The organism is Streptomyces sp. NPDC007025 (assembly GCF_042869455.1).
Taxonomy (GTDB): Bacteria; Actinomycetota; Actinomycetes; order Streptomycetales; family Streptomycetaceae; genus Streptomyces.
This window is the reverse complement of the sequence record NZ_JBIAFT010000003.1, coordinates 351,049-464,763: the sequence shown is the minus strand read 5'-3', so window position 1 is coordinate 464,763 and position 113,715 is coordinate 351,049. Positions and strand designations below refer to the sequence as shown.

The following is a 113,715-nucleotide window of genomic DNA, read 5'->3' as shown; positions in this document are numbered from 1 at the left end:
GCGACCTGGCCGGACTGCGGATCGCCGTCCAACTCCACGGCGAGCCGCTGCGCGACTTCCTCGACGCGCTGCGCGGAGCAGGAGCCGAAGTCGTCCCCGTGCCCGTCTACCGGTGGACGGGCCCCCTCGACCCCGGCCCCCTCGACCGCCTCCTCGACGCCGTGCTGGCCGGCGGCGTGGACGCTCTCACCTTCACCAGCGCGCTGGCAGCCGCCGGGCTCTACGCCCGCGCCGCAGGACGCGGAGCCGTCGACGACCTGACCCGGGTGCTGCGCGGCCGTACCCAGGTCGCCTGCGTCGGCCCCGTCACCGCCGCGCCCCTGCTCGCCCGGGACATCCCCGCCTACTGGCCCGAGCGGTTCCGGGTCGGCGCCCTCGTCCGGCTGCTGGGCGAGCGGCTGCCCGCCACCGCGCCGCTGCTGCCCGCGGCAGGACACACGCTGGAAGTGCGGGGCACCGCCGCCCTGCTCGACGGCGAACTGCGGCCGGTCAGCCCGGGGCCCATGGCCGTGCTGCGGGCGCTTGCGCGGCGGCCCGGAGCGGTGGTCTCCTGCGCCGACCTGCTGGGGTGCCTGCCCGGCGGGGGGACCGACGAGCATGCCGTCGAGGCTGCCGTCGCTCGGCTCCGGGCGGCGCTTGGGGTGCCCTCTGTGGTGCAGACCGTCACCAAACGCGGGTACCGTATCGCCCTCGATCCGGCGACGGTCTGCGGTTCCTGACGGCGCCGCCCTCTTACGGGGGTGCGGTTCCCCGTCCGTTGCCTTCTTGGTGCGGCGCCGTTGTCGGGGGCTTCGCCCCCGAACCCCCTTGTCCTCGCCGGACGGGCGTCGGGGCGGCTCCTCCCCCAGACTCCGTCCGGGGGGACCCCCACCCAACGGCCCCCGCTAGTGGGCTTCGTCCCCTAGGACCTCCAGCCGCAGTGGTGTGAGCCCCTGCGGACGTTGTTCCGGGTCTTTTTTTGGGCCCGTCGGGTGCGGGAGGAGTCCTGATGCCGTCCGTCACAGCGCAACAGTGCTCCCGCAGTCGTGCCCCCACGGAGCCAGGCCATCCGCGGAGAGGGCAGCGAACCCGGCGATACGCACCCCGCGGAGGGTGTGGCATACTCGCTCGCAGGTCACGAGTGACAGCGAGAAAGGCCCCGGCCTGCTGTCCGGCAACCCTCCGTCCGTGGCGGGGTGCCCCGGGTGATGACCAGGCCGTAGGACAGCAAGGTCTGCGGCAAGCGCGGATCCCTCGCGCCAGGGGTCCTGGTCTTTCGAGGGAGTCCTCCGTGAGCAAGCGAATGCGCTAGGGCCGAGGGGTAGTGCTGCGCACCCCTTTCCGGCCCTCCTCCTGACGTTCTGTCATGTTTTGGCGCGCCGCCAGGCGGCCCCTTGTCGCTCACCCCGTCCGGAGTACTGTCATGCCGTTCACCGCACCTTTTGTCCCGGTTTCTGATTCCTGTCGTGAGGAGTCCGCTCCGCTTCCCGTCCTGGGCCGCGACGTCCGCGTGCCGCTGGTCACCGGCGGGGAGGTGACGTACGGAGCGCTGGACTACGCGGCGAGCGCGCCCGCGCTGCAGCGGGTGTGGGACGACGTGGCGGCATACGCGCCGTACTACGGCAGCGTGCACCGGGGCGCGGGCCACCTCTCGCAACTGTCGACGGACCTGTTCGAACAGAGTCGGCGGACCGTCGCCGAGTTCCTGGGTTGCCGCGAGGGCGACCAGGTCGTCTTCACCCGGGCGACGACCGATTCGCTCAACCTGCTGGCGGGGGCGCTGCCGTCCGGCACCCGGGTGTTCGTCTTCGAGACCGAGCACCATGCCTCGCTGCTCCCGTGGGGTGCCCACGAGGTGACGTATCTGGACGCGCCCCGCTCGCCCGGACAGGCGGTCGCCACGCTGGAGTCGGCGCTGCATGGCGCGCCGGCCGGACCCAAGCTGGTCTGCGTGACCGGAGCGTCGAATGTGACGGGCGAGGTGTGGCCGGTGCGTGAGCTCGCCCGCGCCGCCCACCGGCACGGTGCGCGGTTGGTCCTGGACGCGGCGCAGCTCGCCCCGCACCGGCCCGTGCGCCTGACCGAGCTGGAGGCGGACTGGGTGGCCTTCTCCGGGCACAAGCTGTACGCGCCGTTCGGCGCCGGGGTGCTGGCGGGCCGCGCCGACTGGCTGAGCGCGGCGGAGCCGTATCTGGCGGGCGGTGGTGCGAGCCGCCGGGTGGCCCGTGCCGCGGACGGCGGGGTGGACGTGGAGTGGCACACCACCGCGGCCCGCCACGAGGCCGGTTCGCCCAACGTCATCGGCGCCTACGCCCTCGCCTCCGCCTGCCGGGCGCTGGCCGAGGCCGGGTTCGACCGCCTCGTCGCGCGGGAGGAGGAGCTGCTGGCCCGGCTGGTCCGCGGGCTGGCGGAGCTGCCCGAGGTGCGGGTCCTCGCGCTGTTCGGCGAGGACGCCGACCGGGTGGGGGTGGTCTCCTTCGTCGTCGAGGGATGGAGCAGCTCGCACTTCGCGGCGGCGCTCTCCGCCGAGTACGGGATCGGGGTCCGGGACGGCCTCTTCTGCGCCCATCCGCTGCTGCGCACTCTGCTCGGAGAGCGGGAGGACGCGCCCGCCGAGTGCGGCGGCGCCGGGGAGACGCCCGCGCTCGACGCGGTCCGGGTCAGCTTCGGCGCCGGGACGCCGGACGAGCATGTGGAGCGGTTCGTCACCGCCGTGCGCGAACTCGTGCGGGACGGCGCACGCTGGACCTACCGCACGGAGGGCGGCCGCTGCGTCCCGGAGCCCGCGGCCGCGGCGCGTGCGTCGGTCGGGCGGGAGTGCTGACCGTCCGGCTCGCCGGGGGCGGCCGGCTCAGGCGTCCAGGCCGATGGCGAAGGCCGACTCCAGATCGTGCTGGGAGTAGGTGCGGAAGGCGATATGGGTCTCGGTGGACTCCACGCCCGGGACCTTGCTGATGCGGCCGGGGATGATGTCGGCGAGGTCGTCGTGCTGGGCGACGCGGACCATGGCGATCAGATCGTGCGCACCGGTGACGGAGTAGACCTCGCTGACGCCCTCGATGGCCGCGATCTGCTCGGCGATCTCGGGGATGCGGTCGGTGCTCGTCCGGATGAGGACGATGGAAGTGATCACGGTGGGGTCTCTCCCTCGGACGCCGGGGTTGGCCCGGCCACTGTAGCCCGGCGGTGGTGCAGCCAGGCGGACAGGAAGCCCAGCGTGAACCCTGCCACGTGGGCCAGGTAGGCGACGCCGGGCCCTTCCGCCTGCTGCCGGGCGGCCAGCCACTGGAGGCTTAGCCAGAAGAGCAGCACCGCCCAGGCCGGGAAGCGCAGCGGCAGGAAGAAGAGGAAGGGGAAGACGCTCGTCACCCGGGTACGCGGGTGCAGGCAGAGGAAGGCGCCCAGCACGGCGGAGATCGCTCCGGAGGCCCCGACCAGCGCCTCGTCGGAGACCGGATGGGCCGCGGCGTAGCAGAGCATCGCCGCGTAGCCGGTGGACAGGTAGAAGAGGAGGAAGCGCAGCGGGCCCATCCGCTGCTCCACCGCGCCGCCGAAGACGAAGAGGAACAGCAGGTTGCCCAGCAGATGCAGCCAGTTGGCGTGCAGGAACAGCGCGGTCAGCGGGGTCGGCAGCGGACGCAGGGCACCGCTGAACAGGGTGCTGGGCACCACGCCCCACCGGCGGAAGTAGGCCGCCCTGACCTCTTCCAGTGCCTGCCCCGTACCGTGGGAGGGGAGGAGGCCGGAGGCCGGTCCGACGAGGAAGACCAGGCAGCAGCAGCCGAGCAGAGCGTAGGTGACCAGGGGCCGCGGCTCCGCGCTGCGGTCCGGGTGCCGGGTGCCGGCGTGGCCGATGCCGTCCATGAGCGGATCATGACGCCTCGCCGCGCGGGCATGCTCCTCGACACACGCGGGGGGCACGCGGACGGTCCTAGGCCGTAGGGTTTACGGGACGTGACCCCGCGCCGCGTATCCGTGATGGTACGCGGCCCGGCGGCACTCAGCAGTGCCGACCAGCACCGACCAGTACCGACTCTTCAGGAAACGAGGACGAGACGATGGCGGTCCCCACGCCCACGGACGAGACCCGCTGGCGCTGCACGCTGTGCGGCAATCTGACCCGGTTCGACGTGACGCGTTCCAGCAAGGTGGTCGAGTACGTCCATCTGGACCTGGCCGGCGCCCCGGCGGTGGAGGAGCAGGAGGTGCTCAGTGAGAGCATCGAGTCCGTGCGCTGCAGATGGTGCAATGCCGTGGACCAGGTCGAACTGGTGGACCGGCCCAGCGCTCAGGTATAGGGCTCAGGTCCCGGAGACGGCAGGTGTGACCGGTGGAGGAACGGACGGGCGGCGACCAACGGCGGCCGGACCCGGCTGCCGGGGAGGGCGCCGGGCCCGCTGCCCGGGCGGCCGCTGAGGGACCCGCGGGCCCGGACCCCGCCGAGCCCCGCTCCGCCGCTCCGGCTCCGGGCGCCGGCCCGGAGCCGGACCCGGGCGCGGACCCGGGCGCGGAGCCGGACGCCGAGCCGGAGAGCCTGGAGCGCCCGCTGCCGGAGAAGGTGCGGCGGCGGGTGGTCGGTTTCACCGGGGACGCGCTCGGCGGCCTGACCGTCGCCGAACTGCCGCCCCCGCTGCGCCAGTACGCACGCTTCACCGCGCAGCGCCGCGCCAAGTTCGGCGGCAACGCCATGGCGGCGGCGCTGGAGAGCGACGCCGTCTTCCGGCAGCGCGTCGCCTCCCGGATGCGGGAGCAGTTCCCGGAACTGGCGGCCGCGCTCGACGAGGGCACGCCGCCGCCGGCCGCCGACCCGGTGGATGTGGCGGCGGCGGCCTATGTGCTGCGGCCCTCCGGCTGGGCCAAGCTGGTGGCGGCGGCGGGCGAGGAGGCCCAGCGGGCGCAGGCCGAACGCGCGGGCGAGGAGGCCCAGCGCGAACTGTCCCGGCTGCGCGAGGAGCTCTCCCAGGCCAGGGGAGCGGCCCGGGACGAGGCCGAGCGCGGCCGCCGCGAGCAGGAGGCGCTGCGCAAGGAACTGGACGGCACACAGCGCAAGCTGCGCAGCGCGCAGGCGGATGTGCGCCGCCGGGAGGCGTCGCTGCGCAAGCTGCAGGAGGAGCTGGACGGGGTGCGCGCGTCGGCCGGCACCGAGAAGGCTGCGCTGGACGGCGAGCTGCGCCGGCTCAAGTCCCGGCTGGCCGAGGCCGAGTCCGCGCTGGAGGCCGGGCGGCGCGCGGCGCGCGAGGGCCGCAGCGTCGAGGACATGCGGGTGCGGCTGCTCCTGGACACGGTGCTGGACGCGGCCCAGGGTCTGCGCCGCGAACTGGCGCTCCCGCCGTCCGAGACCCGTCCGGCCGACACCGTGGACGCGGTCGAGCCGGGCCGGATGTCGCCCAAGGACGTGGCGGCCCGGGCGCTTTCGGACACCGATCCGGCGCTGCTGGACCAGTTGCTGGCCCTGCCGCAGGCCCACCTGGTGGTGGACGGCTACAACGTCACCAAGACCGGCTATCCCGCGCTGCCGCTGGAGAAGCAGCGGCTGCGGCTGCTGGGCGGCCTCGCGGTGCTGGCCGCCCAGTCCGGTGCCGAGGTCACCTGCGTGTTCGACGGCGCCGAACTGGCGGCGCCGGTACTGCTGGCGCCGCCGCGCGGAGTCCGGGTGCTCTTCTCCAAGCCGGGCCAGACCGCGGACGAGCTGATCCGCCGGCTGGTGCGTGCCGAACCGCCGGGCCGCGCGGTGGTGGTGGTCTCCAGCGACCGCGAGGTCGCCGACGGCTGTGCGGCGGCCGGGGCCCGGCCGGTCGCCTCCGCGCTGCTGCTCAGACGGCTCGCCCGTACCTGAGGCCGCAGCCCGCAGGGTCGCTGCCCGCTGTCCGTATGTGCTTCCGCGGCCCGGCGGCCCGGGCAGGGCGCTCCGGCACCGAGGCCGCGCCGGTGTCTTCTCAACTCCGCTGCCGCGCGGGTCCGCTCCGGTGCCGGACGGGGCGTCGGGGAGCGGCTGCGGCGGACGGGGCTGTGCGCGGTGTGTGAGGCCGTGCTCGCCGTGCGTGGGTGGCGGGTAAAGAATGCGGCTGCGGGGCGTCTTTTTTCCTGAGGGATTTGATCGGATCACTACGCGTGGCTAATGTCTGGCCCGAACCTTCGCTCGGTTGATCACCTATCCGGGGTGGCAGCGGAGGACCGCCTCGTTCCGCACGCCGGGATCGCCCAGTCCCGGGCTGTGGAGCCGGAGATGACCAGACCGGCAGGCGGCTGAGGAAGAAGGAGCTCGCCCCAGTGGCGTCCCACCGTCGTCCCAAGCAGCCGAGTCGCGCACGTGTCAGTGTCTTCACCATGACCGCGGCCGCGGCTGTCGCACTCACCTCCCAGGCGGCCCACGCCGACCCCCAGTCGTCCAAGAAGGACGTCAAGGAGAAGGTCGACAAGCTGTACGAGGACGCCGAGGCGGCCACCGAGAAGTACAACGGTGCCAAGGAGAAGCAGTCCAAGCTCTCCGAGGAGGTCGAGAACCTCCAGGACAGCGTGGCCCGCGGCCAGGGCGAGCTCAACAGCATGCGCGACAAGCTGGGTTCGCTGGCGACCGCGCAGTACCGCTCGGGCGGGATCGATCCCTCGGTGCAGCTCTTCCTCTCCTCCGACCCGGACAGCTACCTGGACAAGGCCTCGGCCATGGACCAGTTGAGCACCAAGCAGGCCGGCGCCCTCAAGAAGGTCCAGGCCAAGCAGCGCAGCCTCGCGCAGCAGCGCAAGGAGGCCTCGGGCAAGCTCAAGGACCTCGCCAGCACCCGCAAGGAGCTCGGCGAGAAGAAGAAGAAGATCCAGGGCAAGCTCTCCGAGGCCCAGCGGCTGCTCAACACGCTGACCGCCAAGGAGAAGGCGCGGCTCGCCGAGAAGCAGCAGCGCGCCGACCGCGCCTCCAGCAACCGGGCCGACCTCGGCGACCTGCCCCCGGGCTCCGGCCACGCGGCTGCCGCGCTGTCCGCCGCCAAGGGCAAGATAGGCAGCCCGTACGTGTGGGGTGCCACCGGCCCCAGCTCCTTCGACTGCTCCGGGCTCACCTCGTGGGCCTACAAGCAGGCCGGCGTCTCGCTGCCGCGCACCTCCCAGGCGCAGGCCAATGCCGGGACCCGGATCTCCAGCCAGAGCCAGCTCAAGCCGGGCGACCTGGTGCTCTTCTACGGCGACCTGCACCACATCGGCCTCTACGCGGGCAACGGGCAGGTGCTGCACGCACCCAAGCCCGGCGCCTCGGTGCGGTTCGAGGCCATGGGCAACATGCCGTTCCAGTTCGGCGTCCGGGTCGGCTGACCCGGCACCGGGCGGCCGGATCCCTCTCCGGCGCAGGGCTGTTCGGGGCAGGGCCGCGGATGGCGGGCGAGCCCCGTCCGGAAGATCACCCGCCAGTGTGATGACCTTTAAACTTCGCTCTTCCGAGTGAAGCCGCCCTGGCGGGGGCGGACTTCCGATCCGCCCGGTGACCTGCGCGATCAGTGAACGCCGGGGCGCGGGAGCGGACTTACCGGCGGTCCACGGTCCTTTGTCCCCCCTGGAGGCACGGCTACATTCTGCGGGCGCACGTCGCCTAGCGGAAGGAACGCCTCCTCCAGTGGCATCGCACCGGTCCCCTCGACATACCCCGCTGCCCGGCCAGGGCCGGCCGACGCGGGTCACCGTGCTGTCGGCAGCAGCCGCCGGCGCGGCGGTCGCCCTCGTCCCCGCGGCCCCCGCGGGCGCCGAGCCCGACAACCAGCTCTCCGCCGCCACCCTCAACTCCCGGATCGACCGGCTCTACGAGCAGGCGGAAGTTGCGACGGAGAAGTACAACGGGGTGGCCGAGCGCACCGGCAAACTGCGCGAGCAGGTGGCCCACGCGCAGGACGGTGTCGCCAGGGGCCAGACGGAGGTGAACCGGCTGCGCGACGCGCTGGGCGCGCTCGCGGGCGCGCAGTACCGCTCGGGGGGCATCGATCCCGCGGTGACGCTGATGCTCACCGAGGATCCCGACAGCTACCTCGCCAAGGCCGCGACCCTCGACCGCATCGGCAGCCATCAGCTGGCCAAGCTGCGCCGGCTGCAGTCCGCGCAGCGTGTCCTCGGACAGCGGCGCACCGAGGCGGCCGACAAGCTGGAGCAGCTCGCCGGACTCCAGCAGACCCTCGAACAGCGCAAGAAGGACGTCCGGCGGAAGCTGGCCGAGGCGCGGCGGCTGCTGGCCAGGCTCTCCCCCGAGGAGCGCGCCTCCCGGGACGGCAGCCGCTCCCGCGCCGGCGGCCCCGGCATCGGTCCCGGCAACTCCGCCCCGTCCTCGCAGCGGGCCGCCGCCGCGGTCGCCGCCGCCCGGTCCGCCGTCGGACGGCCCTACGCATGGGGCGCCGCCGGGCCGGGCTCCTTCGACTGCTCGGGGCTCACGCAGTGGGCGTACCGGCAGGCGGGCACCTCGATCCCGCGCACCTCACAGGCCCAGCGCTCGGCCGGGCAGCAGGTCCCGCTGGGCCGGGCCCGCCCCGGCGACCTGGTGATCTACCGGGACGACGCCAGCCATGTGGCCATGTACGTGGGCGGCGGCCAAGTGGTGCACGCGCCGCACCCCGGCGCGTCCGTGCGCTACGACCCGGTCGGCATGCTGCCGGTCTCCGCGGTCACCAGACCCTGACGGCCCGGCCCGTCGTTCCCCCCGGGCGCGGCGGGCGGGCCGGAGGGGAGGCCCCGGCCGGCCCGGATCCCGCCCCCGTACCCTCGGTGACGTGGGCGAGCGGCGGCACGGCATCCTGCGGTACGCGCGAGCGCTGAGCGGAACGGCGGCGCTCGCGCTGCTGTGCGCGCTCGGCGCCTTCGTGCTCGCCGACCGGGACGGCCGGGACCCGGCGCCCTTCCAGCGGGTGCTCGACCGGCAGGCCGCCGCGCTGCGCGCCGGTGACGAGCGCGGCTACCTCGACGCCGTCGACCCGCGGGCCCCCCGCCACCGCGGCGCACAGCGGCAGGTCTTCCGCAACCTGCGCCGACTGCCGCTGTCCGGCTGGGCGTACGAGGTCCGCGCGGTCGCAGCGCCGCAGCGCGGCGGCGGGTCCGGGGGAAGCGCCGGATCCGGAACGGCGGAGGGGAGCACGGTGACCGTCGAGGCGGCGCTGCGCTACCGGCTCGCGGACTACGACAGGGTCACCACCACGGCGACCGAGCGGTTCCGGTTCGTCCGGCGCGAGGGCGGATGGCGCATCGCCGACGAGGCGTCCGACAGCGACTCCCAACTGTGGGAGCAGGGCGCCATGACGGTCGTCCGAGGTGCGCACAGCCTGGTCATGGGGGTGGGCCGGGACCGCGCCGAACTGCGGGCCCTCGCCGAAGCCGCCGACCGTGCGGTGCCCGCCGTCGCCGGTACCTGGCCGGACGGCTGGTCCCGCAGGACCGTGTTGGAGGCGCCCGCCTCGGTGCGGCAGATGGCGCGCCTGCTGGGGACGCCCGCAGCGGACTCCGGCACCTACGCGGGCATCGCCGCCGTCACCACCGGCGAGGCGGGCGGCACCTCCCGGTCCGGCGGCGGGAACGCGCCGGCGGACCGGATCGTGGTCAACCCGCAGGCCTACGGGCTGCTCAGCGAGGAGGGGCGGCAGGTGGTGCTGACCCACGAGACGACGCACGTCGCCACCCGGCGGCAGACCACCTCGGCGACGCCGCTGTGGCTCTCCGAGGGCATCGCCGACTGGGCGGGCTACCGCCGCTCGCAGTTGGCGCCCCGCGAGGCGGCGCCGGAACTGGCGCGTGCGCTCGCCGGCCGGACGGCGGACGGCGGCACCGCCCCGGCCCTGCGCGCCCTGCCCACGGACGCCGACTTCCGCTTCGGCAACGACCCGGCCGGGCTGGCCCGTGCCTACGAGGGCGGCTGGCTGGCCTGCCGGATGGTCGCCGAGGAGTGGGGAGCCGAGAAGCTGCTCGCCCTGTACGCGCGGGCGGGCCGCGCGCACGGCGGCGGGCGCCCGGACCCGGACGCGGCGTTGCGGTCCGTACTGGGTGTGGGGAAGGCGCAGTTCACCGAGCGCTGGCGGGCGTACGCGACCCGGGTGCTGGAACCCTAGAGCTGCGCCCGGACCGCACGGTGCGGGGAACCGGCCCCGGGACCACGGGGCCGGTCCGGGGCCCACCGGAGCGAGCCCCGGATCAGGGACGGGGTGCGTCGGGTGCCGGGATCCGGTCGCCGCCCGGGCGGCGCATCCCGGGTACCCCGTCCCGCTCCGGTTCCGTGCCGGAGCCGGTGCTCCGCGGGGTGGGTACCGCCTCCCGGCCGCCGTCCCGGTCCGCGGAGCCCTCCCGCTCGCCGGGTACCGTCGAGCGCCACAGCCGCACGCAGGACAGCACGGCGGCCGCGACCAGCAGCAGATTGCGGAGGGCCAGCACCATCGTGCCCCGGGCCTCGCCGGTGACCACGTCGCCGAACCAGACGGGGAACTCCAGTTGGGTCAGCCCGGTCGCCACCAGGACCAGCCACGCGGGCAGCGCCTGGCGCCCGGCCCGCAGCGTCAGACACACCGCGGCCAGCCCCAGCAGCCAGATCAGGTACTGCGGGCTCAGCACCCGGCTCGTGACGACGAACAGCAGCACGGCGGCGAGGGCGGCGTCCGCCAGGGTGGTCGGCGACCAGTTCCGCGCCCGCAGCCGCCACAGCAGCAGCCAGCCGAACACCGCACCCGTCAGGGCCACGGCGGTGTTGCTCACGGCCTGCACGCCCGGGCCCACGAACTCCATCGAGCCGTACCGCAGCCGCACCTGGCCCTCCCAGCCGAACTGCCGGGCGGCGTGCAGGGCCAGCGAGCCGACGGACTCCACCTCGGTGCCCCGGCCGCCCTGCGCCGAGAGGAAGTCCAGCGCACCCGGCATGGCGGTGGCGAAGCCCGCCGTCACCAGCAGCACGGTCAGCAGCGCGCTCAGCCAGGCGGCGCGGGTCGCCCGGCCGCGCGGGGTGCCGAGCAGGAGCAGCAGCGGCCACACCTTCACCAGCGCCCCCAGCCCGGCCAGCGCTCCCGCGGTACGCGGGTGCCTGGCGGCGGCCAGCAGCGCCGCGACGGCGGGCACGGTCACCATCAGGTCGTAGCGCGCGTACGCCGTCGGCCCCAGCAGCGGCACTCCGACGACCCAGGCCCACACCCCGGCCCGGCCGCGCAGGCCTGCCTCCGGGGCGCGCGGCCCGCGCCGCCGCGCGGCGTACAGCAGCAGTCCGAGCACCAGCGCGTCGGCGGCGCAGGCCAGCAGGAAGAACGCGGAGGCGTAGCCGAGCGGGAGCACCCCGGTGAGCAGCCCGGGGGAGAGGACCACCAGCGCCGCGCCGGGCGGATACTGCCAGGTCACATCGTCGGACGGAAACGTTCCGTCGCTCAGCTGGCCGAACCAGCCGTGGTAGATCACCGAGACGTCGGACGTGATGTCCATGCCGCCGGGCACGGTGAGCACCTTGAAGACGTAGAGCAGCAGTACCGCCCGGGTGACCGACCACACCAGCACGGGCGCCAGCGCACCGCGGGCCCTCCTCGGCTCGCCTCCCACACCTGTCCTTCCTCGCGCCCTGCGCCGCGCCGCCGCCCGATCCGGCCGGACCGCCGCGCGGTACTGTCTGCGGCGATGCACAAGACCCTGATCGTCACCAACGACTTCCCGCCGCGCCCCGGCGGCATCCAGGCGTTCCTGCACAGCATGGCGCTGCGCCTGGAACCGTCCCAGGTCGTTGTCTACGCCTCGACCTGGAAGCGGGGCCGCGAGGGCGCGGAGGCCACCGCGGCCTTCGACGCCGAGCAGCCTTTCACAGTGGTCCGCGACCGTGCGACGATGCTGCTGCCCACTCCGCGGGTGACCAAGCGTGCCTGCTCGCTGCTCGCGGAGCACGGCTGCCGCGCGGTGTGGTTCGGGGCCGCCGCACCCCTCGGGCTGATGGCGCCCGCGCTGCGCAGGGCCGGCGCCGAGCGGATCGTCGCCACCACGCACGGCCACGAGGCGGGCTGGGCGCAACTCCCCGTGGCGCGCGGTCTGCTGCGCAGGATCGGCGAGGGCACCGACACTCTCACCCACCTCGGCGACTACACCCGCCGCAGGATCGCCGCGGCGCTCTCCCCCGGGGCCGCGGCGCGGATGGTGCAACTGCCGCCCGGCGTCGACGAGAAGACCTTCCACCCCGGCTCGGGCGGCGACACGGTCCGGGCCCGGCTGGGGCTGACCGACCGGCCCGTGGTCGTGTGCGTCTCACGGCTGGTGCGCCGCAAGGGGCAGGACACCCTCATCGAGGCCATGCCCCGGGTGCTGGAGGCCGTACCCGACGCGGTGCTGCTGATCGTCGGCGGCGGCCCCTACCGCACCGACCTGGAGCGGCTGGCCGCCGCCCGCGGCCTCACCGACGCCGTGCGCTTCACCGGCCCGGTCGCCTGGGAGGAGCTGCCCGCGCACTACGGCGCGGGCGACGTGTTCGCGATGCCGTGCCGCACCCGGCGCGGCGGGCTGGACGTGGAGGGGCTCGGCATCGTCTACCTGGAGGCGTCCGCCACCGGACTGCCCGTCGTCGCCGGGGACTCCGGCGGCGCACCGGACGCCGTGCTGGACGGCGAGACCGGCCATGTCGTCCCCGGCGGCAGCCCCGCGCGGACCGCGGACCGCCTGGTCGAACTCCTCCGCGACCCCGAGCTGCGCACCCGGATGGGCACCCGGGGCCGCCGGTGGGTGGAGGAGCGCTGGCGCTGGGACCTGCTGGCCGAACGGCTACGCGAACTGCTGTGACCCGGGCACCGGGGCGGCCCGCGCCCCGGTGGCAGGTGCGGTACCGGACCCGCGAGGTGCGGGCCTAGGCCGTGTAGAGGGCCTCGATCTCGTCGGCGAAGTCCTTGGCGACCACGCCCCGCTTCAGCTTCAGGGAGGGGGTGACATGGCCGGAGTCCTCGGTGAACTGCTCCCGCAGCACTCGGAACTTGCGGACCGACTCGGCCTTGGAGACGGCCTTGTTGCCCTCGTCCACGGCGGTCTGGAGCTCGGCGAGCAGCTCGGGGTCGGCCAGCAGCTTCTCGTGGGCGAGCTGCTCCTTGCCGTGCTCGGCGGCCCAGCGCGGCAGGAACTCCTCGTCCACGGTCAGCAGTGCGCCGACGAAGGGGCGGCCGTCGCCGACCACCATGCACTCGGCGACCAGCGCGTGCGCCCGGATGCGGTCCTCGATCACGGCCGGCGCGACGTTCTTGCCGCCCGCGGTGACCAGGATCTCCTTCTTGCGCCCGGTGATGGTCAGATAGCCGTCGGCGTCCAGGGTGCCCAGGTCGCCGGTGTGGAACCAGCCGTCGGTCAGTGCCTCGTCGCTCGCCTGCTGGTTGTTCCAGTAGCCGGTGAACAGGTGCTCGCCGTGCAGCAGCACCTCCCCGTCGTCGGCGATCCGCACCACGGATCCCGGCAGCGGCTGCCCCACGGTGCCGATCTTGGGCCGGTCGTAGGGGTTGAAGGCGGTCGCGGCGCAGGACTCGGTCAGCCCGTAGCCCTCCAGCACGGTGAAGCCGACGCCGCGGAAGAAGTGGCCCAGCCGCGCGCCCAGCGGCGCGCCGCCGGAGATGGCGTGCGTGGCCCGCCCGCCGAGCACGGCGCGCAGCTTGCTGTAGACCAGCTTGTCGAAGACCTTGTGCTGGATCCGCAGCTTGAGCGAGGGGCCGGCCGGGTCGTCCAGGGCGCGGCTGTAGGCACCGGCGACCTCGGCGGCCCGGTCGAAGATCTTGCCCTTGCCGCCGGCGACGGCCTGCGCTCGCGCGGAGTTGAAGACCTTCTCGAAGACCCGGGGGACGCCCAGCACCATCGTCGGGCGGAAGGAACCGAGCTCGTCGGTGAGGTTCCGCAGGTCCGAGACGTGCCCCAGCTTGATCGGCGCCATCACGGCCGCCACCTGCACCAGTCGTCCGAAGACGTGGGCGACCGGCAGGAACAGCAGCACCGATCCCTCGCCGGGACGGAACATCGGGCGCAGCCGCTCGACGACGTTCCCGCACTCCGCGAAGAAGCTGCGGTGGGTGAGCACGCAGCCCTTGGGGCGACCGGTGGTGCCGGAGGTGTAGACGATGGTGGCGGGGGAGTCCGCGTCGGCGGCGGAGCTGCGCTCCTCGACCAGCTCGTCGCCGATCCCGGCGCCGAGCGCGGCGAGCCGGGCGACGGCGGTGCTCTCCCCGGCGCTCTTCTCGGTGCTCTGCTCCGCGTCTGCGGCGGGCTCGATCTGCCACACGTCCCGCAGCGCGGGCAGCCGGTCGCGGACGGACTCCACGGCGGCGGTGTGCGCGTCGGTCTCCACCAGGCAGGCGACAGCGCCGGAATCGCCCAGGATCCAGGAGATCTGCTCGGGCGAGCTGGTCTCGTAGACGGGCACGGTGACGCCGCCCGCGCTCCAGATGGCGAAGTCCAGCAGCGTCCACTCGTAGCGGGTGCGGGACATCAGGCCCACCCGGTCGCCGGGTTCCACGCCCGCGGCTATCAGGCCCTTGGCGGCCTGCCGCACCTCGGCGAGGAACGCGGCGGCGGTCAGGTCCTCCCAGCGGCCGTTCCGCTTGCGCCCGATGACGGGGAGATCCGGGTGCCGAGCCGCGTTCCGGCGGATGAGGTCCGTCAGGTTTCCCTCTGCGGGGACTTCATAGAGGGCCGGAAGGCTGTACTCGCGCAAGACTGCTGCTCCTCGTCGGCGCGCCAAAAGGGGCCGCGGGGGGCCGGCCTCCGTTGGCTCGGTCCAGGGTCGGCGGACGATCCCGGAAGAATGACGGCCCGGACGTTACCCATCGGTATGGGGGTGGGGGTAGAGGGTGGCGCGCAGATGTTTTGTGCGTCACAGGTGGAGATGGCTGATAGCAGCCTAGTCGAGGTGTTCACGGACACGGAAGTCGCGAGGGGGAGAGAGCGGGAACAGTGGTGCGTACCGCACTTTTCGGCCGTCCCAGCGGACGGGTGCACCCGCCCCGCGCCCGCCGCCCGCAGGCGGCTCCCTCTCCCGGGTGCGCGCGGGGCGACCTAGGGTGGGCGCATGCGAGTCCACGTGGTCAGCGACGTACACGGCAACAGTGCCGACCTCGGGAAGGCGGGCGCCGGCGCGGACGCGCTGATCTGTCTGGGAGACCTCGTCCTCTTCCTGGACTACGCCGACCACTCGCGCGGCATCTTCCCCGACCTGTTCGGCGTCGAGAACGCGGACCGCATCGTCGCCCTGCGCACGGCCCGGCGCTTCACCGAGGCCCGCGCCTTCGCCCGGGAGCTGTGGGCCGGGATCGACCGCGACGCCGCGACGGAGCGGGCGGTGCGCAAGCAGTACGCCGAACTGTTCGCCGCCTTCCCGGCGCCCACGTACGCCACCTACGGCAACGTCGACGTGCCGCCCCTGTGGCCGGAATACGCACCCGAGGGTGTCCGGGTCCTCGACGGCGAGACGGCCGACATCGGGGGGTGGCGGTTCGGCTTCGTCGGCGGCGGTCTGCGCACCCCGATGCGCACGCCCTACGAGATCGACGACGAGACCTACGCGGCCAAGGTCGCCGCGCTGGGCGAGGTCGACGTGCTGTGCAGCCACATCCCGCCCGAGGTGCCCGAGCTGTGCTACGACACCGTCGCGCGCCGCTTCGAGCGGGGCAGCACGCACCTGCTGGAGGCGCTGCACGAGGTGCGGCCGCGCTACCACCTTTTCGGCCATGTCCATCAGCCGCTGGTCCGGCGGATGCGGATCGGCGCCACCGAGTGCGTCAACGTCGGCCACTTCAATGCCACCGGGACCCCCTGGGTGCTGGAGTGGTGACCCGTGCGGCGCCGCGCCGAAGGGGCGCGGGGTAGCCTTCGACGGCAGACGCATCCCCGCACCCCGGCGGGCATCCCGCACGGTCTTGTCCACGTGCGGCGGGCATCGGCGGGCATCGCGCGCTCGTCCACGTGCGGCGGGTGCCGCACGGCGGACAATTCGGACACGGTATATCGGAGGGCCATGGCGATGGCGGAACACACCAGCTCGAGCATCACGGTCGACGCGGCGCCCGGGGCCGTGATGAGCGTGATCTCCGACTTCCCCCGCTACCCGGAGTGGGCCGGCGAGGTGAAGGAGGCCGAGGTCCTCGGCCGGGACGAGCACGGCCACGCCGAACAGGTGCGCCTGCTGCTGGACGCCGGAGCCATCAAGGACGAGCACACCCTGGCCTACGAGTGGCTCGGCGGCGCCGAGCCGCACGAGGTGCGCTGGTCCCTGGTCAAGTCCCAGATGCTGCGCTCCCTGGACGGCCTCTACCGGCTCACCCCGGTCGACGGCGGCGCGCGCACCGAGGTCACCTACCAGCTCACCGTCGACGTCAAGATCCCCATGCTCGGCATGATCAAGCGCAAGGCGGAGAAGGTCATCATCGACCGCGCGCTCGACGGGCTGAAGAAGCGTGTCGAGGCGGGCGGCGCCGAGGCGTCGGAGGCCGGCAACTGACCGGCGCGGCCCCCGGCTCCGCGCCCACCGGCCCGCAGACCGTCCTGGTCACCGGCGCGGGCGGAGCGGGGCGCAGCACGGTCGCCGCGGCCACCGCGTGCGCGGCCGCCGCCCAGGGGCACCGCACCCTGCTGCTGAGCGCCGAGCCGGCCCGCCATCTGGCCGCGCTGCTCGGTGCGGCACCCGATGCACCGGTTCCCCCGACGGACACGTCCGCTGCGGGCGCGCCGGAACCCGTCGCCGCGGTGCCGGGGTTGTGGTTGCAGCGCATCGACTCCGGCGCGGAGTTCCGCAGCCGGGCCGTCGCCCTCCAGGAGCGCGGCAAGACCGTGCTCGATCTGCTGGGCGCCGTACCGCTGGACGAGGACGAGCTGACCGAACTGCCCGGCGCGCAGACGTTCGCACTGCTGCGCGCCCTGCTGCTGGCACACGGCGAGGACGCGGGGAGCGCCGACGGGACGCCGGACCGCGAGGGGCGCGAGGGCGGGGACGGCGCCGGCCGGGACTCCGATGGGGGCGCCGGCTGGGACATCGTCGTCGCGGACATGCCCCCCTCCCCGCAGGGGATCAACCTGCTCGCGCTGCCCGCACAACTGCGCCGCTATCTGCGCCGCCTCGTCCCCGCCGAGCGGCAGGCGGCCCGTGCCCTGCGCCCCGTGCTGGCCCAGCTCGCCGGCGCTCCGATGCCCGCGCAGTGGCTGTACGAGTCCGCCACACGCTGGTCGCAGGAGTTGGCCGCGGTCCAGCGGGTCGTGGAGTCCCCGGCGACGGTCGTCCGGCTGGTCACCGAGCCCGGACCGTTCGCCGCCGAGGCCCTGCGCACGGCCGGCGCCGGACTGCGGCTGCACGGGCTCGCGCTGGAGTCCGTCGTCGCCAACCGGCTGCTGCCCGCGGGCTCCGCGGACTCCTGGCTGGCGGCGCTGGCCGGGCAGCAGCAGACCGCGCTCGCGGATCTGCGCGAGAAGTGCGAGGCCGAGGGCGTCCCGCTGTGCGAGCTGCCGCACCTGGGCCGGGATCCGCGCGGCCCCGAGGACCTGGGGGCGCTGGCCGCCGCAGCCCGCACCGCCGTGCCGCCCGGCCGGGAGGGCGGCCCCGGGCTGCACCCGCCCGCCGGGGCCGAGAGCGGGCCCGGCACCGACGTCGCCTACGGCTGGCTGGAGGACCGGCTGGCCGGGGACGGCCGGCTGGTGTGGCAGCTCCCGCTGCCGGGCGCCGACCGGGACGAGCTGGAACTGGTGCGCCGCGGGGACGAGTTGACCGTGGGTGTCGGCCCCTATCGGCGGGTGCTGCCGCTCCCCTCGGCGCTGCGCCGCTGCCGCGTCTCCGGCGCCGGCCTCAAGGGCGGGGTGCTGGGGGTCCGCTTCACGCCCGACCCGGAGCTGTGGCCCGAGCAGGCCGGTTCCCGGCCCGCCGGACGTGCGGACTGAGCGGACACGTCGGCACGGGCTGGTCGGTACGGGCCGGTCGGTACGGATCGGGCGGGCGTCCCGCAGTCCGTCCCCGCGACCGGACGCCCACACCCGGCGCCGCCGTTCGGGTAACGTCGAAAGGTGCGCGGAACCCGTGTCAGCACCCGCCGCGCACCCCCGCGCACCGTCCGCCACCCGCCGCCCGTAGGAGCCCGCCATGAGCGATGAAGCCGAGCGCCCCGACGCCCCGGACCCCGACGCCTGGGCCACCGCGTGCGAGGAGGACCTGACCGCCGAGAAGGCGCGCCGCCGCGCCCGGTACGGCCCGCCGCCCACCAGCGCGGCCGAGGAACTGCGCAGGCTGGCGGACGCGGTCACCGAGAAGGTCGCCGAGTTCGGCAAGCCCTTGGCGGGCACGGTCGGATCGGCCGCCGCACAGGGTGTGGCGCAGCAGCTGTTCAAGCAGGCCAAGGCGACCTTCGAGCCGGTCGTCGAGCGCAATCCGCAGCTCTTCGACCACCTCGCGGCGGCCGGCGGGGAACTGCTGGCCGCCTACCGTTCCGTGGTCCAGGAGTCCGAGCGCCGCTGGAGCGAGCCGCGGGACGCGAACGCGTCCGGCCCTGCCGCCGGCGGCGACCGGATCGACGTCGAGGAGGCCGCCGACCTCACCCGCGCCGCCGACCGCGACGCCCGGGTCGTCGAGGAGATCGTGGTCGAGCCGGACGCCGACGCCGACGCCGACGCCGATCCCGGCTCCGGCACCGCATCGGACGCGGCCCCCGGCTCGGACCCGGCGCGCCCCTCGACGGAGCGGTCCGGGGACGAGGCGCCGGGTGGCACCGGGCGCGGCGAAGGGACCGGTGGCGATAGCGGGGGCCCGGAGGCGCGCGGCGGCGCCTGAGCGGCCCCGGGCGGCGCCGGTGAGCGCACCCCCGGCGGGCGGCGCGGACCCCGGCCACGGTCGGAGCCCTGCGAGGCAGGCCCCCGGCCTCCTGCTCCCCCCCCGCAGCCCCTGCCCCGGCAGCCGTCGGCGCCGTCCCTCCGGCAGGTGCCCGGCCCCGTCGGGCGCCTGCCGGTCCCCGGCACGTGCCCGACCGTGCCCGGTGGGCCGGTGCGCTCCGGTACGGTTGGCTGCGGCGGGGATCACATCGGATGACCGAGGGACACATGGGACTCACAATCGGGGTCGACATCGGCGGCACCAAGATCGCGGCTGGCGTTGTGGACGAGAAAGGCACGATCCTCGAGACCAGCAAGGTGCCCACACCCGACACCCCCGACGCCGTGATCGACGCCATCGCGGACGCCGTCCGGCAGGCCAGTGCCGAACACCAGGTGGAGGCCGTCGGGATCGGCGCTCCCGGGTACGTGGACGACAAGCGCGCCACTGTGCTGTTCACCCCCAACCTGAGCTGGCGTCACGAGCCGCTCAAGGACAAGGTCGAGCAGCGCATCGACCTGCCCGTCGTGATCGAGAACGACGCCAATGCCGCGGCCTGGGGCGAGTACAAGTTCGGCGTCGGCACCGGCCACGAGGACGTCGTCTGCATCACCATCGGCACCGGCCTGGGCGGCGGCACCATCATCGGCGGCAAGCTGCACCGCGGACGGTACGGAGTGGCCGCCGAGTTCGGCCACATCCGGATGGTCCCCGACGGCCTGCTGTGCGGCTGCGGCAACCAGGGCTGCTGGGAGCAGTACGCCTCCGGGCGCGCGCTGCTGCGCTACGCCCAGCAGCGCGCCACCGCCACCCCGGACAACGCCGAGATCCTGCTGGGGCTGGGCGACGGCACCACCGAGGGCATCCACGGCAAGCACGTCAGCCAGGCGGCCCGGCAGGGCGATCCGGTCGCCATCGACTCCTTCCGCGAACTCGCCCGCTGGGTGGGCGCCGGCCTCGCCGACCTGGCCTCCCTCTTCGACCCGGGCGCCTTCATCGTCGGCGGCGGCGTCTCCGACGAGGGCGAACTGGTCCTCGACCCGATCCGCAAGTCCTACCGGCGCTGGCTCGTCGGCAGCCGCTGGCGCCCGCACGCCGATGTGCTCGCCGCCCAACTGGGCAACAAGGCGGGCCTGGTGGGCGTCGCGGACCTCGCCCGCCAGGGCTGACCGGACCGGGGGCCGCGCCGATGACGGGGCACTCCACCGGGGCGCGGCCCGTGCGGGCCGCGGAACTGCCGCACTCCCGAACGGAGCCCGACGGCGCGGCCGTCGTCCGGCTGCTCAGCTACAACATCCGCTCCCTGCGCGACGATCCGGAGGCGCTCGTCCGGGTCGTCCGGGCCTGCGCCCCGGACGTCGTGTGCGTGCAGGAGGCGCCGCGCTTCTTCCGCTGGCGCAAGCGCGCCGCCTGGCTGGCGCGCCGCACCGGCCTCACCTATGTGACCGGCGGTGCGACGGCTGCCGGACCGCTGGTCCTCGCCTCGCTGCGGGCCCATGTGGAGCACACCGAGGACGTGCTGCTGCCGCGGACGCCCGGGCTGCACCGGCGCGGGTTCGCGCTCGCCCGGCTGCGGTTCGGCCCCGCGGCCCGGCTGGGCGTGGTCAGTTTCCATCTGAGTCTGCAGGCCCGCGAACGGCGGGAGCAGGCCCGCGCACTGCTGGCGCGGGCCGCCGCGCTGGGCCCCGCAGTGGTGGCCGCCGGAGACGTCAACGAGCGGGCGGGCGGGCGGACGTTCGCGCTGCTCGGTGCGGAACTGCGGGACGCCTGGGACGCCGCGCCCTGGAGCGGGGAGCACACCTCACCCGCCGCGGCACCGCGGCAGCGCATCGACGCCGTCTTCGCGGGGGAGCGGGTCGCGGTACTGGGTGCGGGCGTGCCCCGGGGGCTGCCGGGGGTGGCGGAGGCCGACCTGGCCGCCGCCACCGACCACCTCCCGGTGCTGGCGGCCCTGCGCGTCCCCGCGGGGTGAACCGGCCCGGCCGGACCACCGCGCCGCGGCCCGGGTCGTCCGGATCGTCGTCAGACCACCGCGCCGCGGCCCGGGTCGTCCGGATCGTCGTCCCGGCCGTCCCGCAGCCGGGTCACCAGGGTGGCGAACCCGCCCAGGAATCCGCCCACCCCCAGCGTGACGATCCACCACGTCAGATCGGCCTGCAACAGCACGGCGCCGATCAGCAGCAGCGGCCCGCCCAGCGCGGCGACCCAGGCGAACTTGGTGGTGGTGTCCGTCTCGGGCAGCGGCGGCGGCTCCGGCGGCTCGAAGTGCCCTTCGCCGTCCTCGTCGTCCGCACCGTCGTCCGCGGGTGCGGGCTGCCAGTCGCGCGGCCCGGTTCCGGCCGCGTAGACGGTGAAGCTGCGCGCCGGGGGCTCCGTGTCGGGAGCGGGCCGGGGCTTGGCGAGCATGTCGCCGTCCGGCTCCCGGTCCTCCTCCCGGTCCCCGTCCGTGCCGCGGCTCCCGCTCCCGGACGCGCCGTCCGCCGTGTCCGCCGCGGGCTCCTCGCCGTACGCGGCGACGATCGCGGCCCAGGCCGCCTCCTCCTCGGGGGGCAGGGACGAGCCGCCGCGCGATCCGGACGCGCCCCCGGACTCGTGCGGCTCCTCCTCGTCCGGGTCACGCGCTGTCACGGACGCTCCGTGCCGTGTTGAGCGGCGTGTTCCCGGCGGCGGTGAGCCGGTCGATGAAGCCGCGGCTGTCGGCGAAGATCTGCTCCGCGTCGTGGTCGAGGGTGGCGACGTGGTAGCTGTGCTCCAGCACGGTCTCGGTGACGTCAGTGGAGGAGACCCGGCTCAGGACGAGTGCGGAGTCGGTGGGCGGCACCACATGGTCCGTCCTGCTGTGCAGCAGCAGGAGCGGCTGCGTCACCTCCGGCAGGTCGCCGCGGACGACGCGGACGAGGTCGCGCATCGCGTACGCGGCCCGGGTGGGCACCCGGTCGTAGCCCACCTCGTGCCGGCCACCCTTGGCGATGTCGTCCGCGATGCCCGGCGCCGAGCGGATCAGGAAGCGGCCGAGGGTCAGCGCGTACCCCTGCATCCGCGGGAACGTCGTCGCCGGGTTGACCAGGACGATCCCCCGCACCGCCGCACCGTGCCGGGCGGCCAGCCGCAGCGCCAGCGCACCGCCCATCGACAGGCCGCAGACGAAGACCTGCTCGCACCGGTCGCGCAGCAGCCGCAGCTCCCGGTCCACGGTCGCGTACCAGTCCTCCCAGCCCGTCACCGCCAGTTCCTCCCAGCGGGTGCCGTGGCCGGGAAGCAGCGGCAGGGAGACGGTCAGGCCGTGCCCGGCCAGGTCCTCGGCCCAGGGGCGCAGCGACTGCGGGGACCCGGTGAAGCCGTGGCAGAGCAGTACGCCGGTCGACGAACCGTCGTGGCGGAAAGGCTCGGCTCCGGGGAGGATGGGCGGCACGGTGGGCCTCCAGAGGCTCAGCGGTCGGAACTCGGCAAGGAGTGCTGCCACCCTAATTCGTCGCCGGGCACTCCGGCAGTGTCCGGGGGCCCGCAGGAGTGCACCGGCCGGGCGCCGCGGCCCCGGCGGCAGGCGGGTGCCTGCCCGGCGGCCGCTGCCGTGGCGGAGCCCGGCTGCCCGCGGCCGGGTGCGGACGGCCGGGTCCGGGAGCACCGGGGCGGGATAGGGTCGGTGCGGTCCCACCAAGGAGGTCGAGGTTGTTCTACAGCGCGATGAAGCTGTCGGTCGGCAGCTCGCTGAAGCTCGCGTTCCGGCCCTGGGTGGAGGGCCTGGAGAACGTGCCCGCCGAGGGGCCCGCCATCCTGGCGAGCAACCACCTCTCCTTCTCCGACTCCTTCTTCCTGCCCGCCGTCCTGGACCGGAAGGTCACCTTCATCGCGAAGGCCGAGTACTTCACCTCACCCGGGATCAAGGGCAAGCTGACGGCGGCGTTCTTCAAGGGCGTCGGCCAGCTCCCGGTGGACCGCTCCGGCGTGCGCGGAGCGGGTGAGGCGGCGATCCGCAGCGGGCTGGAGGTCCTGGAGCGCGGCGAGTTGTTCGGGATCTACCCCGAGGGCACCCGCTCGCCCGACGGGCGCCTCTACCGCGGCAAGCCCGGCGGTCTGGCGCGGGTCGCGCTGCGCTCGGGTGCGCCGGTGCTCCCGGTGGCGATGATCGACACGGAGAAGATCCAGCCGCCCGGGAAGGTCGTGCCCAAGCTGATGCGCCCGGGCATCCGGATCGGTGCGCCGCTGGACTTCAGCCGGTACCAGGGCATGGACAACGACCGGTTCATCCAGCGCGCGGTCACCGACGAGGTGATGTACGCGATCCTGAAGCTGTCCGGGCAGGAGTACGTCGACATCTACGCGACGGCGGCCAAGCGCCAACTGGCCGAGGCCGCCAAGGCGGAGAAGGCCGCCGAGGCCGCGCGCAAGGAGCGGCCGGCGCAGGGGCAGGACGGGCAGGACGGGCAGGACGGGCAGGACCGGGCCGGGGACGGCCGCGCGGCCTAGAGTCCTCCCGCCCGGGCGGGCCGGGGCTACCCGTCCGGGTCTTCCGGCGTACGGGCCCCGTCGGCCCGTCCCGGTCCGGTCGAGGCCGGTCCGGGAGATACGGGCGTGGCGCGGGGCGGGGAGTGCGGAACGACCGCGGCGGAGGTGTCCCGCCGCGGAGAGAGGGGGCGGGTGTGGCGGTGCGCATGATGTCCGTCGAGCAGCCGCTGTGGCGGGCGTTGACCGGCTACCGGATCCTTGCCGTGCTCTACGCCGCCGGTGTCTTCGCCTGGAGTTACCCGCAGTACAGCGCGCCGCTCCCGGGCGTGCTCTTCCTGCTGCTGCTCGGCTGCTGGACGTTCGCCACCCTGCGCAACCTCGGCTCGGCCGACCGCTGCACGCTGCCGTTCCTGGTCACGGACATCGCGCTGGGTCTCGCCGGGATCCTCCTGACGCTCGTGGTCGACGGGCACCACCAGGTCGGCCCGACCCTGCCCTCCATCTGGGTGGCGGGACCCGTCCTCGCGTTCGCGCTCAAGGGCGGCTGGCGCTGGGCGGCCGGCGCCTCGGTGCTGGTCGGGATCGCCAACGTCGTCGAACGCGGCATGATCACCCGCTCCACGTTCCACAACGTGCTGCTCGTCTGCGTGGCGAGCGTCGCCATCGGCTACGTCATCGAGGTGGCCCGCGCCAGCGAGCGCACCCTGGCGCGGGCGCTCCGGATAGAGGCGGCGACCCGCGAGCGGGAGCGGCTGGCCCGCGACATCCACGACAGCGTCCTCCAGGTGCTGGCCATGGTGCAGCGCAGGGGAACGGCCCTGGGCGGGGAGGCGGCGGAGCTCGGCCGGATGGCGGGGGAGCAGGAGGTCGCTCTGCGTGCCCTCGTTTCCAGCGGGGTGGTGCCCGAACCGGGACGCGCCCCTGGCCCCGCCCCGGAGCCCGGTGCCGTGCCCGGCCCGCGGGACGGTCCCCGCGGCGGCGCGGATCCCGGGGGCGGTGCGGAGGCCGGGGCCGGGGCCGGGCCGTGCGACGTACGGGCGCTGCTCTCCTCGTACGCGGGGGCCCGGGTCACGTTCGCCGAGCCCGGCGCCCCCGTGCTGCTGCCCGGCCGTACGGCCGCGGAGCTGGCGGCCGCCGTCGGCGCCGCGCTGGACAATGTGGACCGGCACGCCGGGCGTGGGACGGAGGCCGGGGCGCGGGCCTGGATCCTGCTGGAGGACGAGCCGGACGCGGTGATCGTGTCGGTGCGGGACGACGGTCCCGGCATTCCCGCGGGACGGCTGGCGGCCGCCGAGGCGGAGGGGCGGATGGGCGTCGCGCTGTCCATCCGGGGAAGGCTGCGGGAACTGGGCGGCACCGCCGAGCTGGTGTCGGTGCCCGGGCAGGGGACGGAAGTGGAGATGAGGGTTCCCAAGGATGGCGACTGAGGAGCGGCGGACCGGGCCGGACGGCCTCGCGGCACCCGTCAGGGTGATGGTCGTGGACGACCATCCGATGTGGCGCGAGGCTGTGGCCCGGGATCTGGCCGAGGCCGGGTTCGAGGTCGTCGCCACGGCCGGCGACGGCGAGCAGGCCGTCCGCAGGGCCCGCGCCGCCGCGCCCGACGTGCTGGTACTGGATCTGAACCTGCCGGGCAGGCCAGGAGTGGAGGTCTGCCGCGAACTGGTCGGCCGCGGGTCCGCGCCGCGGGTGCTGGTGCTGTCGGCCAGCGGCGAGCACACCGATGTGCTGGAGGCCGTCAAGTCCGGGGCCACGGGGTATCTGGTCAAGTCCGCGGGCCCGCAGGAGCTGCTGGACGCGGTGCGCCGCACGGCGCTGGGTGATCCGGTCTTCACCCCGGGGCTCGCCGGCCTGGTGCTGGGCGAGTACCGCAGGCTGGCCGCCGACCCGGCCCCGGCCGCCGCGGAGGGCCCGGATGTGCCGAAGCTGACCGACCGGGAGACGGAGGTGCTGCGCCTGGTCGCCAAGGGGCTGGGCTACAAGCAGATCGCCGAGCGGCTGGTCATCTCGCACCGCACCGTGCAGAACCATGTCCAGAACACCCTGGGCAAGCTGCAGTTGCACAACCGGGTGGAGCTCGTGCGGTACGCGATCGAGCGCGGTCTGGACGACTGAGCCGCCGCTCGGGTCCGGAGGAGGGGCGCGGGGCCGGGGTGCCGTGGCGGCGCTGCGCCGGGGTGCCGGAGTGCCGCGAAAGGTGTGCGCATGGTGGCGCGCAGCACCGGGCGGCTGACCCGGGCGCGTCCGGACGTCTGTCCTTCGTACGAGTGATGGCCTGGGGATCAAATCCCGCATCTCCCAACGAAAACCCCCGCACAGTGCATCCCGTGTGACGTGGATCACCGCTAGCGTGACGGGCGTTGCGCCGTTTCCACGGCGTATGTCCAGGCGCGTCCACGCGGCGAAGGGAGATCCCATGCGGGTCGGAGTGCTGACCGGCGGCGGCGACTGCCCCGGTCTCAATGCGGTCATGCGGGCCGTGGTCCGTAAGGGAGTCCAGGAGTACGGCTACGACTTCACCGGGTTCCGCGACGGCTGGCGGGGACCGTTGGAGGGGGAGACGGTCCGGCTGGACATCCCGGCGGTGCGCGGCATGCTGCCGCGCGGCGGCACCATCCTCGGCTCCTCGCGCACCAACCCCTTCAAGGAGGAGGACGGTGTCCGGCGCATCAAGGAGAATCTCGCCAAGCACGAGGTCGACGCGCTGATCGCGATCGGCGGCGAGGACACACTGGGGGTGGCGGCCCGGCTGACCGGCGAGCACGGCATCCGCTGCGTCGGTGTACCCAAGACGATCGACAACGACCTGTCCGCCACCGACTACACCTTCGGCTTCAACACCGCCGTCACGGTCGCCACCGAGGCCATCGACCGGCTGCACACCACCGCCGAGTCCCATATGCGGGTGCTGGTGGTGGAGGTCATGGGGCGGCACGCGGGCTGGATCGCGCTGCACTCGGGACTGGCGGGCGGCGCCAACTGCATCCTCATCCCCGAGCAGCGCTTCGACACCGAGCAGGTCTGCGGGTGGGTCACCTCCCGCTTCAAGGCCAGCTACGCGCCGATCGTGGTCGTCGCGGAGGGCGCGATGCCCCAGGGCGGCGAGATGGTCCTCAAGGACGGTTCCACGGACTCCTTCGGGCATGTCCGGCTGTCGGGCGTGGGCGAGTGGCTGGCCAAGGAGATCGAGTCCCGCACCGGCAAGGAGGCCCGCACCACGGTGCTCGGGCACATCCAGCGGGGCGGCACCCCCACGCCGTACGACCGCTGGCTGGCCACCCGCTTCGGCCTGCACGCCATCGACGCGGTGCGCGGCGAGGAGTGGGGCAGCATGGTCGCCCTGCGCGGCACCGACATCGTCCGCGTCCCGCTCGCGCAGGCGACCGAGAAGCTGAAGACGGTCGATCCGGCGCTCTACGAGGAAGCGGGCGTATTCTTCGGCTGACGGCGCCCCGGCCCGGGCCGGAGAGGCCCGGGCCGGGAGCCGGCAGCCCCTCTCCCGGTCCGGGCAGGCCCGGCGGTCAGTCCGCGGTCCGTGCCGCGCCCCGCGCCGCGGGGCGCTCCGCGTCGGCCGCGGTCAGCAGCCGTGCCGTCACCGCCGCGCCGTCCAGCGTCAGCACCGACTCCGGGTGGAACTGCACCCCGGCGAAGCCGGGCCCGCGCAGCGCGTGGACCTCGCCGCCGGCGGGATCGCGGCTCAGCTCGACGCCGTGCAGCGCCAGCTCGGCGGCGGCCGCCTCGTCGCAGCGGGCGGCGTAGGAGTTGTAGAAGCCGACCGTCTCCGGCCGCCCGAACAGGTCGATCACCTCCTGGGCGCCCTGGTGCGGGCGCTGCTTGCGGACCAGCTCCAGGCCCAGCTCGGCGGCGAGCAGTTCGTGCCCCAGGCAGACGCCCAGCAGCGGCTGCCGCCGGGCGCGCACCAGGTCGGCGGCCAGCGCGCGCAGCAGCCGCATCTTCGGGTCGGCCGCGTCGCGCGGATCGCCGGGGCCCGGTCCCAGTACGACGGGTCCCTCGTGCCGCAGCGCCGCCCGGTGCAGCCCCGGCTCGTCGTAGCGGCGCACCCGCACCCGGTGTCCGGTCGCGCCCAGCAGATGCGCCAGCATCGAGGTGAAGGTGTCCTCGCCGTCGACGACCAGCACCGGTGCCGCACCGGTCCGCGCGGGCCGGCCCACCCGCATCCGCAGCCAGAACGGTGCGAGCCCCGAGCGCCGCTCCGCCAGCGCGGCCTGCACCCGGGGGTCGTCCGCGAGCTGCGGGCGCGGGCCGCCGGCCGCCCCGGCCGGTGCCTCCCGCACGCCCAGCGCCGTGAGCACTCCCGCCGCCTTGGCGTGCGTCTCCGCCACCTCACCGGCCGGGTCGGAGGCGCGCACGAGCGTGGCGCCCACCGGCACCCGCAGCGGTCCGGTGCGGGGGTCGATGTCAGCGGTGCGGATGAGGATGGGGGAGTCCAGCGTCTGGGCGCCGCCCTCGTCGTGGCCGAGCAGGGCGAGCGCTCCCGCGTAGTAGCCGCGTCCGCCCCTCTCGTACCGTCCGAGCACCCGGCAGGCGTTCTCCACCGGGGAGCCGGTCACCGTGGCGGCGAACATCGTCTCGCGCAGCACCTCGCGCACGTCCAGCGTGCTGCGGCCGCGCAACTCGTACTCGGTGTGCGCCAGGTGGGCCATCTCCCGCAGCCGCGGTCCGACGACGACGCCTCCCCCGTCGCCGACGGTGCACATCATCTTCATCTCCTCGTCGACGACCATGGAGAGTTCCTCGCTCTCCTTGCGGTCGGCCAGGAAGTCCAGCAGCCCCGCCGCGTCCGGGCCTCCCTCCGGGTAGCGGTAGGTGCCGCTGATCGGGTTCATCACGACGGTGCCGCCGCTCATCCGCACGTGCACCTCCGGGCTGGCGCCCACCAGCACCCGGTCGCCGGTGTGCACGACGAACGTCCAGTAGGCGCCCTGCTCGCCGCGGAGCAGCCGGCCGAAGAGCGCGAGCGCGTCGGCGCGGGAGAAGCCGGGGACATGTGCCTCGTAGTCCCGGCGGATCACGAAGTTGGCGCCCTCGCCCGCTCCGATCTCGTCGGTGACGACCCGGCGGACGATCTCCTCGTAGGCGTCGTCCGGCACGTCGAAGGCGCCCTGCTCGACCCGTACGCGGTGGTCGGGCAGCGCGGCGAGGACGTCGGCCGGGGGCAGTTCGTGGCACTCCTCGGGCAGCAGCACGGACAGCGGGGTGCCGTCGTCGCGGACGTCGAACCCCCGCTCGCTGATCTGCCGGAACGGCACGAGCGCCAGCGCGCCGGCGCGGTCCGCCGGGGGCACCGGCAGGTCGGACAGCCGCGCCGGGTGCCGCACACTGCCGATGAGCACCTCGACGACATCGGTGTCCCGGCCGGGGGTGCGCCTGCGCAGCAGCGCGAACGGCGGCGCGTCGTCCCGGGTCAGCCGTGCGACGAGGGCGGTGGGAGAAGCGGCGGCGGACGGGGAGGCGGGTGCGGGTGCGGCGGAGTGGTGCATGCGGGGTCCCTTCGCGAGTACGGAGGAACGGCCGCGGAGATGCGAAAGGCCGCCCCTCGGGCGGCCTGGCGCGTGGCTGAGCTCTCAGTGCATACGCGCGTCGTGGCGGGCCGCCGTGTGGGCGGGCCACCACCAGTTCATGGTCGACAGCGCGTGCATGCCGGACACCCTAGCGGACGCGGCTCCCGCGCCGCGGCTCCGCGCGGTGCCCCGGGACGGCCAGGCACCGGCGCCGGCGCCGCCACCGGAGTCGGCAGCGGAACCGACAGCGGAACGGCGCCGGCACTGCCTGTGACCGCGGCCTCGCCGGGGCTGTGATCGCGGTCTCGGATGCCGGGCAGCCGGACGGAGCGCGCGCGAAACCCCGTAACCTTGGGTCCGTGACTGTGAACGCCCACTCCGACGCCGGTGCCCAGACCTGGCGAGACCTCCCTGCAGCACAGCAGCCCGACTGGCCGGACCACGAGGCGCTGCGTACGGTTCTGACCGAGCTCGAGTCCTATCCGCCGCTCGTCTTCGCGGGCGAGTGCGACCAGTTGCGGGAGCGGCTGGGCTCGGTCGCGCGCGGAGAGGCGTTCCTGCTCCAGGGCGGTGACTGCGCCGAGGCGTTCGACCAGGTCAGCGCCGAGCACATCCGCAACAAGCTCAAGACGCTGCTGCAGATGGGTGCGGTGCTCACGTACGCGGGCTCGGTTCCGGTCGTCAAGGTCGGCCGGATCGCCGGCCAGTACAGCAAGCCCCGCTCCAAGCCGACCGAGACCCGGGACGGGGTCACGCTGCCCACCTACCGGGGCGACTCGGTCAACGGTTTCGAGTTCACGGCGGAGGCGCGCAGGCCGGACCCGGAGCGGCTGAAGCGGATGTACCACGCCTCGTCCGCCACGCTGAACCTGGTCCGCGCCTTCACCACCGGCGGCTACGCCGACCTGCGCCAGGTGCACGCCTGGAACCAGGACTTCGTCAAGTCCAGCCCGTCCGGGCAGCGGTACGAGGCCCTGGCCCGCGAGATCGACCAGGCGATGAAGTTCATGCACGCCTGCGGCACGGACCCCGAAGAGCTGAAGACGGTCGAGTTCTACTCCTCGCACGAGGCGCTGCTGCTCGACTACGAGTCGGCGCTCACCCGGGTCGACTCGCGCAGCGGCGATCTCTACGACGTGTCCGGGCACATGGTCTGGATCGGGGAGCGCACCCGGCAGCTCGACGGCGCCCACATCGAGTTCGCCTCCCGGGTGCGCAACCCGGTCGGGGTGAAGCTGGGGCCGACGACGACCTCCGAGGAGGCGCTGGCGCTCATCGAGCGGCTGGACCCGGACCGCGAGCCGGGCCGGCTCACCTTCATCACCCGGATGGGGGCGGACAAGATCCGCGACCGGCTGCCCGAGCTGGTGGAGAAGGTGACCGCCTCCGGCGCCACGGTCGCCTGGGTCTGCGACCCGATGCACGGCAACACCTTCGAGGCGGCCAGCGGCCACAAGACACGCCGGTTCGACGACGTGCTGGACGAGGTCAAGGGCTTCTTCGAGGTCCACAAGGGCCTGGGCACCCACCCCGGCGGCATCCACATGGAGCTGACCGGCGACGACGTCACCGAGTGCGTGGGCGGCGGCGACGAGATCTTCGTCGACGACCTGCACCAGCGCTACGAGACGGCCTGCGACCCGCGGCTCAACCGCAGCCAGTCCCTGGACCTGGCCTTCCTCGTCGCGGAGATGTACCGCGACCAGTGAGCTGCCGCGGCTGCGGGAAGGCCGCTCCGCGACCCCGCCGCTGGGGCCCGCGTCCGGTGTGACGCGGGCCCCAGCGGTGTATGTGGACACGCCCGGACGGGTAAGGTTAGGTTAACCTCAGCAAGGCTGACCGATCCGAGGCGGAGGTGACCCGCGTGTACGTCTGCTCGTGCTTCGGCATCACCGAAGAGCAGGTGCGACAGCACGCGGCGGCGGGGGCGTGCACCCCGCGCCAGATCGCTTCCGCCAGCAAGGCGGGTACGGACTGCGGCTCCTGCGTGCGCCGCATCCAGGGCATCCTGGGCCGCGGCGAGTGCCCGCGCAGGGTGGCGCTGGACCGCGGCGAGGCGCCCCTCGTCACCCGCGCGGCGCAGGCCGTCGCCGCGGAACCGGCCGGGATCGCCGTCGCCGCGGAGCCGGCTGCGGCAGCGCACGCGGCCTGATCCGGGCCAGGCACCGCGCCGCCTGACCTCCGCGCACGGCCGCTCCAGGAGAGCGCGCACACCACCGCCCGCCACCGGCCCGCTGTCACCCGCCGCCTGCTGCGGCGCCCCCACTCCGGCTCTCAGGTCTCGTCCGCGGCCTTCTGCTCGATCTGCTGGGAGAGGTACAGCGGCTCGCCCAGCTTCTCGATCAGATCGAGCTGGGTGTCCAGGTAGTCGATGTGGTGCTCCTCGTCCGCGAGGATGTCCTCGAAGATGTTGGCCGAGGTGATGTCGCCCTTGTTGCGCATCAGCTCGATGCCGCGCTTGAGCCGGTCGATGGCCTCGACCTCGACCTGCCGGTCCGCCCGGAACATCTCCGTCACGTCCTGGCCGACCCGCACATGGAAGAGCCGCTGGTAGTTCGGCAGGCCCTCGAGGAAGAGGATCCGGTCGGTGAGCCGCTCCGCGTGCCGCATCTCGTCGAAGGACTCGGAGCGGGTGTACTCGGCGAGTTTCGTCCAGCCGAGGTGCTCCTGCATCTTCGCGTGCAGGAAGTACTGGTTGATGGCGGTGAGCTCGGCGGTGAGCTGCTCGTTGAGGAACTCGATGACCTCGGGGTCGCCCTGCATGGTGGCGGGCTCCTTCCAGCGGCATGGCGCGGGTACCGGGCAGAACGCGCGTGGCGCGCAATCGCGCATCCTGTCACCGCCCACCCGCCGGGTCCAGTAAGTGAAGGCTTACCGGATGTGCCCGTATTTGCGGAGGTGAGCTGCTACGACAGCGCGCCGACCACCCGCCGGGGGGTTGGTCGGGACCATCGCCCGGGGTCTGTCACCATGGGGACATGGGTCAGCCGCAAAGCCGCGAAGGGGAGCAACCGGAGCTTCCGCCCGGGCAGCGGCTCCAGCGCGGGTGGCCGGTGACGCACTACGGCCCGGTACCGAAGTTCCGCCGGGAGCGCTGGGAATTCCGGGTCTTCGGGGCCACGGCGGACGGCGAGAAGCACTGCTGGGACCACGAGCAGTTCTCCGCGCTGCCGTATCGCACCGTCGTCGCCGATCTGCACTGTGTCGCGAAGTTCAGCATGCTGGGCGCCGAGTGGGGCGGCGTGCTCGCGCGCAGCATCCTCGAGCTGGCACCGCCCGCGCCCGACGCGACGCATGTGATGGTGTGGGCGGAGTACGGCTTCAGCTCCAACGTCCGGCTGTCGGACTTCACCTCCGCGAAGACAATCTTCGCCACGCACCGCGCCGGTGAGCTGCTGACCGCCGAGCACGGCTTCCCTGTCCGGCTCGTGGTGCCCCACCTCTACGCCTGGAAGGGCCCCAAGTGGGTCCGCGGCATCGAGTACATGACGGCGGACCGCCGCGGCTTCTGGGAGGAGCGCGGCTACCACAACATCGGGGACCCCTGGCGGGAGCAGCGCTACTCCTACCAGGAGGAGCGGGGGGACGGTCCCGAGCTCTGAGCCGGGTGGGGCACCCCCGAGCCGTCGGGCGCCGCGGTCCCGGCTCCGGGCCGGGCGCGCCGCCGAAGGGCCCGGGTCCAGGCTCTCCTCGGGTGCGCGCCCCGCTGCCGGGAGGCGCCGGGAGGTCTTCCCGGCACCTGGGTCATGCCTCCCTGAGCTTCTTCAGCAGCGCCACGTCGCCCGCGTGCCCCGCCTTGCCGCCCGGTGTCTCGATCACCAGGGGCACGCCCTCGGTCAGCGGGTGGGCCAGCAGCTCGGCGAACGGCCCGGTCCCGATGTGGCCCGCGCCAATGTTCGCGTGCCGGTCCTTGCACGCGCCCGCCACGTCCTGGGAGTCGTTGGCGTGGATCAGCCGCAGCCTTCCGGGGCCGGTGACCGACTCCAGTTCGCGCAGCGCGCGTTCCACCCCGCCCGGTGCGGCCAGATCGTCCCCGGCGGCGAAGGCGTGGCAGGTGTCCAGGCAGACGCCGAGCCTGGGGTGATGCTCCAGCGCCTCGAAGTACGGGCCGAGTTCCTGCATCCGGGAGCAGAGCGACGCGCCCTGCCCGGCCGTCGGCTCCAGCAGCAGCCACGGGTCGTCCTCTTGGGTCAGCTCCTCCAGCAGCGGCATCATCAGTGCCCGCGCCTGGTCCAGTGCCGTCGCCCGGGCGCGCCCTCCGGTGGCGGAGCCGGTGTGGACGACGACACCCAGCGCGCCGATGGCGCGCCCGCGCCGCAGCGAATGCCGCAGCGAGTGGACCGACTTCGTCGCGGTGTCCTCGTTGTGCGAGCCGAAATTGATGAGATAAGGAGCGTGGACATAAACCGGAAGTCCACGTGCTGCGCAGGCGGTGCGGAATACCTCGTCCTGTTCCGTGTTTCCCGTCGGCGTCGCCCAGCCGCGCGGATTCGCGACGAAAACCTGAAGCGTCTCGGCTTCGATGTCGGCGGCATAGGAAAGGCCAGTGGCGGCCAGGCCCCCGGCTACGGGGACATGGCCGCCAATGGGATTGCGCAGGTGCTGCGTCTCGTTCGTGGTCACACCACTCAGTATGCCGAGTTGACGTTGTCCATCGAACCGTACCGGTCGGCCGCGTAGTTGCAGGCGGCGACGATGTTCGCGACCGGGTCGTACTGGTCCCAGGCGGTGCCCTCGACGTGGTAGGTGTCGAAGGTGGGCTTGATCACCTGGAGCAGGCCCTTGGAGGGCACGCCGTTCTGGGCGTTGATGTCCCAGTTGTTGATGGCGCGGGGGTCACCGGCGGACTCGCGGATGATGTTGCGCTTGATGCCCTCGTAGGAGCCGGGGATGCCGTGCTTGGCCATGATGGCGCGGGCCTCGCGGATCCAGCCGTCCAGGTTGTCCGGGTAGCTGGGCGCGGCGGCGCGCTTGGAGCGGTCGGCCGCGGCCTTGGCGGCGCGCTCCTTGGCGGCCGCTGCCTCGGCCTTCTTCTCGGCCGCGGCCTTGGCGGCGCGCTTCTCGGCGTCGGCCTTGATCGCGGCGGCCGCCTCGTCGGTGCTGGTGAAGCTCTTGGCAGTGGTGGCGGCGTTCTTCACACTTGCCACCTGCTCGGTGTCGGCGGGCGCCGGGGCCATGGACTGCTGCTGGGCGGTGAGGTCCTTGCCCTGGGGCGGCAGCAGCGAGGAGTCGGAGCTGAAGGCGACGCTGTCGGCCTGGACCTTCTTCGCCGTGGCCTGGCCGGCGTCGCCGTGGTGCGCGGTGCCGGGGAGGACCGTGAGGGCCAGGGCCGCCGCGCCCGCGGTGCCGATGCCTATGGTCGAGATCTTCTTGGCCTTGGGGCTGAGACTGAGGCTGGAGATGCTGGGCATGAGGAAGTACGGAACCTTTCATCGCTGGCGTCGTGTCGCAGTGGCGGGGAGCCGGGGAGACGCGCCGAGTGCTGATTCGGCGCCGTGCGACGACCGCAATTGTTAAAGGGCCCGTTCTGCGGAATCAAAGGTGTGACGTACTACCCGGATTCGTGGTGGGGGGTGGTTGGTGGGCGGGTATTTCGGAGACGCATTCCAGGTCGCGTCGCGGATTTCTTTCCACTAGGCGTGTTCGTAGGTGATGTGCGTCCTATGGGTGGGGTCACACGCCACCAAGTCCCCTGGTACACCCCGTGACGGGATATGCGCGCCAAGTCGGACATATCGCGCCGAGGTGTAGCGGGTCGGCCACCGGCGGGTCGGTCATCGGGAGCGCCGCCACGGGCCGCCGCGCCCGGCGCGGGCTCAGCGCAGCCAGATGGTGATCGACGAGCCGCGGGGCGCCTTCCCTCCCCCGTCGGGGGACTGGTTGAAGACGGTGTCCCCGAAGAAGATGCGGCGCACCGTCACCTCGAAGCCCGCGCCCTCCAGCTTCTCGGTGGCCTCGTCCTCGCTGCTGCCCTCCACGTCCGGCACCTCGACCATGTCGGGGCCCTTGGAGACCGTCAGCGTCACCGTGTCGCCCTCGGCGGCCCGGGCGCCGTCGGTCGGGGACTGGCGGGCGATGCTGCCCTTCTCGTGCTCGGAGTGGACGCGCTCGGTGGCGATCCGGACCTTCAGACCCGCGTCCTGAAGCTCCTGGGTCGCGTCGCTCCGCTTGTCGCCGACCACATCGGGCACCTCCACCGGCGCCCCCTTGGAGACGGTGAGGGCCACCGCGGCGCCGGGCCTGCGCTTGCTGCCCGGCTCGGGGTCGGTGGCGAGCACGGAGCCCCGCGCCGTCTCCTCGTCGAACCGCCGCTCGACCGTCCCCGGCTTCAGGCCGGCGTCCTCCAGCTTGCGGCGGGCGTCCGACAGCGGGGTGTCCTTGAGCTCGGGCACCTTCACCACGTGCGGGCCGCGCGAGACGGTCAGCGTGACCGTGCCGGTCTTGCGGACCCGCTCACCCGGCTCCGGGTCGGTGCCGATGACGTGGCCGCGCTCCACCCGCTCGCTGAAGTCCTCCTCCACCTTCACGTCCAGTCCCGCCTCCGAGAGCGTCTTGGTCGCCTCGGCGCGGGTGTCGTCCAGCACCGCGGGGGTCCGCACGAACTGACCGGAGTTGACGTACCAGATGCCCGTGCCGACCAGCGCCACCAGCAGCACGGCCAGGGTCACCAGCACCCAGCGCGGTTGCATCCTCCGCCGCCGGCCCCCGGCACCCGCGTCGGAGGAGCCGCCGGGCGGGTCGGACGGCGGCGGCGACAGCAGCGCCGTCCGGTTGAGATCCGCTTCCGGGGCCGGACCGGCGGCGGGACCCCCCGCGGGGCGCGGGATCACAGAGGTGTCGGCCTCGGACCCGGCGGTGGCGTGCGCGGCCGCCGCGGCGATGTCTCCGGAGATCCCCGAGACCCCCGAGAGCCGCGCCGCGTCCTCGGCCGGGCCGGTGCCGCCCTGTGTGGCCTGCGGTGGGACCGCGTCCAGCTCCTCGTCGGTGAGCTCCGCGCGGACCGTGCGGGCCCGCGCCAGCAGGGCGACAGCGTCCTCGGGACGCTGTTCGGGGGTGCGCGCCGTCGCCAGCGCCACCAGGCCGTCCAGCGCCGCCGCCATCCCCGGCACCGCGGCCGAAGGAGCCGGCATGTCCTTGTTCAGGTGCTGGTAGAGCACCTGCGCGGGCGAGCCGCCGGAGTGCGGCTTGCCGCCGGTGAGCATCTCGTAGAGCATGACGCCGCACGCGTACAGGTCCGTACGCGGCGTGGCCGTGCCGTCCTCGATCTGCTCGGGCGCCAGATAGGAGACCGTGCCCAGGATCGAGTCCGTCGTCGCGGAGGTCTGGCTGTCCACCGCCCGCACGAGGCCGAAGTCGGCGACCTTCACCCGGCCGTCGTCCCCTATCAGCACGTTCTCCGGCTTCACGTCCCGGTGCACGAGACCGGCCCGGTGCGCCGCGCCCAGCGCCGCCAGCACGGGTTCCAGGACGTCGAGCGCCGCGCGGGGGCGCAGGGCGCCGCGGTCCCGCAGCACGTCGCGGAGCGTGCAGCCCTCCACGTACTCCATCGCCAGATAGACATAGGTGCCGTCGGTGCCCTGGTCGAAGACCCCGACCACGTTGGCGTGCGCCAGCCGGGCCGCGGACTTGGCCTCCCTGATGAAGCGGGTCACGAACGTCTCGTCCGCGGAGAGGGAGGTGTGCATCACCTTCAGGGCCAGCACCCGGTCCAGCCGGGTGTCCACCGCGCGGTAGACGGTCGCCATGCCGCCGATGGCCACCCGGGCCTCGACGCGGTACCGGCCGTCGAGCACCTGTCCGACCAACGGGTCTCCTCGTCCGTAGGCAGGCGACGGGTCCTGGAGGGTGGTGTCCATTGCGCCGAGTTTACGAGGGAGGTGCGGCGGCGGGGTCGCGCGGTTGCGGGTTGCCGCTGTTCTGGGGCCGAACGGTGACACTCCGTGGCGCCCACCCGGGGGTGAGCGGCGCCGCCGAACGGCGCCGCCGGGGCGGTGCCCGGGGGCCCGGCTGCGGCCCCGGCGACGGGGGCCCTCAGCCGAAGTCCGGGCGCTCCGGGTCCAGCGCCGCGAGGCCCTCGGTGGGCGAGGACGCCTCGGCGAAGTGGCGGCGCGGGATGCGGCCCGCGCGGAAGGCGAGCCGCCCCGCCTCGACCGCGTGCCGCATGCCCTCCGCCATCAGCACCGGCTCCTGGGCCCGGGTCACCGCCGAGGCCAGCATCACCGCGGCGCACCCCAACTCCATGGCCAGTGCCGCGTCCGAGGCCGTACCGGCGCCCGCGTCCAGGATCACCGGCACGCCCGCGCGCTCGGTGATGAGCCGGAAGTTGTGCGGGTTGCGAATGCCCAGTCCGGAGCCGATGGGGGAGCCGAGCGGCATGATCGCCGCGCAGCCCGCCTCCTCCAGCTTCCGCGCCAGCACCGGGTCGTCGTTGGTGTACGGCAGCACCGTGAAGCCGTCGTCCACCAGCGTCTCGGCGGCCTCCAGCAGCTCGACCGGGTCCGGCAGCAGGGTGCGCTCGTCGGCGATGACCTCCAGTTTCACCCAGTCGGTGCCCAGCGCCTCCCGCGCGAGCCGTGCGGTGAGCACCGCCTCACCCGCCGTGTAGCACCCGGCGGTGTTCGGCAGCACCCGGATACCGTGCCTGTTCAGCACCGACAGCACGGAGCCGCCCACCGAGGGGTCCAGGCGCCGCATCGCGACCGTGGTCAGCTCGGTGCCGGAGGCCAGCAGCGCCCGTTCCAGGACGTCCAGGCTGGGCGCGCCCCCGGTCCCCATGATCAGCCGGGAGGTGAAGGCGGTGTCGCCTATGGTCAGCGGATCGTCGGCCATGGCCGGCTCAGCCTCCTTGGACTGCGGTGAGGATCTCGACGCGGTCGCCCTCGCCGAGCGGGGTCTGAGCCCAGCGGCCCCGGGGGATCACGTCCTCGTTCAGCGCCGCGGCCACCCCGCCCGGCGCGGCGGTGAGATCGGCCACGAGCCGGTCGAGGGTGAGACCCGGGGTCACTCGGCGGGGCTCGCCGTTGACCGAGACGGTCGTCGTCGGGGCGGAGGTCATACGGGCTGCTCCTGGGTCTCGCGGGAGTCTGCGGAGGCGAAGCGCTGCGGTGCGAAGGGCCGGGCCGGTGCGGGCAGCTCGCCCGTGGCCAGCAGTTCGGCGAGCACGTCGCCGGTGACGGGGGTGAGCAGGACACCGTGCCGGTAGTGGCCGGTGGCCAGGTGGAGCCCGGGCAGCGCGGTGGGCCCCAGCAGCGGCGCGTTGTCGGGGGAGCCGGGGCGCAGCCCGGCGCGGGTCTCGGCCAGTGGCAGCTCGGTGACGCCGGGCACCAGTTCGTGTGCGTCCCGCAGCAGCTCGTAGACGCCGCCCGCGGTGACGGTGGTGTCCCAGCCCAGTTCCTCACTGGTGGCGCCGACCACCAGTTCGCCGTCCGCGCGCGGCACCAGGTAGAGAGCGCCGCCGCGTACCACCGCGCGGACCGTGCGGGAGAGGAAGGGGCCGGCCGAGCCGCCGGGCATCCGCAGCCGCAGCACCTGCCCCTTCACCGGGCGCACCGGGGGCGCCACCCACGGGGGCAGGCCCTCCAGGGTGCCGCTGCGGGCGCCCAGCGCGAGCACCGTCTGCTCCGCGCGCAGCTCGGTGCCGTCCGCCAGCGCCGCCCCCGCGGCGCGGTCCCGCCGGTGCAGCAACCGCACCGCGCCGGAGCGCCGGAAGGCGACTCCCGCGCGCTCGCAGGCCCGCAGCAGCGCGGCGGCAAGTCGCCGGGGGTCGATCTGGTGGTCGCCGTCCACCCGGGCTCCGCCGCGCACCGAGGGCGCCAGCATCGGCTCCAGGCGGCGGCACTCGCGGCCGGTCAGCCACTGCGACTCCAGCCCGCACCGCTGCTGGAGCGCATGCAGCTCGCGCAGGTGGGCGCGGTCGTCGGCGTCGAGCGCGACCGCGAGGGTGCCGCAGGCCCGGTAGCCGGTGTCCAGGCCGGCGGCGTCCTCCAGTTCGGCGACGAACTCGGGGTAGCGTGCCGCCGAGGCGAGGTTGAGGTCCAGCAGGGTCTCCTCGCCGTAGTGCAGTTCGGTGACGGCTGCCAGCATGCCCGCCGCCACCCGCGCGGCGCCGCCGCCCGGTCCGGGGTCGGCCACGGTGACCGCAAGGCCGCGCTGTGCGGCCCGCCAGGCCGTCACCAGGCCGATCAGGCCGCCGCCGAGGACGAGCACGTCGGGGCTCGCCGCGTGGGTACCGGTTTCGGTGCCGTTTCCTGTGCCGTTTCCTGTGCCGCGCATGGGGCTGCCGCTGCTCCCTTCGCCGGAATGACCCGGATCAGGTTCGGACGGTCGGAGGCCGCCGCAGCCTCCCTCTCAGCCCGGTGCGTCCGGGCTCCCGCGTATTCATGACTACCGCGGCCCACCCTACTGCGGTGCGTGCGGCGCCGGTAAGGCGCGCCGGGGCCCCGCGGCGGGCGGCCCTGGGGAGGGCTCGAAGGAGCGTCGTCCGCCCACCGGGCAGACGGGGCTTTGCAGACATGACCTACGACCGCCACCGGAGGCCGTCTCCGTCCGGTGGCCGATGGCTCCGGGAGTCGACCGGCATACAGTGAGCGATGTGAGCGACAGTCAGAACCAGCAGCGGGTCGTGGTCGTGGGCACCGGTATGGCGGGTGTGCAGACCGCCGTGCAGCTCCGCGAACAGGGCTGGCCCGGCTCCGTGCGGCTCCTCGGGGCCGAACCGCACCCGCCCTACGACCGGCCCCCGCTGTCCAAGGCCGTGCTGCTCGGCAGGGGCGAGGAGGCGGAGGTGCCGCTCTTCGACATCGACTTCGCGGCGCTGGGGATCGAGCTGGAACTGGGCCGGACCGCCACCGGGCTGCGCCCCGGCGAGCGGCTGCTGGTCACCGACGCGGGCCCGGTCCACTACGACCGGCTGGTGCTGGCCACCGGCGCCGAGCCTCGCACCCTGCCCGGGAGCGAGGGCGTGCCCGGTGTCCATGTGCTGCGCACCCTGGACGACGCGCGGCGGCTGCGGCCGGTGCTGGCCTCCCGCGGCAGGGTCGTGGTGGTCGGCGCCGGGTGGATCGGCGCGGAGTTCGCCACGGTGGCCCGCGAATGGGGCTGCGAGGTCACCGTGGTGGAGACCGCCGCCGCACCGCTGCCGGGCGCGCTCCCGGCCGAGGTCTCCGCGCCGATGCGGGACTGGTACGCGGAGGCCGGGGCGGTACTGCGCACCGGCGCCGCCGTCGCCGCGGTCGAGCGCGGCGGGGTGCTGCTCGCCGACGGGACGCGGCTGCCGGCGGACGCGGTCCTGGTCGGGATCGGGGCCCGGCCCGCTACCGGATGGCTGGCCGGCTCCGGGGTGGCGCTCGGGCCGGACGGCTCCGTGCTGGCCGACGCGCGGCTGCGCAGCTCGGCCTCCGGCTGCTACGCGGTGGGGGACTGCGCCTCGTTCCCCTCGGCCCGCTACGGGGAGCGGCTGCTGATCCACCACTGGGACAACGCGCTCCAGGGCCCCCGTACGGTCGCGGCGAACCTGCTCGCCGAGGGGCACGCCGACGGCGAGCCGGAGAGCGTCGCCTACGATCCGGTGCCCTACTTCTGGTCCGAGCAGTTCGGCCGCTTCGTGCAGTACGTCGGCCACCACGCCCCCGGCGACGAGCTGGTGTGGCGCGGCTCGCCGCGGGACCCCGCCTGGAGCGTGTGCTGGCTGCGCGGCGAGCGGCCGACCGCGCTGCTGGCCGTCGGCCGTCCGCGCGATCTCGCGCAGGGCCGGAAGCTGATTCAGCAGGGCACAGCCGTGGACCGGGCCGTGCTGGGCGACGCGGCCGTGGCCCTGAAGAAGGCCGCGCGGTAGTGACCACCGGTTTCGGATGGCAGTCTGGAACCCGTGACCGAGATTGACGCAAAGACCGACGCGCTCGTCCCCGCCTGGCTCGCCCTCCCCGATGTCGCCGAGATGCTCGGCGTCGAGGTGACCCGGGTGCGGCAGCTCGTGAAGGAAGGCCAACTGCTCGCGGTGCGGCGGGAGGCGGAGTCCGGGAACCGGGTGCTGCAGGTTCCGGCCGCCTTCGTGGGCGAGGGCCGGATCGTGAAGGGCCTGGCGGGCACCATCACTCTGCTGCGGGACGACGGCTTCAGCGACGAAGAGATGCTCGAATGGCTGTTCACCGAGGACGAGTCGCTGCCCGGCTCGCCGGTGACGGCGCTGCGGGAGAACCGGGGCACCGAGGTCAAGCGACGGGCGCAGGCACTCGCCGTCTGATCCCGCCGCCCGCGGCGGCGCACCAGCACACCGACAGCACCGGGTGCGTGGATCCCCCCGGGGTCCACGCACCCCCTCCCGGGGGGAACCGAACACCGCCATGTCCCGTACGTCCAGCTCGTCCCGCAGCACCGCCACCCCGCCCGCGGCGTCCCGGGGGTCCGCTCCCGCCCGTGAGCGGCTCGCGGAGGCGCGGCTCTACCTGTGCACCGACGCACGCGAGGCGCAGGGCGACCTGCCCGCGTTCCTGGACGCCGTCCTGGCGGGCGGTGTGGACATCGTCCAGCTCCGGGACAAGCGGCTGGAGGCGGCCGAGGAACTGGCGCAGCTCGACGTGTTCGCCGAGGCCTGCCGCCGGCACGGGGCCCTGCTGGCCGTGAACGACCGTGCGGACGTGGCCCACGCCGCCGCCTCCCAGGTGCTCCATCTCGGCCAGGGTGATCTGCCGGTGCCCGCGGCCCGCGCCCTGCTCGGCGACGAGGTGCTGATCGGCCGCTCCACGCACAGCCCCGCCGAGGCGGACGCGGCGCTGGTCGAGCCGGGCGTCGACTACTTCTGCACCGGGCCGTGCTGGCCGACCCCCACCAAGCCGGGCCGCCCCGCACCGGGGCTGGATCTCGTCCGTCACACCGCCGCCCGTACCGCCGCAGATCCGACGTCTCGGCCGTGGTTCGCCATCGGCGGCATCGATGCGGGCAATCTCGACCAGGTGCTGGACGCCGGGGCCCGCAGGGTGGTGGTGGTCCGGGCACTCACCGAGGCCGATGATCCCGGGGCAGCGGCCGCCTCGCTGGCCGCGCGGCTGCGGGAGGCGGCAGCCGCGGATGCCCGTCCCCCGGCGTCGTGACCGCACCGGCCGCTTAGCACGGGGGGCGGGACTGTCCAACAGGTGGACCTCGGCCATCCGGGAAACGGACAGATCCCCTCTTATCGCCCCGGTGTCGAGCCGCTCTGCAGGCCAGGCCGCTAGCCTGCAGATATGGCCATCGGTATCTCAGCTCCCAGGACAGACCGTCCGCCGACTGTGCGTGATCTGCTCGCGAGCGGAGAGCAGTCCTTCTCCTTCGAGTTCTTCGCGCCGAAGACCGCGAAAGGCGAGCGGACGCTGTGGGACGCGCTGCGACGCATCGAGGCGGCGTCCCCGACCTTCGTGTCCGTCACCTACGGCGCGGGCGGTTCCTCACGCGAGGGCACGGTCCGCAACACCGAGCGCATCGCCAACGAGACCACGCTGACTCCCGTCGCACACCTCACGGCGGTCAGCCACTCGCGGGCGGAACTGCGCAACGTCATCGGGCAGTACGCCGCCGCGGGCATCCGCAACGTGCTCGCACTGCGCGGCGATCCGCCCGGCGATCCGCTGGGGGAGTGGGTCAAGCACCCCGAGGGGATCGACTACGCCTCCGAACTCGTCGAACTGATCAAGGAGTCCGGCGACTTCTGCGTCGGTGTCGCGGCCTTCCCCGAGATGCACCCGCGCTCCACCGACTGGGACAGCGACATCCGGCATTTCGTGAACAAGTGCAATGCCGGTGCCGACTACGCGATCACCCAGATGTTCTTCCAGGCGGAGGACTATCTCCGGCTGCGGGACAGGGTCGCCGCCGCGGGCTGCAGCACGCCCATCATCCCGGAGATCATGCCGGTCACGAGCGTGCAGCAGATCGAGCGGTTCGCGCAGCTGAGCAACGCCACGCTGCCGGCCGGGATGATCGAGCGGCTGCACGCCGTCCAGGACGATCCGGCGGCGGTACGCTCGATCGGGATCGAGTACGCCACGGACTTGTGTGCGAGGCTGCTCGCCGAAGGTGTTCCGGGGCTGCACTTCATCACGCTCAACCACTCCACGGCGACGCTGGAGATCCACCAGAATCTCGGTCTCCGGGAGAGGGCTACCCTGGGCCTTCGCAAGGCTTGAGCCACGGGTCCGCCAAGGGGCGGCGGGAGCGGAAGAGGGGCGTAGATGGGCTGGACGGTCCTCTATATCGCGTTCGGCATCGTTGCGCTGTGGCTGCTGGGCGAGGTACTGCTCCAGTACAAGGCCCGGCTGCGCTGGCGGTTGCTGGCCCTCACCGGCTTCCTCGGCGTGGTGGTGGGGACGGCGCTGCCGTCGGTCGTCGTGATCGGCCTCGGCATCGCGGCCTTCGCCGTCGGCCAGACCTTCGTCACGCTCTCGGTACGGAGCGGGTTCACCGCCGGGTGGGCACTCGGCGGTGGCCCCGGCTCCAGCCGGCGCCGCCGCGGGGCGTCCCCCGCTCCGGACACGGCCTCGCTGGAGGTCTCCGACCTGCGCACCCACGACCCCGCCGACACCCCGGCCGCGGGCACCGTGCCGGTGCCCGATCCGGTCGACGACTACGGCCAGCAGGGCTATGGCCAGCAGGGCTACGGTCACCAGGAGCCCGCCGACTGGGGCGGCGAGGACGGCGATCCGGGCGGCCAGGAGACCGGCTACGGCTACCCGGGCCAGGACACCTACGGCCCCTACGGTCCCTACGGGGGCTACGGCTACGGCGGCTACGACGAGGAGACCTCGGTCTTCGCCCCGGCCCCCGACCAGCCTCCGGCCCACGGGGACGGCGGGCACGGGCACCACGGCGGATACGAGCAGTACGCCGGCTACCAGGACCACACCCCGGTCGGCGGGCCCGCCGGCTACCCGGACCACTCCGGATACCAGGACCCGGCCGGCTACCAGCAGTACCAGGACCCGTACGCGGGCTACGGCGGCCAGTACGGCGACGGATACGGCTATCCGCAACAGCCATACCAGCCCGGGGTGCCCGAGACGCCGCCGGGCGGGGTCTGGGTACCCCAGCAGCGCGAGGGCGGCGCGCCGCTGCCCCCGGAGGAGCCGCAGCCCTACGGCTACGACCCGTACGCCGACGCCCACGACGCCGACGCCCAGCAGCCCCAGCCGTACCCGCAGCAGGCACCCCGGTACCCGCAGGACTACTACGGCGGCGGCCCGTACTGAGGCCCGGCCGCACCGGGCCGGCAATCCGCACCGGGCCCGGGCCGCCTGCTCAGACCGAGCCGCGCCACTCCGGGTCCTGTACCAGCCCGGCCACCATGGCGCCCGTCATCCCCGCGGCGGGCAGACCGCCGCCCGGATGGGACCAGCCGCCGGCCGCGTAGAGCCCCGGCAGCCCCGTCGTGTTGGCGGGGTGCAGAAAGGCGCCACCGCCGCCGGACAGCCCCGGCGGCGGCACCCGCCCGCCGGGAGCCCCGGTCTCCGCCTCGATCTCGGCGGGGGTGCGCACCTCGCGCCACAGCACCCGCTCCCGCAGCCCCAGCCCCGCCGCGTCCGTCGCTGCCAGCAGGTTCTCGGCGAGCGGCTCCGCCGCCTCCGCCAGGAGACCGCCGGGCACCGGCAGCGTGAGCACGGCCGTCTCGTGCGCGTCGTCCGGCCGCAGCGCCGGATCGTCCGGCCGCAGCACGGTGAGCGGCTGCCCGGGAGCCTCCGCGCGGTGCACCAGCGTGCGGTGCGGGGCGCCGGCGGGGCGGGCACCGCGCAGCGCGAGCAGCACGGTGAGCCGGGACATCCCCCGGTCCGCGCTTCCCTGCCCGCCGGGTGCGGCCGGTCCGCCGCTCGCGACCACCACCTCCGCGTCCACCGCCGAGCCGTCGGCAAGTTCGACACCCGCCGCCCGCCCGTCCTTCTCCCGCACTCCCGCCACCGGGCTGTCGAAGTGGAAGGCCACCCCGCGGGCCCGGCAGCGCGCGTGCAGCGCGTCGGCCAGCGCCCGCAGGCCGCCGCGCACGTACCAGGTGCCGAAGGTGTCCTCGACGTAGGCGAGGGCGGCGGCACTCGCCGGCGACGTCGCCGGGTCCAGACCCTGTGTCCAGACGGAGCCGCACAGCATCGCCGCCAGCCGGGGGTCGCGCAGCTCGTCCCGGGCGATCTCGGCCAGCGTCGGCCCGGCGCTCCCCCGTCCGCGCAGCGCCCGGGAGAGGCGCAGCAGGCCCTTCGGACGCCGCGCGGGATAGGCGCCGTCCGCGACGAGCAGGTCCCACGAGGAGGGCTCCGCGCGCAGCGGCTCCTCCAGCAGCGGCCGCCGGGTGGCCTCCCACGCCGTGCGGGCCCGGGTCAGCATCGCGGACCAGCGCTCGCCCGCGCCCCCGCCCAGCGCCTCGTCCAGCGCGGCGATCACCTTGCCCCGGGAGGCGTTGGGCAGCGCGACGGCGCTGCCGTCGGCGAACACGTGGCGGGCGGTGACGGGAACCTGGACCAGCTCCACCACGTCCTCCAGCCGCTCCCGGCCGGTCTTGACGAACAGATCGCGGTAGACGGCCGGAAGCTGCAGCAGCCCCGGGCCGGTGTCGAACGCGAAGCCGTCGCGCGCGTACTGCCGCACGGCGCCTCCATAGGTCCCGGTGCGCTCGTGCACCACGACCCCGTGTCCCGCGACGGCCAGCCTCGCCGCCGCCGCCATGCCGCCCATCCCCGCCCCGACCACCACAACCCGTGCCATGTCCACCGACCCTAGCGGCCCCCGTCCGGCGCCCCGGCGCCGCCCGTGCCGGCCCGAGAAGTAGGTACCCGTACTCAGGAGAGATCTTGAGTATCCGCACGGATGGGCCGCCATCCGTGCGGACGGCAGAGTGAGGGCAACGGAAGGGCACGGGGCCGCACCGCCGACACGGGGCCGCGGAACGGTGCCGGCGCCCCTCCGGAAGCCACCCCTCTCCACAGGTGGGGCGGCCCCGCGAGGGGGGCGGGGCCGCCCCACCTGTGGAGAGGGCCGGTCCGCGGTCAGCCGGGACGGCCGGCGCCGACCCGGCCCTGGAGCAGCAGGGACAGCGCCCCGTGCACGTCCTCGATCGAGCGCTCCGGCTGGAACGCCTTCCAGTCGAGTGCGGCCACCAGCACCATCCCGACCAGCGCGGCGGCGGTGAGCTGGACGTCGATCTCCTCGCTCAGCTCCCCTTCCGCGACGCCGGCCCGCAGCACGCCCTCCACCACCGCGACCGCTTCCTTGCGCACCATCAGCAGGGTGTCGTTCCAGGCCCGGCCGGTGCGCCACAGCTCGGCGACGTAGAGCTGGGTGAAGGCGGGGTAGTGGTCGATGAACTCCAGTCCGGCGCGGACCATCGTGTCGAGCGCGTCCACCCGGCTGCCGCCCCGGCCGTCGGTCTCCTCCGCGGCCTTGCGCAGATCGGCGGTGAGCAGCTCCACGCCGTGCCGCAGCAGCTCCTCGAACAGCTCGGTCTTGCTGGTGAAGTTGTAGTAGACCGTGCCCTTGGCCACCCCGGCCCGTTCGGCGATCTCCTCCACGGTCGTGGACGAGAACCCCTGCTCGGCGATGAGGGTGACCGCCGCATGGAAGAGCTTGTCCCTGGTGGCACTGCGGCTGCGGGAAGTGGAAGGGCTGGTCCGGGCGCTTGTCATGCGGCCATTCTCCTCTCGCGGGCGTCCGGGCCTCACAGCGAGATCTCCGGACGCAGCCGGTCCAGCGTCCACACCTGCTTGCGGCGCGCGGTGACCGCCGTGAGCGCCAGGGCGCCCGCGGTGAAGGCCAGCAGGACCAGGCAGGCCCGCTGCACCGGCCACAGTTCGCCGCCTGTGATCAGGTGCCGCAGCCCCTCCACGACGTAGCTCATCGGCAGCAGCGGGTGGAGCACGTTGAAGAAGTGCGGGCTCGTCTGGATCGGGTAGGTGCCCCCGGCCGAGGTCAGCTGGAGCATCAGCATCGCCAGGACGAGGATCCGGCCCGCGGGCCCGAAGCGCGCGTTGAGGAACTGGACGACGGCCGTGAAGCACGCCGTCACCAGCATCAGGAAGCCCACCGTGGCCAGGCCGCGGGCCATCTGCAGTCCCAGTCCCCAGTGCAGCACGCTCATCAGCGCGGCCACCTGGGCGACTCCGATCGTGGCCACCGGCAGCCAGCCCGCCAGCGCGATCCGCCAGGCCGGGGCGCCCGCGGCCAGCGCGCGCCGGTTCAATGGCTGGAGCAGCATGTAGGCGATCATCGCGCCCACCCAGAGCGAGAGCGGGATGAAGTAGGGCGCGAAGCCGGTGCCGTAGTTGGGTGCCGCGTGCGCCTTGTGCGAGGCGAGGCCGACGGGGTCGGCCATCACTCCGGTGCGGTCCTCGCGCTCCTTCTTGCCGTAGTCCGGGATCTTCTCGGCGCCGTCGTGCAGGCCGCCGGCCAGTTCCTCGGAGCCGTCGGCCAGCTTGAACAGGCCGCCGTCGAGGGAGGCGGCGCCGTCGGAGAGTTTGCCCAGTCCGCTGTCGAGCGAGGCGGCGCCGCTCTTGGCGGTGCCCAGTCCGGTGTGCAGCTTCCCGGCGCCCTTGGCGACCTTGTGGGCGCCGCTGTTGAGCTCGTTGATCTGCCGCACCGCGTCGGCCACGTCCTGGTCCAGGTGCGGGGCCCGGTCGGCGACGGCGTCCGCGGCGCGGTTGAGGTCGTCGAGGTGGCGGCCGAGTTCGTCGAGGTTCTGCTCGTTCTTGACGTACCCGTTGACCTTCGCGGCGACCTTCGCCGAACGTTCGGCGGCGGCCACGGCCTTCTTCAGCTCCGAGCAGGAGTCGGGGGCCAGGCCGGGGGCCCGGGTGGCGGACGGGGCGGGCCGCCCGGTCGCGGAGGCCCCGCCGCCGGACTGCGGCGTACCGCCGTCGGCGCCTTCGCCGCCGGTGTTCCCGCCGCTTTCGGGGAGCGCCCCGGACGGGGAAGGCGCGGGTGTCCCCGGGGCGCCCTTGCCGCAGCGTGCTTCGTGGAGCGTGGAGAGCGCGTCGGCGGCCTTGCGGGTGTCGGTCTGCGCACGCCGCGCCTCGCCGGGCAGCTTGCCGAGGTTCTTCTTGAGCGTCTTGCTCGTCCGGGCCACCTGCCGCGCCGCCTTGCCGACGTCGCCGCTGTGCGCCCGCAGGAACGGACGGACCTTCTCGGCTTCGCCGTTGACCTTGTCGGCGAGCTTCTGGGTGCCCTCGGCGACCCGGTCCGCGCCCTTCTCCAGGGAACCGGCCCCCTTGTGCAGGTCGGCCGTGCCGTTCTTGAGGCGGCCGCTGCCCTCCTCTGCGTCACCGAGTCCGTTCTTGAGCCTGCCCGCGCCCTTCTTCGCCTTGCCGATGCCGTCGCCCAGGTCATCCGCGCCCTCTGCGGCCTCGGTGGTCTTGCTGTGCAGCGTGGAGAAGGAGACGTAGATCTTGTCGAAGAAGCCGCGCGAGACCTTGCTGGAGGCGCTCGAGCGGACCTCGGAGAAGACGGTGCGGGAGATCTGCCCGACGATGTAGTTGTTCGCGTCGTTGGTGCGCACCTTGAGCGCACCCGTCTCGGGGGAGTCGCCCGAGCTGGAGGAGACCCGCTTGCTGAAGTCGGCGGGTATCGTCAGCGACAGGTAGTACCGCCCGTCCTCGACCCCCTTGCGGGCGTCGGCCGCGCTGGTCTCCTGCCAGTCGAACGAGTCGCTGTCGTGCAGCCCCTTGACGATGTCGGCGCCCGCGTCGACCTTCTCCCCCTGCACGGTGGCGCCCCGGTCCTCGTTCACCAGTGCCACCGGTACCCGGTCCAGCCGCTCGTAGGGGTTCCAGAACGACCACAGGTACAGGGCTCCGTACAGCAGCGGAAGCAGCAGCATCGCGGCCATCGCCGCCCGCGGCAGCCGTCCCCTGCCGAACCGCTTGAGCTCAAGCGCGGCTAGCCTCGGCGAGCGCATCCTCCGCCCCCTCCTTCTCGTCCGTCTCGTCGTCCTCGTGCGCGTCGCCGGAGGGTGCGGTGCTGTCCGGTCCCGCCTGCGTGCCGCCCGGGCGCGCCGCACCGGTACGGACCACCACGGCCCCCTCGGGCGGCGGTTCGCTGCACACCGCCAGCACCGTGGTGCCGCCGTCGGCCACCGCGCGCAACAGCTCCCAGGCCGCCGCGCGTTCGGTCTCGGACAGCTTCAGATCCACGTCGTCGACGGCCACCAGCCGGGGCTCGCCCAGCAGCGCCAGCGCCATCGAGACCCGTAGCTCCTCCAGCCGCCCCAGGTCCCGTACGGCCGTGCGCCCGCCCCTGGGCAGCGCGTCCAGGTCGAGGCCCGCGGCGTCCAGGGCCGCCTCCAGCCGCTCCCGGCTCGCCGCGGCCCGCTCCCGGCGGGACCGCAGCAGCGCGCGGAGCGGACTGCCGAACCGACGCTGGAGCAGCACGCGCTCGCGGAGCTGCTCGGTGACGGTCAGCGCGGGGTCCAGGTCGTTGACGCCGGGTACCGGGCCCAGCGCGGTGATCCGGCGGACGGCGGCGAGCCGTTTGGGCAGCGGGTGCCCGGCCACCTCGGCGTGTCCGCTGCCGGCCTTCATCCGGCCGGTCAGCGCCAGCAGCAGGCAGGTGCGGCCGGAGCCGGACGGCCCGGTCACCGCGATCAGCGAGCCCGCTCCGGCGGTGAACCCCACCCTGTCGAAGACGGGGCCGCGCGGCCCCGTCAGCCCGAAGTCCGCCGCCGAGACGGCGGCTCCTCGCCCGTGTGCCACGGCCCCTCCCGCTGTGTGTCGCGTCCCGCTGGGTGTCGCTGCGCCGACGGGCGCGCCGTGCCCGGCCCCCGCGCCGGGCACGGCAACTTTTGAACTGACTGGTCAGTTCAAAGTATGCAGCAGACCGGGCCCGGTGCGCCAATCCGGCGGCCCCGCCGGCGACGGATCCCCGGCGGTTCGCCGCTCAGCGCGGTGTATGCGCAGGTCAGGGCCGATTGTCAGTGGCATGCGCCACGATGTGCCCATACGACCGGTTCCCGAACCGGTATCAGCCGACGGGAGGTTGATCCACGTGAAGCGTCCGTCCCGGGGAGCACGCCCGGTGCCCCCGCAGTCGACAGCGCCGCCCGCCAGCCACCCCCACGACATCCACCCCGTGCTCCGCAGGGCCACCGCCCCGCCCGCCGCACGCGACCTGCTCGCGCAGGCCCGGCACGGGCTCGACGAAGCGGCCGCACTGCAGCAGGCCAACGAGCGGTACGCCACCGCACACCTCGCCGCACTGCGCACGGCCGCCGCCGTCCTCGCCGTACGCGGCACCGCCGACCCGGCCCCCGCCCGCCGCCGGGGCGGCGCCCCGCGCAGGCCGCGCCGCCCCGCCATCCGCAGCGCCTGGGAGGTGCTGCCCGAAGTCGCACCCGAACTGGCCGAGTGGGCGGCGCTCTTCGCCTCCGGCGCCGAGCGGCGGGCGCGGGCCGAGGCGGGGATAGCCGGAGCCGCCGACCCGCGCGACGCCGACGACCTGATCCACTACGCCGGGATGTTCCTCCGGCTCGTCGAGCGGATGCTCCTCACCCAGCCGGCGCTGCCGCAGCCCCGCACGGCCGAGGGGGACGAGTATCCCGCCCGCTCCCGGGACCGGCGGGCGGGGTGAGGAGCCGTGGCGGCCAGGGCCCCGCCGGGCGGATCAGCGGGCGGCGGAGGCAATAGGGTGGGATCCGCCCGTCCCTGAGCCGAGGAGCAACCGCATGTCCCGCCCCAGCGCAACCCTCCGGACCGCCGTGGTCTGGGACGTCCTCAGGGGAGCCCTCGACCAGCGCGCCGAACTGGCGGACCACACCGAACTGGAGGTCCTCGACACCGGCGGCGGTACCGGCAACTTCGCGGTGCCCGTCGCCCGGCTCGGGCACCACGTCACCGTCGTCGACCCCAGCCCCGACGCGCTCTTCGCGCTGGAGCGGCGTGCCGCCGAAGCCGGGGTCGCCGACCGGGTGCGCGGCGTCCAGGGCGATGTGCGCGGACTCTTCGAGGTCGCCGAGCGGGGCGCGTACGACGTGGTGTGCTGCCACGGCGTCCTGGAGTACGTCGACGATCCGGTCGAGGGCCTCGGCAACGCCGTCGCCGCACTGCGCGAGGAGGGCGGCACGCTGAGTGTGCTCGCCTCCGGGCTGGGCGGAGCCGTCCTGGCGCGGGCGCTGGCCGGGCACTTCACCGAGGCCCGGCACGCCCTCACCTCGCCCGGTGGGCGATGGGGCGAGAGCGACCCCATGCCCCGCCGCTTCACTCCGGAGCAGCTGACGGCGCTGGTGACCAGCACCGGGCTCGAGGTGATCTCCGTGCACGGCGTGCGGGTCTTCGCCGATCTGGTGCCCGGCGCGCTGGTGGACACCGAGCCGGACGCGCTGGACGCGCTGGCCCGGCTGGAGGCGGCCGCCGCCGAGCTGCCCGACTTCCAGTCCGTGGCGAGCCAGCTCCATGTGCTCGCCGAGATCCCGCCCCGCGGGGTGCGACCCGCCGACCGCTGATGCCGCACCCGCCGTCCGGCGGGGGTCTGCTCGCACGACCGCCCGATCAACCGCTGCGCGCCGTATGATCGAAGCACACCGTCCGGCATGGCGGAAAGGTGGTGCGGGAATGAACGGAGCACACCGTGGGCACCCCGTCCGTCATATCGGGTGTGGTGGGAGGAATTGGCGTAGAGGGGCGGGTTTCACGGGGGCGATTCCCTGCCTATCCTGAAAGAGTCGCATCCGGTCGCCCCCGCGACCGACGAGTAGGAGGACTCCGTGCCGCTCTCTGAGCACGAGCAGCGGATGCTCGAGCAGATGGAGCGAGCGCTGTACGCCGAAGATCCCAAGTTCGCAACAGCGCTCGAGGGAAGTGAGCTGCGTCGGTACACCCGAAAGCGGGTCTACCAAGCGGTGGCGGGCTTTCTGGTGGGTATCGCGCTCCTCATGGCCGGAATGGTCGCTCAGCAGATCTGGATCAGCGTCGTCGGCTTCCTGGTCATGCTGGGCTGTGCGGTCCTCGCCGTGACCGGGTGGCGGAAGGCGCCCAAGCAGGGTGAGGAGCAGGCCGCGGGCCAGGGCGGGTCCGCGCAGGACTCGGGTTCGGCGCGTCGCCAGCAGCCACGGAACCGCAGGTCGGTGATGTCCCGTATCGAGGAGCGGTGGCAGCGCCGCCGCGACGAGGGCCACCACTGACGGCAGGGTCACCACCCGTTCCGCATACTTTCGCCCTTCCTCGCAACGTCACGCGGCGGCGTGACGCGGCCCGGCCATCCGGCCGCTCGTGCCCCGCGGTGCCCCCGCCGTGTGGCGACGGCCCCTCCGGCGACGAGGCACAGTCCTCCGAAAGCAGATTCTCCGGCGGTGCGGGAACCCTCGCGGGGTTCCCGCACCGCCGCACGCATTCCCGCGGGATGCCGTCCCGCCCACCGGGTCCGGGCGTACGGCCGTGCGGCCCCGGACACCCGACCGGAGCGAGCCCGGGAGCCGGTGCCGCGCTGCCCGGCGTCGACTACTCGGCCGGGCGGGGGCCGCGCACCGCGCGGGTCCAGCGGGCCCGCAGCGTCCGCCCGCGGTGGCCGGCGGCCCGCAGCAGCCGCCCGGTGGACGGGGGCAGCAGCAGGGCCCGGACCCGCAGGGTGCGGGGCGCGGCGGCGCGCAGCCCGGCCCGGACGCGCTGCACGTCGCGGGTGATCCCAGGAGCCGGCCGCGGCTCGGGTGCGTACAGCACCTGTTCGACCGCGAGTGCGATCCGCTGCACCGCCTCGGCCTCGGGGGGCTGGAGCTCCCCCACCCGGGTCAGCCGTTCGGCGGCCGTGCGCGGGGTGGCCGAGTCCTCCGGCACGATCCCGTAGTCCCAGCCGGTGTCCAGGAGTTCCTGCCAGGCGGCGAGCACTCCCTCGGCCCCTTCCGGACCGGTACCCCCGGGGCGGGTCCGCAGCCGCCGGGAGCGTCTCCTCATCCGCAGCAGCATCGGCAGCAGCAACAGCGCCAGCAGGAGCAGTGCCGCACCGCCGACACCGGCGACGGCGGCCGCGGACGGCCCCTCCTGGGAGCCGCCGGAGCCGGGCAGCGGAGCCGCCAGCCCGCACTCGGGGTCGGAGCGCTTCTGCTGGGCGGTGCACTCCTGGGACGGCGACGGGGCGACCGTGGGCTCGTCGTTCCCGTTGCGGTCGGGCAGCACCTCGCCGGAGTCGCGGTCGGGATCCGGTGCGTCCGGCCGGGCGTAGGGCGGGGTGCTGCCGCGGGTGGGAGTGGGCTCGAAGCGGGTCCAGCCCACACCTTCGAAGTACAGCTCCGGCCAGGCGTGCGCGTCCTGGAAGCCGACCTCCATCGCGCCGTCGCCGCGCGCCGTGCCGGGAGTGAATCCGACCGCGACCCGGGCCGGGACGCCCAGGGTGCGGGCCATCGAGGCCATGGCGAAGGAGAAGTGGACGCAGAAGCCCTCCTTCTGCCGCAGGAAGTCGGCGATGGCGTTGACGCCGGTGCCCGCCTCCACCTCGGTGTCGTAGACGAAGCCGCCCTCGTCCGCGAACCAGTCCTGGAGCCGCACCGCGCGCTCGTAGTCGTTCGCCGCACCGCGGGTGACCTGGCGCGCGGTCCTGGAGACGACGTCCGGCAGCGTGCCGGGAACGGCGGTGTACTCGCGCTCCAGCGCGGGCGGCGGGTCGGGCGCGTTGCGCAGCTGCTCGGCGGTGGGCCGCACCCGGAGGCTCTCGACCGTGTAGCGCAGCCCGCGGGTGGTCTGCTTGTCGTAGCCGACCAGGGTGCGGCCCTCGGGCTCGAAGCGCCACTTGCCCTCCAGGCGCACCCGGTCGGCGGGGAAGGGCATGGGCAGCCAGTCCTGCGCGTAGGCGTCACTGGCCTGGATGGTGGTGCGCACCGGGCTGGTCCGCACCTGGGGTCCCAGTCCGCGCGGGGCGGGCAGCTGGTCCGGGATCTCGCCGATCCGCCGCTCGGAGGGCTTCCACTGGGCGCCGTCGAACCTGTCCAGCGCGACGATGCGCAGATAGAGCCCGCTGTCGCCCCCGTCCGTCCGGTAGACCAGCGCGGTGCGGTCCTGCGGCTGGTCGAGGCTGTTCTTGAGCGCGACCACCGGGTTCACCGCCGAGACCGTGCCGCCGCCCTGGCCGCGCCCTCCTCCGCCACCGGTGCCCACCTCGTCGAGCAGGCCGCCGCTGAGCGAGGGCAGCGCGGCGGGTACCAGCAGCGAGACGCCCAGGGCCAGCACCCCGATCCGGCGTCCGGTGCGGACGGGTGCCGCCGCGGGGCCGCCGACGCTGCCCGGCTGGTGCGGCGCCGCACCGGGCCGGCCGCGGTCGGCGAAGACCCGGCCCCACTGGGAGAGCCGCTCCCGCCCCTCGGCCAGCAGGAGCAGCAGATAGCCGCCCGCGGCGCACAGGAACCACAGCCAGCGTGCGCCGCCCTCGGAGAGCCCGGCGGCCACCGAGTACAGGGCGAGCAGCGGCAGCCCGGCCGGGGCTGCGCTCCGGTAGGTGACGGCCACCGTGTCCACCAGCAGGCCGATCAGCAGCACTCCGCCGATCAGCATCAGCCGTATGCCGTCGGTGAGCGGCGCGGGTATCGCATACCGGCCCACGTCCTGGACGCCCTGCTCGAACAGGGCGGCGAAGTGGGTGAAGACCCCGGGTACCGGCAGGAATCCGGCCGGTGCGGCGGAGCGTGCGAAGACGACGGTGAGCAGCAGCAGCGAGGTGAGCGCCTGTGCCAGCACGGTCAGCGGGCGGGCCAGCGGTATCCGCCGCGCGGCGGCGCCCACTCCGGCCTGCACTCCGATCAGCACCGCCGCCTGGATCAGCCAGGCCGCCGGTTCGACCAGCGGCAGCAGTGCGCAGGCCGCGGCCAGCGTCGCCAGCGCGGCGCAGAAGGCGAGCCGCCCCCGTCCGCTCATCGTTCCGCTCCCTTCGCGCTCGCGTGCTCGGCTTCCTGCCACAGCGCGGCCAGCGGCGTTCCGGGCCCGCCGGTCAGCGCCGTCCACCCCGCCTCGTGCAGGACGCGCAGCGCGGGCCCGGTCCCGGGCGGCTCGGCGGCGTCCGCCGCCGGTTGCCCGGCGCCGCCTTGCGGGCGCCCGGCGGGAGTGGCCACGAAGGCCACCGCGCGGCCCGAGCGCTGCCGCAGGCGGCCGACGGTGAGTGCCTGCTCCTCGTCCAGCGCTCCCAGGAACGCGATCAGCAGCCCGGGCTGCCCCGCGTCTCCGCCGCGCAGCGCGTCATAGGCTCCGGCCAGCCCCTGCTCGTTCGAGTGTTCGACGAGGGCGAGGGTGTCGAGCAACAGCCCGGCCGCGTCCGGGTTCTCGGCGAGGAAGCCGCCGTTCTCCGGCCCGGGTGCGGCGGCTCCGGTGTCGGTCAGCAGCCGGACCGAGCAGCCGCGCTCCAGCAGGTGCACGCACACCGAAGCGGCGCCCGCGACCGCCCACTCGAACGGGGAGTCGGGCCCCGAGCCGGGGTAGCCGGCCCGGCGGGTGTCCAGCAGGACGGTGCAGCGGGCCTGCTGCGGCTGCTCCTCGCGGCGCACCATCAGTTCGCCGTAGCGTGCCGTCGAACGCCAGTGCACCCGGCGCAGGTCGTCGCCGTGCCGGTAGCCGCGCGGGATCACGTCGTCGTCCCCGGCCAGGGCGAGCGCGCGCTGCCGGCCCTCCCCGTAGCCGCCGGTCCGTCCGGCCGACCGGGTCGGCGGCAGCGCCTCGACGGGCGGTACGACGGTGAGGGTGTCCCAGGTGCTGAACGAGCGCGTCAGCTCGCACATCCCGAACGGGTCCGTCAGCCGCAGTTGGAGCGGGCCCAGCGGATAGCGTCCACGCAGGTCGGAGCGGACCCGGTAGGAGACCTCGCGGCGACCGCCCGGCTCCACCCGGTCCAGGACGAACCGGGGCCGCGGCCCCAGCACGTAGGGCACCCGGTCCTGCAGCATCAGCAACCCGGTGGGCAGCCGCGAGACGTTGTCCACCCGCAGGTGCACCCGGGCCTCCGAGCGCGCCGGCACCCGCGAGGGCGACAGCCTGCGGTAGCCCGCCACACGGTAGCGGGTGCGGTGCAGCACCAGCACGCACACCAGGGGCAGCGCCCCCAGCAGCACCCCCACCCGCAGCAGTTCGTCCTGGCCCAGCAGATACGCGCACAGCACCGCCGCCAGCCCGGCCGCCAGGAAGGAGCGGCCGCGGGTGGTCAGACCGCCGAACGCGCGGCGCAGCGAGCCGCTCCGCTCCTCCGGGCCGGATCCGTCACCGCGCTCCGCCGCGCCGGGGGCCGGGCCGGAGGCGGACGGGGCCCCCGGGGCCGCTCCGTGGGCCATCAGTAGCCCCGGGGCTGCCCGGTCTGCGGCCGGTTCAGGGGGGCCTGCTGTCCGGCAGCCGGCGGCGGCCCGTAGGGAGGCGGACCGGGCGGTGCCGTTCTGGGTGCGGCGGGGCCGGGCCCGACGGCGGGCACCGGCACCTGCTGCACGATCTCGGCCACCACCTGTTCGGCGGTGCGGCGGTTCAACTGGGCCTGCGCGGTGGGCAGCAGCCGGTGCGCCAGGACGGGGACCGCCAGCGACTGCACGTCGTCGGGGAGCGCGAACTCGCGCCCGCCGAGCGCGGCCGACGCCTTGGCGGCCCGCAGCAGGTGCAGCGTCGCGCGGGGCGAGGCGCCCAGCCGCAGCTCGGAGTGGGAGCGGGTGGCGGCCACCAGCTCGACCGCGTACCGCCGCACCGCGTCCGAGACGTGCACGCCGCGCACCATTCCGATCAGCTTGGCGATGTCGTGCGCGTGCGCCACCGGCTGGAGGTCGTCCAGCGGGGAGGCGCCGCCGTGCACGTCGAGCATCTCCAGCTCGGCCGCGGGGCTCGGGTAGCCGATGGAGACGCGGACCATGAACCGGTCGCGCTGCGCCTCGGGCAGCGGGTAGGTGCCCTCCATCTCCACCGGGTTCTGGGTGGCGACCACCATGAACGGGTCGGGCAGCTCGTAGGTCTGCCCGTCGATGGTGACCTGGCGCTCCTCCATCGACTCCAGCAGCGCCGACTGGGTCTTGGGGGAGGCGCGGTTGATCTCGTCGCCGATCACGATCTGCGCGAAGATCGCTCCGGGCTTGAACTCGAAGTCCTTGCGCTGCTGGTCGTAGACGCTGACCCCGGTGATGTCGGAGGGCAGCAGGTCGGGGGTGAACTGGATCCGCCGCACCGAGCAGTCGACCGTCCTGGCCAGCGCCTTGGCGAGCATCGTCTTGCCGACGCCCGGCACGTCCTCGATCAGCAGGTGGCCCTCGGCCAGCAGTACCGTGAGCGAGAGCCGGACGACGTCGGGCTTCCCCTCGATCACCGATTCGACACTGCGGCGCACCTCGCCCGCCGTGGCGCTCAGTTCGCTCAGGTCCGCCCGCTCGTCATAGGTCGTCACCGGCCCTCCTCGGCCCCATCCCCGTTGTACGTGCCCGCCGCGTCCGTTCCACCGGGCCCTGCAGTGTGCGTCGTTGCGTATTCTTCACGGCGACGGGCCCTCCCGTCACTCTCCCGGGTGGCTCCGGACCGCGGTCCCGCCGGGTCAGGCCGGGGCGATCTCGCGCAGCAGGCCCGTCGTGACGTCGAAGACGAAGCCGCGGACGTCGTCCCGGTGCAGCAGGAAGGGCGAGGTCCGTACCCGTTCGACGGACTGGCGCACGTCCTGGTCCAGATCCTTGAAGGACTCGACTGCCCAGGACGGCCGCTGGCCCACTTCCAGTTCCAGCTCGTGGCGGAAATCCTCGGTGAGGTTGAGCAGTCCGCAGTTGGTGTGGTGGATGAGGACCACGGAACGGGTGCCCAGGGCGCGCTGGCTGATGGTGAGGGAGCGGATGACGTCGTCGGTGACCACGCCGCCCGCGTTCCGGATGGTGTGGCAGTCGCCCAGCTTCAGCCCCAGTGCGCGGTGCAGGTCCAGGCGGGCGTCCATGCAGGCGACGACGGCGACCGAGCGGACCGGGCGGGCGTCCATGCCCGGGTCGGTGAAGCCGTCCGCGTACTGCTGGTTCGAGGTGACGAGATCGTCGGTCACGGACGGTGCGGACTGCGGGTCAGGTGTGGGTATCGACATGTGTACGACGTTAGACGTTCCCCGGGCGGACGGCCTGCCCGGAGAGTGGTGAAATCGGACGGCGCGCGTGGTTGTGAGGTAACCCACACGGCCTACTGTCGTCTCCTCCGTCCGGGTGCACACCGCAGTCCCGTGCCCGGGTGCCGCCGGCCGCGCACGCGGGTGTCACTCGTTGTCGGGACGCGCCTGGTCCCGTAGTTGACCGAGGGGACGAGTGGACTAAAGTGACGCGAAGTGGGAGGCGAACACTCTCCCCAAGGACCCCCGAATCCCCTCGCGTGCGCGGGCGCGCACGTGCGGCTCGGCCTCCTCCCGCTCCCGGCCTCCGGCGCCCGTTCGGCGCAGGTGGCCGCTCCCCTTCGAGCGGGCGGGGACCAAGGAGCATGTGCACGGTGCCCGCCAGATCTGAGAGGGCACAGTGACCACCAACGAGCGGCCCATCGGCGAACGCCACAATCCGGTGATGCTCCGGCGCACCCTGGACCTGCTCGCTCCCGCGCTGGCGGAGCCCGGCGCGACCGTCGTCGACTGCACCCTGGGCCTGGGCGGCCACAGCGAGGCGCTGCTGTCCACCTTCCCGGCGGCGCGCCTGATCGGCCTGGACCGGGACCCGGCGGCACTCGAACTCGCGGGCGAACGACTGGCCCCCTACGCCGACCGGGCCACGCTGGTGCACGCCGTCTACGACGAGCTGCCGCAGGTGCTCTCCCGGCTGGAGGTGCCGCGCGTCCAGGGGGTCCTGTTCGACCTGGGGGTCTCCTCGCTCCAGCTGGACGAGGCCGACCGGGGCTTCGCCTACGCCCAGGACGCGCCGCTGGACATGCGCATGGACCAGACGAGCGGGTCGAGCGCGGCCGAGGTGCTCAACACCTACCCGCCGGGCGACCTGGTGCGCATCCTGCGCTCCTACGGCGAGGAGAAGCAGGCCCGCCGGATCGTCGAGGCCATCGTGCGGGAGCGCGAGAAGGAGCCGTTCACCCGCAGCGGCCGGCTGGTCGAGGTGATCCGGGAGGCGCTGCCGCAGGCCGTCAAGCGCACCGGCGGCAATCCCGCCAAGCGGACCTTCCAGGCGCTGCGCATCGAGGTCAACGGGGAGCTGGCGGTGCTGGAGCGGGCCCTGCCCGCCGCGCTGGAGGCACTCGCGGTCGGCGGCCGGATGGTAGTCCTGGCCTACCACTCGCTGGAGGACCGGCTGGCCAAACAGCTGTTCGCCACGGGCTCCCGCAACACCGCGCCACCCGGGCTGCCCGTCGTGCCCGAGCAGTACCAGCCCCGGCTGCGGCTGCTGACCCGCGGCGCCGAACTGCCCACCGACGAGGAGATCGCCGAGAACCGGCGGGCGGCGCCGGCGCGACTGCGCGCCGCCCAGCGGATCAGGGAGGTGACATGACCGGCCGCCGCATCCGGGAGGGGACATGACAGCGCAGCAGCGCCTCGCGCGGCTGGCCCGGCTGGTCCCCGTCGGGGGCTCGCCGGCAGCCCGCGCCCCGTTCGTCCTGCTGATCGTCCTGCTGCTGGGCAGCGGCCTGCTGGCCCTGCTGCTGCTGAACGCCTCCCTGAACAAGGGCTCCTTCCAGCTCAGCAGACTGGAGAAGCAGACGGAGGAGCTGACCGACCAGCAGCAGGCCCTCCAGCAGGAGGTGGACGGCTACTCCGCGCCGGACCGGCTGGAGGAACGGGCCCGGGAGCAGGGCCTGGTCCCCGGCGACACTCCCGTCTTCCTGGACCCCGACGGCTCCGTGCGCGGCGATCCCCGCCCGGCACGCGGCGGGCAGGAGGACCCGTGAGCGAGCGCCCCCGCGAGCCGGACCGCGGCGCCCGCCGGAGCCCCCGGCCGACGTCCGGGCAGGACCGTGCCGCCGACCGGAACCGCACCCCGGACCGGAACCGGGCCGCGAAGCCGCGCCGGGTGCCCGGACCGGGCCGGCCGGCTCCGGCCGCGGCGTCCCGCGGCGCCCGGCCCCCCGCGGCGCGCCGGGGCGGCGGCAGCCGTCCCCCGCGGGGCGGCGGCGCGGCCCGGTTGCGGCTGGTGAACCCGCGGCCCCGGCTGCGGCTGGTCGCCGTGGGGCTGACGCTGGTCATGCTGGTCTTCACGGTGCGGCTGCTGCAGGTCCAGGCCGTGGACGCGAGCGCGTACGCGGACAAGGCCGCCGTCAACCGCTACATCACCGTCCCCCTCGCGGCGGAGCGGGGCACCATCAGCGCCCGGGACGGCTCCGCGCTGGCGAGCACCGTGGACGCCCACGACATCACCGCCGACCCGTATCTGTTCGGCCCGGAGCAGACGAAGATCGACGACGCCCCCGAGCGGGCCGCCGAACTGCTGGCGCCGCTGCTCCACAAGAAGCCCGCCGAACTGGCCGGGAAGCTCTCGCGCAAGGGCACCCGCTATGTGCTGCTCGCCCGGCAGCAGACCCCGCAGACCTGGCGCAAGATCAAGAAGCTCAAGGCCCGGCTCGCCGACGAGGCCGCGGCGGCGCCCGGCGGCGGGAAGCCCGACGTGCTGGCCGGGATCTACCAGGAGAAGCACGCCAAACGGGTCTACCCGAACAAGGAGCTGGCCGCCACCGTGCTCGGCTTCGTCAACTCCGCGGGCAAGGGCGGCGCCGGGCTGGAGGCGAAGCTGAACGGCACGCTGGCGGGGGAGGACGGCAAGGTCACCTACGCCCAGTCCGGTGGCCGCCAGGTACCCACCGCGGGCGTCCGCGAGCAGGCGGCCGAGCCGGGCGCCGACGTGGAGCTCACCCTGGACCGCGACATCCAGTGGTCCGCGCAGCAGGCCATCTCCGAGCAGGTGGCCGAGTCGCACGCCGACAGCGGCTACGTGGTCGTGCAGGACACCAGGACCGGCCAGTTGCTCGGCATGGCCAGCGCGCCGGGCTTCGACCCGAACGACATCCGCGGCGCGAAGGTCGACTCCTTCGGCAGCCCCGCGGTCCAGGACGCCTACGAGCCCGGCTCCACCAGCAAGGTGATGTCGATGGCCGCCGTCCTGGAGGAGGGCAAGGCCACGCCCCGGACGGCGGTCACGGTGCCCAACCGGCTCAAGCGGGCCGACCGCTCCTTCGCCGACGACATCGACCACGCCACCTGGCACCTGACCCTCAACGGCGTCCTGGCCAAATCCAGCAACATCGGCACCATCCTCGCCACCGAGCAGCTCGGCAGCACGCAGCAGCAGGCCAACAAGGTCCTGTACCGCTATCTGCGCAAGTTCGGCATCGGCCGGCCCACCGGGCTCGGCTTTCCCGGCGAGACCGACGGCCTGCTGGCCGAGCCCGGCAAGTGGAGCGCCTCCCAGCAGTACACGATCCCCTTCGGCCAGGGCCTGTCCCTGAACGCCGTGCAGGCCGCCTCCATCTACTCCACCATCGCCAACGGCGGGGAGCGGATCGCCCCCACGCTCGTCCGCGGCACCACCGGCCCGGACGGGCGCTTCCGGCCCGCCGACGCACCGGACAAGCGCCGGGTGATCAGCGAGAAGACGGCCAGGACCCTCGCCCGGATGCTGGAGTCCGTGGTCTCCGACATGGAGGGCACCGGAACCACCGCCAAGATTCCCGGCTACCGCGTCGCGGGGAAGACCGGTACGGCCAACCGGGTGGATCCCGAGACCGGCCGTTACCACGGCTACACCTCCTCCTTCGCCGGCTTCGCGCCGGCCGACAAGCCCCGGATCACCGTCTACTGCGCCGTCCAGAACCCCAAGAAGGGCAGCTACTTCGGCAGCGACGTGTGCGGTCCCGTATACAAGAAGGTCATGAAGTTCTCCCTCAAGACCCTGCAGATCCCTCCGACCGGGGCCAAGCCGGCGAAGCTGCCCGTGCTCGCCGGGAAGAGCCGGGACGACTGAACCATGCGCCACGTGAGAACGATCACTGAGAGCGAGTACAACCCCCCGGGGCCCGCATCGCCGCGCCCCTCGCTTCGCGGCGCGGGCTCCCCGCCCGGTACGCTCACCGCCGTGCCACAAGCTGATCAGACCTCCCCCGAGTCCTTCCCCGGGCCGCCCCGCCCCGCACGGGTCGCACCCGTTCCGCTCGCGGAGCTGGCCCGGCTGCTGGACGCCGACGCGTCCGCGCCCGGTTCCGGCGATGCGCCGCAAGGGGGCGGAGCGGCGGACGCCGGCGTGTCCGTCACCGGCATCACCCACGATTCGCGCGCCGTACGCCCCGGCGACATCTACGCCGCGCTGCCCGGCGCCCGGCTGCACGGCGCCGACTTCGTCGAGCAGGCCCAGAGCCTGGGCGCCGCCGCGGTGCTGACCGATCCCGGCGGCACGGCGCGGGCCGAGGCCACCGGGCTGCCGGTGCTGACGGTGCCCGACCCGCGCGGCCGGATGGGGGAGCTGGCCGCCACCATCTACGGCACTCCCGGCGACGATCTGCTCCAGATCGGCATCACCGGCACCTCCGGCAAGACGACGACCGCCTACCTGGTGGACGGCGGGCTGCGCAAGGCCGCCGAGAAGGGCGAGCCGCGCACCGCGGGCACGGTGGACGGAGGCGGGCTGACCGGGCTGATCGGCACCGTCGAGTCGCGGATCGGCGACGAACGGATCAAGTCGGAGCGCACCACGCCCGAAGCCACCGACCTGCAGGCGCTGTTCGGCGTGATGCGCGAGCGCGGGGTCGGCTCGGTGACGATGGAGGTCTCCAGCCACGCGCTGGTCCTCGGCCGGGTCGACGGCTGCGTCTTCGACGTCGCGGTGTTCAACAACCTCAGCCCCGAACACCTCGACTTCCACCCGGACATGGAGGACTACTTCCAGGCCAAGCGGCAGCTCTTCACCCCGGAGCGCTCACGGGCCGCGGTGGTCAACTTCGACGACGAGTACGGCTTCCGGCTGCTGACCGAACTGCGCGGCGAGGGCTTCCCCGTCACCACCTTCTCCGCCGAGGGCCACCCGGACGCGGACTGGCGGGCCCGGGACGTGGAGGTCGGCCCGCTCGGCTCGACGTTCACCGCGGTGGGGCCCGACGGACGGGAAGTACTGGCCTCCGCGCCGCTCGCGGGGCCCTTCAACGTGGCCAACGCGCTGGCCGCGCTCACCGCGCTGGTCGTCGCCGGGATCGACCCGAGCACGGCCGCCGAGGGCATCGGCACGGTCCCGGGAGTCCCCGGCCGGCTGCAGCGGGTGGACGCCGGGCAGGACTTTCTGGCCATCGTCGACTACGCACACAAGACGGACGCCGTGGAGTCGGTGCTCTACGCCGTCCGGAAGGTCACCGAGGGCGCCGTGCACGCCGTCCTGGGCTGCGGCGGCGACCGCGACCCGCACAAGCGGCCCGGCATGGGCGCGGCGCTCGCCCGGCTGTCCGACACGGCGGTGCTCACCTCCGACAACCCGCGCTCGGAGGATCCGCTCGCGATCCTGGCCACCATGCTCCGCGGCGCCTCCGAGGTGCCGGCCTACGAGCGCGGCACCGTGCTCCTGGAGGAGGACCGCGCCGCCGCGATCCGGGCCGCCGTCGGCCGGGCCGGGCCCGGCGACACCGTCCTCGTCCTGGGCAAGGGCCACGAGCAGGGCCAGGACATCGCCGGAGTGGTACGCCCCTTCGACGACGTCCAGGTGCTGCACGACGCCATTCGCGCCCGGGCGGCGGAGCAGGCAGCGGCCGCCCCGTCGGCACCGCCGTCCCCGTCCCCTGTGTCCGCCTCCGACCCCCTGTCTTCTTCGTCCCCTTCCGTCGAGCATCACCGGACAGACAACCAGAAGCGATGATCCCCCTCTCCCTCGCAGAGATCGCCGCCCTCACCGGCGGACGGCAGCACGACATGACGGACCCGGACGCGCGGATCACCGGGCCGGTGGTGATCGACTCCCGGGAAGCGGGCCCCGGCACGCTCTTCGCGGCGTTCGCCGGTGAGCGTGCCGACGGCCACGACTTCGCCGCCGGCGCGGTGGCCTCCGGCGCCGTCGCCGTGCTCGCCACCCGCCCGGTCGGTGTCCCGGCGGTCGTCGTCGACGACGTCACCCGCGCCCTGGGCGCGCTGGCCCGGCATGCCGTGCGGACGCTCGGCACCCAGGTCGTCGCGCTGACCGGGTCCAGCGGCAAGACCAGCACCAAGGACCTGATCGCCCAGTTGCTGGGGCGGCTGGGTCCCACGGTGTGGCCGGAAGGCTCGCAGAACAACGAGATCGGTCTGCCGCTGACGGCCCTGCGCGCCGACGCGACCACCCGGCACCTGGTGCTGGAGATGGGCGCCCGCGGCATCGGCCACATCCGCTATCTCACCGAGCTGACACCGCCGCGGATCGGGGTGGTGCTCAACGTCGGCACGGCCCACATCGGCGAGTTCGGCGGGCGGGAGCAGATCGCCCAGGCCAAGGGCGAACTGGTGGAGAACCTGCCCGCGGCCGAGGAGGGGGGAGTGGCGGTGCTCAACGCCGACGACCCCTTCGTGCGTGCCATGGCCGCGCGGACGAGCGCCCGGGTGCTGCTCTTCGGCGAGGCTCCGGAAGCGGACGTACGGGCCGAAAACGTGCGGTTGTCGGAACGCGGCACACCAGCTTTCACCCTTCACACACCTACCGGGTGCGGTGATGTGACCATGCGCCTGTACGGTGAGCACCACGTGTCGAACGCGCTCGCCGCGGCGGCCGTCGCCCACCAACTGGGCATGCCCGCTGGGGACATCGCCGATGCGCTCTCCTCCGCGGACACGCTCTCCCGTTGGCGGATGGAGGTCACCGAGCGCGCCGACGGCGTCACGGTCGTCAACGACGCCTACAACGCCAATCCCGACTCCATGAGGGCAGCGCTCCGCGCGCTCTCCGCCATGGGGGAGGCGGCGAAGGCCCGGGGGGGCCGGACCTGGGCGGTGCTGGGCGAGATGGCCGAGCTCGGTGACGACGCGCTCGCCGAGCACGACGCGATCGGACGGCTCGCCGTCCGGCTCAACGTCAGCAAACTCGTGGCAGTCGGAGGCCGGGAGGCCGCCTGGCTCGACATGGGTGCCAAGAACGAGGGTTCGTGGGGTGAGGAGTCGGTGCATGTGTCCGGCACTGAGGCGGCCGTCGGCCTGCTGCGCGGGGAACTGCGCGCGGGAGATGTCGTACTGGTGAAGGCCTCCCGGTCGGTGGGGCTGGAGAAGGTGGCCGCGGCTCTCCTCGCGGACGGGTCCAGGGAGGGTGAGGGCGCCGCCCGATGACGATGAAGCAGATCCTCTTCTCCGGGGTCATCGGCCTCTTCCTGTCCCTGGTCGGGACCCCGCTGCTGATCAAGCTGCTCGCCAGGCGGGGCTACGGTCAGTTCATCCGCGACGACGGCCCGCGCAACCACCACAGCAAGCGCGGTACCCCCACGATGGGCGGTATCGCCTTCATCCTGGCGACGGTGCTCGCCTACGTGCTGACCAAGCTCATCACGGGGGAGCAGCCCAGCTTCTCCGGTGTGCTGGTGCTCTTCCTGTTCGCCGGGATGGGCCTGGTCGGCTTCCTCGACGACTACATCAAGATCGTCAAGCAGCGGAGCCTCGGGCTGCGCGCGAAGGCGAAGATGGCCGGCCAGCTCATCGTCGGTATCGCCTTCGCCCTCCTCGCACTCAGTTTCGAGGACGCCCGGCAGCTCACCCCCGCCTCCACCAAGCTCTCCTTCACCCAGGACTTCGGCTGGGCACTGCCACCGGTGCTGTTCGTGGTCTGGGCGCTGTTCATGATCCTGGCCATGTCCAACGGCGTGAACCTCACCGACGGCCTCGACGGCCTGGCGACCGGCGCCTCGGTGATGGTCTTCGGCGCCTATGTGTTCATCTGCGTCTGGGAGTACCAGGAGTCCTGCGCGCACATCGCCACGGCCGGACCCGGCTGCTACGAGGTACGCGATCCACTCGACCTGGCCGTGGTCGCGGCCGCGCTGATGGGCGCCTGCTTCGGCTTCCTGTGGTGGAACACCTCGCCGGCGAAGATCTTCATGGGCGACACCGGGTCGCTGGCCCTGGGCGGCGCGCTGGCCGGACTCGCGATCTGTTCCCGCACCGAACTGCTGCTGGCGATCCTCGGCGGCCTGTTCGTGCTGATCACCATGTCCGTGGTGATCCAGGTCGGATCCTTCCGGCTCACCGGGAAGCGGGTCTTCAAGATGGCCCCGCTCCAGCACCACTTCGAACTCAAGGGGTGGTCCGAGGTCCTTGTGGTGGTGCGGTTCTGGATCATCCAGGGCATGTGCGCCATCGTCGGCGTCGGCATCTTCTACGCGGGCTGGGCGGCGAGCAAGTGAGCGCACAGGACCGGACGAACCTGGCGGCGCTGGGCGCCGAGCTGTCCGGCAAGCACGTCACCGTCGCCGGGCTGGGCGTCAGCGGCATGCCCGCCGCCAGGGTGCTGCACCGGCTCGGGGCCCGGGTCACCGCCGTCAACGGCGGCGACGGCGAGGGCCCCCGCCGGCAGGCCGCCGAACTGGAGGCGCTCGGGATCACCGTGCGGCTCGGCGACGACCGCACCCTCCCGGAGGGCACCGAGCTGGTCGTCACCACGCCCGGCTTCAAGCCCACCAGCCCGCTCTTCGCGGCGGCGGCCGGGGCCGGGGTACCGGTGTGGGGCGACGTGGAGCTGGCCTGGCGGCTGCGCGGTCCCGGCACCCCGCCCTGGCTCGCGGTCACCGGCACCAACGGCAAGACGACCACGGTCCGGATGCTGGCCTGCATCCTGCGCGCGGCCGGGCTGCGCACGGCCGCGGTCGGCAACATCGGCGTCTCGCTCATCGACGTCGTCCTGGGGCAGGAGCCCTACGGCGACCTGGACGTGCTCGCCGTCGAGCTGTCCAGCTACCAGCTCCACTGGGCGCCCAGCCTGCGCGCGCACTCCGCCGCCGTGCTCAACCTGGCCCCCGACCACCTCGACTGGCACGGCTCCATGGAGGCGTACGCCGCCGCCAAGGGCCGTATCTATGAGGGCAACCAGGTCGCCTGCGTCTACAACGCCGACGAGTCCGCCGGCCCGGACGCCGCGGCGCCCCGCACCGAGGACCTGGTGCGGGCCGCCGACGTGGTCGAGGGGGCGCGCGCCGTCGGCTTCACGCTCGGCACCCCGGCACCCTCCCAACTCGGCGTCGTCGAGGGCGTCCTGGTGGACCGCGCCTTCGTCGCCGACCGGCGGGAGCAGGCCCAGGAACTGGCCGAGGTCGGCGACCTGAGCCCGGCGCCGGACGCCACCCCCGCCGTCCCCCCGGCGCCGCACAACGTCGCCAACGCGCTCGCCGCCGCGGCGCTGGCCCGCGCCTTCGGGGTGCCGGCGGCGGCGGTACGGGACGGACTGCGCGCCTTCACCCCGGACGCGCACCGCATCACCCGGGTCGCCGAGGTGGACGGCGTCGCCTACGTCGACGACTCCAAGGCCACCAACACGCACGCTGCGGCGGCTTCGCTGGCCGCCTACCCTTCGGTGGTGTGGATCGCGGGCGGACTGGCCAAGGGCGCGACGTTCGGCGAACTGGTCGCCGGGGCCGCGCCGCGGCTGCGCGGTGTGGTGCTGCTGGGCGCCGACCGGGAGCTGATCCGGGAAGCGCTGCTGCGACACGCCCCCGATGTGCCGGTGGCCGACGTCGCCCGCACCGACACTGGGGCGATGGCGGAGGCCGTCCGCCGGGCGGCGTCTCTGGCGCGCCCCGGCGATACCGTACTCCTGGCACCCGCGTGCGCCTCCATGGACATGTTCGTCAACTACAACGCACGCGGCGACGCGTTCGCCGATGCGGTCGAAGCCCTCGCCGCCGCGGGTCCGGGCGAGCAGTGACCCCGCTCCCCGCCGACTGAGGACGGGGGTGAGACGGAGGGGATACGGATGACGGCGCGATCCGCGAAACCGCCCACGCCCCGGCGTGCGCGCAGTCAGCCCGCGCCCGTGCGCCCGTCGCGGCAGCCGCGCGTACCGCAGGGCACCTCGGCGCCGCGGCGGGCCTTCGCGCGGGCCAAGCGCGCCTGGGACCGTCCGCTGACCGCCTATTACCTGATCCTCGGCGGCAGTCTGCTGATCATCGTCCTGGGTCTGGTGATGGTCTTCTCCGCCTCGCAGATCCAGGCCCTCCAGTCCGGACTGCCCTCCACCTACTACTTCCGAAAGCAGCTGGTGGCCGCCGCGATCGGCGCGGTGCTGCTGCTGGCCGCCTGCCGGATGCCGGTGCGCATGCACCGGGCGCTGGCCTATCCGCTGCTCGTCGGCTCCGTCTTCCTGATGTGCCTGGTGCAGGTCCCGGGCATAGGGCAGGAGGTGAACGGGAATCAGAACTGGATCCATCTGGGCGGCCCGTTCCAGCTCCAGCCCAGCGAGTTCGCCAAACTGGCCCTGGTCCTGTGGGGCGCCGACCTGCTCGCGCGCAAGGGCGAGAAGAAGATGCTCACGCAGTGGAAGCATCTGCTGGTGCCGCTGGTCCCGGTCGCCTTCCTGCTGCTCGCGCTCATCATGCTCGGCGGCGACATGGGTACCGCGATCATCCTCGCCGCCGTGCTGTTCGGGCTGCTGTGGCTGGCCGGCGCACCCACCCGGCTGTTCACGGGAGTGCTCGCGGTGGCGCTCACCGCCGCCGTGCTGCTGGTCACCTCCAACGCGAACCGGATGTCCCGGCTCGCCTGCATCGGCGCCACCGACCCCGGCCCCGACGACCGGTGCTGGCAGGCCGTGCACGGCATCTACGCACTGGCGTCCGGCGGCTGGTTCGGTTCCGGTCTCGGCGCGAGTGTGGAAAAATGGGGCCAACTGCCCGAACCCCATACCGACTTCATCTTCGCCGTGACCGGGGAGGAACTCGGACTGGCGGGGACGCTGTCGGTGCTCGCCCTCTTCGCGGCTCTAGGCTATGCGGGTATCCGCGTGGCCGGACGCACGGAGGAACCCTTCGTCAGGTATGCCGCGGGAGGCGTGACGACGTGGATCATCGCTCAGGCGGTGATCAACGTGGGCGCGGTGCTCGGTCTGCTGCCGATCGCCGGTGTCCCCCTCCCGCTGTTCTCCTACGGTGGGTCCGCTCTGCTGCCGGCGATGTTCGCGGTCGGACTGCTGATCGCCTTCGCGCGCAGCGATCCGGCGGCGCGCGCTGCCCTGGCCGTGCGGCAGCCCCTCCTGTGGCAGCGCACGTCCCGGGGAGGGCTGGCAGGAGCGCTGCGATCGGGGAGCGCTCCCGGCCGGAAGAGAGAGAAGACGATGAGACGGCGCGCCGGAAGGCCGCCGTCCGGAGAGCGGTGAAACAGCGTGCACGTCGTACTCGCCGGTGGGGGGACCGCCGGCCATATCGAGCCCGCGCTCGCCCTCGCGGACGCCCTGCGCAGGCAGGACCCGACCGTGGGGATCACGGCGCTCGGTACCGAGCGCGGCCTGGAGACGCGGCTGGTGCCGGAGCGCGGTTACCAGCTCGAGCTGATCCCGGCCGTCCCGCTGCCGCGCAAACCCACGCCCGAGCTGATCACGGTTCCCGGCCGGCTGCGCGGCACCATCAAGGCAACCGAGCAGATCCTGGAGCGCACGAAGGCCGACTGCGTCGTCGGCTTCGGCGGTTATGTGGCGCTGCCCGGCTATCTGGCCGCCAAGCGCGCCAGGGTGCCCATCGTGGTGCACGAGGCCAACGCCCGGCCGGGGCTCGCCAACAAGATCGGCTCGCGCTACGCGCACGGGGTCGCGGTCTCCACGCCGGACAGCAAACTGCGGGACGCCCGCTACGTCGGGATCCCGCTGCGCCGCTCGGTCGCGACCCTCAACCGCTCCGCCGTGCGGCCCGAGGCCCGTGCCGCCTTCGGACTGGCCCCCAACCTGCCGACGCTGCTGGTCTCCGGCGGCTCGCAGGGCGCGCGCCGGCTCAACGAGGTCGTCCAGCAGGTCGTTCCGCATCTGCAGCGCGCGGGTATCCAGATCCTGCACGCGGTCGGGCCCAAGAACGAGATCCCCCACGTGGACCACATGCCCGGAATGCCGCCCTATGTGCCGGTACCGTATGTGGACCGGATGGACCTCGCGTACGCCGCGGCCGACATGATGCTCTGCCGCGCGGGCGCGATGACCGTGGCGGAACTGTCGGCCGTCGGGCTGCCCGCCGCCTACGTCCCGCTGCCGATCGGCAACGGCGAACAGCGGCTCAACGCACAGCCGGTCGTCAAGGCGGGCGGCGGACTCCTGGTCGACGACGCGGAACTGACGCCGGAGTGGATCCAGGGCAACGTGCTCCCGGTCCTCGCCGACCCGCAGCAGCTCACCGCGATGTCCCGCGCGGCAGCCGAATTCGGCCGTCCGGACGCCGATGAACTGCTTGTCGGCATGGTGTACGAGGCGATCGCCGCCAACCGCCGGGACTGACCCGGCGCGGCGCGGAACCGGCGCCTCGCCGAGCACGCAGAGAGCAGGGTGGTCCTCGTGGTGAAAGCAGCCCGAGCTGCCGGAGCCGGCAAGACAACCGGAGCGGCCGGAAAGCCGGGCGGCGGCCGGACGTCCGGCGGCGCCGCCGCGCCGCCGCGCCGCCGGACCGCCTACCGGAGCCGCACCGTCGACGCCGCGGCCGGCGCCGATCCGGACTCCGGTTCCGGGGGCGGCCCCGAGGAACGGGCGCGGCCCGGCCGGTTCGGGCCGCGCCTGCGCCGGCGGCGCGCTCTCGCCCTGCTGCTGCTCCTCGCCGTACCGCTGGGCGGTTTCGGCACCTGGGTGCTCTACGGTTCGCCGTGGCTGCGGCTGCGGAACGTCTCGGTGACCGGCACCCGGGTGCTGAGCGAGGCCGACGTCAGCCGCGCCGCCGCGGCTCCGGAAGGCGCGCCGCTCATCACCGTCGACAGGGCGGCGCTCCAGGACCGGGTGCGCCGGGCGCTCCCGAGAGTCCGCGAGGTGGCGGCCGAGCGTTCCTGGCCGCACGGTCTGACGCTCACCGTCACCGAACGACGCCCGGCGCTGGTGATGGAGAAAGCGGACGACTATGTGGAAGTCGACTCCGAAGGCGTGCGATTCGCCACAGCCGGCAAGCCGCCTAAAGGCGTTCCGCTTCTGGTTCTCGCACCGCGGCGGGCGGCGGACGAGCGGTACTTCTCGTCCGGGCGGCTGCGCCGGGAAGCGGCCCGGGCCACCGCCGCACTTCCGGAATCCGTCCGCCGCGCCACCCGTACCGTCCGGGTCCGCTCCTTCGACGACATCACCCTGGAATTGACGGGGGACCGCACCGTCCGGTGGGGAAGTGCCGAACGCGGCCGGGCGAAGGCCGCTGCGCTGACGGCGCTGATGAAAGCGGCCGAGGACGCCACCCACTTCGATGTCACGGCCCCCAGTGCCCCGGCCGCGTCGGACAGTTAGCCGCACTCCGCGCAAACCGCCGTACCCCCAGCCGGGTTCGGCGAACGGCTGGAGTCCGCCGTTCCGTGGCCGCGTCAGTTGACCCGGGCTGCCCCGCATGATCAGGCTGATGTTCTCGCCGGGAGCGGTCCGTCCCCATGGGCGGTTCTCGCTGCCGGCGGGCACCTCGGACGGCCGCTGCCCGGCCCGCCCGCACAGGTACCTCGTTCCGCCGGGGCCAAACCCCCGGTCTCCGGCCGCGATCGGTCCCGGGAGCGGAGTGCCCCGTGCCCCCGGACGGGCCGCGGTCGCGGATCGGTGCGGGCGCCGGGGCCACCGTCGGTCGGGACCGTGTCAGTTGACGCGTATCGCCGCTGGTGAGCACCCTGGATGGCTACTGCTCGGTCTGATCACATAGGGTGAAAAGAAAAACGGGAGGTTCGGCGTGTTCGTTGAACACCCAGCACTTGTCGACTTAGTGTCCGTTGCGAAGAGTCCGAGTAAGACAGGCACTGGTAACCCTAAACTTCGCACTTAGGGTTCGGGTCGGCGTTCGAACCGCCCCACAGGGATACGTAACTCGAGGCGAGAGGCCTTCGACGTGGCAGCACCGCAGAACTACCTCGCAGTCATCAAGGTCGTCGGTATCGGCGGCGGTGGCGTGAACGCCATCAACCGGATGATCGAGGTCGGTCTCAAGGGCGTCGAGTTCATCGCGATCAACACTGACGCGCAAGCCCTGTTGATGAGCGACGCCGACGTCAAGCTCGATGTGGGCCGCGAGCTGACTCGCGGCCTCGGCGCCGGCGCCAACCCGGACGTCGGCCGCAAGGCGGCTGAGGACCACCGCGAGGAGATCGAGGAGGTCCTCAAGGGGGCCGACATGGTCTTCGTGACGGCCGGCGAGGGCGGTGGCACCGGCACCGGCGGCGCGCCCGTCGTGGCGAACATCGCCCGCTCGCTCGGCGCCCTCACCATCGGTGTCGTCACCCGGCCCTTCACCTTCGAGGGCCGCCGCCGGGCCAACCAGGCCGAGGACGGCATCGCGGGACTGCGCGACGAGGTCGACACGCTGATCGTCATTCCCAACGACCGGCTGCTGTCCATCTCGGACCGCCAGGTCAGCGTGCTGGACGCCTTCAAGTCGGCGGACCAGGTGCTGCTCTCGGGTGTGCAGGGCATCACCGACCTCATCACCACCCCCGGTCTGATCAATCTCGACTTCGCGGACGTCAAGTCGGTGATGTCCGAGGCGGGATCGGCCCTGATGGGGATCGGCTCGGCCCGCGGCGACGACCGCGCGGTCGCCGCCGCCGAGATGGCCATCTCCTCGCCGCTCCTGGAGGCGTCGATCGACGGGGCGCGCGGCGTCCTGCTCTCCATCTCCGGCGGTTCGGACCTCGGTCTGTTCGAGATCAACGAGGCCGCCCAACTGGTGAGCGAGGCCGCCCATCCCGAGGCGAACATCATCTTCGGCGCCGTCATCGACGACGCGCTCGGCGACGAGGTGCGCGTCACCGTCATCGCGGCCGGGTTCGACGGCGGTCAGCCGCCCGCCAAGAAGGGGGAGAAGGCGCTCGGCCAGTCGTCCGCGGCGGCCTCCTCGGCCCCCGCCTACCAGGACGAGCCGGCGCCCGCCGCCGACCCGGAGCCCGAGCGCCCCTCGTTCGGTGGCCTGGGCGCCGTCGCCCCGCCGCGCGAGGAGGAGGCCCCGCCGCGCCCGGAGCCCGCTCCGGTGAGCGAGGTCCCGCCGCCGTCCGCCACCCCGCAGGTGCCGCCGGCCCGCCCGTACCACGACAGCCAGGCGGAAGAGCTGGATGTGCCGGATTTCCTGAAGTGATAGCGGAACAAGAGACGGTCAGCGGCGCGCATTTCGCCTTCACCGACAGGTGGGGCGGGGTGAGCGCCGCTCCGTATGAGGAGCTCAATCTCGGCGGTGCGGTCGGTGACGACCCCGAGGCGGTGCGGGTCAACCGGGAGCGGGTCGCGCAGACGCTCGGGCTGTCGCCCGGCGCTGTGGTCTGGATGCACCAGGTGCACGGACGCGACGTCGCTGTCGTCGATCGCCCCTTCGGAGCCGAGGCGCCGCCCGTCGACGGCGTGGTGACGGCGCGTCGGGGGCTCGCGCTCGCCGTGCTCACCGCCGACTGCACTCCGGTGCTGCTGGCCGACCCCGTCGCCGGGGTCGCCGGCGCCGCGCACGCGGGGCGGCCGGGCGTGCAGGCCGGCGTGGTGGGCGCGACAGTCGAGGCGATGACCAAGCTCGGCGCCGTCCCGGAGCGCATCGTCGCGCGTACCGGGCCCGCGGTCTGCGGTGGCTGCTACGAAGTTCCGGAGCGGATGCGCGCCGATGTGGCGGCCGCTGTCCCCGAGGCGTACGCGACGACCCGGGCGGGGACTCCCGCCGTCGACATGGCCGCCGGGGTGCGGGCGCAGCTCACCCGTGCGGGGGTCGTCGACCGCGGTCACTCCTCCGTGTGCACTCTGGAGTCCGCTGATCATTTCTCCTACCGCCGGGACCGGACCACGGGAAGGCTTGCGGGGTATGTCTGGATCGAGGCGGACTGAGATATGACGGACGATATGCCCTGTGGGCGCCCCGAGTCGGACATGCCCGCGGAGTCCGCTGAAGGGCGGTCTGCGGCCTTCGCGGACTCCGCGGTGCCGGCGTCCGCCGAGGCGGCGCGCAAGGCGGAGCTGGCCGCCGGTCTCGCCCGGGTGGAGGAGCGCATCGAGGGCGCCTGCCGCGTGGCGGGGCGCCGGCGCGAGGAGGTCACGCTCATCGTCGTGACCAAGACCTACCCCGCCTCCGATGTCCGGCTGCTGGCCGAGCTGGGCGTGCGGGACGTGGCGGAGAACCGCGACCAGGAGGCGGCGCGGAAGGCCGCCGCCTGCGCGGGCGCGGGGCTCGACTGGCACTTCGTCGGGCAGCTGCAGACCAACAAGGCGCGGTCGGTTGCCGGTTATGCACAGTATGTCCACTCTGTGGACCGGGCGCGGCTGGTGACCGCCCTCTCGGCCGCCGCCGTCCGCGCGGAGCGGGAGATCGGATGTCTGGTCCAGGTCGCCCTCGACGCCCCGTCCGGTTCGGTGGGGGAGCGGGGCGGTGTGGCGCCCGACGGTGTGGCGGATCTCGCGGAGGCGGTGGCGGCGGCCCAAGGGCTGCGGCTCGACGGAGTGATGACCGTCGCGCCGCTGGCAGGGCCGCTGGCAGGGCCGCTGGCGGGGCGGCCCCGGGCGGCTTTCGACCGGCTGTGGGAAGTCTCAACCGCCCTGCGGGTGGCGCATCCTGCTGCGACGATGGTGTCGGCGGGAATGAGTTCGGATCTCGAAGAGGCGGTGCTCGCGGGTGCGACACATGTGCGCGTCGGCAGTGCGGTACTCGGAGACCGACCTCGGCTCCGGTAACGTCGCGAAGCGAGTGGGGCCACAGCAGAATATATGGTCATTTCCGCCGGAAAAGGCCGGTCGGAGAGGCTGCGTGGATCATCCCAGGGCCACCGGTGACGGGGGCTGCGTCGATGGAGTCGATCCACCACAGAGCGGAGGACGCAGAGAATGGCCGGCGCGATGCGCAAGATGGCGGTCTACCTCGGCCTCGTGGAGGACGATGGGTACGACGGCCGGGGATTCGACCCTGACGACGAGTTCGAGCCCGAGCCCGAGCCCGAACGGGATCATCGACGGTACGAGTCGGAACAATCACACCATTCGCTCCAAAAGACCGATTCCGAGGAGCCGGTGAGGGTTGCTCACCCCCCGGCGCAGCGGGAGCGGGAGCCGGAGACCCCGTCGACGGTTGCCGCCGAAAGCGGACGAGCCGGGAGAATTGCTCCCGTGTCATCCATCACACCTGAACGCCAGAATGTCGAGAAGAGCGCCCCGGTGATCATGCCCAAGGTCGTGTCCGAACGTGAGCCGTACCGGATCACCACGTTGCACCCCCGGACCTACAACGAAGCCCGTACCATCGGGGAACACTTCCGTGAGGGCACTCCGGTGATCATGAATCTGACGGAGATGGACGACACCGATGCGAAGCGACTTGTCGACTTTGCGGCTGGTCTGGTCTTCGGTCTGCACGGCAGTATCGAGCGAGTGACGCAGAAGGTGTTCCTGCTGTCTCCTGCTAACGTCGATGTCACGGCGGAGGACAAGGCCCGCATCGCAGAGGGCGGGTTCTTCAACCAGAGCTGAGACGCAGGGTCCAGGAACAGGCCGCCAAGGCGGCACGAGAGCCCCAGGGGAGAGGGACGCGCAGATGAGAACCGCATTGGACGTGGTCCAAATCGCGCTGTACTGCTTCCTACTCGTGCTGATCTTCCGGCTGGTGATGGACTACGTGTTCCAGTTCGCCCGCTCATGGCAACCCGGCAAGGCGATGGTGGTCGTTCTCGAGGCGACCTACACTGTCACCGATCCGCCACTCAAGCTTCTGCGGCGGTTCATCCCACCGCTGCGCTTCGGGGGCGTGGCGCTTGACCTGTCCTTCTTCGTACTCATGATCATCGTCTACATCCTGATCAACGTCGTGGCCAGGCTGTGAACGATCGGAATGGTCTTGCCGATATGCCGACGACTTACGTTGAGGTGAAGAGATGCCCCTGTCCCCCGAGGACGTGCGGAACAAGCAGTTCACGACCGTCCGTCTGCGCGAAGGCTATGACGAGGACGAGGTCGATGCCTTCCTCGACGAGGTCGAAGCCGAGCTGACCCGGCTGCTGCGCGAGAACGAGGACCTGCGCGCCAAGCTGGCCGCGGCCACGCGCGCGGCGGCCCAGAACCAGCAACAGCAACAGGGCGGCATGCGCAAGCCTCCTGAACCTCAGGACAGGCAGCAGCAGCAAGGCGGGGCCCCCGTGCCCGCCGCCATATCCGGACCGCAGCCCGTCCCGCCCCAGCAGCAGCAGGGTATGGGCGGCCCGCCGCAGCTTCCCGGCGGTCAGGCGCAGCTCCCCGCGGGCCCGGGTGGTCCCGGCGGCCCCGGTGGTCCCGGCGGTCCGGGTCCGCAGGGCGGCCCGATGGGCCCCGGCGGCCCCGGCGGTCCGCAGGGCGGTCCGATGGGCCCCGGCGGTCCGCAGGGCGGTCCCCAGGGCGGTCCCCAGATGCCCGGCGGCGGTGGCCAGAACAACGACAGTGCCGCCCGCGTGCTGTCGCTGGCCCAGCAGACGGCCGACCACGCGATCGCGGAGGCCCGTTCCGAGGCCAACAAGATCGTCGGTGAGGCCCGCAGCCGTGCCGAGGGCCTGGAGCGGGACGCCCGCGCCAAGGCCGACGCGCTGGAGCGGGACGCGCAGGAGAAGCACCGGGTCGCGATGGGCTCCCTGGAGTCCGCCCGCGCCACCCTGGAGCGCAAGGTCGAGGACCTGCGCGGCTTCGAACGCGAGTACCGCACGCGGCTGAAGTCGTACCTGGAGAGCCAGCTGCGGCAGTTGGAGAACCAGGCCGACGACTCGCTGGCGCCGCCGCGGACGCCCGCGACCGCGTCGCTGCCCGCGCCCTCGCCGTCGATGGCCCCGGCCGGGGCCGGTGCTCCCGCCGGTGCACCCAACAACGGCGGCGGCACCATGGGCGGACACCAGTCCATGGGCAGCAACGGCCATTCCATGGGCGGCCCCGGCGGCCCCGGCGGCGGTCCGCACACCCAGGGCGGTGCCGGCCAGTCCTACGGCGGCCAGCAGCAGATGTCGCCGGCCATGACCCAGCCGATGGCACCGGTCCGGCCGCAGGGCGGACCGCAGGGCCAGCAGGCGCCGTCGCCGATGCGGGGCTTCCTCATCGACGAGGACGAGAGCTGACCCGGGCGCGCTGAGCGCCCACTGTCGACGGGCCGGGCCCGGGAGCACCTTCCGCTCCCGGGCCCGGCCCGTTCGTACTGTCAGCCCCGGACCGCTCCGCTCGCCCCCGAGCCAGGCCGCAGCACCGCGGGGCCGTAGCGGCACCGCCCCCGCCCGCGGTCGGCGGACGGGGGCGGTGCGGTGAAGCTGTACTGCGTGCGGGGCTCAGCCCTTGCGGAGCCGGAACTTCAGGGACAGCGCCTCGTCCTCGAAGGTGGGGCCCTCGAGCTCCTCCGGGTCGCCCTGGGCGAACTCCTCGGCCAGCACCTCTTCCGCGATGAGGAAGGTGTGTTCGGCCAGCGCGCGTGCCACCTCCTCGTCGTCGGACTGCCAGCGCAGCTCGATCCGGTCGGCGACGTCCAGGCCGGAGTTCTTCCGGGCCTCCTGGATGAGCCGGATGGCGTCCCGGGCCAGTCCGGTGCGCCGCAGCTCGGGAGAGATCTCCAGGTCGAGCGCGACGGTGGCGCCCGGATCGGAGGCCACCGACCAGCCCTCGCGGGGCGTCTCGGTGATGATGACCTCCTCGGGGCTCAGCGCCACGGTCTCGCCGTCCACCTCCACGGTGCCGGTGCCCTCGCGCAGTGCCACCGACAGCGCCGCGGCATCGGCCCCGGCGATGGCCTTGGCGACCGCCTGCGTGTCCTTGCCGAAGCGGCGGCCCAGCGCGCGGAAGTTGGCCTTGGCAGTGGTGTCGACGAGCGAGCCGCCGACATCCGCGAGGGAGGCGAGCTGTTCGACGTTCAGCTCCTCCGTGATCTGGTTGCGCATCTCGGGGGAGAGGGTCTCGAAGCCCTGTGCGGCGATGAGCGCGCGGGACAGCGGCTGGCGGGTCTTGACGCCGGATTCGGCGCGCGAGGCACGGCCCAGCTCCACCAGGCGCCGCACCAGCAGCATGTCCTGGGACAGCTCGGGGTCGATGCGGCTGAGGTCGGCCTGCGGCCAGCTGGACAGGTGCACGGAGTCCGGCGCGTCGGGGGTGACCGGGACGACCAGGTCCTGCCAGACCCGTTCGGCCAGGAACGGGGTGATCGGCGCCATCAGCTTGGTGACGGTCTCGATCACGTCGTGCAGGGTGCGCAGCGCGGCGGCGTCGCCCTGCCAGAAGCGGCGCCGGGAGCGGCGGACGTACCAGTTGGACAGGTCGTCGACGAAGGTGGACAGCAGCTTGCCCGCGCGCTGGGTGTCGTAGCCGTCCATGGCGATGGTGACCTGGTCGACCAGCGCGTGCAGCTCGCTCAGCAGCCAGCGGTCCAGCAGCGGGCGCAGGTGCGGCTCCGGGTCGGCCCCGGTGGGCGCCCAGCCGCTCGTCCGCGCGTACAGGGCCTGGAAGGCGACGGTGTTCCAGTAGGTCAGCAGCGTCTTGCGGACGACTTCCTGGATGGTGCCGTGGCCGACCCGGCGGGCTGCCCAGGGTGAGCCTCCCGCGGCCATGAACCAGCGCACCGCGTCGGCGCCGTGCTGGTCCATGAGGGGGATCGGCTCCAGGGTGTTGCCCAGGTGCTTGGACATCTTGCGGCCGTCCTCGGCCAGGATGTGACCCAGGCAGACCACGTTCTCGTAGGAGGACTTGTCGAATACCAGGGTGCCGACCGCCATCAGGGTGTAGAACCAGCCGCGGGTCTGGTCGATGGCCTCCGAGATGAACTGGGCCGGGTAGCGCTTCTCGAACAGCTCCTTGTTCTTGTACGGGTAGCCCCACTGCGCGAAGGGCATGGAGCCGGAGTCGTACCAGGCGTCGATGACCTCCGGGACGCGTTCCGCCTCCAGCCCGCAGCCCTCGGTGGGGCAGCCGAAGGTCACGGCGTCGATGTAGGGGCGGTGCGGGTCGAGCCCCGACTGGTCGGTGCCGGACAGCTCGCTCAGCTCGGCCAGCGAGCCGACGCAGGTGAGGTGGCCTTCCTCGCACCGCCAGACGGGCAGCGGGGTGCCCCAGTAGCGGTTGCGCGAGAGCGCCCAGTCCACGTTGTTGTCCAGCCAGTCGCCGAAGCGGCCGTGCTTGACGGAGTCCGGGAACCAGTTGGTGGCTTCGTTCTCCCGGAGCAGGGCCTCCTTGATCCGGGTCGTGCGGATGTACCAGGACGGCTGTGGGTAGTAGATGAGGGCCGTGTGGCAGCGCCAGCAATGGGGGTAGCTGTGCTCGTAGGCCACGTGCCGGAAGAGGAGTCCGCGGGCGTCCAGGTCGGCGACCAGGGCTTCGTCGGCCTTCTTGAAGAACTGGCCGCCGATCAGGTCCAGGCCGGGCTCGAACGTGCCGTCGGCGCGGACGGGCACGACCGGGCTGATGCCGTTGGCGCGGGCGACCCGGAAGTCGTCCTCACCGAACGGGGCCAGGTGCACCATGCCGGTGCCGTCCTCGGTGGTGACGTAGGTGTCGTTGACGACGAAGTGCGCTCCGGGGATGTCCACCAGTTCGAAGGGGCGCCGGTAGCTCCAGCCGTTCATCTCCCGGCCCGTGTAGCGCTCGCCGGTGATGTGCCAGTCCTCGCCGAGCGCGCTGTCCAGCAGCGGTTCGGCCACGATGATCTTGTCGGTGCCGTCGGAGGCGACGACGTAGGTGACATCGGGGTGGGTGGCCACGGCCAGGTTGGCGACCAGCGTCCACGGCGTGGTCGTCCACACCATCAGCGACGCCTCGCCGGCCAGCGGCCCGGAGGTGAGCGGCATCCGGACGTAGACGGAGGGGTCGACCACCGTCTCGTAGCCCTGCGCAAGCTCGTGGTCGGACAGCCCGGTGCCGCAGCGGGGGCACCAGGGGGCGACCCGGTGGTCCTGGACCAGCAGGCCCTTCTCGAAGATCTGCTTGAGCGACCACCACACCGACTCGATGTACTCGGGGTTCATCGTCCGGTAGGCGTCGTCCAGGTCGACCCAGTAGCCCATCCGGGTGGTCAGCTCGGCGAACGCGTCGGTGTGCCGGGTGACCGACTCCCGGCACCGGGCGTTGAACTCGGCGATGCCGTAGTTCTCGATGTCCTGTTTGCCGTTGAAGCCCAGCTCCTTCTCCACGGCGAGCTCCACCGGCAGACCGTGGCAGTCCCAGCCGGCCTTCCGTGCCACGTGGTAGCCGCGCATCGTGCGGAAGCGGGGGAAGACGTCCTTGAAGACGCGGGCCTCGATGTGGTGCGCTCCGGGCATGCCGTTCGCGGTGGGCGGGCCCTCGTAGAAGACCCACTCGGGGCGGCCCTCGGACTGTTCGAGGGTGCGGGCGAACACCTTGTTCTCGTGCCAGAAGTCGAGCACGGCGCGCTCCAGCGCGGGCAGGTCGACCTGGGCGGGCACCTGGTTGTATTGCATCGGCGGGTCTTCTTCCTCCGGCGGACATCGGGAAGATGCGGTGCTTCTTCACTTCCGTCGGAGGGACGAGTTCGCCTGCCTGGCCGGCGGCGGACCCGCGGTACCACCCTCCTTGACGGCGGACTGTGCCCGCCGTCCCCTCATTGGGGTAGCGCTGCCGGTTCTACTCGCCCGGGAGCAGGGTGCTCCGGGCTTTCTTCCGACGGCTCGGGGGTGATCTTCACGCCGCGCTCGCCTCCGGGCTTCCACCGTCCCCGGATCGCTCTGGGCCGCTCACAGACGCTACTCGTCCCCGTCCTCGCCTCTCGCCGTCCCCAGTGTACGGGGATTCCGCCCGGGGTACGGAGCGGTTTTCGCGCGGCCGGGCGGGGCACAAAGGTGGCAGACCGGCGTGCCCCGTTGCTGTGCGGTTGAAGTCGATTTATCGTTCCGGTCACGTTTCGCGAGCAAGATCACAAAATGTGAAGGGGCCGCGGTCATGGTGGCGGAGGAGAGCGCCGCGAAGAAGACGGCAGCATCGAAGAAGGCCACAGACGACGGGGACCGGACCGCGGCGGCGAAGAAGGCGGCCGGGAAGGCACCGGCGAAGAAGGCGCCCGCCAAGAAGGCGGCGAAGAAGACATCCGCCAAGAAGGCACCGGCGAAGAAGGTACCGGCGAAGAAGGCACCGGCGAAGAAGGCACCGGCCGCGAAGAAGGCACCGGCCGCGAAGAAGGCGGCCGCCGCAACGGCGCCGGCGAAGAAGGCCGCGGCGAGGACAGGCGCGGGGGAACGGGCGGCGGCCGACGGGGCCGCGGCGACGACAGCGGCCGGAACGGCGGGGGGCCGGCAGGAAGGCGCTGCCGAGGCGCCCACCGGACAGGACGCGCGGACGACGACGGGAGCTGGGACGGTGGCTGCGAAGAAGACTCCGGTGACGGAGACCGAGGCGGTGCCCACGGCACGGAGCGAGGCGGGCCCGGTGGCCCCCGGCGAACTGCTGGTACGCCCCGACGAGGAACCATGGTCCCCGGAAGAGGTCGAGGAGGCCCGCTCGGGCCTGCGCGAGGAGGCCGACGGGCTCCGGCAGGAGATCGCCTCCGCGGAGGAGGCACTCAGCGGTCTGATGCGGGACTCGGGGGATGGCGCCGGTGACGACGACGCGGACACCGGGACCAAGAACATCACCCGTGAGCACGAGATGGCGCTGGCCGCCAACGCGCGCGAGATGCTCTACCAGAGCGAGCGCGCGCTGGAGCGGCTGGACGCGGGGACGTACGGGCAGTGCGAGAACTGCGGCAAGCCGATCGGGAAGGCCCGGATGCAGGCGTTCCCGCGGGCCACGCTCTGCGTGGAGTGCAAACAGAAGCAGGAGCGCCGCTGAGCGCGGGAGAACGCCGTGAACACCGCCGTCCGCGCGTGTCGTACCCTCAAGGCGTGACTGAGGTGGAGCGGACTGTCGACGGCCCCGGCGAAGGCGCGGCCGGCGGTGGTGAAGAGGAGCACGCGGAAGGGGAGTCCTCCGCACCTCCGCGGCGCAGGCGGCGGATCGGTGTGCTGGCCGCGGTGGCCGGGTTCGCGTTCGCGCTGGACCTGGTCAGCAAGCTGGTGGTGGTCGCGGAGCTGGAGAACCACGCCCCGATCGAGCTGCTCGGCTCCTGGCTCCAGTTGAGCGTCATCCGCAACCCCGGTGCCGCCTTCGGTCTGGGGGAGGCGCTGACGCTCGTGCTGAGCGCGATCGCGGTGGCCGTCGTGGTGGTGATCGCGCGGATCGCCCGGAAGCTCTACAGCCTCCCCTGGGCGATCGCGCTGGGCCTGCTGCTGGGCGGCGCGTGCGGCAACCTGGCCGACCGGATCTTCCGCGCCCCGGGGGTCTTCCAGGGGGCCGTCGTGGACTTCATCGCGCCCAAGCACTTCGCGGTGTTCAACCTGGCCGACTCGGCCATCGTGTGCGGAGGCGTCCTGATCGTGCTGCTCTCCTTCCGCGGCCTGGACCCGGACGGCACAGTCCACCGGGACTGAACCCGGCCGCGCGGGCCGTTCCCCGGAGTCGGACGCGGTGCGGAGGTGGCCGGCCGCCGCCGGCGCTCGGCCGGGGCGCTCAGCCGTGGTGCGGGACGTGCACCCGGACGCGGTAGCCGCCCTGGTCGGTGGCGTCGGTGACGGTGATGCGTATCCCGCCGGGAAAGGTGTGGCTCTCGCCCGGCGCGAAGGGCGCGTCCGACATCTCGGCCAGTTCGCCGGGCAGCCGGTCGGCGCAGGCGGCGCCGCCGCCGCTGCGGGGGCGGGAGTCGACGACGCGGACCGGGCCCTCGCCGGTGGGCCGCGCCGAGTCGACGGTGTAGAGGAGCACGCCCTCCGCGCAGATGTCCCGGTCCAGCCCCGAGCGGGTGCGCGCCTCGGCCACTATCGCCCGGTGCCGCCCCGTCCGTATCACGGTCAGCTCCGCGTCCGGGGAGCTGACCGGGTTCAGGGTGTGCTCGGAGGTACCCGACGAGGTGATGCAGCCGACCCGGGAGCGGGACAGCCAGCCGAACTTCCACTTGTGCCAGCCCAGCAGGTCGGAGATGCCGGCCATGCTCATGGTGTCCCAGCCCCCCGCGTACTCGACGGAGGCGTTCTCCGCGACGTTGTAGAGGTCGGGCAGTCCGTAGAGGTGGTGGGCCTCGTGGACGAAGTTCCCGCGCTGCCACAGTGCCGAGTCGGAGGCCCGGCCGAAGATGAGGGCCGCTCCGTGCACCCGGGTGCCCGCGGCGCGGAGCCCGTCGAAGGTGTGCGCCTGGGAGACGGTGGGCGCGGCGGGCAGATTGCTGTCGGCCACCACGAAGACGAGGTCGGCACCGTGCACGTCGGTGCCCTGGCGGTGCGCGGCCTCCAGCGCGTCGTGTACGTAGCCGCGCATCAGACCGGTGGGGATGCCGCGGGTGATCCCGTAGGAGGACCACGGCCGCGGCATGCGTATCCAGTCGGAGCTGGTCTCGGTCTCCAGCCGGTACTTTCCGAAGGAGGCGCGGTTCCAGAACCGGTCGCCGTACCGGGAGAAGAAGCGCGCGCGTTTCCGGGCCGGGGTGGCCGCGGGGTGGTCGCTGAAGTCGACCATCAGCATCAGCGCGCGCTTGCTGCCCTGCGGGCGGACGTAGCCGGGTCCGAGCGGCCCCTCGTCGGTGCCGTTGCCGGGGGCTATGGCGCAGGGGCCCGCGATGCCCTCGGCCGCCGCCGCCACCCGCACCGGGGCCAGGGTGAGGCAGGCGGTGGCCAGCGCGGTGGCCACCGCCAGTACGCGCCGGCGGACCTGGCCGGGACGGCGGCGTATACCGCCGTCCGGACCGGAGTCCGGCGCGGGGTGCTGAGGCGTCCTGCGCGGCGTCATCGGCGATTCCCTCCGGTGTCGCTGCTGGTCCCGAGGCTTCTGTCACACCGTCGGCGCAGGCGGCGGGCGCCGCACTCCGGGGTGGTCCGCGCGGGTGAGCGGGTGACCGGGGGTGCCGGTGCCGGAAGCCGCGTCTGCCGTCCTCCCCGGAGTGCGGCCGGAGCACGGCGGCCGGGGTGCCGCCGGAGGCGAGGGCGTGCGGGCCGCAGCGCCGCGTCCGGCATACTCGATCAGGTGAGCACGCTTCCTGAGACCCGCACCCTGCCCGTACCCGACGGCCTCGAAGGCGAGCGCGTCGATGCCGCCCTCGCCCGGATGTTCGGCTTCTCGCGGACCAAGGCGGCGGAGCTGGCCGCGGACGGCAAGGTCCTGCTGGACGGTTCGCCGGCGGGCAAGTCCGACCGGGTGGTGGGCGGCGCCTGGATCGAGGTGGAGATGCCCCGGCAGGCGCAGCCGGTGCGGATCGTCGCCGAGCCGGTGGAGGGCATGGAGATCGTCCATGACGACGACGACATCGTGGTGATCGTCAAGCCGGTCGGGGTCGCGGCCCACCCCAGTCCGGGCTGGAGCGGACCCACCGTGATCGGCGGGCTGGCAGCTGCCGGGTACACGATCGCCACCTCCGGCGCGGCGGAGCGGCAGGGCATCGTGCACCGGCTGGACGTGGGCACCTCCGGGCTGATGGTCGTCGCCAAGTCCGAGCGGGCCTACACGCTGCTCAAGCGGCAGTTCAAGGAGCGCACCGTCGACAAGCGCTACCACGCGCTCGTCCAGGGCCATCCCGACCCGCTCAGCGGCACCATCGACGCGCCCATCGGCCGCCATCCGCAGCACGACTACAAGTGGGCGGTCACTTCCGACGGCAAGCCCTCGGTGACCCACTACGACCTGGTGGAGGCGTTCCGGGCGGCGAGCCTGCTGGACATCAAGCTGGAGACCGGGCGCACCCACCAGATCCGCGTGCACATGGCGGCACACCGGCATCCCTGCGTGGGCGATCTGACCTATGGCGCCGACCCCACCCTGGCCAAGCGGCTGCGGCTGGAGCGCCAGTGGCTGCACGCGGTGCGGCTCGGCTTCGAGCACCCGGGCGACGGGAGCCGGGTCGAGTACGAGAGCGGCTACCCGGCCGATCTGCAGGCCGCGCTGGACAAGGTGCGGGCCGAGAGCTCCTGACCGGATGGATCAGCTCGCCCTCTTCTTCGCTCTTCTGCTCGCCGCCGTGCTGATGGTCCCCCTCGGGGACAAGCTCGGGCTGCCCTCGCCCGTGCTGATGACGCTCTTCGGCGGCGTGCTGGCGCTGATCCCCTCCATCCCGAACGTCTCGCTGCCGCCCGAGTTCATCCTGCCGCTGGTGCTGCCGCCGCTGATCTACGCCGCGGCCCAGCGCACGTCCTGGCGGCAGTTCGCGGCGAACAAGCGGCCGATCTTCCTGATGGCGGTCGCGCTGGTGTTCGTCACCACGGCGGCGGTGGCCGCGGTCGCCAATCTGCTGGTGCCCGGGCTCGGACTGGCCGGGGCGGTGGCACTGGGCGCGCTGGTCGCCCCGCCCGACCCGGTCGCGGCCACCGCGGTGGCCGGCAACGTCGGACTGCCCAGGCGGCTGGTCTCGGCGCTGGAGGGGGAGGGCCTCTTCAACGACGTGACCGCCATCACCCTCTACCACGTCGCCATCGCCGCCGCCGTCACCGGTACCTTCTCGCTGCCGGTGGCCGCGGGTGAACTGGTGCTCTCCGGTGTGGTGGCGGTCGCGGTCGGACTGGGGCTGGGCTGGCTCTCCGGCAAGCTCATGGGCTACCTCGGGGACGCCACCCTGCAGACCGGGCTGAGCCTGCTGGTGCCCTTCGCCTCCTACGTGCTCGCCGAGGAGCTGATGGGCTCCGGCGTGCTGGCCGTCCTGACGACCGCGCTCTATCTGGCCTCCGGGCACGCGGTGGACGCGGACGACGTGCAGGGCCGGCTGGCCGGGCAGACGTTCTGGCAGATCGTGGACACGCTGGTGACCGGGATCGCCTTCGGGCTGATCGGGCTGGAACTGCACACCGTCTTCGGGACCGTCCAGCAGGACTGGCGCCGGCTGCTGCCCGCGGCTCTCGCGGTGGTCGGCGTCGTGGTCGCCCTGCGGCTGCTGTGGCTGCTGCCGTCCGCCTGGCTGGCGCAGCGGCTGCACCGGCGCAAGGACCTGGACGAGGACATCCCGCGCAACTGGCGGGAGACGGTCGTCGTGTGGTGGGCGGGAATGCGCGGGGTGGCCTCGGTCGCGCTGGCGCTGGCCGTCCCGCTGTCCGTGGAGCCCGAGGCCGGGGGCGGAGCGTTTCCCGGGCGGGAGGCGATCCTCTTCATCGCCTTCGCGGTGGTGCTCGTGACCCTGGTCTTCCAGGGCCTGACTCTGCCCCGGCTGGTCCGCAGGCTGAACGTGCAGTCCGACAGCGCCGCCGAACGGGAACTGGAGCGGCAGCTCGCGCTGCGGGTCGCCAAGGCGGCCCGGCGGCGGCTGCGGGAGATCGAAGAGGTGGAGGAGCTGCCCGAGGAGGTCTCCGAGGCGCTGCTGCGGCGCGCCTGGGACGTGGGTGCGCGGATCTCGCCCGAGATCGTCGGCGAGGAGCGCCGGGCCGCGCACAGCAAGCGGGTGGCCCGCGCGCAGAAGCTGCGGCGGCTGCAGAACGAGCTGCTGTCGGCGGCCCGGCACGAGGTGATCGCGGCGCGCAACGAGCCCGGGGTGGATCCCGAGGCCGTCGACCGGGTGCTGCACCAGCTCGACGTGCGCAGCTTCCGGGGCAGCTGAGCCGGTCCGCGCCGAGCCGCTCCGCGTCGACCCGCCGCGGCGAGCACGCCGCGCGGGCCGGGCACCCCGCTGCGCCGGGCAGCACGTCCGGGGCCGCGGCCGCGCGCCGGGGCCCGCGGGTCAGATCGACTTCTCCTGCGGGATGTACCGGATGCCCGGCAGCGAGTCGGGGTGGTAGGCCCGCAGCCAGGCGATCAGGTCCTCGCGCAGCGAGCAGCGCAGCGTCCACAGGTCGCCGGAGGTGCGCGCCGTGACGGCCACCCGTACCTCGACGGTGGTCGGTGTGGTCCCGGTGACCACCACGTTCCAGTTCCGCCCGTCCCACTCGTCGCTGGCCCGGACCAGCTCCTCCGTCTTGGCGCGCAGTTCGGCGACGGGGGTCGAGTGGTCGAGGTGGAGGTAGACGGTGCCGGTCATCTGCGGGCCGCCGCGGGACCAGTTCTCGAACGGCTTGTTGGTGAAGTAGGAGACCGGCATCGTGATCCGGCGCTCGTCCCAGGTGAGGATCACCAGGTAGGAGACGGTGATCTCCTCGACCGTGCCGAGTTCCCCCTCGACCACGACCTCGTCGCCGATCCGCACCATGTCGCCGAAGGCGATCGACAGCCCGGCGAACAGGTTGCCCAGCGTCGACTGGGCCGCGATACCGGCGACGATGCCCAGCACACCGGCCGAGGCGAGCATCGAGGTGCCGAACGTCTTCATGCCCGGGAACTGGAGCAGCACCGCGGCCACCGCGATCACCGTCACCACGGCGGTGATCAGCCGCCGGATCAGGGTGAGCTGGGTGCGCACCCGCCGTCCGCGCGCCGGGTCCAGGGCGGCGCCGGCGTACCTGTTGGCCAGCGTCTCCGTTATGGCGGCGACGATGCGCAGGATCAGCCAGGCCGAGGCGGCGACCAGCACGATGGTCAGCCACCGGTCGACACCGGCCCGGTGGTCCTTGGCCAGGTGCGTGCTGTCGAAGAAGCTGCTGACCAGCAGCACGAAGAGGACCGCCTGGAAGGGGAAGCGGCCGCTGCGCAGCAGCCCCCACATCGGGGTCTCCGGGTGGCGGGTGTCCAGGCGTACCATCAGCCGGTCGACGGCCCAGGCGAGCACGTACGAGAGCACGATCGCGCCACCGAAGACGATGACGGGCCGGAGCACGTTCTCCATGGTCGCCTTTCTCCTGACGGGGGTTCCCGGGCTCGGTGCCGGGGCGGGCGGCCGGGACGGGCCGCCCGAGGACCACCGACGACCGTACCTGGCACCATGTGGAGTACCCGGCTCCAGGAGCCGCACCAGGGGTTCTTTGTGAAGGAAGTGACATCTGTGGCATCCGTATCGCTCGTTCTCCTGCACTCCGTGTGCGGGCTCACTCCGGACGTGCGCGCCGCGGCGGAGCGGCTCCGCGCCGCGGGGCACGAGGTGGTGACGCCCGACCTGTTCGACGGCCGGACCGCCGCCTCGGTGGAGGAGGGGATGCGGATGCTCGAGGAGGAGGGCAGCCCCGACCGCGACGAACTGCTGCGCAGGGCCGTGGCCGCCGCCGCGCCGCACTCGGGCAAGGGGCTGGTCTACGCGGGTTTCTCGATGGGCGGCTCCATCGCCCAGACCCTCGCGCTGGCCGACGAGAAGGCCCGCGGCCTGGTGCTCTTCTCCGGCACCTCGGACATCCCGGAGGACGCGGCGGTCGACGACCTGCCCGTGCAGCTCCATGTCGGCGATCCCGACGCCTTCGAGCCGCACGACTGGCTGACCGCCTGGTATCTGCGGATGCAGCAGGCCGGTGCCGATGTGGAGGTGCACCGCTACCCGGCGGCCGGGCACCTGTACACGCACGCCGAGCTGGAGGACTACGACGAGGAGGCCGCCGAGCGCACCTGGCGCACGGTGCTGGGGTTCCTGGAGACGCTGTAGGCACACACGCCGCGTCCGCCCGGTCCGGCGGAGCCGGCGGCCCCGTGGCGGGGCTCGGCCCGGGACGCGGCGGGTGCTCGGCGGTGTCCCCGCCGCCCGGGGAGGCTCAGGACGCGGTGCGGCACCGCCGCGGCAGCTCCACCTTTCCCGGCCGGTGCGCGAAGGTGTTCATCACCAGCCACTCGTCCAGCTCGGGATCGTAGAGGTTCTGCACCCCGAACTGGAGCACCTGCCAGAACGTGCCGGGGTCCCGCTGGTCGACGTAGACGTCCCCGAGGGCGAGCGGGAAGCGCAGCTGGTTGCCCGGCGGCCGCTGCGGCAGGACGACACTGACCCGCCAGTGGTTCACCTGCCGCCGCGGGGTGCGCTCCAGGGTCTCGCGGCCGACGAACCGCGCCTTGGCGAGCAGGTCGTTCAGCCGTTCCCGGTCGAAGCCGGGGATCTTCGAGCAGGGGTGCTCGGTCAGCCCGGGCCACTTGTAGGTGAGTGTGTAGAGCGTCCCGCGGTAGATCAGGTTCGTGAACCAGATCGGGTACTGCGGACCGCCCGCCACCATCTGGCTGTCGCCGTCGCGGCCCGCCCAGCGGAACGGGACCTCGATCCCCAGGTCCCGGACGATCCACCTGCCTCTGCCGCTGAAGTTCCGCGGCAGGCGGGGCGGCGGCGGGGTCTGCGCGGCGGCCCGTTCCGCGTCCGCGGCCCCGGACGAGGGCGTGTGTGCCGCCCGATCCCCGGTGCTGCCGGCTGCCGGTGCCGCCGGTGCCGCCGGAACGAGTGCGAGCAGTCCGGAGACCGCGGCCGCGGCTGCCGTCCTCCGTGCGCGTGTCCAGCCCATGGTCTCCCTCGACCTTCGCATCACGCGCCCTCGTGGCGCAGGGTCCAACGCGTCAGCCCGCAAAACGTACGCACAGGAGAGCTGGACGCTGGCGGCGACAGGCCGCCACCGCCGCCGGAAGGGAGGGCGCTCGGCCGCCGGTCGGCCCAACGTGCCCGCGGGCCGCCGCCACCGGGCGGCTCAGCGCTCGCAGCGCCCCGTGCCCCGGGCGGCGCCGGGCGCGCAGATGTAGGGGCGGTCCGCGGCATCGTCGCTGACGTAGCGGCCCACGCACTGGTTCGACGAGGTGAGGCCTCGCGCGCTGCACCAGGAGGCCGCCGCCGTCCCGTCGGAGAAGCCGCCCGCGGGCCCGGAGCTGTAGAACATCCAGTAGCCCCCGCGCAGTGAGGCGAAGCTGTCGCTGTCGAGGTAGCGCACGCCGTCGGCCTTGCGGCTCAGCGCGGCGCGCATCTTCTCGCGTGCGCCGGTGCCGTCCGCTTTCGCGACCGAACCGAGCTGTGCCACCCAGGTGCCGACCGGAGAGCCGGCCGGGGAGTCGGCCGGCGGGCTGGACCTGGCCGAGGACGTGCTGGGTTCCGGTTCCGGTTCCCGGCTCGGGGTCGACTCCGCTTCCCGCTCCTCGGCGGAGGGGCCGGTCTCCGGCGCGGAGGAGGCGTCCTGCGCGTCGGACACCGTCGGGGCCGGGCGCACGCCGCCCCTGCCGCCGTCGGCTCCGGCCTCCGCGCCGGCGGAGCCGCCCGGCCGGGCCAGCAGGAACAGGCCCCCGGCGACGAGTGCGGCGGCCAGCACTCCGCCCGCGACGGCCCACCCGGCCCGCCGCCCGCGCGGCGCCGTCCCGCCCGCGACGGTGGGCGCGGCGGCGGGTGTCCCCGGCCCCGGTACGGGCGGCGGCACCGGCGGCGCTCCCGGGGAGCGGACCGGGACCGACGTCTCCGTCGGCAGATGCGGCGTCGCCGCCCGGCCTTCCGCGACGTCCGCCAGCATCCGCTCCAGCTCCGCCCCGTCGGGCCGGGCCGCGGGGTCCTTGACGAGCACCGCGGCCAGCACCGGCGCCAGCGGGCCGCTGCGCACCGGCGGCGGCACCGGATCGTCGAGCACCGCCGCGATGGTGGCCAGTGTGGTGGCGCGGCGCAGCGGGCTGCGGCCCTCCGTGCACACGTACAACGTCAACGCCAGGGACCACAGATCACCGGCCGGGTCGTCGTCCGCCCCGCGGACCCGCTCCGGCGCGACGAACTCCGGCGACCCCAGGAACTCGCCCGTCGCCGTCACGGCGGCGGAGTCCTGGAGCGCGGCGATGCCGAAATCGGTGAGCACCGCCGACCCGTCCGCGCGCAGCAGCACGTTGCCGGGCTTCACATCGCGGTGCTGGATACCCGCGGCGTGCGCCGTGCGCAGGGCCGAGAGCACCTCGCGGCCCAGCCGGGCGGCCGCGCGCGGCTCCAGCGGCCCCTCCGCCAGCCGCTGCTCCAGCGAGGGGCCGTCCACCAGTTCCATCACGAGCCAGGGGTAGGGCCCCTCGTCCACGATGTGGTGGATCGTCACCACGTGCGGATGGCTGAGCCGGGCCAGGGCCCGGGCCTCGCGCAGCACGCGCTCGCGCAGCGCCCGGGACCCCTCCGACCCCTCCAGGGCCGCCTCGGGGCCGCCGGGTCCGGCCGACGGGGGCCGGACCTCCTTCAACGCCACCTCGCGGTGCAGCGCGACGTCCCGCGCCCGCCACACCGTTCCCATGCCTCCGGTCCCCAGCGTCTCCAGCAGTTCGAAACGCCGGTCGACGAGGTGCCCCTGCTCCCCCTGCTCGCCCCCTGCCATGGGGCCAGCGTACGGCGGTACGGCTCAGCTCAGGGGGTGATACGTCCGTTCGATCCGCTGCGAGCCGGAATCGGTGCGGTACGAGCGGCGCAGTGCGGCTGTCGCGTCCTTGTCCGCCTTGTCGGACAGCACGAAGTAGTCCATCTGCGCCCGGTGCGCGTCCACGTCCAGCACCCCGAAGCCGTGCGAGTCCATGTCGACCCAGCGCACGTGCCGGTTGGCGGCGCGGACGGCCGCCTCGGCGAGGCCCGAGAGGGTGTCGGGCGCCACGTGCAGGGTGTCGTCCAGGTTGTCGGAGGTGACGGAGGTGATGACGAACTCCGTTGCCAGCGGGCCCTCGTGCGGGTAGTCGGCCGCGTGCAGCGGTACCTCGTTGGCCCAGTTCATGTGGATGTCACCGGTGAGGAAGACGGTGTCGGTGATCCGGTTGTCGCGCAGATGGGTGAGGAGTTCCCGGCGGTCGTCCGTGTAGCCGTCCCACTGGTCGGTGTTGACGGCCAGCCCCTCCTTGGGGACGCCGAGCAGTTCGCCCAGCGGTCCCAGGAACTTGGCGGGCACGGAGCCGAAGGCCACCTGGGAGATCATCACCGGGTTGCCCACGAGCTTCCAGCGGGCCTGCGAGCCCGCCAGCCCCTTCTTCAGCCACTCCAGTTGCTTGCGCCCGGTCAGAGTGCGGTCCGGGTCGTCGATGTCCCGGCCGTGCCCCACCTCGGCCTGCGCGTCGCGGAACGAGCGCAGATCCAGCAGGTGCAGCTCGGCCAACTGCCCGAACCGCAGCCGCCGGAAGGTGGTGCCCGCGGTGGAGGGCCGTACCGGGAGCCACTCGAAGTACGCCTGCTTCGCCGCCGCGACCCGCTGCGCCCAGCCGCCCTCCGTCTCCGGGTCGTGGTTGACGGCCCCGCCCGACCAGGCGTTGTCGGCGAACTCGTGGTCGTCCCAGATCGCGACGAGGGGGTGCGCCGCGTGCATCGCCCGCAGGTCGGGGTCCGCCTTGTAGTGGCCGTGCCGGGTCCGGTAGTCGGCGAGCGAGACGATCTCGTGCTCGGGCTGGACGGTCCGCACGACGGCGTCCCCGGTGGGGTACTCGCCGTGCCCGTACTCGTAGATGTAGTCGCCCAGGTGCAGCACCGCGTCCAGGTCGGAGCGGGTCGCCAGATGCCGGTAGGAGGCGAACCAGCCACCCTCGTAGTTGGCGCACGAGACCACCCCGAAGCGGAGGCCGGCGACCTCCGCGCCCTCGGCGGGGGCGGTGCGGGTGCGGCCGGTGGGCGAGTGGACGCCGCCGGCGGTGAAGCGGAAGAAGTAGGTGGTGGCCGGGCGCAGTCCGCGCACATCGGCCTTGACGGTGTGGTCGGAGGCGGCCTCGGCCCGCACGCTGCCGTGCGCCACCCGGTCGGTGAACCCGCGGTCAGCGGCCACCTCCCACGCCACCTCGACCGCGGCGCCCCGGCCCGAGCCGGGGACGGCGCCCGGCTCCGGGGTGACCCGGGTCCACAGCAGCACTCCGTCGGGGAGTGGGTCGCCCGAGGCGACACCGTGCACGAAGGAGGGGGCGGCGTCGGCCGCGCTCGCCGCGGGAGCCGCGCCCGCGAGCGGGAGCAGCGCGGCACCGGCCGCACCGGCGGCTACCACGGCGCGGCGCCGCGGCGCGGGCAGCGCGCCGCCGGGCAGGGACTGTTCGGTTCTCGAGTGAGGAGAAGTCACGAGCGGTCATGTTACGCACGAGTACGAACGAGGGGCAGACCTCCTGCGGTCCGCCCCTCGCCGCCCCCGGCCGCCGCCGGTTACTTCTTCTCGTCCTTGCCCGACTTCAGGTCCACGCCCAGCTCCTTGAGCTTGGCGGGCACGTCCTGGGGCTGCACCTGCTCACCGTCGATCCGGACGGTGGGAGTGCTCTGGACGTCGGCGCCGTTGAAGCCGGCGATCATGTCCTTGGCCCACTTGCTGTACTTCTTGCCCTTGACGGCCTTCTCGAACGCCTTGTTGTCCTTCAGCTCCGGGACCGTGTCCGAGACCTTGAGCAGGTAGTCGTTGTCGGCGAACTTGTCCTCCTGCTCGTCCGGGTGCCACTTGGCCGAGTACAGCTTCGCCTTGTAGTCCGCGAACGCCTGGACGCTCACGGCCTTGGCGGCGCCCAGCGCGCGGGCCGCGTTGCGGGAGCCGGAGCCGCCCATGTTGCCGTCGATGATGGCGCCGAGGTGGACGCGCAGCTTGTACTTGCCTTCCTCGGCGCCCTTCTGCAGCGGCTCGCCCATCGCCTGCTCGAAGCTGGCGCACGCCGGGCAGCGCAGGTCCTCGTAGACGTCCACGGTCTTCTCCGCCTTGGCGCCCGCGGTCGTCACGGACATGCCGTCGTCGTTGGAGTCCTGGCTGTTCAGCTTGGCGACGAAGATCCCGATTCCGGCCACCACGGCCAGTACTCCGACGACCGAGAGGGCGACCAGCAGCTGCCGCCGGGTCCGCTCCTTCTTCGCCTGCTTCTCACGCTCGATGCGCAGCCGCTCGCGGGCCGCGCGCTTGGCTTCCTGGCTGTTGCGCTTGCTCATGGCTGTCTTCTTCTCCGATGTCCGTACGCGGGGGATACCTTCCTCAGGCCGCCGGTGCCACGGCGGTCCGGGCAGGCGGCCCGCGACGGTGTACGGAGTGGGTCAGCAGCGGCAGTGCGGGCGGGGCGCCGGGCCCGGAAGCCCGGGGCGGCAGCACCGGGCCGGGGTCGCGGAAGGCACCGGCCGCGGCGACCGCGATCCGCAGCGGACGGAACGCACCGGTGGCGGCGGCACGCAGCAGCCGCGCCGCGGCCGCCTCGCCGCGGCGCAGCCACAGGGCGGCCAGCAGGCCCGCTGCGACGTGCGCCGCCAGCAGCAGCCAGGGGAGTGCCGTGCCCGGCACTCCGTGCACGCCCGCCGGGTAGGCGGCGGCCCGGCCGCCGTGCGCGGTCATCCGCGCCAGCGGCGTGCCCACGCTGCCGCCGCCGCACAGCAGATCGACGCCCACCGAGCGCAGCGGCCCGGTGACCGGCCCGCCCGCCTGCCCGTAGCAGGCGTGCCGGCCGGTGGTGAAGACGGTGTCGGCCGCCAGCTCCAGCGGAACCAGCAGCGCCGCTATCCGGGCGAAGCCCCGCTCCCGGCCGGCCAGCGCGAACGCCGCCGCGAAGACCGCCGCCGAGACGAGCAGGAAGGGTCGCAGCGGAACGGGGGAGCCGGAGAGCAGCACATGGGCTCCGGAGGACAGGGCGACGCAGAGGGCGGTGAAGATCCCCGCCCGCACCGTCCGTACTCCTGCTGTTCCCATGGGGTCCGAGTGTGCCATGGGAGCGGGCGGGCAGTCTGCGAAGGGCCGGAACCGGTCACGGGCGCAGCGGGCTGCCCCGCCCGCCTCCGCGGGCCGGCGGGCGGAGCCCGCGGGGCCGCTGCCGGGCCTGCCCGGGCCCCGGGGCGCCGCAGCGGCCCCAGGGGTTCCCGGACGTCCCCGGGAGTCTCACATCCCGGCGATGCGGCCGTTGCGGAAGAGGTCGACGAAGATCTGGTGGTCGTGCCGGGCCCGGGCGCCGTAGGTGTGGGCGAAGTCCACCAGCAGCGCGCGGAAGCCCTCCTCGTCGGCGGAGATCGCCTCGTGGATGGCGCGCTCGGTCGAGAAGGGCACCAGGCTGTGACCGCTCTCCGCCTCGTCGGCCGCTGCGTGCATCGTCGCCGTCGCCCGGGCGAGATCCGCTGTGACCTGCGACATCTCCTCCGGGTCCGACAGCTCGGACCAGTCCAGGTCCACCGCGTAGGGCGAGACCTCCGCCACCAGCTGGCCCGCGCCGTTCAGCTCCGTCCAGCCCAGCCAGGGGTCGGCGTGCGCCTGGAGCGCGCGCTGCGAGATGACGGTGCGGTGGCCCTCGTGCCGGAAGTAGTCGCGCACCGCCGGGTCGGTGATGTGCCGCGAGACGGCCGGGGTCTGCGCCTGCTTCATGTAGATGACCAGGTCGTTCTCCAGGGCGTCGCTGTGCCCCTCCAGCAGGATGTTGTACGAGGGCAGGCCCGCGCTGCCTATCCCGATGCCGCGCCGGCCCACCACGTCCTTGACCCGGTGCGCGCCGTGCTGCTCGCGGTCCGCGCTGTGCGGGAGCGTGTCCAGGTAGGAGTCGAAGGACGCCAGCACCGCGGCCCGGGTCTTCTCGTCCAGCTCGACGGAGCCGCCGCCCGGGGTGAAGCGGCGTTCCCAGTCGCGGATCTCGGTCATGGTGCCCAGCAGCCCGAAGCGGGTGTTGGCGCGCGCCGCGCGGAGCGCGTCCAGCACCGGGCCCCGCGCGGTGTCCAGGGTGAGGGCGGGCGGCTCGTTCTCCGAGGCGCCCGCCACCAGGTCCCGGATGCGCTCCCGGTAGGCGTCGGCGTAGGTGGTCACCAGGGCGGTGATCTGCTCGTCGCTGAGCGCCTTGCTGTAGCCCAGCAGCGCCACGGAGGCCGCGAAGCGCTTGAGGTCCCAGGTGAAGGGGCCCACGTAGGCCTCGTCGAAGTCGTTGACGTTGAAGAGCACCCGGCCGTGGGCGTTCATGTAGGTGCCGAAGTTCTCGGCGTGCAGGTCGCCGTGTATCCAAACCCGGCTGGTGCGCTCGTCCAGGAACGGGCCGCTGTTCGCGCCCGGTCCGTAGGGGCTGCCGGGTGCCGTCAGGTCGGCGTAGAAGAGGCAGGCGGTGCCCCGGTAGAAGGCGAAGGCGGAGGCCGCCATCTTGCGGAACTTGGTCCGGAAGGCCGCCGGGTCGGCGGCGAGGAGGTCGCCGAAGGCCGTGTCGAAGACCTCCAGAATGGTCTCGCCGCGTTCTGCTGCCTGGCCTGCCGTGGTCATGGGTGCGCTCCGTGGGGCGGTAGGGAACCGAATCCGGTGTATGACGAACCGAGTGTCCAACCTACGCCGACGCCGCCGGGGGCCAGGATGGTTCTGCGCGCGTGCGGAACAGTCGCGGACCGGATACGGAACAGGGCTCCGCGCGGCCAGGACGGCTCTTCGGGGACTGTCGGTGCCGAGCCGTAGACTTCCCACTCGCCCCTGAAGACCCGCGCCCGGAGGTGGCCTCGTCGTGAGTGACAATCCCTTCACTCATCTGCATGTGCACACGCAGTACTCGCTCCTCGACGGTGCGGCCCGGCTCAAGGACATGTTCAATGCCTGCAATGAGATGGGCATGTCGCATATCGCGATGACCGACCACGGCAATCTGCACGGGGCCTACGACTTCTTCCACTCCGCAAAGGATGCCGGGATCACGCCGATCATCGGCATCGAGGCGTATCTGGCCCCCGACCACCGCAGGAACACCCGCCCGGTCAAGTGGGGCACCCCGCACCAGAAGCGGGACGACGTGTCCGGCAACGGCGCCTACACCCACATGACGATGTGGGCCAGGAACGCCACGGGGCTGCACAACCTCTTCCGCGCCCAGTCGCGGGCCAGCCTGGAGGGCTTCTTCCGCAAGCCCAGGATGGACCGCGAACTGCTCGCCGAGTACGCCGAGGGCCTGATGGCGACCACCGGCTGCCCCTCCGGCGAGGTGAGCACCAAGATCCGGCTGGGGATGGAGGAGGAGGCACTCCAGGCCGCCGGCGAGTACCAGGACATCTTCGGCAAGGAGAACTTCTTCGTCGAGCTGATGGACCACGACATCGAGATCGACAAACGGGCGCGGGACGGCCTGGAGCGCATCGCACGGAAGCTCGACGCGCCCTTCGTGGTCACCAACGACTCGCACTACACTTATGCGCGCGAGTCGGCGGCGCACGACACCCTGCTGTGCATCCAGACCGGCAGCAACCTCTCGGACCCGGACCGCTTCAGCTTCGACGGTTCCGGCTATTACCTCAAGACCGCCGAGGAGATGTACGGCATCGACTCCTCGGAGGCCTGGCAGTCGGGCTGCCGCAACACGCAGCTCCTGATCGCCGAGCGCATCGAGACCGAGGGCATGTTCGAGCCCAAGAACCTGATGCCGAAGTTCGACGTGCCCGAGGGGTACGACGAGATCTCCTGGTTCCGCGAGGAGGTCCGGCGCGGAATGGACCGCCGCTTCCCGGGGGGTGTGCCCCAGGACCGCCAGGAGCTGGCGGACTACGAGATGAAGGTCATCATCGACATGGGCTTCCCCGGGTACTTCCTGGTGGTCGCCGACTTCATCAACTGGGCCAAGGACAACGGCATCGCGGTCGGTCCCGGCCGCGGCTCGGCGGCGGGCTCGATCGTCAGTTACGCCATGGGCATCACCGACCTCGACCCCGTCACCCACGGGCTGATCTTCGAGCGGTTCCTCAACCCCGAGCGCGTGACCATGCCCGACGTCGACATCGACTTCGACGAGCGCCGGCGCGGTGACGTGATCCGCTACGTCACGGAGAAGTACGGCGCCGACAAGGTCGCCATGATCGGCACCTACGGCACGATCAAGGCGAAGGCCGCCATCAAGGACGCCTCCCGGGTGCTGGGCTACCCCTACGCGATGGGCGACCGCATCACCAAGGCGATGCCCGCCGACGTGCTCGGCAAGGGCATCCCGCTCTCCGGCATCACCGACCCGAACCACCCCCGCTACAGCGAGGCGGGCGAGGTGCGCGGGATGTACGAGAACGAGCCGGACGTCAAGAAGGTCATCGACTCCGCCATGGGCATCGAGGGCCTGGTGCGTCAGATGGGCATGCACGCGGCGGGCGTCATCATGTCCAGCGAGCCGGTCATCGACCACGCGCCGATCTTCTCGCCGAAGAACGACGGCACCGTCGTCACCCAGTGGGACTACCCCAGCTGCGAGTCGCTCGGCCTGCTGAAGATGGACTTCCTGGGGCTGCGCAACCTCACCATCATGGACGACGCGGTCAAGATGATCCGCAAGAACAAGGGCGTCGACCTCAAGCTCCTCGACCTGCCGCTGGACGACCCCAAGGCGTTCGAGCTGCTGTGCCGCGGCGACACCCTCGGCGTCTTCCAGTTCGACGGCGGCCCGATGCGCTCGCTGCTGCGGATGATGAAGCCCGACCACTTCGAGGACATCTCCGCGGTCTCGGCCCTCTACCGTCCCGGCCCGATGGGGATGAACTCCCACATCAACTACGCGCTGCGGAAGAACGGCCAGCAGGAGATCACGCCGATCCACCCGGAGCTGGAGGAGCCGCTCAAGGACGTCCTCGACATCACGCACGGCCTGATCGTCTACCAGGAGCAGGTGCAGAAGGCGGCCCAGGTACTGGCCGGCTACTCACTGGGCCAGGCGGACCTGCTGCGCCGGGCGATGGGCAAGAAGAAGAAGGAGGTTCTCGACAAGGAGTTCGTGAACTTCCAGAAGGGCATGCGGGACAACGGATACTCGGACGGCGCCATCCAGGCCGTCTGGGACGTGCTGGTCCCCTTCGCCGGGTACGCCTTCAACAAGGCGCACTCCTCCGCCTACGGGCTGGTCACCTACTGGACGGCCTATCTCAAGGCCAACTACCCCGCGGAGTACATGTCCGCGCTGCTCACCTCGGTGCGTGACGACAAGGACAAGTCGGCCGTCTACCTCAACGAGTGCCGCAAGATGGGCATCAAGGTGCTGCCGCCCAACGTCAATGAGTCCGAGGCGAACTTCACCTCCAAGGACGACACCACCATCGTCTTCGGCCTCACCGCGGTGCGGAACGTGGGCCAGAACGTCGTCGACTCGATCGTCAAGTGCCGCAAGGCGAAGGGCAAGTACTCCTCCTTCCCGGACTTCCTGGACAAGGTCGAGGCCGTCGTCTGCAACAAGCGCACCGTCGAGTCGCTGATCAAGGCCGGCGCGTTCGACGAGATGGGGCACACCCGCAAGGGCCTCACCGCGCAGTTCGAACCGATGATCGACAATGTGGTGCAGGTCAAGCGGAAGGAGGCCGAGGGCCAGTTCGACCTCTTCGGCGACCTCGGCGGGGACGACGCGGCGGACTCCGGACCCGGCTTCGGCCTGGACGTGCAGTTCTCCGAGGAGGAGTGGGAGAAGACCTATCTGCTCGCCCAGGAGCGGGAGATGCTCGGCCTCTACGTCTCCGACCATCCGCTCTTCGGCCTGGAGCACGTCCTCAACGAGAAGGCCGACGCGGCCATCGCCCAGCTGACCGGCGGCGACTACTCCGACGGCTCCATCGTCACCATCGGCGGCATCATCTCCGGCCTCCAGCGCAAGATGACCAAGCAGGGCAACGCCTGGGCCATCGCCACCGTCGAGGACCTGGCCGGATCCATCGACTGCATGTTCTTCCCCGCCACCTACCAACTGGTCTCCACCCAGCTCGTGGAGGACGCCGTCGTCTTCGTCAAGGGGCGGCTGGACAAGCGGGAGGACGTGCCCCGGCTCGTCGCCATGGAGCTGCAGGTCCCCGACCTGAGCGAGGCGTCCGCCACCGCGCCGGTCACCATCACCATCCCCACCGTCAAGGTGACGCCCCCGCTGGTGGAGAAGCTGGGCTATGTGCTGACCCAGCACCGCGGCGCCAGCGAGGTGCGCGTACGCCTGGAGGGCGCGCGCAAGACCACGGTGCTGCGGCTGGACCGGCACCGGGTCACCCCCGACCCCGCGCTCTTCGGCGACCTGAAGGAATTGCTGGGCCCCGCCTGTCTGGCGAGCTGAGGCCGCCGGACCGGAGGAGCCCCGGACCCGCGGTCCGTCCGCGGCCGCCCGGCCCCCGGACTCCCGGGCGGCCTCGGGCACGGGCGTGGTCACCCGTCGTGCCCTGTCCGCGGCCGGCGCCGCGGACAGGGCACGAGGGCGTGCCCGGACGGACTCGGTGGGCCCGGTGCGCTCAGTTGTGGCCGAAGCGGCGTTCCCGGCCCTTGCGGGCGGCGCCGGTGGGGGGCGTCCGCTCCGCGGCGGCCGACTTCGCGCGCTCCCGCTCCCGCTGCTGCTCCTCCGCGGTGCGCGATTCCCGGGCCGGCTGACGGTTCTTGTTCTTCGCCATGTTCGCCTCCTGCGACGGAGGTCCGTCTCCGAACGAGAGGGTCCTCCCGTTCAGATTCGCATGACCGTAAATGCCGTGCATGTCGGACAATTACCGCGAGTGGGCGCCACGCCGATGATCGAGTTCCGGCTGATAACCCCCGCGCGGTCGGGCAGACTCGAAGGACACGGGGAACGGCCGGCACGCGAAGGCACAGCCTCGGCTGGATGTCATGACCGAGAGTGGGTGGAACGTCGTGGACCGCTGCGTCGTCCTGGTGGACGCCGGATATCTGCTGGGCGCCGCCGCCAGCCTGCTGGCCGGGGAACCCACCCGCTCGCGGATCACCGTCGACCACGCCGGTCTCATCCGGTCCCTCCGGCGGCAGGCGGAGGCCGACACCCAGTGCGCGCTGCTGCGCATCTACTGGTTCGACGGCGCCCCCGACCGGGTGCCGCAGCCCGAGCACCGCAGGCTGCGGGTGATGCCCCGGGTGACCGTACGGCTGGGGGCGCTCACCCGCAGCGACGGCCGCTGGGCGCAGAAAGGCGTGGATGCCGCCATGCACGCGGAGCTGACCGAACTCGCCCGCAACCGGGCCTGCTCCGACATCGTGCTGGTGACCGGCGACGGAGATCTGCTGCCGGGGCTGATGTCCGCGAAGGAGCACGGGGTCGCCGTCCACCTGTGGGCGGTCCAGGCCGCCGACGGGGACTACAACCAGTCCGAGGACCTGGTGGCCGAGGCCGACGAGCGACGGGTGCTGGACCGGACCTGGATCACCCCCGTGGTCCGTGCCAAGGACCTCTCCGCGCCCTGCGCGCCCCAGCCCGCACCCCGCCCGGAGATCGCCGCGATCCTCTCCGCGCCGCTCCCGGAGAGCGGCAAGAACGGTTCCGTGGGCCACCGCGGCCCCGCCCCCGCAGGCCCGGCCCCCGCTCCCGCCGACCGGCCGCCCGAGGAGGACGAGGGAGCCGAGCCGCAGCCCGCGGCGGAGGACGGCGACGCGGACGCCGGGCGGCCCGCGTCCGGGACTCCGCAGCGGAGCGAAGGCGTGCCCACCCCCAAGGACCTGGCCGACCTCGGCCGCCAGGGGCAGCAGACGCATCTGCCCGCCGGGCCGCCGGGGGCCACGCTCCGCTGGTCGTCGGACCGCGGCTGGGTCGAGCGGTCGGCACCCGGCGGCGAACCGCCCGAGACCGCGGCCCTGCCGATGCTCGCCCAGCTCACCACGGCCGAGCAGCGCTGGGCCGACCGCGAGGAGGACATCACCGCCGTCAGCGGCGACCCCTTCGAGGTCGGTCAGGTCTTCGCGCGCCGCTGGACCGAGCGCCTGGTCAGCGAGCACCATCTGAACCAGCTCTCCGCCGAGTACCCCCGCATCCCGCACCGGATCGACGGCGAGCTGCTCCGCTACGCGGCCCGGTTCGGCCTGCTCGCACACAAGGACGACCAGATCGACGAGCACGACCGCTACGCGATCCGGGCGGGGTTCTGGCGCGAGGTGGACGCCCGCTCCGGCGCCTCGGCCGAGCACGCGTCGGCCGGTGACTGACCTCCCGGTGCATCGCGTTCCGCAGGCCGGGGCGGCCGGGTACCCGACACGGCGCGCCACCGGCTCCGCACCCGCACCGCGCCGCCGCCGCCGGCCGCGCCGGGAGCCCGCAGGGGCCGGAGCGGGCCGGCGGAACCCGGACGCGTACCCTCATAGGTCGTGAGAACGGGCACTCGGCAGGCGGTGGACAGCTCGGTGGCAAGCGCGACGGCACCGGCCCGCACCGCTGTGCGTGTCGAGGACCTGGTCAAGACCTACGCGCCGGTGCGGGCCCGGCGCGGTGCCCCGGCGGCGCCCGCCGTCCGGGCGACCGACGGTGTCTGCCTGCGGGTGGGGCAGGGCGAGATCTTCGGGCTGCTGGGCCCCAACGGAGCCGGGAAGTCCACCCTGGTACGGCAGCTCACCGGGCTGCTGCGGCCCGACTCCGGAGCGGTCGAGGTGCTCGGCCACGATCTGGTGCGCCACCCCGAGCGGGCCGCCCGGCTGCTGGCCTACCTCGGGCAGGAGTCGACCGCGCTGGACGAGCTGAGTGTCGCCCTCGCCGCCGAGACCACCGCGCGGCTGCGCGGGATGGACACCGCGGCGGCCCGCGCCGCGCGCGACGAGGTGCTGGCCGAGCTGGAGCTGACGCAGCTCGCCTCGCGGCCGCTCAAACGGCTCTCCGGCGGGCAGCGGCGGCTGGCGTGCGTGGCCGCGGCACTGGTGGGGGACCGGCCGCTGCTGGTGCTGGACGAGCCGACCACCGGCATGGACCCGCACGCGCGGCGTGCGGTGTGGGCGGCCGTCGACCGGCGGCGCGCCGAGCGTGGGGTGACCGTGCTGCTGGTGACGCACAACGTGATCGAGGCCGAGACCGTGCTGGACCGGGTGGCCGTGCTGGACCGGGGCCGGGTGATCGCCTGCGACACCCCCGGCGGGCTGAAGGCGACGGTCGGCGACGAGGTGCGGCTGGAACTGGTGTGGCGGGAGCGCGCTCCGGTGGAGATCCCGGAGGTGGCCGCGCTCGCCGCCGGCGCCGCCGTCACCGGCCGCCGCTGGACGCTGCGGCTGCCGCCCGCCACCGCCCGGGAGGCGGTCGCGCTGGTCACCACGGGCGAGGCGTTCGCGGCCCTGGACGACTTCCGGCTCGCCACCCCGAGCCTGGAGGACGTGTATGTCGCTCTCGGCGGCCGCGCGGCGGGCCAGGACGGCGCCGAGGGTCTGGTCAAGGCATGAACGCGCGGACGGGATGCCGGAACGGACGCGGCCCGGCGGGCAGCCGGCGCGGCGGGACGAGACGGTATCGGACCATGCGCCGACGGTGCGCGACGTGAGGGGCAGGCTCGGGTGAGGACGACGGTGGGCAGCCGTACGCGGACCGGCGGCCGCGCCGCGGAGCACGGCGCGGCCGGTGCGCGGGAGCGCGCGGGCGCCGAGGCGGCCGCGGCCTCCGCCACGGACACCGCGGCCGGGGGCGGGCCGCTCCGCACGGCGGAGCCGGGCGCCGGTGCCGGTGCCGGGGCGGCGGGCGACGGCACGGCCCGGATGCCGCTGGCGCCGCGCGCCCGGCTGTGGCCCGCGCTGGGCGCCGTCTACCGGGCCCAGCTCTCCCGGGCCCGGGTGGCGCGGATCCCGCTGCTGTTCGTGGCGACCTTCCAGTCGCTGGGGATCATGGTCCTGATGCGCGGAGTGGTGGACGGCGGCGCCGAGGCGCGGGCCGTGGTCGCCGGGTCCAGCGTGCTGGTGGTGGCCTTCGTGGCGCTGAACCTGCTCGCCCAGTACTTCGGCCAGCTGCGCGCGGGCGGCGGCCTGGACCACTATGCGACCCTGCCGGTGCCGGCCGCCTCCGTCGTGCTGGGCGCGGCGGCGGCCTACGCGTCCTTCACCGTCCCCGGAGTGCTGGTGACGGCGGTGGCGGGCAGTGTGCTCTTCCAGCTCCCGCTGGGCGGGCTGTGGGTGCTGGCGGCCGTCGTCCCGCTCGCCGGTGCCGCGCTCGCCGGGCTGGGCGCGGCGCTGGGGCTGCTCGCCCCGCGCCCCGAGCTGGCCACCCTGGGCGGCCAGCTGGGGATGTCGGCGGCGCTGCTGCTGGGTGTCCTGCCCGCGGGCGGGTTGCCGCCGGCGGTCGGCTGGGTCCGGGACCTGCTGCCGTCCACCTACGGGGTGGAGGCCTTCGCGCGCACCTTCGCACCGCACCCGGACTGGGTGCGCGTCGCACTGGATCTCGGGGTGTGCGCGGCGGTCGGGGTGCTCTCGCTCGCCCTCGCCACCCGTGCCTACCGCTGGGCGGCCACCCGCTGACACCCGGGCGGGCACCCGCTGCCGCCGGTGGCCGCGCCGGGGGCGGGCCGGGGCCTTCCGCATCGCGCGGGCCTGGCACGATGGCGGGGTGACCGTACCGACGCCCTCCTCTCCCGATCCGGACTCCTCCCACCCCTCCGCGCCCGCGGCGGGAGCGGATGACCAGCCCGGCGGCGGTGCCTCCGGGCCGCCGCTCGCGCAGTCGTACGCGGTGCACACCGGCTACGGGGGGCAGGCCGGGCCGGTCCTCTCGCGCGAACTGTTGCACGCGGCCGTCTGCGCGGTGGCCGTCGCCGTCCTCGGCGTCCTGATGGGACTGCTGTGGCTGTGGCTGGCGCCCCGGGTGCCGCTGTACACCAGCGGCAAGCTGGTCCTCTTCCGGCACCCCGAGGGCGAGGAGGCCATCGGCGCAGAGGGCGTCTTCACCCTGCTCGGGTTGGGATTCGGGGTGGTGACGGGGCTCGCCGTCTTCCTGGCCCGCAGGAGCGGCGGCGTGGGCCTGGTGGTCGGCCTGTGCCTGGGCGGGGCGCTGGGCTCCGTACTGGCCTGGCGGACCGGCGTGTGGCTGGGCCCCGAGACGGACCTGTCGGCGGCGGCGCGGGCGGCCGGCCAGGGCGCCACCTTCGACGCGCCGCTGGAACTGCACGCGTACGCGGTGCTGATGGCCTGGCCGCTCGCCGCCGTGCTCGTCCATCTGCTGGTGACCGCGCTCTTCGGCCCCCGCGACGAGCCCGTCGCCCAGCTCGCCCCGGCGCCGCAGCGCTGGGAGAGCTGACCGGCGCCCGCGGCTGACTCCCGGGGCGGACCGGGGCCAGGGGAGTCAGCCGCGGGCGACCGGGGCGAGGACGGCGCCGGTCAGCGCGGTCAGGTCCGCGGGTGCCAGCTCGATCTCCAGGCCGCGGCGGCCTGCCGAGACGCAGATCGCCGGATGGTCCTGCGCGGAGGCGTCCAGCACCGTGGGGAGCCGCTTGCGCTGCCCGAGCGGGGAGATGCCGCCGCGGACGTAGCCGGAGGAGCGCTCGGCCGCCGCCGGGTCGGCCAGCACGGCCCGCTTGCCGCCCACCGCCGCCGCCAGCGCTTTCAGGTCCAGCGAGGCCGACACCGGGACGACGGCGACCGTCAGCGCACCGTCCACCTCGGCCACCAGCGTCTTGAAGACCTGCTCCGGCGGCACGCCCAGCGCCTCGGCGGCCTCCTCGCCGTAGGAGGGTGCCGCCGGATCGTGGGTGTAGGCGTGCGTCTCGAAGGCGATGCCCGCCTCGGTGGCCGCGACGATGGCCGGGGTCGCCGACCCCTGCCGCTTGCTCTTCTTGGCCATGTGCTCCGCTCCGGGGAGGGTCAGTTCCGGCTGGTCGGGTTCCGCGTCAGGTCGGCCGCGGGCAGCGACGGCAGCTTGCCGATGACGGCTGCCTCCCTGCGCAGCAGCTTCAGCTCGTCCGCCAGCCGGGTCGCGGTGTCCGGGGCCTGGAGCAGCCGCTGCTTGGCGGGGGTGTCCAGCACGGTGGCCGCCGCGACCAGGTACGAGACCACGGACGGGTCGTCCGGCAGGTCCTGCTCCTGCCCGGCGGCCAGGGTCCGCTCCCGGGCGCTGGCCAGCCGCTTCTGGTACGCGCGGAAGGCCCGCAGCACGCCGGAGGCGAGCGCGCCCGCCTCGTCGCCCTCCTCCTCCGGCAACTCCTCGATCTCGCCGGTCAGATAGGGGCCGGAGGCGTCGACCGACAGCAGCCGGAAGCGGGTGGTACCGGTCGCCAGCACCTCGTAGCCGGTCGTGCCACCGCGCGGATCGGTGTCCGGGGCCGTCTCCTCCGGCTCCTCAGCGGAGTCCGCCGCGCCTGTGCCCGTGACGCGTTCGCGGATGGTGGAGGCGTCGGCGATGCAGCCGACCGTGTAGAACGAGGTGATCGGGTCCGGACCGAAGCCGGCCGTCGGGTCGGCGCCCTGCGGCGGTGCGGAATCGGGCATTCCGGTGGCGGCGGGGGCGACCTCGCGGCCGTCCCGGATGGCGACGACACCGAAGCGGCGGGGCGCGTCCTCGGGCAGCGCGAGCAGGTCCCGCATCAGCGCGCGGTACCGCGGCTCGAAGATGTTCAGCGGCAGCACCAGCCCCGGGAACAGCACCGAGTTGAGGGGGAAGAGCGGAAGCGCGGTTGTCACAACCGGTAAGCCTAAAGCCTCCGGCCCCCGGCGCGGGTCCCGGTGCGCCCTACGGACACCTCCGAGGTACCCCCGCGCCACCCCCGGGGGACTCCCGGGGCGGCCCGGCCCCCGGCGCCGGGGAGCCACCCGGGAACGGCCCCTGCGCCCCGCGGCGGGGCCGGAGACGGGCGCCGCCGCGCCCCGCGGCGGGGCTACTGCCGCCGCAGCAGCCGGGTGGCACCCGCCGCCACCGTGGTCGCCAGCACCCAGCCCGCCAGGATCATCGCGGCGGCCATCCACTGGTAGCCGCCGCCCGGGTCCCAGGCGGTGTCCTGGCCGAAGGAGATCACCGGCAGCAGCAGGTCCAGCGCGTACAGCGTCGCGTTCCAGTGCGGCGCCTCGTCGCCCTTGAGCGCGGGCGGCCGGTGCGCCTGGAACAGCACCGCGCCCGTCAGCCACAGCAGCGCCATCCACAGCGCGGCCTGCGCGGGCCGGTAGCCGTAGGCCACCGTCCAGTCCTGCAGCACCCCCCACAGCTTGCCGGGCAGCGGCAGGGTCTCCCGCCGCCGGCGCTGCTTGGCCAGCAGCACCTGGCGCGCGTTGGTGTCCTCGCCGCTGTTCCGGTACATCGCCGCGAGCTGCTCGTAGGGCTCCGGCGCGTACTCCGCGGTCGCGGCGTTGATCCACTGGAGCCGCTCGCGGACGTTGAAATGGCCCTCCTTGGGGATCGCGTGCTGGTAGGTGAAGCCGGCCATCCACAGCCGGTGGTCGCCCGGCCAGCTGGAGGCCCGGTCCATCAGCTTCTCCACCGACGCGCCGGAGAGCACCACCAGCCCCCGCTCGGGCAGTTGCGGGGTGAAGGTCAGCTCCGGGGTGGTGATGCGGCGCAGCGACAGCTCCTGGTCGCGCTGCATCTGCAGCCGGGCGTTCTCGATCACCAGCGAGGAGCCGAACCGCCCGTCGTCCAGCACCATGCCCCCGGTGCACTGGAAGTGTTTGGTGCGATGCGGATCCCACCCGGTGCGCGGCAGGCTCGGCGCCCAGGGGTGTGCGCCCCCCCGGCCGCCGAAGTCGTAGCGGGTGCCGGTCGGCGGCGTCGTGCCGTAGATGTGCGGAGCGCTGCCCCGCCCGGCGTCGCCGAAGCTGGCCACCTGCTCGACGGTCATCTGCGGCGCGTACAGCGCGAAGCGCCCGCGCGGATTGCGCAGTACCGAGCCGAACATGTGCAGCGAGCTGCCCACCGAGGCGCCGCGCAGGCTCACCTGCCCGTCGGTGACCAGCAGGCTGGCCTGGAGCTCCTGGGAGACGCTGACCCCGTCGGCGGCGATCGCGCGGTTGCGCGGGCCGCTGCCCACGGTGGCCGCGTTGAGCAGCAGGTCGGTGCCGATCGAGGCGTCCGTCAGCCGCACGCCTTCGGGGATGCTGCACCGGGGCAGGTGCAGATCCCCCTCGGTGGTCAGCCGGGCCGCCTCCAGCCGCGGGAGGTAGCAGTCGACGAAGCGCGCCGTGTTGACGCGTGCCTCCGGCATCCGCACCTCTTCCTCGAAGCGGCACTGCCGCAGCTCGAAGTACGTCTCCACGGTGCCGCCCGCCAGATCCAGGCAGCCGGTCACCAGCGCTCCGGTCAGGTGCAGCGACGCCACCCGGCCCAGCAGCGGCGGCGGCCCGTGCAGCAGCAGCAGCGCTATCACCCGGGCCCGGACCGTGCGCTCCGGGCCCCAGACGTGATCGCCGTTCGGATCGTCCAGCTCGGCCTCGCCGTGCCGCAGATCGTGCTCGGTACCGTTGCGGAACGCCTGCCAGAGCCCCCACTCGGCAGTCGTCAGCCGCAGTCCCGGCGGCGGCTCGCCCGAGTCCACCGGCTCGCTCACGCTTCCTCCCCCTCGATTCCTCGTGTCCCCGGCAGCCCGCCACGTGTCCCGGCCCGGCCTCTCGGTCCCGGCCCTCCGTCGCCCGGTCTCCCGGTGTCCGAACCGGCGGCCTGGCCGCGACACGTTCGGACCAACTGGTCGTACCGGTCCCTTTCCCGCTCCGTGACCGGATGAACGCGGGAGGCGACGTTCGTCGCGTGTGACCTGTATCAGCCTCTGATACGGGCGGCCGGGGCGCGTCGCGGGTCTGAGAGACTTGAGTACGTGATCTCCCGAATCGATCTGCGCGGCGCCGCCCTCGCCACCGCGGCCTCCGGCCCGGCGAACGGCGCGCTCGACCGCGACCTGCTGCCCCGTGCCGAGCTCGACGTCGAAGCCGCCCTGGAGAAGGTGCGGCCCATCTGCGACGACGTGCGGCATCGCGGCGCGGCGGCGGTGATCGAGTACACCGAGCGGTTCGACGGAGTGCGCCTGGAGCAGACCCGGGTGCCCGCCGAGGCACTGTGCACGGCTCTCCGGGAGCTGGATCCGGCCGTGCGCGCGGCTCTGGAGGAGTCCATCAGGCGCGCCCGGACCGTCCACCGCGACCAGCGGCGCACCGACTCCACCGTGCAGGTGGTGCCCGGCGGCACCGTCACCGAGCGCTGGGTCCCGGTGGAGCGGGTGGGGCTGTACGTCCCCGGCGGGCGCGCCGTCTACCCGTCCTCCGTCGTGATGAACGTGGTCCCCGCGCAGGAGGCCGGCGTCGGCTCGCTGGCCGTGGCCTCACCCGCGCAGGCCGGGTTCGGCGGCCTGCCGCACCCCACCATCCTCGCCGCCTGCGCGCTGCTGGACGTCGACGAGGTGTACGCGGTGGGCGGCGCCCAGGCCGTGGCGATGTTCGCCCACGGCACCGCCGAGTGCGCCCCGGTCCAGTTGGTGACCGGCCCCGGCAACATCTACGTGGCGGCGGCCAAGCGGCTGCTCAAGGGCGTCATCGGCATCGACTCCGAGGCGGGCCCGACCGAGATCGCGATCCTCGCCGACGACACCGCCGACCCGGCCCACGTCGCCTCCGACCTGATCAGCCAGGCCGAGCACGACGTCGTCGCCGCAGCGGTGCTCGTCACCCCCTCCGAGGAGCTCGCCGAGGCCGTCGAGCGGGAGCTGAAGACGCAGGTGCCCGCCACCAGGCACAGCGAGCGCATCACCGAGGCGCTGTCCGGACGGCAGTCGGGCATCGTGCTCGTCGACTCCCTCGAGGCCGGGCTGGCCGTGGTCAACGGCTACGCCGCCGAGCACCTGGAGATCCAGACCGCCGACGCCGCGTCCTGGGCCGCGCGGGTGCGCAACGCGGGCGCCGTCTTCGTCGGCCCGTACGCGCCCGTCTCGCTCGGCGACTACGCCGCCGGCTCCAACCACGTGCTGCCCACCGGCGGCTGCGCCTGCCACTCCTCGGGCCTGTCCGTCCAGTCCTTCCTGCGCGGCATCCACGTCGTGGACTACACCCGGGACGCGCTCGCCGAGGTCACCCACCATGTCGTCACCCTGGCGGAGGCGGAGGACCTGCCCGCGCACGGCGCGGCGCTCAAGGCACGGTTCGACTGGAAGGTGCCCGAGGCCCCGTGACCGGCATTGACGATCTCCCCATCCGGGACGAGCTGCGCGGCAAGTCCCCCTACGGCGCGCCCCAGCTCGACGTACCCGTCCGGCTGAACACCAACGAGAACCCCTACCCGCTGCCCGACGCGCTCGTGGCGCGGATCGCCGAGCGGGTCACCGAGGCCGCGCGGCACCTCAACCGCTACCCGGACCGGGACGCGGTCGAGCTGCGCACCCGGCTGGCCGACTACCTCTCCCGCACCGCCGGGCACTCCGTCGACCACCGGCAGGTGTGGGCGGCCAACGGCTCCAACGAGGTGCTCCAGCAGCTCCTCCAGGCGTTCGGCGGACCGGGCCGGACGGCGCTGGGCTTCGAGCCGTCGTACTCGATGCACGCGCTGCTCGCCCGCGGCACCGGCACCGGCTGGCTGTCCGGCCCCCGCGACGGCGACTTCACCATCGACACCGAAGCCGCCGTCCGGGCCATCGCCGAGCACCGGCCCGACGTCGTCTTCGTCTGCTCGCCCAACAACCCCACCGGGACGGCCGTCTCGGAGGAGACGGTGCTGGCCTTGCACGACGCCGCGCAGGCTGCCCGCCCCGAGCACGGGGCGCTGGTGGTGGTGGACGAGGCCTACGGCGAGTTCTCGCACCACCCCTCGCTGCTTCCGCTGATCGAGGGCCGGCCGCGGCTGGTGCTCTCGCGCACCATGTCCAAGGCGTTCGGGGCCGCCGGGCTGCGGCTGGGCTATCTGGCCGCCGCGCCCGCCGTGGTGGACGCCGTGCAACTGGTCCGGCTGCCCTACCACCTGTCGGCCGTCACCCAGGCCACGGCGCTGGCCGCGCTGGAGCACACCGACACCCTGCTGGGCTACGTCGCGCAGCTCAAGACCGAGCGCGACCGGCTGGTGAGCGAGCTGCGCACCCTCGGCTGCGAGGTCACCGACTCGGACGCCAACTTCGTGCAGTTCGGCCGCTTCGACGGCGCGGCCGGGTCGCACGCCGTGTGGAAGGCGCTGCTGGAGCACGGCGTACTGGTCCGGGACAACGGCGTCCCCGGCCGGCTGCGGGTCACGGCGGGCACGCCGGAGGAGAACGACGCATTCCTCGACGCGGTGCGAGCCGTGCTGAAGGAACTGAAGGAGAAGAGCGACTGATGACGCGCAAGGGCCGGGTGGAGCGCACCACCAAGGAGACCTCTGTCGTGGTGGAGATCGACCTCGACGGCACCGGCGAGGTGGACGTCTCCACCGGGGTGGGCTTCTACGACCACATGCTCGACCAGCTCGGCCGGCACGGCCTGTTCGACCTCACCGTCAAGACCGAGGGCGATCTGCACATCGACAGCCACCACACCATCGAGGACACCTCGCTGGCGCTGGGGGCCGCCTTCAAGCAGGCGCTCGGCGACAAGCGCGGCATCGTGCGGTTCGCGAACGCCTCGGTGCCGCTGGACGAGTCGCTCGCCCAGGTGACCGTCGACCTGTCCGGCCGCCCCTACCTGGTGCACACCGAGCCCGAGGGCATGGCGCCGATGATCGGCAGCTACGACACCACGATGACCCGCCACATCCTGGAGTCCTTCGTCGCCCAGGCGCAGATCGCGCTGCACGTCCACGTGCCCTACGGCCGCAACGCGCACCACATCGTGGAGTGCCAGTTCAAGGCGCTGGCCCGGGCCCTGCGGTACGCGAGCGAACGCGACCCGCGGCAGACCGGCATCCCGTCCACGAAGGGTGCTCTGTGACCGGCCTCGCGGCGCTGCTGATCTTCGTCGGGCTGTTCCTGGCCGGCGGGGCGATCTCGTTCTGGAAGCAGCAGCTTCCCAAAGGGGTGATCGTGTTGCTCGCCGTGGCCTCGGTGATGTGCCTGGCGGCGGGGATCCTGCGAGTGGACTGGTGGGCATGACGACGAACACGGTGAACGGCAGGAAGAGCGTCGTGGTCTTCGACTACGGCTTCGGCAACGTGCGCTCCGCGGAGCGCGCCCTGGAGCGGGCCGGTGCCGACGTCGAGATCACCGGCGACTACGACAAGGCGATGGCCGCCGACGGCCTGCTGGTGCCCGGCGTGGGCGCCTTCGCCTCCTGCATGGAGGGGCTGGTCCGGGCGCGCGGCCACTGGGTCATCGGGCGCCGGCTGGCGGGGGGCCGGCCCGTCATGGGGATCTGCGTCGGCATGCAGATCCTCTTCTCCCGCGGGATCGAGCACGGCCGGGAGGCCGAGGGCCTGGACGAGTGGCCCGGCACCGTCGGCCCGCTCGCCCACGACGCCGCGCACCCCGTCCCGCACATGGGCTGGAACACCGTCGAGGCGCCCGCCGACTCGCGGCTGTTCGCCGGGCTGCCCGCCGACGAGCGGTACTACTTCGTCCACTCCTACGCCGTGCACGACTGGGAGCTGGAGACCGCCAACCCGGCCCTCAAACCGCCGGTGGTGAGCTGGACCGCGCACGCCGACCGGTTCGTCTCCGCCGTGGAGAACGGCCCGCTGTGGGCCACCCAGTTCCACCCCGAGAAGTCCGGCGACGCCGGAGCACAGCTACTGAAGAACTGGATCGAGTCCCTGTGAGCCGAAAGAGCGAGGAAGCCGTGAACGTGGCGAGCAACCGGCTGGAACTGCTGCCCGCCGTCGACGTCCGGGACGGGCAGGCCGTCCGCCTGGTGCACGGCGAGTCCGGCTCCGAGACCTCCTACGGCGACCCGCTGGAGGCGGCGCTGGCCTGGCAGCGCGCCGGAGCCGAGTGGCTGCATCTGGTCGACCTGGACGCCGCCTTCGGCACCGGCGACAACCGGGAGCGGATCGCCGAGGTCGCCCAGTCCATGGAGATCAAGGTCGAGCTGTCCGGCGGCATCCGCGACGACGCCTCGCTGGCGGCGGCGCTGGCCACCGGCTGCCGCCGCGTCAACCTCGGCACGGCGGCGCTGGAGGCCCCCGAGTGGGTCGCCGGGGTCATCGCCGAGTACGGCGACCGGATCGCCGTCGGCCTCGACGTGCGCGGCACCACGCTGCGCGGCCGCGGCTGGACCCGCGACGGCGGCGACCTCTACGAGACGCTGGCCCGCCTGGACTCCGAGGGCTGCGCCCGCTACGTCGTCACCGACATCGCCAAGGACGGCACCCTCAAGGGCCCCAACCTGGAGCTGCTGCGCACGGTGTGCGCCGCCACCGACCGGCCCGTGGTCGCCAGCGGCGGCGTCTCCTCGCTCGACGACCTGCGGGCCCTCGCGAAGCTGGTGCCCGAGGGCGTCGAGGGCGCGATCGTGGGGAAGGCCCTCTACGCCAAGGCGTTCACCCTGGAAGAGGCGTTGGAGGCGGTTTCCTGATGGCTTCGATACGGCGGATCGGGTCCGGTGCCCCCTGGGAGGAGCCGTTCGGCTACGCGCGCGCCGTCGAACTGCCCAACGGCCTGGTGCTGGTGGCCGGCTGCACTTCCGTGGTGGACGGCGTGGTCGCCGAGGGCGGCCCCTACGACCAGACCGTCACCGCCTTCGGAGTGGCGCTGGACGCGCTCAAGTCCCTCGGTCTGGGCGCCGACAGCGTGGTGCGCACCCGGATGTATCTGACGCACGCGCGGGACGTGGAGGAGGTGGGACGCGCGCACAAGGAGCTGTTCGGCGAGGTCCGGCCCGTCTCTTCCATGATCATCGTGTCCGGTTTCGCCGACCCGAGTCTGGTGGTCGAGGTGGAGGTCGAGGCGTACCGGGACCCGCAAGAGGCCCCAGGAACACCCGGAGCCTCCGGAGCACAAGGAGCACACGGAGCATGACCCTCGCGGTCCGAGTCATCCCCTGCCTGGACGTGGACGCCGGCCGGGTCGTCAAGGGCGTCAATTTCCAGAACCTGCGCGACGCCGGCGACCCGGTCGAGATGGCCAAGGTCTACGACGCCGAGGGCGCCGACGAGTTGACGTTCCTGGACATCACCGCCTCCTCCGGCGACCGTGAGACCACCTACGACGTGGTGCGGCGCACCGCCGAGCAGGTCTTCATCCCGCTGACCGTCGGTGGCGGGGTGCGCACCCCGGAGGACGTGGACAAGCTGTTGCGGGCCGGGGCCGACAAGGTCGGCGTCAACACCGCCGCCCTCGCCCGCCCGGAGCTGATCCGCGAGATCGCCGAACGGTTCGGCAGCCAGGTGCTGGTGCTTTCCGTGGACGCGCGCCGCCGCGCCGGAGGCGAGGGCTTCGAGGTCACCACGCACGGCGGCCGCCGCGGCGCCGATGTCGACGCCGTCGAGTGGGCCCACCGGGCGGCCGAACTGGGCGCCGGGGAGATCCTGCTCAACTCGATGGACGCGGACGGCACCAAGGACGGCTACGACACCGAGATGATCGCCGCCGTCCGCAAGCACGTCACCATCCCCGTGATCGCCTCCGGCGGCGCCGGGCGGCTCGACCACTTCCCGCCCGCCATCGGCGCCGGTGCCGACGCCGTACTGGCCGCCTCGGTCTTCCACTTCGGCGACCTGCGGATCGGCGAGGTCAAGCAGACTCTGCGCGACGCGGGCCACCCGGTCCGCTGACACCTGGCCGGTGGGGCCGCCGTGCCCCGGACCGGGGCGCCGGTCCGGGGCACGGCGGCGGTTCCATGCGTCACGGCGTCATACAGAAGTAC

The 113,715-nt window shown here is 73.4% G+C and carries 98 protein-coding genes and 2 riboswitches (1 of these 100 only partly in view); of the genes, 63 read left to right on the top strand and 35 right to left on the bottom strand.

Annotated features, from left to right (window positions below; translation table 11 throughout):
- Positions 1–719, top strand: partial view of a uroporphyrinogen-III synthase gene (locus ACFYMO_RS08475; RefSeq protein ID WP_366773955.1) — the 3' portion only. Its footprint begins 439 nt before the window's first position; the window shows 719 of its 1,158 coding nt (coding positions 440–1,158); the start codon falls outside the window, past its left edge; its stop codon occupies positions 717–719.
- Positions 720–1,112: 393 nt separating this feature from the next.
- A riboswitch (SAM riboswitch) is annotated at positions 1,113–1,231 on the top strand.
- Positions 1,232–1,402: 171 nt separating this feature from the next.
- A complete protein-coding gene (locus ACFYMO_RS08470; RefSeq protein WP_388545124.1) occupies positions 1,403–2,803 on the top strand; it encodes an aminotransferase class V-fold PLP-dependent enzyme in 1,401 nt (466 codons plus the stop codon).
- A gap of 27 nt (positions 2,804–2,830) precedes the next feature.
- On the opposite strand, the gene ACFYMO_RS08465 is transcribed toward ACFYMO_RS08470, so the two are convergent.
- Both ACFYMO_RS08465 and ACFYMO_RS08460 read right to left on the bottom strand, forming a co-directional pair.
- Positions 2,831–3,112 carry an Lrp/AsnC family transcriptional regulator gene (locus ACFYMO_RS08465; protein WP_019359383.1) on the bottom strand — a complete coding sequence of 94 codons (282 nt, stop codon included), beginning with the start codon at positions 3,110–3,112 and terminating at the stop codon, positions 2,831–2,833.
- Positions 3,109–3,843 carry a rhomboid family intramembrane serine protease gene (locus ACFYMO_RS08460; protein WP_366772288.1) on the bottom strand — a complete coding sequence of 245 codons (735 nt, stop codon included), beginning with the start codon at positions 3,841–3,843 and terminating at the stop codon, positions 3,109–3,111. The genes ACFYMO_RS08465 and ACFYMO_RS08460 overlap by 4 nt, the downstream gene beginning before the upstream one ends.
- Positions 3,844–4,037: 194 nt before the next feature.
- Here ACFYMO_RS08460 and ACFYMO_RS08455 point away from each other — a divergent pair, with 194 nt between their 5' ends.
- The 5 genes from ACFYMO_RS08455 to ACFYMO_RS08435 all read left to right on the top strand — a co-directional run bounded on the left by ACFYMO_RS08455 (position 4,038) and on the right by ACFYMO_RS08435 (position 10,043).
- On the top strand, positions 4,038–4,277 hold the full coding sequence (locus ACFYMO_RS08455; RefSeq protein ID WP_019359381.1) for a hypothetical protein: 240 nt from the start codon (positions 4,038–4,040) through the stop codon (positions 4,275–4,277).
- Positions 4,278–4,513: 236 nt separating this feature from the next.
- Positions 4,514–5,815 carry an NYN domain-containing protein gene (locus ACFYMO_RS08450; RefSeq protein WP_366772395.1) on the top strand — a complete coding sequence of 434 codons (1,302 nt, stop codon included), beginning with the start codon at positions 4,514–4,516 and terminating at the stop codon, positions 5,813–5,815.
- A gap of 434 nt (positions 5,816–6,249) precedes the next feature.
- On the top strand, positions 6,250–7,281 hold the full coding sequence (locus ACFYMO_RS08445; RefSeq protein WP_026005102.1) for an NlpC/P60 family protein: 1,032 nt from the start codon (positions 6,250–6,252) through the stop codon (positions 7,279–7,281).
- A 298-nt stretch (positions 7,282–7,579) separates the two neighbouring features.
- Positions 7,580–8,626: an NlpC/P60 family protein gene (locus tag ACFYMO_RS08440; RefSeq protein ID WP_388545119.1), complete on the top strand. Its 1,047-nt coding sequence runs from the start codon at positions 7,580–7,582 to the stop codon at positions 8,624–8,626.
- Between the two features lie 91 nt (positions 8,627–8,717).
- On the top strand, positions 8,718–10,043 hold the full coding sequence (locus ACFYMO_RS08435; protein ID WP_366772290.1) for a hypothetical protein: 1,326 nt from the start codon (positions 8,718–8,720) through the stop codon (positions 10,041–10,043).
- Between the two features lie 82 nt (positions 10,044–10,125).
- Here the strand turns inward: ACFYMO_RS08435 and ACFYMO_RS08430 are convergent, their stop codons facing one another.
- A complete protein-coding gene (locus ACFYMO_RS08430; protein WP_366772291.1) occupies positions 10,126–11,505 on the bottom strand; it encodes a glycosyltransferase family 87 protein in 1,380 nt (459 codons plus the stop codon).
- 75 nt (positions 11,506–11,580) lie between these two features.
- On the opposite strand from ACFYMO_RS08430, the gene ACFYMO_RS08425 reads away from it, so the two are divergent.
- The gene (locus ACFYMO_RS08425; RefSeq protein WP_388545115.1) at positions 11,581–12,723 is read left to right on the top strand and encodes a glycosyltransferase family 4 protein; all 1,143 of its coding nucleotides are present in this window, start codon (positions 11,581–11,583) and stop codon (positions 12,721–12,723) included.
- 64 nt (positions 12,724–12,787) lie between these two features.
- Here the strand turns inward: ACFYMO_RS08425 and ACFYMO_RS08420 are convergent, their stop codons facing one another.
- A complete protein-coding gene (locus ACFYMO_RS08420) occupies positions 12,788–14,626 on the bottom strand; it encodes a long-chain fatty acid--CoA ligase (protein ID WP_366772294.1) in 1,839 nt (612 codons plus the stop codon).
- A 354-nt stretch (positions 14,627–14,980) separates the two neighbouring features.
- Here ACFYMO_RS08420 and ACFYMO_RS08415 point away from each other — a divergent pair, with 354 nt between their 5' ends.
- From ACFYMO_RS08415 to ACFYMO_RS08390, 6 genes are all read left to right on the top strand, one after another.
- The gene (locus tag ACFYMO_RS08415) at positions 14,981–15,742 is read left to right on the top strand and encodes a metallophosphoesterase (RefSeq protein ID WP_388545112.1); all 762 of its coding nucleotides are present in this window, start codon (positions 14,981–14,983) and stop codon (positions 15,740–15,742) included.
- Between the two features lie 189 nt (positions 15,743–15,931).
- Entirely contained in the window at positions 15,932–16,408 is a 477-nt protein-coding gene (locus ACFYMO_RS08410) for an SRPBCC family protein (protein WP_026005012.1), read from the top strand.
- Positions 16,409–16,452: 44 nt separating this feature from the next.
- Positions 16,453–17,835 carry an ArsA family ATPase gene (locus ACFYMO_RS08405; RefSeq protein WP_388545246.1) on the top strand — a complete coding sequence of 461 codons (1,383 nt, stop codon included), beginning with the start codon at positions 16,453–16,455 and terminating at the stop codon, positions 17,833–17,835.
- Between the two features lie 199 nt (positions 17,836–18,034).
- Positions 18,035–18,718 (top strand): DUF5304 family protein, encoded by a 684-nt coding sequence (locus tag ACFYMO_RS08400; RefSeq protein ID WP_388545109.1) that lies wholly within the window; start codon positions 18,035–18,037, stop codon positions 18,716–18,718.
- Positions 18,719–18,984: 266 nt separating this feature from the next.
- A complete protein-coding gene (locus ACFYMO_RS08395) occupies positions 18,985–19,926 on the top strand; it encodes an ROK family glucokinase (protein WP_360688043.1) in 942 nt (313 codons plus the stop codon).
- A 20-nt stretch (positions 19,927–19,946) separates the two neighbouring features.
- Positions 19,947–20,729 carry an endonuclease/exonuclease/phosphatase family protein gene (locus ACFYMO_RS08390; RefSeq protein WP_366772296.1) on the top strand — a complete coding sequence of 261 codons (783 nt, stop codon included), beginning with the start codon at positions 19,947–19,949 and terminating at the stop codon, positions 20,727–20,729.
- A gap of 50 nt (positions 20,730–20,779) precedes the next feature.
- Here ACFYMO_RS08390 and ACFYMO_RS08385 read toward each other — a convergent pair whose 3' ends face one another.
- Complete coding sequence (locus tag ACFYMO_RS08385; protein WP_388545106.1) at positions 20,780–21,385, bottom strand: hypothetical protein; 606 nt, start codon at positions 21,383–21,385, stop codon at positions 20,780–20,782.
- Positions 21,372–22,169 (bottom strand): alpha/beta fold hydrolase, encoded by a 798-nt coding sequence (locus ACFYMO_RS08380; RefSeq protein WP_366772298.1) that lies wholly within the window; start codon positions 22,167–22,169, stop codon positions 21,372–21,374. The genes ACFYMO_RS08385 and ACFYMO_RS08380 overlap by 14 nt, the downstream gene beginning before the upstream one ends.
- A gap of 257 nt (positions 22,170–22,426) precedes the next feature.
- On the opposite strand from ACFYMO_RS08380, the gene ACFYMO_RS08375 reads away from it, so the two are divergent.
- The 4 genes from ACFYMO_RS08375 (at position 22,427) to ACFYMO_RS08360 (ending at position 26,648) form a co-directional block, all read left to right on the top strand.
- Positions 22,427–23,224: a lysophospholipid acyltransferase family protein gene (locus tag ACFYMO_RS08375; RefSeq protein WP_388545103.1), complete on the top strand. Its 798-nt coding sequence runs from the start codon at positions 22,427–22,429 to the stop codon at positions 23,222–23,224.
- 185 nt (positions 23,225–23,409) lie between these two features.
- Positions 23,410–24,630 (top strand): MacS family sensor histidine kinase, encoded by a 1,221-nt coding sequence (gene macS / locus ACFYMO_RS08370; RefSeq protein ID WP_388545243.1) that lies wholly within the window; start codon positions 23,410–23,412, stop codon positions 24,628–24,630.
- Complete coding sequence (locus tag ACFYMO_RS08365; RefSeq protein ID WP_366772301.1) at positions 24,620–25,318, top strand: response regulator transcription factor; 699 nt, start codon at positions 24,620–24,622, stop codon at positions 25,316–25,318. Before macS ends, ACFYMO_RS08365 begins: the two co-directional genes overlap by 11 nt.
- Positions 25,319–25,619: 301 nt before the next feature.
- The gene (locus tag ACFYMO_RS08360; RefSeq protein ID WP_366772302.1) at positions 25,620–26,648 is read left to right on the top strand and encodes a 6-phosphofructokinase; all 1,029 of its coding nucleotides are present in this window, start codon (positions 25,620–25,622) and stop codon (positions 26,646–26,648) included.
- A gap of 76 nt (positions 26,649–26,724) precedes the next feature.
- On the opposite strand, the gene ACFYMO_RS08355 is transcribed toward ACFYMO_RS08360, so the two are convergent.
- On the bottom strand, positions 26,725–28,704 hold the full coding sequence (locus ACFYMO_RS08355) for an anthranilate synthase family protein (RefSeq protein ID WP_388545100.1): 1,980 nt from the start codon (positions 28,702–28,704) through the stop codon (positions 26,725–26,727).
- 380 nt (positions 28,705–29,084) lie between these two features.
- On the opposite strand from ACFYMO_RS08355, the gene ACFYMO_RS08350 reads away from it, so the two are divergent.
- Both ACFYMO_RS08350 and ACFYMO_RS08345 read left to right on the top strand, forming a co-directional pair.
- Entirely contained in the window at positions 29,085–30,434 is a 1,350-nt protein-coding gene (locus tag ACFYMO_RS08350) for a class II 3-deoxy-7-phosphoheptulonate synthase (RefSeq protein WP_388545097.1), read from the top strand.
- Between the two features lie 155 nt (positions 30,435–30,589).
- Positions 30,590–30,877 (top strand): (2Fe-2S)-binding protein, encoded by a 288-nt coding sequence (locus tag ACFYMO_RS08345; protein ID WP_366772304.1) that lies wholly within the window; start codon positions 30,590–30,592, stop codon positions 30,875–30,877.
- Between the two features lie 122 nt (positions 30,878–30,999).
- On the opposite strand, the gene bfr is transcribed toward ACFYMO_RS08345, so the two are convergent.
- Entirely contained in the window at positions 31,000–31,488 is a 489-nt protein-coding gene (bfr, locus tag ACFYMO_RS08340; RefSeq protein ID WP_366772305.1) for a bacterioferritin, read from the bottom strand.
- A 215-nt stretch (positions 31,489–31,703) separates the two neighbouring features.
- Between bfr and ACFYMO_RS08335 the strand changes: the two genes are divergently transcribed.
- Entirely contained in the window at positions 31,704–32,327 is a 624-nt protein-coding gene (locus ACFYMO_RS08335) for a sulfite oxidase-like oxidoreductase (RefSeq protein ID WP_366772306.1), read from the top strand.
- 142 nt (positions 32,328–32,469) lie between these two features.
- Here the strand turns inward: ACFYMO_RS08335 and ACFYMO_RS08330 are convergent, their stop codons facing one another.
- The 6 genes from ACFYMO_RS08330 to thiO all read right to left on the bottom strand — a co-directional run bounded on the left by ACFYMO_RS08330 (position 32,470) and on the right by thiO (position 38,997).
- Complete coding sequence (locus ACFYMO_RS08330; RefSeq protein ID WP_388545093.1) at positions 32,470–33,348, bottom strand: deoxyribonuclease IV; 879 nt, start codon at positions 33,346–33,348, stop codon at positions 32,470–32,472.
- 5 nt (positions 33,349–33,353) lie between these two features.
- Entirely contained in the window at positions 33,354–34,136 is a 783-nt protein-coding gene (locus tag ACFYMO_RS08325) for a transglycosylase SLT domain-containing protein (protein WP_366772308.1), read from the bottom strand.
- A gap of 405 nt (positions 34,137–34,541) precedes the next feature.
- Positions 34,542–36,581: a Stk1 family PASTA domain-containing Ser/Thr kinase gene (pknB, locus tag ACFYMO_RS08320; RefSeq protein ID WP_366772309.1), complete on the bottom strand. Its 2,040-nt coding sequence runs from the start codon at positions 36,579–36,581 to the stop codon at positions 34,542–34,544.
- 175 nt (positions 36,582–36,756) lie between these two features.
- Positions 36,757–37,554: a thiazole synthase gene (locus tag ACFYMO_RS08315; RefSeq protein ID WP_366772310.1), complete on the bottom strand. Its 798-nt coding sequence runs from the start codon at positions 37,552–37,554 to the stop codon at positions 36,757–36,759.
- Positions 37,555–37,561: 7 nt separating this feature from the next.
- Complete coding sequence (thiS, locus tag ACFYMO_RS08310) at positions 37,562–37,780, bottom strand: sulfur carrier protein ThiS (protein ID WP_366772311.1); 219 nt, start codon at positions 37,778–37,780, stop codon at positions 37,562–37,564.
- The gene (thiO, locus tag ACFYMO_RS08305) at positions 37,777–38,997 is read right to left on the bottom strand and encodes a glycine oxidase ThiO (protein WP_388545085.1); all 1,221 of its coding nucleotides are present in this window, start codon (positions 38,995–38,997) and stop codon (positions 37,777–37,779) included. The genes thiS and thiO overlap by 4 nt, the downstream gene beginning before the upstream one ends.
- Positions 38,995–39,108: riboswitch (TPP riboswitch) on the bottom strand. It overlaps the preceding gene by 3 nt.
- Before the next feature lie 256 nt (positions 39,109–39,364).
- Here thiO and ACFYMO_RS08300 point away from each other — a divergent pair.
- From ACFYMO_RS08300 to ACFYMO_RS08280, 5 genes are all read left to right on the top strand, one after another.
- Positions 39,365–40,558 (top strand): FAD-dependent oxidoreductase, encoded by a 1,194-nt coding sequence (locus ACFYMO_RS08300; protein WP_366772398.1) that lies wholly within the window; start codon positions 39,365–39,367, stop codon positions 40,556–40,558.
- A 33-nt stretch (positions 40,559–40,591) separates the two neighbouring features.
- Positions 40,592–40,966, top strand: coding sequence for an Rv2175c family DNA-binding protein (locus ACFYMO_RS08295; protein ID WP_019358771.1), 375 nt, complete (start codon positions 40,592–40,594; stop codon positions 40,964–40,966).
- Positions 40,967–41,066: 100 nt separating this feature from the next.
- Complete coding sequence (gene thiE / locus ACFYMO_RS08290; protein WP_366772313.1) at positions 41,067–41,813, top strand: thiamine phosphate synthase; 747 nt, start codon at positions 41,067–41,069, stop codon at positions 41,811–41,813.
- 132 nt (positions 41,814–41,945) lie between these two features.
- Positions 41,946–42,884, top strand: coding sequence for a methylenetetrahydrofolate reductase [NAD(P)H] (metF, locus tag ACFYMO_RS08285; protein WP_366772314.1), 939 nt, complete (start codon positions 41,946–41,948; stop codon positions 42,882–42,884).
- A gap of 45 nt (positions 42,885–42,929) precedes the next feature.
- Positions 42,930–43,943 carry a hypothetical protein gene (locus tag ACFYMO_RS08280; protein ID WP_388545081.1) on the top strand — a complete coding sequence of 338 codons (1,014 nt, stop codon included), beginning with the start codon at positions 42,930–42,932 and terminating at the stop codon, positions 43,941–43,943.
- 49 nt (positions 43,944–43,992) lie between these two features.
- Here the strand turns inward: ACFYMO_RS08280 and ACFYMO_RS08275 are convergent, their stop codons facing one another.
- The 4 genes from ACFYMO_RS08275 to ACFYMO_RS08260 form a co-directional block, all read right to left on the bottom strand.
- A complete protein-coding gene (locus ACFYMO_RS08275) occupies positions 43,993–45,441 on the bottom strand; it encodes an NAD(P)/FAD-dependent oxidoreductase (protein WP_366772316.1) in 1,449 nt (482 codons plus the stop codon).
- A 281-nt stretch (positions 45,442–45,722) separates the two neighbouring features.
- Entirely contained in the window at positions 45,723–46,358 is a 636-nt protein-coding gene (locus ACFYMO_RS08270; protein WP_366772317.1) for a TetR/AcrR family transcriptional regulator, read from the bottom strand.
- A gap of 32 nt (positions 46,359–46,390) precedes the next feature.
- Entirely contained in the window at positions 46,391–48,622 is a 2,232-nt protein-coding gene (locus ACFYMO_RS08265; protein ID WP_366772318.1) for a YhgE/Pip domain-containing protein, read from the bottom strand.
- Complete coding sequence (locus tag ACFYMO_RS08260; RefSeq protein ID WP_366772319.1) at positions 48,594–49,415, bottom strand: ATP-binding cassette domain-containing protein; 822 nt, start codon at positions 49,413–49,415, stop codon at positions 48,594–48,596. Before ACFYMO_RS08260 ends, ACFYMO_RS08265 begins: the two co-directional genes overlap by 29 nt.
- A 292-nt stretch (positions 49,416–49,707) precedes the next feature.
- Here ACFYMO_RS08260 and ACFYMO_RS08255 point away from each other — a divergent pair, with 292 nt between their 5' ends.
- From ACFYMO_RS08255 to ACFYMO_RS08245, 3 genes are all read left to right on the top strand, one after another.
- Positions 49,708–50,289, top strand: a complete 582-nt coding sequence (locus tag ACFYMO_RS08255; RefSeq protein ID WP_366772320.1) for an SAV_6107 family HEPN domain-containing protein — start codon at positions 49,708–49,710, stop codon at positions 50,287–50,289.
- A 94-nt stretch (positions 50,290–50,383) separates the two neighbouring features.
- Complete coding sequence (locus ACFYMO_RS08250) at positions 50,384–51,160, top strand: methyltransferase (protein ID WP_366772322.1); 777 nt, start codon at positions 50,384–50,386, stop codon at positions 51,158–51,160.
- Between the two features lie 261 nt (positions 51,161–51,421).
- Positions 51,422–51,838 (top strand): DUF3040 domain-containing protein, encoded by a 417-nt coding sequence (locus tag ACFYMO_RS08245; protein WP_366772323.1) that lies wholly within the window; start codon positions 51,422–51,424, stop codon positions 51,836–51,838.
- A gap of 316 nt (positions 51,839–52,154) precedes the next feature.
- Here the strand turns inward: ACFYMO_RS08245 and ACFYMO_RS08240 are convergent, their stop codons facing one another.
- From ACFYMO_RS08240 to ACFYMO_RS08225, 4 genes are all read right to left on the bottom strand, one after another.
- Positions 52,155–54,554 (bottom strand): DUF3488 and transglutaminase-like domain-containing protein, encoded by a 2,400-nt coding sequence (locus ACFYMO_RS08240; RefSeq protein ID WP_366772324.1) that lies wholly within the window; start codon positions 54,552–54,554, stop codon positions 52,155–52,157.
- On the bottom strand, positions 54,551–55,954 hold the full coding sequence (locus ACFYMO_RS08235) for a DUF58 domain-containing protein (RefSeq protein ID WP_366772325.1): 1,404 nt from the start codon (positions 55,952–55,954) through the stop codon (positions 54,551–54,553). Before ACFYMO_RS08235 ends, ACFYMO_RS08240 begins: the two co-directional genes overlap by 4 nt.
- Entirely contained in the window at positions 55,954–57,039 is a 1,086-nt protein-coding gene (locus tag ACFYMO_RS08230; RefSeq protein WP_366772326.1) for a MoxR family ATPase, read from the bottom strand. Before ACFYMO_RS08230 ends, ACFYMO_RS08235 begins: the two co-directional genes overlap by 1 nt.
- Before the next feature lie 144 nt (positions 57,040–57,183).
- Complete coding sequence (locus tag ACFYMO_RS08225) at positions 57,184–57,711, bottom strand: beta-class carbonic anhydrase (protein WP_388545076.1); 528 nt, start codon at positions 57,709–57,711, stop codon at positions 57,184–57,186.
- 418 nt (positions 57,712–58,129) lie between these two features.
- Between ACFYMO_RS08225 and rsmH the strand changes: the two genes are divergently transcribed.
- From rsmH to ACFYMO_RS08145, 16 genes are all read left to right on the top strand, one after another.
- Complete coding sequence (rsmH, locus tag ACFYMO_RS08220) at positions 58,130–59,101, top strand: 16S rRNA (cytosine(1402)-N(4))-methyltransferase RsmH (RefSeq protein ID WP_366772328.1); 972 nt, start codon at positions 58,130–58,132, stop codon at positions 59,099–59,101.
- 25 nt (positions 59,102–59,126) lie between these two features.
- A complete protein-coding gene (locus tag ACFYMO_RS08215; protein WP_366772329.1) occupies positions 59,127–59,498 on the top strand; it encodes a septum formation initiator family protein in 372 nt (123 codons plus the stop codon).
- Positions 59,495–61,564, top strand: coding sequence for a peptidoglycan D,D-transpeptidase FtsI family protein (locus ACFYMO_RS08210; protein ID WP_388545074.1), 2,070 nt, complete (start codon positions 59,495–59,497; stop codon positions 61,562–61,564). Before ACFYMO_RS08215 ends, ACFYMO_RS08210 begins: the two co-directional genes overlap by 4 nt.
- A gap of 3 nt (positions 61,565–61,567) precedes the next feature.
- Positions 61,568–63,436, top strand: coding sequence for a UDP-N-acetylmuramoyl-L-alanyl-D-glutamate--2,6-diaminopimelate ligase (locus tag ACFYMO_RS08205; protein WP_366772331.1), 1,869 nt, complete (start codon positions 61,568–61,570; stop codon positions 63,434–63,436).
- On the top strand, positions 63,433–64,866 hold the full coding sequence (gene murF / locus ACFYMO_RS08200; protein ID WP_366772332.1) for a UDP-N-acetylmuramoyl-tripeptide--D-alanyl-D-alanine ligase: 1,434 nt from the start codon (positions 63,433–63,435) through the stop codon (positions 64,864–64,866). The genes ACFYMO_RS08205 and murF overlap by 4 nt, the downstream gene beginning before the upstream one ends.
- 2 nt (positions 64,867–64,868) lie before the next feature.
- A complete protein-coding gene (gene mraY, locus ACFYMO_RS08195; protein WP_074998298.1) occupies positions 64,869–65,933 on the top strand; it encodes a phospho-N-acetylmuramoyl-pentapeptide-transferase in 1,065 nt (354 codons plus the stop codon).
- 86 nt (positions 65,934–66,019) lie between these two features.
- A complete protein-coding gene (gene murD / locus ACFYMO_RS08190; protein WP_388545239.1) occupies positions 66,020–67,447 on the top strand; it encodes a UDP-N-acetylmuramoyl-L-alanine--D-glutamate ligase in 1,428 nt (475 codons plus the stop codon).
- Positions 67,448–67,495: 48 nt separating this feature from the next.
- On the top strand, positions 67,496–68,893 hold the full coding sequence (gene ftsW, locus ACFYMO_RS08185; protein WP_366772333.1) for a putative lipid II flippase FtsW: 1,398 nt from the start codon (positions 67,496–67,498) through the stop codon (positions 68,891–68,893).
- Between the two features lie 6 nt (positions 68,894–68,899).
- Positions 68,900–69,994: an undecaprenyldiphospho-muramoylpentapeptide beta-N-acetylglucosaminyltransferase gene (gene murG / locus ACFYMO_RS08180; RefSeq protein WP_360300347.1), complete on the top strand. Its 1,095-nt coding sequence runs from the start codon at positions 68,900–68,902 to the stop codon at positions 69,992–69,994.
- A gap of 60 nt (positions 69,995–70,054) precedes the next feature.
- Positions 70,055–70,972, top strand: a complete 918-nt coding sequence (locus ACFYMO_RS08175) for a cell division protein FtsQ/DivIB (protein ID WP_388545070.1) — start codon at positions 70,055–70,057, stop codon at positions 70,970–70,972.
- Between the two features lie 580 nt (positions 70,973–71,552).
- Positions 71,553–72,791 (top strand): cell division protein FtsZ, encoded by a 1,239-nt coding sequence (gene ftsZ / locus ACFYMO_RS08170; protein ID WP_360300342.1) that lies wholly within the window; start codon positions 71,553–71,555, stop codon positions 72,789–72,791.
- Entirely contained in the window at positions 72,788–73,519 is a 732-nt protein-coding gene (gene pgeF / locus ACFYMO_RS08165; protein WP_388545067.1) for a peptidoglycan editing factor PgeF, read from the top strand. Before ftsZ ends, pgeF begins: the two co-directional genes overlap by 4 nt.
- A 3-nt stretch (positions 73,520–73,522) precedes the next feature.
- Entirely contained in the window at positions 73,523–74,359 is an 837-nt protein-coding gene (locus ACFYMO_RS08160) for a YggS family pyridoxal phosphate-dependent enzyme (RefSeq protein WP_388545064.1), read from the top strand.
- Between the two features lie 150 nt (positions 74,360–74,509).
- Entirely contained in the window at positions 74,510–75,148 is a 639-nt protein-coding gene (locus ACFYMO_RS08155; protein ID WP_366772339.1) for a cell division protein SepF, read from the top strand.
- Positions 75,149–75,212: 64 nt separating this feature from the next.
- The gene (locus ACFYMO_RS08150) at positions 75,213–75,497 is read left to right on the top strand and encodes a YggT family protein (protein WP_019355489.1); all 285 of its coding nucleotides are present in this window, start codon (positions 75,213–75,215) and stop codon (positions 75,495–75,497) included.
- 52 nt (positions 75,498–75,549) lie between these two features.
- Positions 75,550–76,749 carry a DivIVA domain-containing protein gene (locus ACFYMO_RS08145; protein WP_388545061.1) on the top strand — a complete coding sequence of 400 codons (1,200 nt, stop codon included), beginning with the start codon at positions 75,550–75,552 and terminating at the stop codon, positions 76,747–76,749.
- A 204-nt stretch (positions 76,750–76,953) separates the two neighbouring features.
- Here ACFYMO_RS08145 and ileS read toward each other — a convergent pair whose 3' ends face one another.
- A complete protein-coding gene (gene ileS / locus ACFYMO_RS08140; protein WP_366772341.1) occupies positions 76,954–80,082 on the bottom strand; it encodes an isoleucine--tRNA ligase in 3,129 nt (1,042 codons plus the stop codon).
- A gap of 478 nt (positions 80,083–80,560) precedes the next feature.
- Here ileS and ACFYMO_RS08135 point away from each other — a divergent pair, with 478 nt between their 5' ends.
- On the top strand, positions 80,561–81,445 hold the full coding sequence (locus tag ACFYMO_RS08135; RefSeq protein ID WP_388545058.1) for a TraR/DksA family transcriptional regulator: 885 nt from the start codon (positions 80,561–80,563) through the stop codon (positions 81,443–81,445).
- A 53-nt stretch (positions 81,446–81,498) separates the two neighbouring features.
- Positions 81,499–82,083, top strand: a complete 585-nt coding sequence (gene lspA / locus ACFYMO_RS08130) for a signal peptidase II (protein ID WP_026004445.1) — start codon at positions 81,499–81,501, stop codon at positions 82,081–82,083.
- A 79-nt stretch (positions 82,084–82,162) separates the two neighbouring features.
- Here the strand turns inward: lspA and ACFYMO_RS08125 are convergent, their stop codons facing one another.
- Positions 82,163–83,431, bottom strand: coding sequence for a peptidase M6 (locus ACFYMO_RS08125; RefSeq protein ID WP_388545055.1), 1,269 nt, complete (start codon positions 83,429–83,431; stop codon positions 82,163–82,165).
- Positions 83,432–83,665: 234 nt separating this feature from the next.
- Between ACFYMO_RS08125 and ACFYMO_RS08120 the strand changes: the two genes are divergently transcribed.
- Both ACFYMO_RS08120 and ACFYMO_RS08115 read left to right on the top strand, forming a co-directional pair.
- Positions 83,666–84,607, top strand: a complete 942-nt coding sequence (locus ACFYMO_RS08120; protein ID WP_366772344.1) for an RluA family pseudouridine synthase — start codon at positions 83,666–83,668, stop codon at positions 84,605–84,607.
- 4 nt (positions 84,608–84,611) lie between these two features.
- Positions 84,612–86,216, top strand: a complete 1,605-nt coding sequence (locus ACFYMO_RS08115; protein WP_366772345.1) for a Na+/H+ antiporter — start codon at positions 84,612–84,614, stop codon at positions 86,214–86,216.
- A gap of 120 nt (positions 86,217–86,336) precedes the next feature.
- On the opposite strand, the gene ACFYMO_RS08110 is transcribed toward ACFYMO_RS08115, so the two are convergent.
- Entirely contained in the window at positions 86,337–87,374 is a 1,038-nt protein-coding gene (locus tag ACFYMO_RS08110; protein ID WP_074998283.1) for a mechanosensitive ion channel family protein, read from the bottom strand.
- Positions 87,375–87,530: 156 nt separating this feature from the next.
- Between ACFYMO_RS08110 and ACFYMO_RS08105 the strand changes: the two genes are divergently transcribed.
- Positions 87,531–88,118: a dienelactone hydrolase family protein gene (locus tag ACFYMO_RS08105; RefSeq protein ID WP_366772346.1), complete on the top strand. Its 588-nt coding sequence runs from the start codon at positions 87,531–87,533 to the stop codon at positions 88,116–88,118.
- A gap of 106 nt (positions 88,119–88,224) precedes the next feature.
- On the opposite strand, the gene ACFYMO_RS08100 is transcribed toward ACFYMO_RS08105, so the two are convergent.
- The 6 genes from ACFYMO_RS08100 to ACFYMO_RS08075 all read right to left on the bottom strand — a co-directional run bounded on the left by ACFYMO_RS08100 (position 88,225) and on the right by ACFYMO_RS08075 (position 95,595).
- The gene (locus ACFYMO_RS08100) at positions 88,225–88,953 is read right to left on the bottom strand and encodes a hypothetical protein (RefSeq protein ID WP_388545050.1); all 729 of its coding nucleotides are present in this window, start codon (positions 88,951–88,953) and stop codon (positions 88,225–88,227) included.
- A 180-nt stretch (positions 88,954–89,133) separates the two neighbouring features.
- Positions 89,134–90,768 (bottom strand): protein kinase, encoded by a 1,635-nt coding sequence (locus ACFYMO_RS08095; RefSeq protein ID WP_388545048.1) that lies wholly within the window; start codon positions 90,766–90,768, stop codon positions 89,134–89,136.
- Positions 90,769–90,792: 24 nt separating this feature from the next.
- A complete protein-coding gene (locus ACFYMO_RS08090; RefSeq protein ID WP_366772350.1) occupies positions 90,793–92,472 on the bottom strand; it encodes an alkaline phosphatase D family protein in 1,680 nt (559 codons plus the stop codon).
- 80 nt (positions 92,473–92,552) lie between these two features.
- On the bottom strand, positions 92,553–93,314 hold the full coding sequence (locus ACFYMO_RS08085) for a thioredoxin domain-containing protein (protein ID WP_366772351.1): 762 nt from the start codon (positions 93,312–93,314) through the stop codon (positions 92,553–92,555).
- Between the two features lie 43 nt (positions 93,315–93,357).
- Positions 93,358–94,059, bottom strand: coding sequence for a hypothetical protein (locus ACFYMO_RS08080; protein ID WP_366772352.1), 702 nt, complete (start codon positions 94,057–94,059; stop codon positions 93,358–93,360).
- A 186-nt stretch (positions 94,060–94,245) separates the two neighbouring features.
- A complete protein-coding gene (locus ACFYMO_RS08075) occupies positions 94,246–95,595 on the bottom strand; it encodes a DUF2252 domain-containing protein (RefSeq protein ID WP_388545044.1) in 1,350 nt (449 codons plus the stop codon).
- 232 nt (positions 95,596–95,827) lie between these two features.
- On the opposite strand from ACFYMO_RS08075, the gene dnaE reads away from it, so the two are divergent.
- Entirely contained in the window at positions 95,828–99,373 is a 3,546-nt protein-coding gene (gene dnaE / locus ACFYMO_RS08070) for a DNA polymerase III subunit alpha (RefSeq protein WP_366772354.1), read from the top strand.
- A 172-nt stretch (positions 99,374–99,545) separates the two neighbouring features.
- On the opposite strand, the gene ACFYMO_RS08065 is transcribed toward dnaE, so the two are convergent.
- Positions 99,546–99,701 (bottom strand): hypothetical protein, encoded by a 156-nt coding sequence (locus tag ACFYMO_RS08065; protein ID WP_019358568.1) that lies wholly within the window; start codon positions 99,699–99,701, stop codon positions 99,546–99,548.
- Between the two features lie 235 nt (positions 99,702–99,936).
- Between ACFYMO_RS08065 and ACFYMO_RS08060 the strand changes: the two genes are divergently transcribed.
- From ACFYMO_RS08060 to ACFYMO_RS08045, 4 genes are all read left to right on the top strand, one after another.
- Positions 99,937–101,235: an NYN domain-containing protein gene (locus ACFYMO_RS08060; protein WP_366772401.1), complete on the top strand. Its 1,299-nt coding sequence runs from the start codon at positions 99,937–99,939 to the stop codon at positions 101,233–101,235.
- Positions 101,236–101,394: 159 nt separating this feature from the next.
- A complete protein-coding gene (locus tag ACFYMO_RS08055; protein WP_388545041.1) occupies positions 101,395–102,450 on the top strand; it encodes an ABC transporter ATP-binding protein in 1,056 nt (351 codons plus the stop codon).
- A 309-nt stretch (positions 102,451–102,759) separates the two neighbouring features.
- Positions 102,760–103,512, top strand: a complete 753-nt coding sequence (locus tag ACFYMO_RS08050) for an ABC transporter permease (RefSeq protein ID WP_366772403.1) — start codon at positions 102,760–102,762, stop codon at positions 103,510–103,512.
- Positions 103,513–103,600: 88 nt separating this feature from the next.
- Complete coding sequence (locus ACFYMO_RS08045) at positions 103,601–104,287, top strand: hypothetical protein (RefSeq protein ID WP_366772355.1); 687 nt, start codon at positions 103,601–103,603, stop codon at positions 104,285–104,287.
- Between the two features lie 45 nt (positions 104,288–104,332).
- Here ACFYMO_RS08045 and ybaK read toward each other — a convergent pair whose 3' ends face one another.
- From ybaK to ACFYMO_RS08030, 3 genes are all read right to left on the bottom strand, one after another.
- Positions 104,333–104,830 carry a Cys-tRNA(Pro) deacylase gene (gene ybaK / locus ACFYMO_RS08040; protein ID WP_366772356.1) on the bottom strand — a complete coding sequence of 166 codons (498 nt, stop codon included), beginning with the start codon at positions 104,828–104,830 and terminating at the stop codon, positions 104,333–104,335.
- A gap of 20 nt (positions 104,831–104,850) precedes the next feature.
- A complete protein-coding gene (locus tag ACFYMO_RS08035; RefSeq protein ID WP_366772357.1) occupies positions 104,851–105,666 on the bottom strand; it encodes an LON peptidase substrate-binding domain-containing protein in 816 nt (271 codons plus the stop codon).
- A 194-nt stretch (positions 105,667–105,860) separates the two neighbouring features.
- A complete protein-coding gene (locus ACFYMO_RS08030) occupies positions 105,861–107,519 on the bottom strand; it encodes an oxidoreductase (RefSeq protein WP_388545036.1) in 1,659 nt (552 codons plus the stop codon).
- A 264-nt stretch (positions 107,520–107,783) separates the two neighbouring features.
- Between ACFYMO_RS08030 and hisD the strand changes: the two genes are divergently transcribed.
- The 8 genes from hisD to hisF are packed head-to-tail and all read left to right on the top strand — an operon-like array spanning position 107,784 to position 113,623.
- A complete protein-coding gene (gene hisD, locus ACFYMO_RS08025) occupies positions 107,784–109,127 on the top strand; it encodes a histidinol dehydrogenase (protein ID WP_366772359.1) in 1,344 nt (447 codons plus the stop codon).
- The gene (locus ACFYMO_RS08020) at positions 109,124–110,257 is read left to right on the top strand and encodes a histidinol-phosphate transaminase (RefSeq protein ID WP_366772360.1); all 1,134 of its coding nucleotides are present in this window, start codon (positions 109,124–109,126) and stop codon (positions 110,255–110,257) included. The genes hisD and ACFYMO_RS08020 overlap by 4 nt, the downstream gene beginning before the upstream one ends.
- Entirely contained in the window at positions 110,257–110,847 is a 591-nt protein-coding gene (gene hisB, locus ACFYMO_RS08015) for an imidazoleglycerol-phosphate dehydratase HisB (RefSeq protein WP_019358558.1), read from the top strand. Before ACFYMO_RS08020 ends, hisB begins: the two co-directional genes overlap by 1 nt.
- Positions 110,844–111,008, top strand: coding sequence for a hypothetical protein (locus ACFYMO_RS08010; protein ID WP_019358557.1), 165 nt, complete (start codon positions 110,844–110,846; stop codon positions 111,006–111,008). The genes hisB and ACFYMO_RS08010 overlap by 4 nt, the downstream gene beginning before the upstream one ends.
- Positions 111,005–111,670: an imidazole glycerol phosphate synthase subunit HisH gene (gene hisH / locus ACFYMO_RS08005; protein ID WP_366772361.1), complete on the top strand. Its 666-nt coding sequence runs from the start codon at positions 111,005–111,007 to the stop codon at positions 111,668–111,670. Before ACFYMO_RS08010 ends, hisH begins: the two co-directional genes overlap by 4 nt.
- Positions 111,671–111,696: 26 nt before the next feature.
- A complete protein-coding gene (gene priA, locus ACFYMO_RS08000; RefSeq protein WP_074998742.1) occupies positions 111,697–112,425 on the top strand; it encodes a bifunctional 1-(5-phosphoribosyl)-5-((5-phosphoribosylamino)methylideneamino)imidazole-4-carboxamide isomerase/phosphoribosylanthranilate isomerase PriA in 729 nt (242 codons plus the stop codon).
- The gene (locus tag ACFYMO_RS07995; protein ID WP_366772362.1) at positions 112,425–112,868 is read left to right on the top strand and encodes a RidA family protein; all 444 of its coding nucleotides are present in this window, start codon (positions 112,425–112,427) and stop codon (positions 112,866–112,868) included. The genes priA and ACFYMO_RS07995 overlap by 1 nt, the downstream gene beginning before the upstream one ends.
- Positions 112,865–113,623 carry an imidazole glycerol phosphate synthase subunit HisF gene (hisF, locus tag ACFYMO_RS07990; protein ID WP_276474881.1) on the top strand — a complete coding sequence of 253 codons (759 nt, stop codon included), beginning with the start codon at positions 112,865–112,867 and terminating at the stop codon, positions 113,621–113,623. Before ACFYMO_RS07995 ends, hisF begins: the two co-directional genes overlap by 4 nt.
- The last annotated feature ends 92 nt before the right edge of the window (positions 113,624–113,715 follow it).

Excerpts from the sequence above, each read along its gene's own strand:
- ACFYMO_RS08275 (WP_366772316.1), bottom strand. The coding sequence starts at position 45,441 with ATGGCACGGGTTGTGGTGGTCGGGGCGGGGATGGGCGGCATGGCGGCG.
- ACFYMO_RS08085 (WP_366772351.1), bottom strand. The coding sequence starts at position 93,314 with ATGAGCAAGCGCAACAGCCAGGAAGCCAAGCGCGCGGCCCGCGAGCGG.
- hisH (WP_366772361.1), top strand. The coding sequence starts at position 111,005 with ATGACGACGAACACGGTGAACGGCAGGAAGAGCGTCGTGGTCTTCGAC.
- ACFYMO_RS08050 (WP_366772403.1), top strand. The coding sequence starts at position 102,760 with ATGCCGCTGGCGCCGCGCGCCCGGCTGTGGCCCGCGCTGGGCGCCGTC.
- ACFYMO_RS08150 (WP_019355489.1), top strand. The coding sequence starts at position 75,213 with ATGAGAACCGCATTGGACGTGGTCCAAATCGCGCTGTACTGCTTCCTA.
- ACFYMO_RS08125 (WP_388545055.1), bottom strand. The coding sequence starts at position 83,431 with ATGACGCCGCGCAGGACGCCTCAGCACCCCGCGCCGGACTCCGGTCCG.
- murD (WP_388545239.1), top strand. The coding sequence starts at position 66,020 with ATGCCCGCCGCCAGGGTGCTGCACCGGCTCGGGGCCCGGGTCACCGCC.
- ACFYMO_RS08325 (WP_366772308.1), bottom strand. The coding sequence starts at position 34,136 with ATGCCCAGCATCTCCAGCCTCAGTCTCAGCCCCAAGGCCAAGAAGATC.
- ACFYMO_RS08425 (WP_388545115.1), top strand. The coding sequence starts at position 11,581 with ATGCACAAGACCCTGATCGTCACCAACGACTTCCCGCCGCGCCCCGGC.
- metF (WP_366772314.1), top strand. The coding sequence starts at position 41,946 with ATGGCCATCGGTATCTCAGCTCCCAGGACAGACCGTCCGCCGACTGTG.
- ACFYMO_RS08115 (WP_366772345.1), top strand. The coding sequence starts at position 84,612 with ATGGATCAGCTCGCCCTCTTCTTCGCTCTTCTGCTCGCCGCCGTGCTG.
- ACFYMO_RS08270 (WP_366772317.1), bottom strand. The coding sequence starts at position 46,358 with ATGACAAGCGCCCGGACCAGCCCTTCCACTTCCCGCAGCCGCAGTGCC.
- macS (WP_388545243.1), top strand. The coding sequence starts at position 23,410 with ATGATGTCCGTCGAGCAGCCGCTGTGGCGGGCGTTGACCGGCTACCGG.
- hisF (WP_276474881.1), top strand. The coding sequence starts at position 112,865 with ATGACCCTCGCGGTCCGAGTCATCCCCTGCCTGGACGTGGACGCCGGC.
- ACFYMO_RS08315 (WP_366772310.1), bottom strand. The coding sequence starts at position 37,554 with ATGGCCGACGATCCGCTGACCATAGGCGACACCGCCTTCACCTCCCGG.
- thiE (WP_366772313.1), top strand. The coding sequence starts at position 41,067 with ATGTCCCGTACGTCCAGCTCGTCCCGCAGCACCGCCACCCCGCCCGCG.
- ACFYMO_RS08390 (WP_366772296.1), top strand. The coding sequence starts at position 19,947 with ATGACGGGGCACTCCACCGGGGCGCGGCCCGTGCGGGCCGCGGAACTG.
- ACFYMO_RS08100 (WP_388545050.1), bottom strand. The coding sequence starts at position 88,953 with ATGGGCTGGACACGCGCACGGAGGACGGCAGCCGCGGCCGCGGTCTCC.
- ileS (WP_366772341.1), bottom strand. The coding sequence starts at position 80,082 with ATGCAATACAACCAGGTGCCCGCCCAGGTCGACCTGCCCGCGCTGGAG.
- ACFYMO_RS08415 (WP_388545112.1), top strand. The coding sequence starts at position 14,981 with ATGCGAGTCCACGTGGTCAGCGACGTACACGGCAACAGTGCCGACCTC.
- ACFYMO_RS08080 (WP_366772352.1), bottom strand. The coding sequence starts at position 94,059 with ATGGGAACAGCAGGAGTACGGACGGTGCGGGCGGGGATCTTCACCGCC.
- ACFYMO_RS08155 (WP_366772339.1), top strand. The coding sequence starts at position 74,510 with ATGGCCGGCGCGATGCGCAAGATGGCGGTCTACCTCGGCCTCGTGGAG.
- ftsW (WP_366772333.1), top strand. The coding sequence starts at position 67,496 with ATGACGGCGCGATCCGCGAAACCGCCCACGCCCCGGCGTGCGCGCAGT.
- bfr (WP_366772305.1), bottom strand. The coding sequence starts at position 31,488 with ATGCAGGGCGACCCCGAGGTCATCGAGTTCCTCAACGAGCAGCTCACC.
- ACFYMO_RS08145 (WP_388545061.1), top strand. The coding sequence starts at position 75,550 with ATGCCCCTGTCCCCCGAGGACGTGCGGAACAAGCAGTTCACGACCGTC.
- ACFYMO_RS08365 (WP_366772301.1), top strand. The coding sequence starts at position 24,620 with ATGGCGACTGAGGAGCGGCGGACCGGGCCGGACGGCCTCGCGGCACCC.
- thiO (WP_388545085.1), bottom strand. The coding sequence starts at position 38,997 with ATGCGCGGCACAGGAAACGGCACAGGAAACGGCACCGAAACCGGTACC.
- thiS (WP_366772311.1), bottom strand. The coding sequence starts at position 37,780 with ATGACCTCCGCCCCGACGACGACCGTCTCGGTCAACGGCGAGCCCCGC.
- murF (WP_366772332.1), top strand. The coding sequence starts at position 63,433 with ATGATCCCCCTCTCCCTCGCAGAGATCGCCGCCCTCACCGGCGGACGG.
- ACFYMO_RS08225 (WP_388545076.1), bottom strand. The coding sequence starts at position 57,711 with ATGTCGATACCCACACCTGACCCGCAGTCCGCACCGTCCGTGACCGAC.
- ACFYMO_RS08110 (WP_074998283.1), bottom strand. The coding sequence starts at position 87,374 with ATGGAGAACGTGCTCCGGCCCGTCATCGTCTTCGGTGGCGCGATCGTG.
- mraY (WP_074998298.1), top strand. The coding sequence starts at position 64,869 with ATGAAGCAGATCCTCTTCTCCGGGGTCATCGGCCTCTTCCTGTCCCTG.
- ACFYMO_RS08400 (WP_388545109.1), top strand. The coding sequence starts at position 18,035 with ATGAGCGATGAAGCCGAGCGCCCCGACGCCCCGGACCCCGACGCCTGG.
- ACFYMO_RS08335 (WP_366772306.1), top strand. The coding sequence starts at position 31,704 with ATGGGTCAGCCGCAAAGCCGCGAAGGGGAGCAACCGGAGCTTCCGCCC.
- ACFYMO_RS08455 (WP_019359381.1), top strand. The coding sequence starts at position 4,038 with ATGGCGGTCCCCACGCCCACGGACGAGACCCGCTGGCGCTGCACGCTG.
- pknB (WP_366772309.1), bottom strand. The coding sequence starts at position 36,581 with ATGGACACCACCCTCCAGGACCCGTCGCCTGCCTACGGACGAGGAGAC.
- ACFYMO_RS08205 (WP_366772331.1), top strand. The coding sequence starts at position 61,568 with ATGCGCCACGTGAGAACGATCACTGAGAGCGAGTACAACCCCCCGGGG.
- hisB (WP_019358558.1), top strand. The coding sequence starts at position 110,257 with ATGACGCGCAAGGGCCGGGTGGAGCGCACCACCAAGGAGACCTCTGTC.
- ACFYMO_RS08135 (WP_388545058.1), top strand. The coding sequence starts at position 80,561 with ATGGTGGCGGAGGAGAGCGCCGCGAAGAAGACGGCAGCATCGAAGAAG.
- ACFYMO_RS08280 (WP_388545081.1), top strand. The coding sequence starts at position 42,930 with ATGGGCTGGACGGTCCTCTATATCGCGTTCGGCATCGTTGCGCTGTGG.
- ACFYMO_RS07995 (WP_366772362.1), top strand. The coding sequence starts at position 112,425 with ATGGCTTCGATACGGCGGATCGGGTCCGGTGCCCCCTGGGAGGAGCCG.
- ACFYMO_RS08395 (WP_360688043.1), top strand. The coding sequence starts at position 18,985 with ATGGGACTCACAATCGGGGTCGACATCGGCGGCACCAAGATCGCGGCT.
- ACFYMO_RS08160 (WP_388545064.1), top strand. The coding sequence starts at position 73,523 with ATGACGGACGATATGCCCTGTGGGCGCCCCGAGTCGGACATGCCCGCG.
- ACFYMO_RS08300 (WP_366772398.1), top strand. The coding sequence starts at position 39,365 with ATGGCGGGTGTGCAGACCGCCGTGCAGCTCCGCGAACAGGGCTGGCCC.
- ACFYMO_RS08250 (WP_366772322.1), top strand. The coding sequence starts at position 50,384 with ATGTCCCGCCCCAGCGCAACCCTCCGGACCGCCGTGGTCTGGGACGTC.
- ACFYMO_RS08065 (WP_019358568.1), bottom strand. The coding sequence starts at position 99,701 with ATGGCGAAGAACAAGAACCGTCAGCCGGCCCGGGAATCGCGCACCGCG.
- ACFYMO_RS08095 (WP_388545048.1), bottom strand. The coding sequence starts at position 90,768 with ATGGCAGGGGGCGAGCAGGGGGAGCAGGGGCACCTCGTCGACCGGCGT.
- ACFYMO_RS08360 (WP_366772302.1), top strand. The coding sequence starts at position 25,620 with ATGCGGGTCGGAGTGCTGACCGGCGGCGGCGACTGCCCCGGTCTCAAT.
- ACFYMO_RS08460 (WP_366772288.1), bottom strand. The coding sequence starts at position 3,843 with ATGGACGGCATCGGCCACGCCGGCACCCGGCACCCGGACCGCAGCGCG.
- ACFYMO_RS08410 (WP_026005012.1), top strand. The coding sequence starts at position 15,932 with ATGGCGGAACACACCAGCTCGAGCATCACGGTCGACGCGGCGCCCGGG.
- ACFYMO_RS08075 (WP_388545044.1), bottom strand. The coding sequence starts at position 95,595 with ATGACCACGGCAGGCCAGGCAGCAGAACGCGGCGAGACCATTCTGGAG.
- ACFYMO_RS08215 (WP_366772329.1), top strand. The coding sequence starts at position 59,127 with ATGACAGCGCAGCAGCGCCTCGCGCGGCTGGCCCGGCTGGTCCCCGTC.
- ybaK (WP_366772356.1), bottom strand. The coding sequence starts at position 104,830 with ATGGCCAAGAAGAGCAAGCGGCAGGGGTCGGCGACCCCGGCCATCGTC.
- ACFYMO_RS08265 (WP_366772318.1), bottom strand. The coding sequence starts at position 48,622 with ATGCGCTCGCCGAGGCTAGCCGCGCTTGAGCTCAAGCGGTTCGGCAGG.
- ACFYMO_RS08235 (WP_366772325.1), bottom strand. The coding sequence starts at position 55,954 with ATGGCCCACGGAGCGGCCCCGGGGGCCCCGTCCGCCTCCGGCCCGGCC.
- ACFYMO_RS08240 (WP_366772324.1), bottom strand. The coding sequence starts at position 54,554 with ATGAGCGGACGGGGGCGGCTCGCCTTCTGCGCCGCGCTGGCGACGCTG.
- ACFYMO_RS08470 (WP_388545124.1), top strand. The coding sequence starts at position 1,403 with ATGCCGTTCACCGCACCTTTTGTCCCGGTTTCTGATTCCTGTCGTGAG.
- ACFYMO_RS08355 (WP_388545100.1), bottom strand. The coding sequence starts at position 28,704 with ATGCACCACTCCGCCGCACCCGCACCCGCCTCCCCGTCCGCCGCCGCT.